General features: G+C 54.6%; 111 protein-coding genes (1 of these 111 only partly in view). 41 read left to right on the top strand and 70 right to left on the bottom strand.

Going from position 1 to position 114,417, the window contains the following annotated elements; all coding sequences use genetic code 11:
- Positions 1-430: 430 nt before the first annotated feature.
- The 17 genes from der to QKW35_RS04765 form a co-directional block, all read right to left on the bottom strand.
- Entirely contained in the window at positions 431-1,864 is a 1,434-nt protein-coding gene (gene der / locus QKW35_RS04685) for a ribosome biogenesis GTPase Der (RefSeq protein ID WP_282351095.1), read from the bottom strand.
- Between the two features lie 90 nt (positions 1,865-1,954).
- On the bottom strand, positions 1,955-3,106 hold the full coding sequence (gene bamB, locus QKW35_RS04690) for an outer membrane protein assembly factor BamB (protein ID WP_282351096.1): 1,152 nt from the start codon (positions 3,104-3,106) through the stop codon (positions 1,955-1,957).
- Positions 3,107-3,766 carry a YfgM family protein gene (locus QKW35_RS04695; RefSeq protein ID WP_282351097.1) on the bottom strand — a complete coding sequence of 220 codons (660 nt, stop codon included), beginning with the start codon at positions 3,764-3,766 and terminating at the stop codon, positions 3,107-3,109.
- Positions 3,767-3,793: 27 nt separating this feature from the next.
- Positions 3,794-5,059 (bottom strand): histidine--tRNA ligase, encoded by a 1,266-nt coding sequence (hisS, locus tag QKW35_RS04700; RefSeq protein ID WP_425607988.1) that lies wholly within the window; start codon positions 5,057-5,059, stop codon positions 3,794-3,796.
- Positions 5,060-5,089: 30 nt separating this feature from the next.
- Positions 5,090-6,163, bottom strand: coding sequence for a RodZ domain-containing protein (locus QKW35_RS04705; protein ID WP_282351098.1), 1,074 nt, complete (start codon positions 6,161-6,163; stop codon positions 5,090-5,092).
- On the bottom strand, positions 6,160-6,927 hold the full coding sequence (gene pilW / locus QKW35_RS04710) for a type IV pilus biogenesis/stability protein PilW (protein WP_282351100.1): 768 nt from the start codon (positions 6,925-6,927) through the stop codon (positions 6,160-6,162). The genes QKW35_RS04705 and pilW overlap by 4 nt, the downstream gene beginning before the upstream one ends.
- Positions 6,928-6,941: 14 nt before the next feature.
- Positions 6,942-8,075 (bottom strand): dual-specificity RNA methyltransferase RlmN, encoded by a 1,134-nt coding sequence (gene rlmN, locus QKW35_RS04715; RefSeq protein ID WP_282351102.1) that lies wholly within the window; start codon positions 8,073-8,075, stop codon positions 6,942-6,944.
- Positions 8,076-8,143: 68 nt separating this feature from the next.
- A complete protein-coding gene (gene ndk, locus QKW35_RS04720) occupies positions 8,144-8,551 on the bottom strand; it encodes a nucleoside-diphosphate kinase (protein WP_282351104.1) in 408 nt (135 codons plus the stop codon).
- A gap of 127 nt (positions 8,552-8,678) precedes the next feature.
- Positions 8,679-8,879: a Fe-S cluster assembly protein IscX gene (gene iscX / locus QKW35_RS04725; RefSeq protein ID WP_282351105.1), complete on the bottom strand. Its 201-nt coding sequence runs from the start codon at positions 8,877-8,879 to the stop codon at positions 8,679-8,681.
- An 11-nt stretch (positions 8,880-8,890) separates the two neighbouring features.
- Positions 8,891-9,229, bottom strand: coding sequence for an ISC system 2Fe-2S type ferredoxin (gene fdx / locus QKW35_RS04730; protein WP_282351106.1), 339 nt, complete (start codon positions 9,227-9,229; stop codon positions 8,891-8,893).
- Positions 9,229-11,112 carry a Fe-S protein assembly chaperone HscA gene (hscA, locus tag QKW35_RS04735; protein WP_282351107.1) on the bottom strand — a complete coding sequence of 628 codons (1,884 nt, stop codon included), beginning with the start codon at positions 11,110-11,112 and terminating at the stop codon, positions 9,229-9,231. The genes fdx and hscA overlap by 1 nt, the downstream gene beginning before the upstream one ends.
- 9 nt (positions 11,113-11,121) lie before the next feature.
- A complete protein-coding gene (gene hscB, locus QKW35_RS04740) occupies positions 11,122-11,649 on the bottom strand; it encodes a Fe-S protein assembly co-chaperone HscB (protein WP_282351109.1) in 528 nt (175 codons plus the stop codon).
- A gap of 18 nt (positions 11,650-11,667) precedes the next feature.
- The gene (gene iscA / locus QKW35_RS04745; RefSeq protein ID WP_282351110.1) at positions 11,668-11,991 is read right to left on the bottom strand and encodes an iron-sulfur cluster assembly protein IscA; all 324 of its coding nucleotides are present in this window, start codon (positions 11,989-11,991) and stop codon (positions 11,668-11,670) included.
- A 49-nt stretch (positions 11,992-12,040) separates the two neighbouring features.
- Complete coding sequence (gene iscU, locus QKW35_RS04750; protein ID WP_282351111.1) at positions 12,041-12,427, bottom strand: Fe-S cluster assembly scaffold IscU; 387 nt, start codon at positions 12,425-12,427, stop codon at positions 12,041-12,043.
- A 32-nt stretch (positions 12,428-12,459) separates the two neighbouring features.
- Positions 12,460-13,674 carry an IscS subfamily cysteine desulfurase gene (locus QKW35_RS04755; RefSeq protein ID WP_282351112.1) on the bottom strand — a complete coding sequence of 405 codons (1,215 nt, stop codon included), beginning with the start codon at positions 13,672-13,674 and terminating at the stop codon, positions 12,460-12,462.
- Between the two features lie 23 nt (positions 13,675-13,697).
- Positions 13,698-14,198 (bottom strand): Fe-S cluster assembly transcriptional regulator IscR, encoded by a 501-nt coding sequence (gene iscR, locus QKW35_RS04760; protein WP_282351113.1) that lies wholly within the window; start codon positions 14,196-14,198, stop codon positions 13,698-13,700.
- A gap of 154 nt (positions 14,199-14,352) precedes the next feature.
- Positions 14,353-15,105, bottom strand: coding sequence for an RNA methyltransferase (locus tag QKW35_RS04765; protein ID WP_282351114.1), 753 nt, complete (start codon positions 15,103-15,105; stop codon positions 14,353-14,355).
- Positions 15,106-15,238: 133 nt separating this feature from the next.
- Between QKW35_RS04765 and QKW35_RS04770 the strand changes: the two genes are divergently transcribed.
- Entirely contained in the window at positions 15,239-16,051 is an 813-nt protein-coding gene (locus QKW35_RS04770) for an inositol monophosphatase family protein (RefSeq protein WP_282351115.1), read from the top strand.
- 153 nt (positions 16,052-16,204) lie between these two features.
- Here QKW35_RS04770 and QKW35_RS04775 read toward each other — a convergent pair whose 3' ends face one another.
- The 12 genes from QKW35_RS04775 to QKW35_RS04830 all read right to left on the bottom strand — a co-directional run bounded on the left by QKW35_RS04775 (position 16,205) and on the right by QKW35_RS04830 (position 29,260).
- Complete coding sequence (locus QKW35_RS04775) at positions 16,205-17,500, bottom strand: adenylosuccinate synthase (RefSeq protein WP_282351116.1); 1,296 nt, start codon at positions 17,498-17,500, stop codon at positions 16,205-16,207.
- A 38-nt stretch (positions 17,501-17,538) separates the two neighbouring features.
- Positions 17,539-18,714 (bottom strand): ATP phosphoribosyltransferase regulatory subunit, encoded by a 1,176-nt coding sequence (locus QKW35_RS04780; protein ID WP_282351118.1) that lies wholly within the window; start codon positions 18,712-18,714, stop codon positions 17,539-17,541.
- Between the two features lie 27 nt (positions 18,715-18,741).
- Positions 18,742-18,939, bottom strand: coding sequence for a DUF2065 domain-containing protein (locus QKW35_RS04785; protein ID WP_282351119.1), 198 nt, complete (start codon positions 18,937-18,939; stop codon positions 18,742-18,744).
- A gap of 171 nt (positions 18,940-19,110) precedes the next feature.
- Positions 19,111-19,995: a protease modulator HflC gene (gene hflC, locus QKW35_RS04790; protein WP_282351120.1), complete on the bottom strand. Its 885-nt coding sequence runs from the start codon at positions 19,993-19,995 to the stop codon at positions 19,111-19,113.
- Positions 19,995-21,218, bottom strand: coding sequence for an FtsH protease activity modulator HflK (gene hflK / locus QKW35_RS04795; protein ID WP_282351121.1), 1,224 nt, complete (start codon positions 21,216-21,218; stop codon positions 19,995-19,997). The genes hflC and hflK overlap by 1 nt, the downstream gene beginning before the upstream one ends.
- A 138-nt stretch (positions 21,219-21,356) precedes the next feature.
- Positions 21,357-22,658 (bottom strand): ribosome rescue GTPase HflX, encoded by a 1,302-nt coding sequence (gene hflX, locus QKW35_RS04800; protein WP_282351122.1) that lies wholly within the window; start codon positions 22,656-22,658, stop codon positions 21,357-21,359.
- A gap of 8 nt (positions 22,659-22,666) precedes the next feature.
- The gene (gene hfq, locus QKW35_RS04805; protein ID WP_193954365.1) at positions 22,667-22,909 is read right to left on the bottom strand and encodes an RNA chaperone Hfq; all 243 of its coding nucleotides are present in this window, start codon (positions 22,907-22,909) and stop codon (positions 22,667-22,669) included.
- Between the two features lie 117 nt (positions 22,910-23,026).
- On the bottom strand, positions 23,027-23,932 hold the full coding sequence (miaA, locus tag QKW35_RS04810) for a tRNA (adenosine(37)-N6)-dimethylallyltransferase MiaA (protein WP_282351468.1): 906 nt from the start codon (positions 23,930-23,932) through the stop codon (positions 23,027-23,029).
- A 33-nt stretch (positions 23,933-23,965) separates the two neighbouring features.
- Complete coding sequence (gene mutL, locus QKW35_RS04815) at positions 23,966-25,879, bottom strand: DNA mismatch repair endonuclease MutL (protein ID WP_282351124.1); 1,914 nt, start codon at positions 25,877-25,879, stop codon at positions 23,966-23,968.
- A 14-nt stretch (positions 25,880-25,893) separates the two neighbouring features.
- Positions 25,894-27,228: an N-acetylmuramoyl-L-alanine amidase gene (locus tag QKW35_RS04820; RefSeq protein WP_282351125.1), complete on the bottom strand. Its 1,335-nt coding sequence runs from the start codon at positions 27,226-27,228 to the stop codon at positions 25,894-25,896.
- A 9-nt stretch (positions 27,229-27,237) separates the two neighbouring features.
- On the bottom strand, positions 27,238-27,705 hold the full coding sequence (gene tsaE, locus QKW35_RS04825) for a tRNA (adenosine(37)-N6)-threonylcarbamoyltransferase complex ATPase subunit type 1 TsaE (RefSeq protein ID WP_282351126.1): 468 nt from the start codon (positions 27,703-27,705) through the stop codon (positions 27,238-27,240).
- Positions 27,706-27,748: 43 nt separating this feature from the next.
- Positions 27,749-29,260 (bottom strand): NAD(P)H-hydrate dehydratase, encoded by a 1,512-nt coding sequence (locus tag QKW35_RS04830; protein WP_282351127.1) that lies wholly within the window; start codon positions 29,258-29,260, stop codon positions 27,749-27,751.
- Positions 29,261-29,371: 111 nt separating this feature from the next.
- On the opposite strand from QKW35_RS04830, the gene queG reads away from it, so the two are divergent.
- Entirely contained in the window at positions 29,372-30,496 is a 1,125-nt protein-coding gene (gene queG / locus QKW35_RS04835) for a tRNA epoxyqueuosine(34) reductase QueG (RefSeq protein ID WP_282351129.1), read from the top strand.
- On the opposite strand, the gene orn is transcribed toward queG, so the two are convergent.
- Positions 30,493-31,038 (bottom strand): oligoribonuclease, encoded by a 546-nt coding sequence (orn, locus tag QKW35_RS04840; protein ID WP_282351131.1) that lies wholly within the window; start codon positions 31,036-31,038, stop codon positions 30,493-30,495. The two genes, queG and orn, sit on opposite strands and share 4 nt — an antisense overlap.
- Before the next feature lie 227 nt (positions 31,039-31,265).
- Here orn and rsgA point away from each other — a divergent pair, with 227 nt between their 5' ends.
- The 5 genes from rsgA to ygfZ all read left to right on the top strand — a co-directional run bounded on the left by rsgA (position 31,266) and on the right by ygfZ (position 36,923).
- A complete protein-coding gene (gene rsgA / locus QKW35_RS04845; RefSeq protein WP_282351142.1) occupies positions 31,266-32,288 on the top strand; it encodes a small ribosomal subunit biogenesis GTPase RsgA in 1,023 nt (340 codons plus the stop codon).
- A 34-nt stretch (positions 32,289-32,322) separates the two neighbouring features.
- Positions 32,323-33,957, top strand: coding sequence for an HDOD domain-containing protein (locus tag QKW35_RS04850; RefSeq protein ID WP_282351144.1), 1,635 nt, complete (start codon positions 32,323-32,325; stop codon positions 33,955-33,957).
- Between the two features lie 66 nt (positions 33,958-34,023).
- Positions 34,024-34,839 carry a sulfurtransferase gene (locus tag QKW35_RS04855; protein WP_282351145.1) on the top strand — a complete coding sequence of 272 codons (816 nt, stop codon included), beginning with the start codon at positions 34,024-34,026 and terminating at the stop codon, positions 34,837-34,839.
- A 48-nt stretch (positions 34,840-34,887) separates the two neighbouring features.
- Positions 34,888-35,784, top strand: a complete 897-nt coding sequence (gene asd / locus QKW35_RS04860; RefSeq protein ID WP_282351147.1) for an archaetidylserine decarboxylase — start codon at positions 34,888-34,890, stop codon at positions 35,782-35,784.
- 86 nt (positions 35,785-35,870) lie between these two features.
- Positions 35,871-36,923, top strand: coding sequence for a CAF17-like 4Fe-4S cluster assembly/insertion protein YgfZ (gene ygfZ, locus QKW35_RS04865; RefSeq protein ID WP_282351149.1), 1,053 nt, complete (start codon positions 35,871-35,873; stop codon positions 36,921-36,923).
- 199 nt (positions 36,924-37,122) lie between these two features.
- On the opposite strand, the gene ung is transcribed toward ygfZ, so the two are convergent.
- The 6 genes from ung to QKW35_RS04895 all read right to left on the bottom strand — a co-directional run bounded on the left by ung (position 37,123) and on the right by QKW35_RS04895 (position 42,151).
- Positions 37,123-37,815, bottom strand: coding sequence for a uracil-DNA glycosylase (gene ung / locus QKW35_RS04870; RefSeq protein ID WP_282351151.1), 693 nt, complete (start codon positions 37,813-37,815; stop codon positions 37,123-37,125).
- Positions 37,816-37,819: 4 nt separating this feature from the next.
- A complete protein-coding gene (locus QKW35_RS04875) occupies positions 37,820-38,251 on the bottom strand; it encodes a hypothetical protein (RefSeq protein ID WP_282351152.1) in 432 nt (143 codons plus the stop codon).
- Between the two features lie 82 nt (positions 38,252-38,333).
- Positions 38,334-39,836: a lysine--tRNA ligase gene (lysS, locus tag QKW35_RS04880; protein WP_282351153.1), complete on the bottom strand. Its 1,503-nt coding sequence runs from the start codon at positions 39,834-39,836 to the stop codon at positions 38,334-38,336.
- Positions 39,837-39,871: 35 nt separating this feature from the next.
- Positions 39,872-40,966, bottom strand: a complete 1,095-nt coding sequence (prfB, locus tag QKW35_RS04885) for a peptide chain release factor 2 (RefSeq protein ID WP_282351154.1) — start codon at positions 40,964-40,966, stop codon at positions 39,872-39,874.
- 93 nt (positions 40,967-41,059) lie between these two features.
- Complete coding sequence (gene fldB, locus QKW35_RS04890; protein ID WP_282351155.1) at positions 41,060-41,581, bottom strand: flavodoxin FldB; 522 nt, start codon at positions 41,579-41,581, stop codon at positions 41,060-41,062.
- A gap of 240 nt (positions 41,582-41,821) precedes the next feature.
- A complete protein-coding gene (locus tag QKW35_RS04895) occupies positions 41,822-42,151 on the bottom strand; it encodes a phasin family protein (RefSeq protein WP_282351156.1) in 330 nt (109 codons plus the stop codon).
- Positions 42,152-42,269: 118 nt separating this feature from the next.
- On the opposite strand from QKW35_RS04895, the gene gloA reads away from it, so the two are divergent.
- Complete coding sequence (gene gloA, locus QKW35_RS04900) at positions 42,270-42,653, top strand: lactoylglutathione lyase (RefSeq protein WP_282351157.1); 384 nt, start codon at positions 42,270-42,272, stop codon at positions 42,651-42,653.
- A 64-nt stretch (positions 42,654-42,717) separates the two neighbouring features.
- Here the strand turns inward: gloA and QKW35_RS04905 are convergent, their stop codons facing one another.
- From QKW35_RS04905 to QKW35_RS04915, 3 genes are read right to left on the bottom strand one after another with little or no spacing between them, the layout of a single operon-like run.
- Positions 42,718-44,073, bottom strand: a complete 1,356-nt coding sequence (locus QKW35_RS04905; RefSeq protein WP_282351158.1) for an HlyD family type I secretion periplasmic adaptor subunit — start codon at positions 44,071-44,073, stop codon at positions 42,718-42,720.
- Positions 44,060-46,255, bottom strand: a complete 2,196-nt coding sequence (locus QKW35_RS04910; protein ID WP_282351160.1) for a peptidase domain-containing ABC transporter — start codon at positions 46,253-46,255, stop codon at positions 44,060-44,062. The genes QKW35_RS04905 and QKW35_RS04910 overlap by 14 nt, the downstream gene beginning before the upstream one ends.
- 2 nt (positions 46,256-46,257) lie before the next feature.
- Positions 46,258-47,964 (bottom strand): peptidase domain-containing ABC transporter, encoded by a 1,707-nt coding sequence (locus QKW35_RS04915; protein ID WP_282351162.1) that lies wholly within the window; start codon positions 47,962-47,964, stop codon positions 46,258-46,260.
- 463 nt (positions 47,965-48,427) lie between these two features.
- Here QKW35_RS04915 and QKW35_RS04920 point away from each other — a divergent pair, with 463 nt between their 5' ends.
- Positions 48,428-49,231, top strand: a complete 804-nt coding sequence (locus QKW35_RS04920) for a tetratricopeptide repeat protein (protein ID WP_282351163.1) — start codon at positions 48,428-48,430, stop codon at positions 49,229-49,231.
- 354 nt (positions 49,232-49,585) lie between these two features.
- On the top strand, positions 49,586-50,053 hold the full coding sequence (locus QKW35_RS04925) for an RDD family protein (protein ID WP_282351164.1): 468 nt from the start codon (positions 49,586-49,588) through the stop codon (positions 50,051-50,053).
- A 77-nt stretch (positions 50,054-50,130) separates the two neighbouring features.
- On the opposite strand, the gene lptG is transcribed toward QKW35_RS04925, so the two are convergent.
- Together lptG and lptF are read right to left on the bottom strand one after the other, a co-directional pair.
- Positions 50,131-51,201, bottom strand: coding sequence for an LPS export ABC transporter permease LptG (lptG, locus tag QKW35_RS04930; protein WP_282351165.1), 1,071 nt, complete (start codon positions 51,199-51,201; stop codon positions 50,131-50,133).
- Positions 51,198-52,313, bottom strand: a complete 1,116-nt coding sequence (lptF, locus tag QKW35_RS04935) for an LPS export ABC transporter permease LptF (RefSeq protein ID WP_282351166.1) — start codon at positions 52,311-52,313, stop codon at positions 51,198-51,200. Before lptF ends, lptG begins: the two co-directional genes overlap by 4 nt.
- A gap of 253 nt (positions 52,314-52,566) precedes the next feature.
- On the opposite strand from lptF, the gene QKW35_RS04940 reads away from it, so the two are divergent.
- Together QKW35_RS04940 and QKW35_RS04945 are read left to right on the top strand one after the other, a co-directional pair.
- On the top strand, positions 52,567-54,060 hold the full coding sequence (locus QKW35_RS04940) for a leucyl aminopeptidase (RefSeq protein WP_282351168.1): 1,494 nt from the start codon (positions 52,567-52,569) through the stop codon (positions 54,058-54,060).
- Between the two features lies 1 nt (position 54,061).
- Positions 54,062-54,496, top strand: a complete 435-nt coding sequence (locus QKW35_RS04945; RefSeq protein ID WP_282351169.1) for a DNA polymerase III subunit chi — start codon at positions 54,062-54,064, stop codon at positions 54,494-54,496.
- A gap of 64 nt (positions 54,497-54,560) precedes the next feature.
- Here QKW35_RS04945 and QKW35_RS04950 read toward each other — a convergent pair whose 3' ends face one another.
- Complete coding sequence (locus tag QKW35_RS04950; RefSeq protein WP_282351170.1) at positions 54,561-55,664, bottom strand: PrnB family protein; 1,104 nt, start codon at positions 55,662-55,664, stop codon at positions 54,561-54,563.
- Between the two features lie 124 nt (positions 55,665-55,788).
- Between QKW35_RS04950 and QKW35_RS04955 the strand changes: the two genes are divergently transcribed.
- The 3 genes from QKW35_RS04955 (at position 55,789) to QKW35_RS04965 (ending at position 61,240) form a co-directional block, all read left to right on the top strand.
- Positions 55,789-58,644: a valine--tRNA ligase gene (locus QKW35_RS04955; RefSeq protein ID WP_282351171.1), complete on the top strand. Its 2,856-nt coding sequence runs from the start codon at positions 55,789-55,791 to the stop codon at positions 58,642-58,644.
- Positions 58,645-59,470: 826 nt separating this feature from the next.
- On the top strand, positions 59,471-60,670 hold the full coding sequence (locus QKW35_RS04960) for a S1 family peptidase (protein ID WP_282351172.1): 1,200 nt from the start codon (positions 59,471-59,473) through the stop codon (positions 60,668-60,670).
- A 12-nt stretch (positions 60,671-60,682) separates the two neighbouring features.
- Positions 60,683-61,240 carry a hypothetical protein gene (locus QKW35_RS04965; RefSeq protein WP_282351174.1) on the top strand — a complete coding sequence of 186 codons (558 nt, stop codon included), beginning with the start codon at positions 60,683-60,685 and terminating at the stop codon, positions 61,238-61,240.
- A 145-nt stretch (positions 61,241-61,385) separates the two neighbouring features.
- On the opposite strand, the gene QKW35_RS04970 is transcribed toward QKW35_RS04965, so the two are convergent.
- A complete protein-coding gene (locus QKW35_RS04970) occupies positions 61,386-62,012 on the bottom strand; it encodes a hypothetical protein (protein WP_282351175.1) in 627 nt (208 codons plus the stop codon).
- A 144-nt stretch (positions 62,013-62,156) separates the two neighbouring features.
- Here QKW35_RS04970 and QKW35_RS04975 point away from each other — a divergent pair, with 144 nt between their 5' ends.
- The 3 genes from QKW35_RS04975 to QKW35_RS04985 all read left to right on the top strand — a co-directional run bounded on the left by QKW35_RS04975 (position 62,157) and on the right by QKW35_RS04985 (position 63,940).
- Positions 62,157-62,576 (top strand): hypothetical protein, encoded by a 420-nt coding sequence (locus QKW35_RS04975; RefSeq protein WP_282351176.1) that lies wholly within the window; start codon positions 62,157-62,159, stop codon positions 62,574-62,576.
- Positions 62,577-62,940: 364 nt separating this feature from the next.
- Positions 62,941-63,420: a hypothetical protein gene (locus QKW35_RS04980; protein WP_282351177.1), complete on the top strand. Its 480-nt coding sequence runs from the start codon at positions 62,941-62,943 to the stop codon at positions 63,418-63,420.
- Between the two features lie 73 nt (positions 63,421-63,493).
- Entirely contained in the window at positions 63,494-63,940 is a 447-nt protein-coding gene (locus QKW35_RS04985) for a hypothetical protein (RefSeq protein ID WP_282351179.1), read from the top strand.
- A 141-nt stretch (positions 63,941-64,081) separates the two neighbouring features.
- Here the strand turns inward: QKW35_RS04985 and QKW35_RS04990 are convergent, their stop codons facing one another.
- The gene (locus tag QKW35_RS04990; RefSeq protein ID WP_282351181.1) at positions 64,082-65,014 is read right to left on the bottom strand and encodes a DMT family transporter; all 933 of its coding nucleotides are present in this window, start codon (positions 65,012-65,014) and stop codon (positions 64,082-64,084) included.
- 112 nt (positions 65,015-65,126) lie between these two features.
- On the opposite strand from QKW35_RS04990, the gene QKW35_RS04995 reads away from it, so the two are divergent.
- The gene (locus QKW35_RS04995) at positions 65,127-65,918 is read left to right on the top strand and encodes an AraC family transcriptional regulator (protein WP_282351183.1); all 792 of its coding nucleotides are present in this window, start codon (positions 65,127-65,129) and stop codon (positions 65,916-65,918) included.
- Between the two features lie 18 nt (positions 65,919-65,936).
- On the opposite strand, the gene QKW35_RS05000 is transcribed toward QKW35_RS04995, so the two are convergent.
- Together QKW35_RS05000 and QKW35_RS05005 are read right to left on the bottom strand one after the other, a co-directional pair.
- Positions 65,937-66,782: an alpha/beta hydrolase gene (locus tag QKW35_RS05000; RefSeq protein WP_282351186.1), complete on the bottom strand. Its 846-nt coding sequence runs from the start codon at positions 66,780-66,782 to the stop codon at positions 65,937-65,939.
- A gap of 11 nt (positions 66,783-66,793) precedes the next feature.
- Positions 66,794-67,660, bottom strand: a complete 867-nt coding sequence (locus tag QKW35_RS05005) for an MBL fold metallo-hydrolase (protein WP_282351188.1) — start codon at positions 67,658-67,660, stop codon at positions 66,794-66,796.
- Positions 67,661-67,843: 183 nt separating this feature from the next.
- Between QKW35_RS05005 and QKW35_RS05010 the strand changes: the two genes are divergently transcribed.
- Positions 67,844-68,359, top strand: coding sequence for a thioesterase family protein (locus tag QKW35_RS05010; protein ID WP_282351189.1), 516 nt, complete (start codon positions 67,844-67,846; stop codon positions 68,357-68,359).
- A gap of 351 nt (positions 68,360-68,710) precedes the next feature.
- Complete coding sequence (locus QKW35_RS05015) at positions 68,711-70,633, top strand: S8 family peptidase (RefSeq protein WP_282351191.1); 1,923 nt, start codon at positions 68,711-68,713, stop codon at positions 70,631-70,633.
- A gap of 75 nt (positions 70,634-70,708) precedes the next feature.
- Here QKW35_RS05015 and QKW35_RS05020 read toward each other — a convergent pair whose 3' ends face one another.
- Together QKW35_RS05020 and QKW35_RS05025 are read right to left on the bottom strand one after the other, a co-directional pair.
- Positions 70,709-71,656 carry a DUF6635 family protein gene (locus QKW35_RS05020; protein WP_282351193.1) on the bottom strand — a complete coding sequence of 316 codons (948 nt, stop codon included), beginning with the start codon at positions 71,654-71,656 and terminating at the stop codon, positions 70,709-70,711.
- 165 nt (positions 71,657-71,821) lie between these two features.
- Positions 71,822-72,376: a cysteine hydrolase family protein gene (locus QKW35_RS05025; protein WP_282351195.1), complete on the bottom strand. Its 555-nt coding sequence runs from the start codon at positions 72,374-72,376 to the stop codon at positions 71,822-71,824.
- Between the two features lie 101 nt (positions 72,377-72,477).
- Here QKW35_RS05025 and QKW35_RS05030 point away from each other — a divergent pair, with 101 nt between their 5' ends.
- The 3 genes from QKW35_RS05030 to QKW35_RS05040 all read left to right on the top strand — a co-directional run bounded on the left by QKW35_RS05030 (position 72,478) and on the right by QKW35_RS05040 (position 78,357).
- Positions 72,478-73,419: a GlxA family transcriptional regulator gene (locus tag QKW35_RS05030; protein WP_282351197.1), complete on the top strand. Its 942-nt coding sequence runs from the start codon at positions 72,478-72,480 to the stop codon at positions 73,417-73,419.
- A 129-nt stretch (positions 73,420-73,548) separates the two neighbouring features.
- On the top strand, positions 73,549-75,171 hold the full coding sequence (locus QKW35_RS05035; protein WP_282351202.1) for a GGDEF domain-containing protein: 1,623 nt from the start codon (positions 73,549-73,551) through the stop codon (positions 75,169-75,171).
- Between the two features lie 138 nt (positions 75,172-75,309).
- Positions 75,310-78,357 (top strand): EAL domain-containing protein, encoded by a 3,048-nt coding sequence (locus QKW35_RS05040; protein WP_282351205.1) that lies wholly within the window; start codon positions 75,310-75,312, stop codon positions 78,355-78,357.
- Positions 78,358-78,735: 378 nt separating this feature from the next.
- Here the strand turns inward: QKW35_RS05040 and QKW35_RS05045 are convergent, their stop codons facing one another.
- From QKW35_RS05045 to QKW35_RS05070, 6 genes are all read right to left on the bottom strand, one after another.
- Positions 78,736-79,437: an ABC transporter ATP-binding protein gene (locus QKW35_RS05045; RefSeq protein WP_282351208.1), complete on the bottom strand. Its 702-nt coding sequence runs from the start codon at positions 79,435-79,437 to the stop codon at positions 78,736-78,738.
- Between the two features lies 1 nt (position 79,438).
- Positions 79,439-80,206, bottom strand: coding sequence for a high-affinity branched-chain amino acid ABC transporter ATP-binding protein LivG (gene livG, locus QKW35_RS05050; protein ID WP_282351210.1), 768 nt, complete (start codon positions 80,204-80,206; stop codon positions 79,439-79,441).
- Positions 80,203-81,462: a high-affinity branched-chain amino acid ABC transporter permease LivM gene (locus tag QKW35_RS05055; protein WP_282351211.1), complete on the bottom strand. Its 1,260-nt coding sequence runs from the start codon at positions 81,460-81,462 to the stop codon at positions 80,203-80,205. The genes livG and QKW35_RS05055 overlap by 4 nt, the downstream gene beginning before the upstream one ends.
- Positions 81,462-82,388 (bottom strand): high-affinity branched-chain amino acid ABC transporter permease LivH, encoded by a 927-nt coding sequence (livH, locus tag QKW35_RS05060; RefSeq protein ID WP_282351212.1) that lies wholly within the window; start codon positions 82,386-82,388, stop codon positions 81,462-81,464. The genes QKW35_RS05055 and livH overlap by 1 nt, the downstream gene beginning before the upstream one ends.
- A gap of 77 nt (positions 82,389-82,465) precedes the next feature.
- Positions 82,466-83,584 carry a branched-chain amino acid ABC transporter substrate-binding protein gene (locus tag QKW35_RS05065; RefSeq protein WP_282351213.1) on the bottom strand — a complete coding sequence of 373 codons (1,119 nt, stop codon included), beginning with the start codon at positions 83,582-83,584 and terminating at the stop codon, positions 82,466-82,468.
- Between the two features lie 276 nt (positions 83,585-83,860).
- Positions 83,861-86,161 carry a putative bifunctional diguanylate cyclase/phosphodiesterase gene (locus QKW35_RS05070; RefSeq protein WP_282351214.1) on the bottom strand — a complete coding sequence of 767 codons (2,301 nt, stop codon included), beginning with the start codon at positions 86,159-86,161 and terminating at the stop codon, positions 83,861-83,863.
- Positions 86,162-86,305: 144 nt separating this feature from the next.
- On the opposite strand from QKW35_RS05070, the gene QKW35_RS05075 reads away from it, so the two are divergent.
- Complete coding sequence (locus tag QKW35_RS05075) at positions 86,306-87,586, top strand: methyltransferase (RefSeq protein WP_282351215.1); 1,281 nt, start codon at positions 86,306-86,308, stop codon at positions 87,584-87,586.
- A 201-nt stretch (positions 87,587-87,787) separates the two neighbouring features.
- Here the strand turns inward: QKW35_RS05075 and QKW35_RS05080 are convergent, their stop codons facing one another.
- On the bottom strand, positions 87,788-87,916 hold the full coding sequence (locus QKW35_RS05080; protein WP_282351217.1) for a hypothetical protein: 129 nt from the start codon (positions 87,914-87,916) through the stop codon (positions 87,788-87,790).
- Between the two features lie 271 nt (positions 87,917-88,187).
- Between QKW35_RS05080 and QKW35_RS05085 the strand changes: the two genes are divergently transcribed.
- Positions 88,188-88,379, top strand: coding sequence for a hypothetical protein (locus QKW35_RS05085; RefSeq protein ID WP_282351219.1), 192 nt, complete (start codon positions 88,188-88,190; stop codon positions 88,377-88,379).
- 421 nt (positions 88,380-88,800) lie between these two features.
- Complete coding sequence (locus QKW35_RS05090; RefSeq protein ID WP_282351220.1) at positions 88,801-89,058, top strand: hypothetical protein; 258 nt, start codon at positions 88,801-88,803, stop codon at positions 89,056-89,058.
- Between the two features lie 293 nt (positions 89,059-89,351).
- Here the strand turns inward: QKW35_RS05090 and QKW35_RS05095 are convergent, their stop codons facing one another.
- From QKW35_RS05095 to QKW35_RS05110, 4 genes are read right to left on the bottom strand one after another with little or no spacing between them, the layout of a single operon-like run.
- Positions 89,352-89,819, bottom strand: coding sequence for an FKBP-type peptidyl-prolyl cis-trans isomerase (locus QKW35_RS05095; protein WP_282351221.1), 468 nt, complete (start codon positions 89,817-89,819; stop codon positions 89,352-89,354).
- Positions 89,816-90,505, bottom strand: a complete 690-nt coding sequence (locus QKW35_RS05100) for an alpha/beta hydrolase (RefSeq protein ID WP_282351222.1) — start codon at positions 90,503-90,505, stop codon at positions 89,816-89,818. The genes QKW35_RS05095 and QKW35_RS05100 overlap by 4 nt, the downstream gene beginning before the upstream one ends.
- A complete protein-coding gene (gene pdxH, locus QKW35_RS05105) occupies positions 90,502-91,143 on the bottom strand; it encodes a pyridoxamine 5'-phosphate oxidase (RefSeq protein ID WP_282351223.1) in 642 nt (213 codons plus the stop codon). Before pdxH ends, QKW35_RS05100 begins: the two co-directional genes overlap by 4 nt.
- 32 nt (positions 91,144-91,175) lie before the next feature.
- Positions 91,176-92,066: a fructosamine kinase family protein gene (locus tag QKW35_RS05110; RefSeq protein ID WP_345774479.1), complete on the bottom strand. Its 891-nt coding sequence runs from the start codon at positions 92,064-92,066 to the stop codon at positions 91,176-91,178.
- On the opposite strand from QKW35_RS05110, the gene QKW35_RS05115 reads away from it, so the two are divergent.
- The gene (locus QKW35_RS05115) at positions 92,067-92,750 is read left to right on the top strand and encodes a hypothetical protein (protein WP_282351226.1); all 684 of its coding nucleotides are present in this window, start codon (positions 92,067-92,069) and stop codon (positions 92,748-92,750) included.
- Between the two features lie 68 nt (positions 92,751-92,818).
- Here the strand turns inward: QKW35_RS05115 and QKW35_RS05120 are convergent, their stop codons facing one another.
- From QKW35_RS05120 to QKW35_RS05130, 3 genes are read right to left on the bottom strand one after another with little or no spacing between them, the layout of a single operon-like run.
- Complete coding sequence (locus QKW35_RS05120) at positions 92,819-93,472, bottom strand: DUF2959 domain-containing protein (RefSeq protein WP_282351227.1); 654 nt, start codon at positions 93,470-93,472, stop codon at positions 92,819-92,821.
- The gene (locus QKW35_RS05125; RefSeq protein WP_282351229.1) at positions 93,472-94,482 is read right to left on the bottom strand and encodes a hypothetical protein; all 1,011 of its coding nucleotides are present in this window, start codon (positions 94,480-94,482) and stop codon (positions 93,472-93,474) included. Before QKW35_RS05125 ends, QKW35_RS05120 begins: the two co-directional genes overlap by 1 nt.
- 30 nt (positions 94,483-94,512) lie before the next feature.
- Complete coding sequence (locus tag QKW35_RS05130; protein WP_282351230.1) at positions 94,513-95,361, bottom strand: alpha/beta fold hydrolase; 849 nt, start codon at positions 95,359-95,361, stop codon at positions 94,513-94,515.
- Between the two features lie 202 nt (positions 95,362-95,563).
- On the opposite strand from QKW35_RS05130, the gene QKW35_RS05135 reads away from it, so the two are divergent.
- Entirely contained in the window at positions 95,564-96,847 is a 1,284-nt protein-coding gene (locus QKW35_RS05135; RefSeq protein ID WP_282351232.1) for an efflux RND transporter periplasmic adaptor subunit, read from the top strand.
- Positions 96,844-99,990: an efflux RND transporter permease subunit gene (locus QKW35_RS05140; RefSeq protein WP_282351235.1), complete on the top strand. Its 3,147-nt coding sequence runs from the start codon at positions 96,844-96,846 to the stop codon at positions 99,988-99,990. Before QKW35_RS05135 ends, QKW35_RS05140 begins: the two co-directional genes overlap by 4 nt.
- 41 nt (positions 99,991-100,031) lie before the next feature.
- On the opposite strand, the gene QKW35_RS05145 is transcribed toward QKW35_RS05140, so the two are convergent.
- Together QKW35_RS05145 and QKW35_RS05150 are read right to left on the bottom strand one after the other, a co-directional pair.
- Positions 100,032-100,391 (bottom strand): PilZ domain-containing protein, encoded by a 360-nt coding sequence (locus tag QKW35_RS05145; protein WP_282351236.1) that lies wholly within the window; start codon positions 100,389-100,391, stop codon positions 100,032-100,034.
- A gap of 196 nt (positions 100,392-100,587) precedes the next feature.
- Positions 100,588-100,947: a PilZ domain-containing protein gene (locus QKW35_RS05150; protein ID WP_282351237.1), complete on the bottom strand. Its 360-nt coding sequence runs from the start codon at positions 100,945-100,947 to the stop codon at positions 100,588-100,590.
- A gap of 233 nt (positions 100,948-101,180) precedes the next feature.
- On the opposite strand from QKW35_RS05150, the gene dapC reads away from it, so the two are divergent.
- The 8 genes from dapC to QKW35_RS05190 all read left to right on the top strand — a co-directional run bounded on the left by dapC (position 101,181) and on the right by QKW35_RS05190 (position 107,498).
- Positions 101,181-102,377, top strand: a complete 1,197-nt coding sequence (gene dapC, locus QKW35_RS05155; protein ID WP_282351239.1) for a succinyldiaminopimelate transaminase — start codon at positions 101,181-101,183, stop codon at positions 102,375-102,377.
- A gap of 26 nt (positions 102,378-102,403) precedes the next feature.
- Positions 102,404-102,751 (top strand): ArsC family reductase, encoded by a 348-nt coding sequence (locus tag QKW35_RS05160; RefSeq protein WP_282351240.1) that lies wholly within the window; start codon positions 102,404-102,406, stop codon positions 102,749-102,751.
- A gap of 48 nt (positions 102,752-102,799) precedes the next feature.
- Positions 102,800-103,831 carry a 2,3,4,5-tetrahydropyridine-2,6-dicarboxylate N-succinyltransferase gene (dapD, locus tag QKW35_RS05165; RefSeq protein ID WP_282351241.1) on the top strand — a complete coding sequence of 344 codons (1,032 nt, stop codon included), beginning with the start codon at positions 102,800-102,802 and terminating at the stop codon, positions 103,829-103,831.
- A gap of 106 nt (positions 103,832-103,937) precedes the next feature.
- Positions 103,938-105,077, top strand: coding sequence for a succinyl-diaminopimelate desuccinylase (gene dapE / locus QKW35_RS05170; RefSeq protein WP_282351242.1), 1,140 nt, complete (start codon positions 103,938-103,940; stop codon positions 105,075-105,077).
- A gap of 8 nt (positions 105,078-105,085) precedes the next feature.
- Positions 105,086-105,919 (top strand): putative RNA methyltransferase, encoded by an 834-nt coding sequence (locus QKW35_RS05175; RefSeq protein WP_282351244.1) that lies wholly within the window; start codon positions 105,086-105,088, stop codon positions 105,917-105,919.
- 10 nt (positions 105,920-105,929) lie between these two features.
- Complete coding sequence (locus tag QKW35_RS05180) at positions 105,930-106,217, top strand: hypothetical protein (RefSeq protein ID WP_282351246.1); 288 nt, start codon at positions 105,930-105,932, stop codon at positions 106,215-106,217.
- A complete protein-coding gene (locus QKW35_RS05185; protein ID WP_282351249.1) occupies positions 106,210-106,596 on the top strand; it encodes a hypothetical protein in 387 nt (128 codons plus the stop codon). Before QKW35_RS05180 ends, QKW35_RS05185 begins: the two co-directional genes overlap by 8 nt.
- A gap of 176 nt (positions 106,597-106,772) precedes the next feature.
- On the top strand, positions 106,773-107,498 hold the full coding sequence (locus QKW35_RS05190) for a glutathione S-transferase N-terminal domain-containing protein (RefSeq protein WP_282351250.1): 726 nt from the start codon (positions 106,773-106,775) through the stop codon (positions 107,496-107,498).
- A 21-nt stretch (positions 107,499-107,519) separates the two neighbouring features.
- On the opposite strand, the gene QKW35_RS05195 is transcribed toward QKW35_RS05190, so the two are convergent.
- Positions 107,520-107,942, bottom strand: a complete 423-nt coding sequence (locus tag QKW35_RS05195; protein WP_282351251.1) for a hypothetical protein — start codon at positions 107,940-107,942, stop codon at positions 107,520-107,522.
- Between the two features lie 137 nt (positions 107,943-108,079).
- Between QKW35_RS05195 and greB the strand changes: the two genes are divergently transcribed.
- Positions 108,080-108,598: a transcription elongation factor GreB gene (gene greB, locus QKW35_RS05200; RefSeq protein WP_282351252.1), complete on the top strand. Its 519-nt coding sequence runs from the start codon at positions 108,080-108,082 to the stop codon at positions 108,596-108,598.
- 13 nt (positions 108,599-108,611) lie between these two features.
- Here the strand turns inward: greB and QKW35_RS05205 are convergent, their stop codons facing one another.
- The 4 genes from QKW35_RS05205 to QKW35_RS05220 form a co-directional block, all read right to left on the bottom strand.
- Positions 108,612-109,043, bottom strand: coding sequence for a c-type cytochrome (locus QKW35_RS05205; RefSeq protein ID WP_282351253.1), 432 nt, complete (start codon positions 109,041-109,043; stop codon positions 108,612-108,614).
- 14 nt (positions 109,044-109,057) lie between these two features.
- Positions 109,058-109,543 (bottom strand): DUF411 domain-containing protein, encoded by a 486-nt coding sequence (locus QKW35_RS05210; protein WP_282351254.1) that lies wholly within the window; start codon positions 109,541-109,543, stop codon positions 109,058-109,060.
- Between the two features lie 50 nt (positions 109,544-109,593).
- A complete protein-coding gene (gene cueR / locus QKW35_RS05215; RefSeq protein WP_282351256.1) occupies positions 109,594-110,004 on the bottom strand; it encodes a Cu(I)-responsive transcriptional regulator in 411 nt (136 codons plus the stop codon).
- 81 nt (positions 110,005-110,085) lie between these two features.
- Positions 110,086-110,430: a hypothetical protein gene (locus tag QKW35_RS05220; RefSeq protein WP_282351258.1), complete on the bottom strand. Its 345-nt coding sequence runs from the start codon at positions 110,428-110,430 to the stop codon at positions 110,086-110,088.
- 749 nt (positions 110,431-111,179) lie between these two features.
- On the opposite strand from QKW35_RS05220, the gene QKW35_RS05225 reads away from it, so the two are divergent.
- Positions 111,180-113,045: a copper resistance system multicopper oxidase gene (locus QKW35_RS05225; RefSeq protein ID WP_282351259.1), complete on the top strand. Its 1,866-nt coding sequence runs from the start codon at positions 111,180-111,182 to the stop codon at positions 113,043-113,045.
- Between the two features lie 13 nt (positions 113,046-113,058).
- Positions 113,059-113,763, top strand: a complete 705-nt coding sequence (locus QKW35_RS05230; RefSeq protein ID WP_282351262.1) for a copper resistance protein B — start codon at positions 113,059-113,061, stop codon at positions 113,761-113,763.
- A gap of 68 nt (positions 113,764-113,831) precedes the next feature.
- On the opposite strand, the gene QKW35_RS05235 is transcribed toward QKW35_RS05230, so the two are convergent.
- Positions 113,832-114,417, bottom strand: the 3' portion of a protein-coding gene (locus QKW35_RS05235; RefSeq protein WP_282351265.1) for a c-type cytochrome. 305 nt of this gene lie beyond the right edge of the window; the window shows 586 of its 891 coding nt (coding positions 306-891); its start codon lies beyond the right edge, outside the window; its stop codon occupies positions 113,832-113,834.

Genomic DNA, 114,417 nt, shown 5'->3' on the forward strand with positions numbered 1-114,417 from the left:
GCGCATATTTTACTTCGCACCGTGTCGTTGTCAACCGTTTATTTGCAAGTTTTTCAAAAGTTTTTGAAGCTTGCCGGTGACGCCGACGGCTTAAAGGCCTTGTGCTAATTCACTATGTAAATCAGCGGCTTATTTAAGCCTCTCTGCCTGAGTGACTGAGCCGTTGAAGGCTGTTCTCTCAAGCGAGGAGGCGCATTCTACAGACCTCAGTTTGAGCGTCAACAGCCTTTTGAAAAAAACTTCAAAAAAGTGAAAAAACACGTGTTTTTGTACAAAAAACACACAACACAGATCATTAATCAACCAACCCAGTATGCTCAATATAAAAAAAGGCCGTTTCCTCTCCCATACCTGTCGGCAATAAGAAAGAAAACAGCCCTTTTATATATCTACCGATTAGTCAGCAGATTAGAAAGCCATGAGAAAGAAATCATCTCTTCTTCTGAGATTTCTTCTTCGCTCTTTTCTTAACTTCCTGAATGTGCCGAGACTGACGTTCTTTCTTCGCCTGCTGACGCGGTGTCAGTATGTTGCGCTTACCTTCAAATGGGTTACCCCCGGTACGGAATTCAAAGCGTACAGGTGTACCCTTGATCTTCAATACCGTGGTGAACTTGTTTTCCAGGTATCGCTTGTAAGATCCCGGCAACGCATCGGTCTGGTTACCGTGCACGATAATGATAGGCGGGTTGGATCCCCCCTGGTGCGCATAACGCAGCTTGATACGACGACCGGATACCATCGGCGGCTGATGATCTGCAACCATATCCTCCAGTAAACGGGTCAGCATGCTGGTTGACCACTTCTCCATGGCACTGTCGTATGCTTCATCAATGGAGCCATACATATCACCCACACCACTGCCGTGCAGGGCGGAGATAAAGTGCATGCGAGCGAAGCTAGTGAACTCCAGCTTGCGACGGATCTGTTCACGTACGCGCTCTTTCTGCTCGTGATCCATACCGTCCCACTTGTTCAGCGCGATCACCAAGGCACGACCGGTATCCATCACAAAGCTGAGCATGCTCAGATCCTGGTCAGTTACACCTTCACGGGCATCGATTACCAGCACAACAACGTTGGCGTCACGAACTGCCTGCAGTGTCTTAACGATAGAGAACTTCTCTACCGCTTCCTTGATATTCTTACGGCGGCGTACACCAGCAGTGTCGATCAGTGTGTAGGCTTCACCATCACGCTCGTACGGGATATAGACACTATCACGGGTGGTACCGGCTTTGTCATACACCACAACACGGTCTTCACCCAACATACGGTTAACCAGCGTGGATTTACCCACATTAGGACGACCTACGACAGCAATACGCTTACTCTTGTCGATCGCTTCTGCCAACGCCTCATCCACTTCAACCTCAGGCACCAGCTGCAGTACGTACTCGACCAGCGCAGCGACACCACGACCGTGAGCTGCTGCGATAGGGGTTGGTGCCCCCAGACCGAGGCCGTGGAATTCACTCATTGCAACATCAGGATCAACGCCGTCAGTCTTGTTTACAACGAGGAAGCATTCCTTCTCCTTGCGACGCAGGTAATCAGCCAGGCGCTCATCATCCGGGTTCAGGCCCGCACGACCATCCACCAGAAACAGGACAATATCGGCTTCATCAACCGCCTGCAGCGACTGCTTGGCCATTTCATAGTCGATACCTTTTTCATCCCCGGTAATACCGCCGGTATCTACGACGATGTAGTCCTTTTCACCCATGCGACCTTCACCGTATTTACGATCGCGGGTTAACCCAGGCAGGTCAGCCACAAGCGCGTCACGGCTCTTGGTCAGACGGTTAAAAAGTGTAGATTTGCCGACATTCGGTCGGCCAACGAGTGCAATAACGGGAAGCATCAACTCACTCCTGCAAGGTGGCAGGTCAAAAATAAAACGGCGACTACCCGCAGTATGCCGGTAGCCGCCCTATCGTATTACGGGTGTAACTTATTTCAGTTTCAGTGCAACAAGGCGGCCACTGTCACCCAGTACGTACAAAACATTATCTGCAACAATCATGTCACCGCGAACGCCCTGGCTATCAACCTGGTGACGCGCCACAAAGTGGCCATCCACCTGGGACATAAAGTGTAGGTAACCTTCGGCATCCGCTACAGCAACAGTTGTACCCAGAGTTACCGGCGATGTAATCGCACGGTTTTCAAGCGCATCCTGACGCCAGATGCTGGCGCTACTGGACTGGTCAAACGCCTGAATAAAGTCATTGGACTCGCTCACGTACACGTTGCCAAAACCGGCCGCCAGACCACGGTAGCTGGATACGTTTTGAGACCAGAGAATCTGCGCCTGACGCGGATCGATCGCCACCAGACGTCCCTGATAACTGGTCACAAACAGACGGCCATCAGCCAGCAGCGGCCGACCGTCAATGTCGACCATACGCTCCAGCTCAGAACGACCTTGTGGCAGGGCTGCTTTACGCTCCCAGATCACACGGCCTTTCTCGTTATCCACCGCCACAATTTTACCGCTGGCAAAACCGGCTACCGTCACGTTCTGTGTCACGATTGGCGAACTGGTGCCACGCAGGGTCAGACGCGGAACCAGGTTATCGTAGGTCCATTGACGCTCACCGGTTACACGATCAAATGCCTCCAGACGACCGTTGATCAGCTGAGCAACCACCAGGTTCTGGTTAATCTGCGGCGCAGCCACCACTTCGGTACTGACTTTAGCACGCCACTGGATGGCACCATCTTTGTCGCTCAGTGCAATCAGCTCACCGCTTTCAGCAGCAACAGCTACTGTACCGAAGCCGGCGCCCACGCCACCACTCGCGGTGATATCCAGTTCAACATCCCAGCTGCGCTTACCATCCGCGCGAGAAAACGCCTGTACACGGCCTTTGCTGTCGTTGGCAAAAACCTGATCACCCCAGATTGCTGGCTGGAACTGGTGATATTTCTCCCCCAGATCTGCACCGACATCCGCACTCCAGAGTACATCGACGGATTTTTCAGCCTCAAAGGACACCAGTGGATTTGGCTCAATCTCTTCTTCGCTATCACCCCAAAAACCACATCCTGAGATCATCAGCGCCAGCGTGGTAGCAGCAACACCGCGTACGAGCATTTTCATTTACTTATCCTCTACCGCCAGGTCGTCCAGTTTGATGTTCAGCAGTGGGCGAGCACCACTCTGCTGAGCGGCAGCCTGAGCTGCTTCATAAGCAGCACGCGCAGCGCCCCTGTCACCTTTGGCCAGCAACAGATCGCCTTTCAACTCTTCAACACTCGCTTTGAAATTGCCGGCATTCAGTGCTGAAATCAGCTTCAGGGCCGCATCACGATCACCTTTTTCAGCCAGCAAGCGCGCTTTACGCATTGTCGCGATAACCTTCATTTCCTGAGTCGGCTGGTTAGCCAATACCCAGTCAATCTCAGCTAAGGCGTTATCATAATCTTTGCTCTCAACAGCAACACGCGCTAACACCAGAGACGCAAATTTCGCGTAGGAGGAGTCGCTGTACTCGTCTTTCAGTTGACCTGCCAGGTGCTTGGCGGTCGCCAGCTGATCCTGATCTTGCTGCGGCCCGATACCAGCGACCACCGCATCCACCATGTTCTGATACAATACGGATGCATTTTCCGCCTCGATCGCCTGACGCTCCTGCCAGCCTCTCCAACCAACAACGATTGCAACAGCAAGACCTACACCCAAAATCAGTGATTTACCGTTTTCCTTCCACCACTGTTTGAATGCCTGAATCTGTTCTTCTTCAGTACGTATCTCTGACACGTTGTACTCCTGTTATCCTTTAATCTATCAGGCGTTCCAGACGGCTTTGATGGCGTCAGCCAGATCAGCCTGTGCAATATCAAAACGAGGCTCTTCGCCCTGCCACAAGGTAGCCACAAGGCCGTTATCAGACGGCTTGACCAATGCAATCAGTGGCGCACCGGTCTGACGGGCTTTGGACCCGATGTTTTTCAAGCCTGCACAGTGTACGCGTACACGCAGCCCCGGCAAAGCGTCGCGCAATTGTTCAGCCAACCCGATCACTTCACCCTGCAGGCCTTTGAATTCAGCCGCTAGGTACAGATCGAACGGGAAACGCACATCAGCAGGCACGGCCTCAAGGGTTTCCAGCAACAGAATCAGACGCTCCACGCCCATGGCAAAACCCACAGCGGGTGTTGGACGACCACCCAGCTGTTTTACCAGACCATCGTATCGACCACCGGCACACACGGTACCCTGAGCACCCAGCTTATCAGTCACCCATTCAAAAACGGTTTTGCAGTAGTAGTCCAGACCACGTACCAGACGCGGATTGATCTCGTACTTCACACCCGCTGCATCCAGCATGTTGCACAGATCTGCAAAATGGGTACGGGACTCTTCGTCCAGATAGTCGCTCAGGGTCGGCGCGTCATCAAGCAAGGCCTGGGTATCGGCATCCTTACTGTCGAGGATACGCAGCGGGTTGGATTCCAGGCGGCGCAGGCTGTCTTCATCCAGCTGCTCTTTACGCGCTTCCAGATACTCCACCAACGCCGCGCGGTATTCCGCACGCGCTTCATTGGACCCCAGCGAGTTCAGCTGAAGGGTAACCGCGTCCAGAATACCCAGCTGCTTCCACAGGCGGGCACTCAGCATGATCACTTCAGCATCGATATCGGCAGACGCCATCCCAAAGGTTTCCACACCAATCTGGTGGAACTGACGGTAGCGGCCTTTCTGCGGTTTCTCGTAACGGAACATCGGACCGGTGTACCACAGTCGCTGGGTCTGGTTGAAGAGCAGACCATGCTCTTCACCTGCACGTACGCAGCTAGCTGTACCTTCAGGGCGCAGTGTAAGACTCTCGCCGTTGCGGTCTTCAAAGGTATACATCTCTTTCTCAACGATATCGGTCACTTCACCGATAGAGCGCTTGAAGAGATCGGTCTGTTCAACGATCGGCATACGAATCTCACTGTAGCCGTATGCACCCAGAACAGACTTAACGGTGTTTTCCAGGTACTGCCAAACCGGTGTCTGGTCAGGCAGAATATCGTTCATTCCACGAATGGCTTTAATCTTGGCCAACTCAAAAATCCTACTGCTGTTTACAGATAATTACTCGACAACCGGCAGCGTCACACGCAGTACATTACCGCGTCCACTCTTCTCCAACGTCACCGCGTCATTGTTATAGGTCATGCTGTCTACGGCAGAAAGCGCCCCCAGCGTTACCTTCATAGGCGCTTTGCCGCGAACATCCACACCATGCGACGGACTGCGGACACTCGCCACTAACAAGCGACCGCTGCCGTCACGCACTTCTACCCAGCAATCGGCATTCAATACAACTTTCAGATGCCCCTCGCCTGCGACCACCGGTGCTGTTTCTTCATTGCCGGCTTCGGCGGCTTCAGCCGCAACAGGCGTTTTGACATTTACATCGTCAGTAACCTGTTCTGTGACGACCTGACCACCGGCAGGCTCCCCTTCCGCAACCGGACTTTCTACTTCAGAAGCGGCAGTGTCGAATGCCGTCCCCTCTAGAACCGTCGCCTCTTCAGCTGTTGCTACTGCCTCAGATGCAGAAACAAGGGACAACTGGACTGCTTCAGCCGGACTATCTTCCACAACCACAGCATTCTCAGCGTTCGAAGCTTCCGACTCAGATGAAACCACTGAAGCTTCAGCCGCCATTGGTTCGGGCGCTGAGTCATCTGCTGGCAGATTCATTTGCGCAATTGGCGCAGCCTCTGCAGGCCCAACCTGTTGCTGGGTCCACCAAAAGCCTGCAGCCGCGATACCTGCAACCAGAGAGGTAATAACCAACCATTTAAGAGCGCCACCTTTCGACTTCGCAGATACTGTACCGGCACTACTTACTGTTTTCAGTGGTTTGCTAGCAGCTTTGCTCGCACCACCTGTTAGGCGCTCATAATCTTCAACCGCCTTATTTTCATCCAACCCAATATGACGTGCGTACGCACGCAGATACCCCAATGCAAATACGCGACCCGGCAATGCATCCAGCCGCCCTTCTTCTATTGCCTCGATATGCGCCGCACTGAAGTTCAGTGCATGGGCCACATCCTGAGCCCTCAGTCCTCTGGCTTCACGTGCAGCAGCAAACTCCGCCCCCGGGAACACTTCTTGTACAACTTCTTCCTGGTCTAGCTGGGTTTGACTACTCACCGTGCGGACTCCTCATACAACTTGTACTCTGGAGAATCTGGAAACAGATTCTTCAACAATAGGGCGTAGGTCGCAGCCTGCGACGTATGCCCCCGCTCTCGGGCTATACGGATCCCTACCCAGAGACTCTTAGCGTAGTGCTCTACGCGCCGGCGTTCGACCAGGTCGGAAAACCGTTCAAAGTAGATTTCGGCGTTACCTACCTGCCCTGCTTGCAACTCAAGTTCAGCCAGCTCAATCATTGAGATCACACGATTCGGGCTGATCTGCAACGCACGTTCGAAAGCATGCTTGGCAGCAGCGGATTGACTCAGGTGGCTGTAACAGCGTCCCAGGTTTTCAAAAGCCTGAGAACGGCGGTTGTAAAAAGGATCCTGGGTTGCCTGCGCCAGTTCTTCGCAGGCCTCTTTATAGCGCTGCGCGGCGAACAGGAATGCTCCCAGGTTGTTGTGGATCATCGCGGATTGCGGCGCCAGACGGGTCGCTTTACGGAAATATTGCTCAGCCAGTTCCGGCTCACCTTCCAGCTGGAACGCCAGCGCCAGACCGTTATGCGCTTCGGCATCGCCCGGTGCGATCGCCAAAGATTTCTGGAAGGAGTTTTTAGCCCCCTGGAGATCACCTGCCTGCAGGTACTCGATCCCCAAACGGGTGTAGGCGGTATTGGCTGCTTCGCCTCCCTCTACACCACGACGCGTATTCTCGGCGGCGCAACCACCGAGCACCAGCAACGCCAGTAACAGTGTAAATCGAAGGACGTTCACCCAAAGGCTCCTATTTAAGGTTTACTCATCTCCTGCGGAGAAACCTCTTGTACCACAGGAATATACTTTTGACTACGACGGGTACGGTCTGCCACCTGCCCGACCAACTGGCCACAAGCTGCATCCACATCATCACCGCGCGTCTTACGGACGGTGGTCAGGACACCGGCGTTCAGCATGATCTGTTTGAACGCCAGGATGGCACTTTCACTAGGACGCTTATAATCCGAGTTAGGGAACGGATTGAACGGAATCAGATTCAGTTTGGACGGCAGGCGACGCAGCAGTTTAACCAACTCACGCGCATGCTCTGGCTGATCGTTCACACCCGCGATCAGAGTGTACTCAACGGTTGCAACGCGCTTATCGTTCAGGCTCTGCAAATATCGATTACAAGAATCGATCAGCTCATTAATTGGGTAGCGACGATTGATCGGAACCAACTGATCACGCAATTCGTCGTTTGGTGCATGCAAAGATACCGCCAGCGACACGTCACTGACTTTTGCCAGTTTATCCAACGCAGGCACAACACCGGCAGTGGACAGGGTTACGCGACGCTTGGAAAGACCGTATGCATTGTCTTCCATCATCAGCTCGGTCGCATCAACCACGTTGTCGAAGTTCATCAACGGCTCACCCATGCCCATCAGTACCACATTGGTCACACGGCGATCACCGGATGGATCAAACGGACCAAAGGAGCGGATAGCGACACGCACCTGACCGATGATCTCAGCAGCAGACAGGTTACGGTTGAACCCCTGCTTGCCGGTAGAACAGAAGCTGCAGTCCAGGGAACAACCGATCTGCGACGATACACACAGGGTCGCACGGCCATTTTCCGGGATCAGTACAGTTTCGACACAGGAACCGCCATCGGTACGGATGACCCACTTACGGGTACCGTCCTTGGAGATGTTTTCCAACACCACCTCAGGATCACGGACCTCTGCCATTTCACTGAGTTTTGCACGCAACGCCTTAGAGATGTTGGTCATCTCGTCGAAGTTAGTTGCACCAAGCTGATGAATCCATTTCAGCACCTGGGTCGCACGAAAACGCTTCTCTCCGATCTCTTCGAAGAAATCTTCAAGCTTAGACGGTGACAGGCCAAGCAAATTTACTTTGGCAGTAGATTCAGTCATAGAACTCAAAACTCAGATTAGGTAATAAAGCGATGACCGCTCCGCAAAACGGAGCGGTCGGACAGCAATTACTTGCCGAAGAAGTAAGCGATTTCGCGCTCTGCAGAAGCAGGAGAGTCGGAACCGTGTACAGCGTTCGCGTCGATAGACTCAGCGAAGTCACGACGGATAGTACCTTCAGCCGCTTCCTGTGGGTTAGTTGCACCCATCAGATCACGGTTTGCAGCGATAGCGTTTTCACCTTCCAGAACCTGCACAACAACAGGACCAGACGTCATGAAAGCAACCAGATCAGCGAAGAAAGGACGCTCTTTGTGCTCAGCGTAGAAACCTTCAGCTTCAGCCTGAGACAGCTGTTTCATCTGCATTTCTACCAGTTTCAGACCAGCTTCTTCGAAGCGAGTTTCGATCTGACCAATTACGTTTTTAGCTACTGCGTCCGGCTTGATGATGGACAGAGTACGTTCGATTGCCATTGTTTCTTAATCCCCGAAAATATTAAGGACATACCAAAATTCAAACGCGCAATTATACGCGAGGTTCATTGCAGTGAACAGCGTCACGCAACGTAAAAAAGCCCGGAATACACCGGGCTTTCAGCAATTAATCCTGCTCTTCGATCCAGGCAGCCTGAATGGCTTCAAGAATCTTTTCGCCACAACGATTAGGGTCATCATCAAACCCTTCCAGCCCCATCACTTTTTCGTACAGATCAGGGAAGCTGACGGTCATTGGGTCCTGGTCCGGATACTGTTCGCACAGCTCGATCGCAATGTCGATCACATCTACCCATTTAAGACTCATATCAAACCCCTTTAGTGTCGCTCGGACACCTGATTGATAGTGTATTTAGGGATCTCTACCACCAGATCCTCATCGGCCACAACCGCCTGGCAACTTAGACGTGATTCCGGCTCCAACCCCCAGGCCTTGTCCAACATATCGTCTTCCAACTCGTCGGACTCCTCCAACGAGTCAAAGCCCTCCCGCACGATCACATGACAGGTCGTACACGCACAGGATTTCTCGCAGGCATGTTCAATGTGGATACCGTTCTGAAGTGCTGCATCACAGATTGTGATACCCGGCTCTACATTGATTACCTCACCGTCCGGGCACAGGTCTTCATTGGGCAGAAAGATAATCTGCGGCATTACTTCTTCTCCTCAATCTCATCAATCGTGTGCCCTTGCAGGGCTTGCTGGATACCATGATCCATACGACGTGATGCAAAGAAATCACTTTCATTAGACAGCACTACGATCCCTTTTTCGATCGCATCTGCGTCGTCACCGTTGCGCAGCGCTACCAGTTGAGCCATTTCACTCAGCAACATATCGCGCTCTTCTGCTGTCAGCAGCTCATTACCATCGGCTTCAATCGCCTGTTCCAGCGCTACCAGAAGACGATCCGCTTCCACCTGCTGCTCACGCAGGCGACGTTTTTCCAAGTCTTCCTGAGCCAAGCTAAACGATTCCTGCAGCATCTGAGCAATTTCACCATCACTCAGACCATAAGAAGGCTTCACCTGAATACTGCTTTCTACGCCTGTGGACAGCTCTTTTGCCGAAACACTCAACAGACCGTCTGCATCCACCTGGAAAGTCACGCGGATCTTCGCCGCTCCAGCCGCCATCGGCGGAATACCGCGCAGAACAAAACGCGCCAGAGAACGACAATCATCAACCAGTTCTCGCTCGCCCTGCAGCACATGAATAACCATCGCCGTCTGACCATCCTGATAGGTAGTGAACTCCTGCGCTCGTCCTACCGGGATCGCCGTATTGCGGTGAACCAGCTTTTCGACCAGACCACCCATGGTTTCCAAGCCCAGCGACAGCGGAATTACATCCAGCAGAAGCATATCGCTGTCTGGCTTGTTGCCCGCCAGAACATCCGCCTGGATAGCCGCTCCGATCGCCACAACGCGATCCGGATCAATATCGATATGCGGTTCGCGACCAAAGAACTCAGAGACTTTTTCACGCACCAGCGGTACTCGGGTGGAACCACCCACCATCACCACGTTCTGGACTTCAGCAACATCTACGCCGGAATCCTTCAGAGTACGTTTGCAGGCACGCAGGGTGCGCGCAACCAGCTTATCGATCAGCGCATTAAACTGATCGCGGCTTACCGTCAGCTCACCCCTGGCATCACCGTGTGCAACTGAGACTGAGACAGTATCACTGGCGGTCAGCGCTTCTTTAACTTCACGCGCTTTCTCTGTGAGGTAACGCGCCAGACCGGATCCCAGCGTATCGGTATCAATGCCCAGCTCGGACGCAACCCAGGTCGCCAGCGCCAAGTCAAAATCATCGCCACCCAACGCACTGTCACCACCGGTCGCCAGTACCTCAAAAACACCTTTATTCAGGCGCAGAATCGAGATATCAAAAGTACCGCCGCCGAGATCGTATACGGCGATTACACCTTCCGCTTTCTGATCCAGCCCATACGCCACCGCCGCTGCAGTTGGCTCATTCAGCAGACGCAACACCTTAATATTTGCCAGCGTCGCGGCATCTTTGGTCGCCTGACGCTGCGCATCATCAAAGTACGCCGGCACCGTAATCACCGCACCAACCAACTCGCCACCCAGGGACTCCTCGGCACGCGCGGTCAGCACACTCAAGATATCAGCCGACACCTGAACCGGGCTTTTCTCACCCGCCACCGTCGATATGTACGGCATGCTGTTTTCACCGGCAACAAAATGGTACGGCGCCTCACTACCCAGCGCACGCACATCTTCAACGCCACGCCCCATCAGGCGCTTAACCGATACAATGGTGTTATATGGATCTTCCGCCGCTTTCTCTCGCGCCAGCAACCCTACATCTTTACGCCCACAATTCAGGTAACGCACCACAGACGGCAGGATATGCTGACCGTTTGTATCAGGCAGGGTTACCGCCTCGCCGCTTTTAACGGTTGCAACCAGTGAGTTGGTGGTTCCCAGGTCAATACCCACCGCAAGCTTGTGCTGATGGGGAGCGGCACTCTGGCCGGGTTCTGCGATCTGTAACAGCGCCATATTTTTTGCTCAGTCGTCCAAGTGGTCTTCGAGATTCTCGATCTCAACCGACAGCTTCTCTAAAAACTGCATTTTACGTACCGTAGCAACCGCCTGATCATAAGACTGCGCGGCGTATTGCGCGTCAAAATCTGAGCGCAACTGCTTCAGTATAGAGTCAACCTCGTCGGAGAGCTCTTCCAGAGCCTCAAACGGATCAGCCTGATCCGGCACCTCTTCCAGTTGCTCGCGCAACTCCATCTGATGCATCAGAAACATAGGATCGATTGCCACCGAACTTTCACCGGTAGTATCAAATCCCTGCAACTTGAGAAGGTACTGCGCACGCGACATGGGCGCCTTGAGCGTGGCCACAGCCTCATTGAGATAAGCCGTATACTGCTCAGACATCCGACGCTCACGGTCAGACAGATGGGCATGACGATCCGGGTGTAGCGCTTTTTGCAGCTCCAGATAGCGGGCTGACAGCTGACTCAGATCGACATGGAAGGAAACCGGCAGGGCAAACAGCTCAAAAAAGTTCTTACTAATGTCCATTACTCTGCCCGGCAAGGGTTAAACGTTGAAACTTTCGCCGCAACCACACTCGCTGCTTACGTTCGGGTTGTTGAACTTGAAACCTTCGTTCAACCCCTCTTTGACGAAATCCAACTCGGTACCATCCAGGTACAGCAGACTCTTAGGATCAATGACGACACGCACGCCCTGGGACTCGAACACCTCATCTTCAGGCTGTTTCTCATCCACGAATTCCAGCACATAAGCCATACCGGAACAGCCAGATGTACGCACACCCAGACGAATTCCGAAGCCGTGTCCACGTTTTTCAAGATAACGCGCTACGTGCTGAACCGCAGCATCGCTCATTGTGATTGCCATAAGTACTATATCCCGCCGCCACTGCCATCGGCAGCAGCGGCTTCATCAATTACTTCTTGTCTTGCTTTTCTTTGTAATCCGCTACTGCCGCTTTAATGGCATCTTCTGCCAGTACGGAGCAGTGAATTTTAACCGGCGGCAATGCCAGCTCTTCTGCAATAGAAGTGTTCTTCAGCTGCTCAGCTTCATCCAGCGTCATACCCTTAACCCACTCGGTTACCAGGGAGCTGGAAGCGATAGCAGAGCCACAACCGTAGGTCTTAAACTTGGCGTCTTCAATAACACCTTCGTCACTAACCTTGATCTGCAGACGCATAACGTCACCACAAGCTGGCGCACCCACCATGCCGGTGCCTACGTTATCGTCCTTGTCATTCATTTTGCCCACATTACGAGGGTTTTCGTAATGATCGATTACCTGATCACTGTAAGCCATTGTCTGACCTCCTGAATTCTCTGCCTCTCAGATTAGTGGTGAACCCACTCTACCTTGCTGAGATCTACACCATCTTTATACATATCCCACAGCGGAGACAGCTCACGCAGTTTACCAACTGCTTCACGGACCTGGGCAACCGCACGGTCGATATCTTCTTCAGTGGTAAAACGACCGAAGGAGAAACGGATGGAACTGTGCGCCAGCTCATCGTTCAACCCTAGTGCACGCAGCACATAGGACGGCTCCAGACTCGCAGAAGTACATGCAGAACCGGAAGATACTGCCAAGTCCTTGATGGACATCAGCAGTGATTCACCTTCAACGAAGGCAAAACTTACATTCAGGTTCTGAACCACACGCTGCTCTTTGGAACCGTTTACAAACACTTCTTCCATATCAGCGATGCCATCCAGGAAGCGGTCGCGCAAAGCCTTAGCGCGCTCGGCTTCAACAGCCATCTCTTCCTTAGCGATACGGAATGCTTCCCCCATACCCACGATCTGGTGAGTAGGCAGTGTACCGGAGCGCATGCCACGCTCGTGACCACCACCGTGCATCTGCGCTTCCAGACGTACACGCGGCTTACGGCGGACATACAGCGCACCAATACCTTTAGGACCATAAATTTTGTGACCCGAGAAAGACATCAGGTCAACTTTCATGCTGGCCATATCGATATCAATTTTACCTGCGCTCTGCGCTGCATCCACATGGAAGATGATGCCCTTGGAGCGGGTCAGCTCGCCAATCGCCTGAATATCGGTGATGGTGCCTATTTCGTTATTCACGTGCATCAGGGAGACAAGAATGGTGTCTTCTCGGATTGCATCGGCAACCATCTGCGGCTCGATCAGGCCATCGCTATTCGGATCAAGGTAAGTCACCTCAAAACCTTCACGCTCCAGCTGACGGCAAGTATCCAGCACCGCTTTATGTTCGATTTTAGAGGTAATGATGTGCTTGCCCTTCTTCTGATAGAAGTGTGCAGCACCTTTGATTGCCAGGTTGTCGGATTCGGTTGCACCGGAGGTCCAGACAATCTCACGCGGATCTGCATTGATCAGATCAGCTACCTGACGGCGAGCATTCTCCACCGCTTCTTCTGCTTTCCAGCCAAACGCGTGGGAACGGGATGCCGGGTTGCCAAAGTTGCCATCCAGCGTCAGACACTCGCACATTTTCTCAGCAACACGCGGGTCAACCGGCGTCGTTGCTGAGTAATCCAGATAAATCAGCTTGTTCATTCTTGCTCTCCGAGCCTTCCCCTCTAAACTACCGCCTCGCCTGCTGCTGCAGGATTGGAGTCGGAGCCTACAATAATATTGGTTAGCTGAAGGCGATCCTGCCGCTCAGCTACATCTTTAACGTCTTTGCGCGCCACCAGACTGGCGAGAGTAATGTCACTCAGAAAATTGTGAATCTGGGTACTGAGATCGCACCACAGATGATGGGTCAGGCAAACCTCTCCACCCTGACAATTTCCGGTATGACTACAGCCGGTCGCGTCTACAGACTCGTTGACAGCGTCAATAACTTCTGCCACGTTGATTCCGGCAGGTTCTCGGTTCAGTTGATAACCGCCACCAGGACCACGCACGCTGCGCACCAATTCGTTGCGACGCAGCTTTGCAAATAACTGTTCAAGGTAGGACAGTGAGATACCCTGCCTCTCAGAAATATCAGCAAGACTGATCGGTCCTTTACCTTCGTGTAAAGCCAGATCCAGCATTGCAGTTACGGCATAACGCCCTTTTGTCGTCAATCGCATAATCGTCTTCCGTCGCAACATTTGGCGAGTGTGAGCAGATTATGCAATACCCGACCAATTCAATCAACTATTATCTTGACTAATTTTGTCGGATATTCCAAGCCTCAAAGGGGCATTATTTTAACACGTTTCTACAATGGCGTGACAGGGCACATCAGCGACCGCTTTTTGCCAGTTTGCGTTGCATTGCCTTAAGCACCCCACGCAACACATTGACCTCGACTTTATCGGGCACGGCACGCATAAACAGACGTCTCATACGAGGCATCAGCTGACGCGGGTTCTCCGGATCGAGGAATTCGATATCAACCAGCGTTTCCTCCAGATGCGCAAACATACGCTCCAGCTCTTCATGATCCGCCAGCTCGATATCCCAATCCGTACCCCAGCTTGGGCGATCACTCCCCACGCTCTCCTGCTTCTCCATCGCCAATTGCTCCATGCGCAACTCATAGGCAATGACCTGCACTGCCGCCGCCACGTTCAGCGAGCTGAAGTTTTCCACCGACGGAATATTCACATGGTGATGACAGAGCTGCAGCTCTTCATTGGTCAACCCACGATCTTCGCGACCAAACACAATAGCCGCTTTCTGAGGAGCTGGTACCACGATAGACGCCATCTCACGGGGATTCACCAAGGGCCATGGAATGTGGCGCTCACGCGCACTGGTACCTACGACTAACTGGCAATCCGCAAGCGCTTCCTGCAGATTTGACACTACCGTCACATTCGCCAGAATATCCAACGCACCGGATGCACGTGCATCAGCCACCTCGCTTGGAAATTCCTTTGGCTCTACAAGACAGAGGTCACTCAACCCCATATTTTTCATCGCCCGGGCAACGCCACCGATGTTTCCCGGATGGGTGGTATTAACCAGAACTATACGTACCTTTTCCAACATATCTCTAACCGACCGGACAATCTAAAGCGCATTATTTTAGCAGAGAGTAAATCAGCTGTTCAGCCGCTCGCCAAGCTCGGTTATAATTCCTCTTTTCCGCTCCCTAACAGTTAGTTTGTAGGTTCTAAAACGCATGCAACCCATGGTTAATATCGCCCTGCGCGCAGCTCGCATCGCAGGTGAACAGATCGCACGCTCCGCTGAACGTCTCGATTTGATCAAATCTGAAGATAATGATGTCGCTAAATTCCTCAGCGATACCTGCAAACAGGCTGAATCAACTATCGTAACAACGATCCAGAAAGCCTACCCAAGCCATAAGGTAGTCTGCGAGCATTCCGGAACACACGAGCCTCTGAAAGAGGGTCCGGCGTTCGTCTGGCACGTTAATCCAATCGATAGCCTGTCGAACTTCGCGAACGGCTTGCCGGTTTTTGCCCTGAGCATTGCTGGTTACCAGAACGACCGTATTGAGCACGCTGTTATTCTGAACCCACTGATTGGCGAAGAATTCACCGCCAGCCGCGGCAACGGCGCACAGCTTAACGGCAAGCGCCTGCGTGTCAGCAACCGCAAATCGCTCGACGGCGCCCTGATCGGCTCCGGCTTTTTCAACCGAAGCAGCGACCGTGCATACTTTGGCGCGCACCAGGAGATGGTGAAAAACGTAACCATGGCGGGCAGTTCCATCTACAACGGTGGCTCTGCTGCACTGAATCTGGCATACACCGCGGCCGGTCGTCTGGATGGTTTTTTCCAGCTAGGCCTGCACGAGGGCGAGATTGAAGCAGGCGCACTGCTGCTGCAGGAAGCCGGCGGTCTGGTAGCAGATTGCTTTGGCACCAACAAATTCCGTGAAAACGGAAATCTGGTTGCAGGCAATCCGAAGATGTTTAAAGCCATGCTGCAGAGCGTACGTCCGGCACTGACGCCTGACATGCAGTAAGCAACACATCCGCACATAAAAAAACCGGCTCCAGAGCCGGTTTTTTTATGCCAAGAGAACGGCGCAGATAAAATGTTATCCACAATCCGCTTCTGCCAGACACAAAAAAGCCCGGCATGACACCAGGCTTTTTACAGACCGCGTTACGACGACTTATGCGTCGTACGGGTTACGCAGTACGATCGTTTCTACACGGTCAGGACCGGTAGAGATGATATCGATCGGTGCTTCAATCAGAACTTCCAGGCGCTTGATGTAATCGCGCGCTTCCTGCGGCAGTTCTTCCAGGGTTTTAGCCCCCACGGTAGAACCTTCCCAACCTTTCATCTCTTCGTACACCGGAGTCACAGCTTCGTAGTCTTCGCTGCCAGTCAGGGTAGATACCATATTGCCCTGTGCATCCTGGTAACCGGTACAGATCTTGATGGTTTCCAGACCGTCCAGTACGTCCAGCTTGGTCAGACAGATACCGGAGATGGAGTTCACCTGAATCGCATGCTTCAGCGCAACTGCATCGAACCAGCCGCAACGACGAGCACGACCCGTGGTAGAACCGAACTCGTGACCACGCTCGGCCAGACGGGTACCTACTTCACAATCCAGCTCAGTCGGGAACGGGCCGCCACCTACACGCGTGGTGTACGCCTTGGTAATACCCAGGATGTAATCCAGGTACAGAGGGCCAAAACCACTACCGGTAGACGTACCGCCTGCAGTTGTATTGGAAGAGGTTACGTATGGGTAGGTACCGTGGTCGATGTCCAGCAGGGAACCCTGCGCACCTTCGAACATGATGCTCTCGCCCGCTTTACGCAGGTCGTGCAGCATCGCGGTAACATCAGCAACCATCGGACGCAGCTGCTCACCCATTTCCAGCGCTTCTTTCAGAACTGCATCGTAATCAACGGTATCCGCCTTGTAGAAGTGCTCCAGCTGGAAGTTGTGGTATTCCATCACTTCCTTCAGCTTCGCAGCAAAACGCTCGGTGTCCATCAGGTCACCCAGACGCAGGCCACGACGTGCTACTTTATCTTCGTACGCAGGACCGATACCACGACCGGTAGTACCGATCTTGGAGTTACCACGCGCTTTTTCACGCGCTTGGTCCAACGCTACGTGGTAAGGCAGAATCAGAGGACAAGCAGGGCTCAGACGCAGACGCTCACGAACAGGAACGTTCGCTTCTTCCAGACCACGAATCTCTTTCAGCAGTGCTTCCGGTGACAGCACGACGCCGTTACCGATCAAACAAGTTACGTTCTCACGCAAAATACCGGACGGGATCAGATGCAGTACAGTCTTCTCCCCATTGATAACCAGTGTGTGACCAGCATTGTGCCCGCCCTGGAAGCGCGCTACAGCAGCAGCCTGATCAGTCAGCAGATCTACGATCTTGCCTTTACCTTCATCACCCCACTGGGTACCCAGAACAACGACGTTTCTACCCATTGTTGCCTTCTTGAGATTAGTCATTAATCGAAACGAGGTTACAGACCTTTAACGGTCCACTCACCATTTTCCAGCACCAGCTCGGCGCTGCTATTAGCTGGCTGATCATCACCAGACAGCGTCTGAATCACCCGCACGCCCTGCGCACGCAATTCATTGATTTTGTACAGCAGCGCCACATCCTCACCCGCCGGTGCAACCACCACAGAGGCCTTGTCACGCTGAGAAGCCGCCAGATCAACCAGCGTCTTCAGATCCGCACTAAAACCGGTCGCCGGACGCGCGCGCCCGAAATCCTGACCGATGTCGTCATAACGCCCACCTTTCGCCAGCGCCTGACCGTATGCAGGCGTATACGCTGCAAATACGATACCTGTGTGGTAGTTGTAACCACGCAGTTCACTCAGATCGAAGTAAAGATCCAGATCCGGGAAGCGTTTCGCCACCCGCGCTGCCAGCTGTTCCAGATAGTCGATACCGTCCAGCACCATTTGCGGTGCATCGGCAAACAGCGCCTTAGCGCGCGCCAACACTTCGATACCGCCATGCAGACGCGGCAGTTCAGCCAGACGGTCCAGCAGTCGCGCATCGACATCCAGCGCGTTCAGGAAACGCTCCAGTTCAGGCAGTGCTTTACGCTGTAGCATGCTCTGATATTCAGCCTGTTCCGCACTGCTAAGACCCGCATCTTCCATCAAACCACGGAAAATACCCACGTGCCCCAAATCCAGGCTCAGTTCGCTATCTGCACCTGCGGTCTGCAGAGTTTCGATCATCAGCGCGATGACTTCCACGTCACTGTCGAGACCCGCATGCCCAAACAGCTCGGCACCAATCTGCAGCGGGTTACGGGAAGCCAGTGGCTGAGTAGAGCGTGCGTGGAGCACGGAGCTGCAGTAACAAAGACGGCTTGCCCCTTCATTACGCATACGGTGCGCATCGATGCGGGCAACCTGTGGAGTGATATCAGCACGGATACCCAGGGTATGACCGCTCAACTGATCAGTCAGCTTAAAGGTATTGAGGTCCAACTCACCACCAACACCGGTCAGTAGCGCGTCCAGATGCTCCATCAAAGGCGGCATCACCAGGTCGTAACCCCAACTATCAAACAGATCCAGCAAACGGCGACGCATCGCCTCGATCTGGCTCGCTTCCGGCGGAAGGATATCTTTTACACCTTCCGGCAAGAGCCAACGATCTGCCAACGCCATGCAGTACTCCACAGATTTAAATCGAATTTAGTTGATCAAATAAAGGATCAGGGCACCCAGCACCATACTCGCCAGACCCATGATCCGCAGGGTTCGGTTATCCACAAGCGACAACTGCTGTACCAAGTTACGCCACCGTTGCGGATAGAGAAACGGGATAATTCCCTCAAGCACCAACATCATGCAAAAACCGATTGCCAGATGGTGTAGAAACTCCGATGACATAGGCAGTCCGCCGAATTCGAAACCCCACTAACACAAAAAAACCGGGCAAAACCCGGTTGACGTATAGTACCACGTAATCGCGACTATTGGAGTCCCGATTGAGTGTTTTTTGTTAAGAAGCCTGCGAGTTGCTCGATTGGCTGACACCCGCAGACCTCTTTACCGCTAGCCTTACTGTGCAGCGGCTGGCGCAGCCGGTTCACTCAGGTACTTAAAGAAGTCACTGTCAGGCTTCAGCACCATCATATCACCGCTACCTTTAAAGGATTCGCGGTAAGCCTGCAGGCTACGGTGGAAGGAGTAGAACTCTGGGTTACGCTGATACGCTTCTGCATACACGCTTGCTGCAGTCGCATCACCTTCACCTCGAATCAGCTCAGACTCACGGTACGCTTCCGCTTTAACAACCGTTTTCTGACGATCCGCATCCGCACGGATACCTTCCGCCAATTCCTTACCACGTGCACGCAGTTCACGCGCTTCACGTTCACGCTCGGTGCGCATACGCTCGTAAACAGAGTCGGATACCGCTGGCGGCAGATCAATACGCTTCACACGCACATCTACTATTTTGATACCAAACTCATTTTCAGCAATTGCACTCAAGTTTTCAGTCAGCTCTTTCATCAACTGCTCACGCTCACCGGATACCACTTCAGTTACGGTACGCTCACCAAACTGGTTACGCAGGCCGGTATCAACACGGTCAGACAACAGTTTCGCCGCGCGGAACTCATCGCCGGAGGTCGCAGTGTAGAATTTTTCTACATTGTCAATCTTCCACTTTACGAAGGAATCCACTTCCAGACTCTTCTTCTCCAGGGTCAGGTAGGACTGTGGCGCCGCATCCAGGGTCAGAACTCGACCGTCAAACAGACGCACATTGTTCATAATCGGTACACGGAAGTGTAGGCCCGGTTCAAGATCGGCGTTTACCACCTCACCAAACTTCAGCATCACACCGCGCTGTGTTTCTTTAACGATAAATACAGAGCTATAGCCAATGAACACCGCAAGTATTACGACGATCAGGGCAAACATAGATGAAGGTTTCATTAACGGCCCTCCCTGCGAGTATTCAGTTGACGTTGACGAAGCTGATTAATTACCTGGTCGGTTACTTCACGCAGACTTTCGCTATCCAGACGTACCGGACGGTTTGCGTCGATGCGCGGCATGGATGCAGCACCGGAGGACTGGCTCAGCTTATCCAGTGGCAGGTACATCATGTTGTTACTGCCTTCCACATCAACCAGCACTTTCGGGCTTTTTGCCAATACTGATTCCATGGTGGACAAGTACAAACGCTCCCGGGTCACTTCAGGCGCTTTTTCATACTCCTCCAGCAGCGCTGCGAAACGCTGAGATTCACCCTCTGCCTTGGCGATCACCTCTTCACGGTACGCATTAGCTTCTTCCAGCATACGCTGGGCCTGACCACGTGCTTCAGGAATAATACCGTTGGCATAAGCTTCCGCCTCGTTCCTAACACGCACCTCATCCTCACGCGCACGAATCACGTCGTTAAACGCATCCTGCACCTGGCTTGGCGCTTTCGCCTCTTTCACGTTGACCTTGGAGATCTGCAGACCGGTCTGATAATCATCCATGTAGCCCTGCAAGCGCTCCTGCACCTGAACAGAGAGCAACTCACGGCCCTGGGTCAGGATGGAGTGCATGTCAGTGGAACCCACTACGTGGCGCAGAGCAGACTCCGCCGCATGAGACAAACTTGCCTCAGGATCACGTACACTCAACTGGAAGCTTTTCGGATCGGCAATAACGTATTGAACCGCCATATCCACATCAACGATGTTCTCGTCCTTGGTCAGCATCAGTGCTCGGTGCGTACGGGTACGAACCTGAGTCACGTTCACTTTCTGAACTTCATCAATCAGCGGTGGGTTCCAACGCAAACCCGGACCAACCGTGTCAGAGTACTTACCCAGACGCAGCACGACACCACGCTCCTGCTGGTCGACGGTATAGAATCCCATACCGGCCCACAGCAGGGCTGCCAATACAGCCAGAATGATAAAGAAACCGGAACCGGATGCAGAACCAGAACCAGAGCCGCCGCCGTTACCGCCGAAACCTCCGCTGTTTGGCTTTTTACCGGAACCACCAAAAATACTGTTCAGGCGATCTTGAAGCTTTCGCAGAGCCTCATCCAGATCAGGCGGACCCTGATCGCCGCCACCATTTCCGCCGCGGTTATTGCCACCACCGCCCCAAGGATCATTATTATTGCCGTTACCACCCGGCTCATTCCAAGCCATTATGTGTCTCCGTTCCAAAAGCTTGATTCGCTGAGGAAATTTTAGGTAGCCCCATATTACTGTGCAAGCATCATTTGCATTTATCGACAACTATCGACCATTTGCCAAATACCCACAGCACAGGTTCTACCCTACCATTTAATGATGGACCTCTACTGAACAATAGCGTTCAGCCGGAATATCCAACCGACTTAAAAGTTGAAGCAGATCTTTTTTCTGCAACCGGATTTCCAGTTGCATATGTCCATGATCATCGTAGGACTCGTTCAGCACCGCTCCCTGTTCATACAGTCTGGCACGCAAACTGCCATCCCGTGGAGAAAGACTGATCGTTTCATGGAATACGTCATCGGCAAGCAATTCGTTCACTGCTTGCAACAAAAGTTCTGTACCCGCGCCCGTCTGAGCCGACACCCACACCCTTACCGGACGCCCCTCATCGTCCCGATCGATACGCGGCGCCTGACCTTCAAGCAGATCAAGCTTGTTATATACCTGCAACTGCGGGATTTCATTCGCACCGATCTCTCGCAGTACGTTATCAACCTCTCGCATGTTGTCGTGCCGCTCATCGTCAAAACAGTCGATCACGTGCAACAGCAAGGTTGCTTCCGTAGTCTCCTGCAGGGTAGCGCGGAATGATTCCACAAGTTTGTGCGGCAGATGGCGGATAAAACCTACGGTATCCGCAAGAATCGTAGGACCGGCATCTTCCAGTTCAACACGGCGCAGGGTCGGATCAAGCGTTGCGAACAACTGGTCAGCCGCGTAGATGTTGGACTTGGTGATCTGATTGAACAGCGTCGACTTACCGGCGTTGGTATAGCCCACCAGCGACACAGTTGGGATCTCAGATCGCTGACGGGAACGACGCCCTTGGTCACGCTGTTTACGCACCTTCTCCAAACGCTTGTGGATACTTTTGATGCGCGCACGCAACATGCGGCGGTCACTCTCCAGCTGGGTTTCACCCGGACCACGCAGACCGATACCACCTTTCTGTCGTTCCAGGTGGGTCCAGCCTCGTACCAAGCGGGTCGACATATGCTCCAGCTGCGCCAGCTCAACCTGCAACTTACCCTCATGGGTACGCGCACGTTGCGCAAAGATATCCAGAATCAGCCCCGTACGATCTAGCACACGACATTTGATCTCGCGCTCGATGTTTCGTTCCTGGGCAGGACTCAGGGCATGGTTGAAGATGACGAGCTCAGCACCGTGCATATTCACCAGGGAGCGCAGCTCCTCCAGTTTACCGGCACCGATAAAGAATTTAGGACTGGGTTGGGCTCGAGACCCCGTCAAGAATTCGACGGGGTCAGCACCTGCAGATAGCGCAAGCTCTTCGAGCTCTCGGGGACTTTCCTGATCAGCCTCGTCGGCCAGATCAACATGTACTAATATGGCGAGTTCGCCAGATTCGGGACGCTCGAAGAACAATTACGACCTCAGCTGGCAGACTTAGGCTCTTCCGCAGGTGGCAGCTTAACTGGACGCGCCGGTACTACGGTTGAAATAGCATGTTTGTATACCATCTGGCTGACAGTGTTCTTCAGCAGAATGACAAACTGGTCAAATGATTCGATCTGACCCTGCAACTTGATACCATTTACCAAGAAAATGGATACAGGCACCCTTTCCTTACGCAGAGCGTTCAAATAAGGGTCTTGTAAAGATTGCCCTTTTGACATTACAAACTCCTTCCTGAAAAAATTTTCGTTATATATTTGTTTATAATTTTTTATGACTGTACTACAAAACACCTGCATTTTAGACCACAGGCACATTTTTTAGCAGCCAGCCTGTCATTATATAATGACCGAGTTAACCAATTTCAAGGCTTTATCCGTAATATCTCGATCATTTGTATCCAACCAGTTCAGATTTTCCCAACTTCGTAGCCAGGTAATCTGTCTTTTAGCCAATTGGCGGGTTGCCACAATCCCTTTGTAACGCATAGTGTCGTAATCCCATTGTCCAGAGAAGTACTCCCACATCTGGCGATAACCAACACAACGAACCGAAGGCATCGATAGCTTCAGGTCGCCACGTTCCCACAGGGCACGCACCTCTGCTTCGAAACCCTGCTCCAGCATGATATCGAAGCGCTGTTCGATACGTTCATGCAACACAGCGCGCTCGGGCGGCATCACTGAAAGCGAAATCACCGGGCTATCCAGCTTTTGTGCCTGCTGCTCGGCCCAGAGTTCAGTCATCGAGCGACCGGTAATCTCGTAGACCTCCAATGCACGCTGTAACCGCTGGGAATCATTCGGATTCAGACGTTGCGCGGCTTCCGGATCCACCTCAGACAGACGGGCATGGATCGCTGCCCAGCCCTTTTCCGCTGCTTCATCCTCAATCCGTTTGCGAACGACAGGATCTGCCTCCGGCAAGTTGGCCAGCCCGTTCAGTAGAGCATGGAAATAAAGCATAGTTCCGCCGGTCAGCAACGGAATTTTTCCCGCTTTGTGAATCCGTTCGATCTCGGCCAGTGCATCACTGCGAAAATCCGCCGCGGAGTATGCGTCCACCGGGTCACGCAAGTCGATCAGCCGGTGCGGGTAACGGGCCAGCATCTCTGCATCCGGCTTGGCGGTACCGATATTCATATCCCGATAGATCATGGCCGAATCCACGCTGACAATCTCACACGGCAAACGGTCGTAGAGCTCCATTGCCAGCGCGGTTTTACCGGACGCGGTCGGCCCCATCAGAAAAACTATCGGGAGTTGGGTACTGCTCACTTACTGACCTCGCATAAAGAGCTTGTCCAGATCAGCCATGTTCAGCTGAGTCCAGGTTGGGCGGCCGTGGTTACACTGGCCACTGCGTTCTGTCATCTCCATATCCCGCAGCAATGCATTCATCTCAGGAACGGTTAGTTGACGGTTTGCGCGTACGGCGCCATGGCAGGCCATCGTCGCCAACAGCTCGTTGATATGGTTTTCGATTCGGTTGCTGACACCGTACACCAGCATGTCGGCCAATACATCCCGCACCAGCTGTTCGACATTGCCCTTCGCCAGAGAGACCGGCACTTGACGGATCACCAGAGTTTCCTCCCCCATCCGTGCCAGCTCAAAGCCCAGGCGCTTGAAAACTTCTTGCTGCTCATCCGCACAATCCGCCTCGCGCTGACTCACGGCCATGCTCAGCGGCACCAACAACGGCTGACTGCGCACCACCTCTGTTTCGTAGGCTTTTTTCATGCGTTCATAAACGATGCGTTCGTGCGCCGCATGCATATCCACGATCACCATACCCTGCGCGTTTTGCGCGAGGATATAGATACCGTGCATCTGCGCCACGGCATACCCCAGCGGCGGGCACTGCTCATCGTTGGTCTCTGGCATCACCTGCGCCGATACCGCTGTGTTACTCAATGGCTGCGCAACGGGGCCAGACGCTTCAACATTCGGGGATACCGCCGACGCAATAACCTCTGCATGCTGCCCGGCATCCGGATGCAGAGAGGCATAACGCCCTATCTGGTCGGCAACACCTCCGGCTGTTGGGCGCGGGGAGCTATTAAAAGAGATCCGCCCCTGCTCAAAGGTCATCGGTGCTGATTGCGAACTGTCCGGCACCTGACCGGCCGGGCTACTCAAATTACCAGCCGGGGTCGACTGCGCGGCAACCTGCTCATCGGGCCGTGCATCGGCAATCACCCGGTGAATGGTGCGGAACAGGAAGTCATGCACCAGACGGCTTTCACGGAAACGCACTTCGTGCTTGGTCGGATGTACGTTCACATCCACCAGCGCCGGATCCAGCTCCAGATACAGCACATACGCCGGATGACGACCATGGTAGAGCACATCCTGATACGCCTGACGCACCGCATGGGACACTACCTTATCGCGAATAATACGCCCATTCACAAAGAAGTACTGCAGGTCGGCCTGGCTGCGGGAAAAGGTTGGCATGCCGATCCAACCCCACAGGCGTAACCCGGACGCAGCGGCTTCCATATCCACCTTCATGGCGTTATCCACAAAGGCTGACCCACACACAGACGCGATACGGCGTTCCCGCTCGATCTCGCTGGCCGCCTGGCGTAGCTGATGGATCACCTTGCCGTTGTGGCGCAACTGGAAACCCACGTCAAAACGGGCCAACGCCTGGCGCTTGACCACCTCTTCCAGGTGTTTAAATTCGGTCTTTTCTGTTTTCAGGAACTTACGGCGTGCCGGTGTATTGAAGAACAGGTCGCGCATCTCCACCGTTGTGCCTTCCGGATGCGCCGCCGGAGCCAACACCGAATCCATCTCACGCCCTTCGGTCTGCACCTGCCACGCAGCATCGCCTCCCGCCTGACGGGAGGTCAGGGTCAAACGTGACACGGAGCTGATACTCGCCAACGCCTCACCGCGGAAGCCCAGTGTTGAAACCGCTTCGAGATCTTCCAGCTCGTAGATTTTGGATGTGGCATGACGGCTCAACGCCAACGGCAGATCGTCCTTGGCGATACCACCGCCATTATCACGGATACGGATCAGCTTAACGCCGCCCTGTTCAATCTCCAGATCGACCTTATCTGCGCCGGAATCGATGCTGTTTTCCAGCAACTCTTTAACAACGGATGCGGGACGTTCAACAACCTCACCCGCCGCGATCTGGTTGGCCAGCCGCGGCGAGAGCAGATGGATTCGTTTCATGTAAGGAACCTGGATTAACTCGAAGGAATTCGCAGCACCTGACCCACACGGATACGGTCATTGGTCAGCTTATTGGCATCGCGCAGTGCTTTCAGCGCCACGCCGTTACGTGATGCGATCACGGACAGGGTATCACCCCGAACGACTTTGTAAGTCCGCGCGGAAGGCGAAGACCCTTGCGCCTCAGCAACATAGGTCATCATCGGCGGTTTACGGGCAAAGTGAGAGGTAATACCCGCATGAATCGCCTTGGCCATCTGTCTCTGATAGCTGCGGGTTTTCAGCTTTTTTGCTTCGCCCGGGTTGGAGATAAAACCGGTTTCCACCAGCAGCGACGGGATATCCGGCGATTTCAGTACCACAAACCCAGCCTGCTCCACCGTTGGCTTGTGCATGCGGGCAAAGCGGGAGATATTCTTGTGAATGTTCTTGGCCACCTGGCGGCTATCGGAACGGCTGGCGGTCATCGACATATCCAGCAACACACCGGCCAGTACATCATCTTTGTCTTCCAGGCTGACACTACCCACACCACCGATCAGGTCGGCACTGTTCTCTTTACGCGCCAGCCAACGACCCACTTCACTGGTCGCGCCGCGGCCAGACAATACCCACACTGATGCCCCGCGGGCACGTGCGTCTTTAAATGCGTCCGCATGGATGGAAACAAAGAGGTCCGCATTTTGCTTACGGGCTTTTTTGGTGCGGCCGCGCAAACTGATGTAGTAGTCGCTGGTACGGGTTAATACTGCTTTGTATCCCGGCGTGCTATCGAACAGCTTTTTGAGGTCCTGAGCGATCGCCAGCACAACGTCCTTCTCCCGCACGCGGCCCGACCCAATCGCCCCCGGATCATCTCCACCGTGGCCGGCATCGATTGACACGATAATGTCACGCGCCATGCCGACGGCTTTGGGTTGATACACTGCTTTTTTCACCGTCTGCGGCTTATCTTCATCGAAGAGATCCACCACCAACCGGTGTCCGTATTGCTGATTAGGTTTCAGGGCGAAGCTCTTCGGCCGCACCGCTCGCTTCAAATCCAGCACAATACGCAGCTGTTTGCCGTTTTTGCCTTTGCGAATCTGTTTGATCGGGCTTTTGCTGAGCGCCAGCTTGGAGATATCCGCACTCATGGTGGAGGAATCCACATCGAGAACGATGCGATCCGGCTTTTTCAGGGTAAATATCTTATGGTCTGCGGGACCGGACAGGTCAAACACCAGACGTGCGTTATCTGGTGCCAGCCAGATACGCACATTTTTAATGTTTGCCGCATGCACCGCCGATACGCCGAAGCAGAGCGTTAGCAGCAAAACTGTTCTAAAACCTGTCAGAAAAGCCGTCATCCTGATCTTTTACGTTGTTTGTTCCAAGAGTTTATCGGCCACCTGCTGACCAAACTGAGTCTTCGGCTGCCATTTAATACGTCGTCCCTGCCCTTCAACAGTGATGGACAACGTCAAGTCGGGTTTTGGCAGGATCCCCGCGCCTTTATCAGGCCACTCAATAAGACAGAGCGCCTGATTGTCAAAATAATCACGAATACCCAGATACTCAAGCTCTTCCGGGTCTGCCAGACGATACAGGTCAAAATGGTAAACCAGATTACCCGCCAGCTCGTAGGGTTCTACCAGCGTATAGGTCGGACTCTTAACGGCACCTGTATGACCAAACGCCTGTAACACCCCACGACACAGGGTGGTTTTCCCCATCCCCAGGTCACCCTGCAGGAAGACTACTCCCCGGCCGCCACTGGCATTTGCCAGATCCTTGCCGAACGCCACCATTGCCGTTTCATCGGCTAACACTCGCTGATACTGCATCTGAACTCTATGTTCCATTAAGGCTACTAACTTTGCACTAAGGCTACTTTCCGTTGATCACGTGGGGCAACGCCGCTATCAGGTCAGTCGCCACCATACCACGCTCGCCCTGAATTTCGGCAACACGATCCGCAGCCACGGCGTGAAGGTAAACTCCCATCCGCGCGGCGTCGACCGGTCTCAGGCCCTGTACCCACAACGCGCCTATGATACCTGAAAGTACATCCCCCATCCCACCGGTCGCCATCCCCGGATTACCTTTATCACACAGATAGAGTGCATCGCCGTCGGTCACCAGCGATCCGGCCCCTTTCAGCACCACAGACCCACCGCAGGCACGCTGTAATCGCTCTATCGCCAGGAAGCGATCTTCCTGCAGATCCGACACCGGACTGTCGAGCAAACGTCCCGCCTCACCCGGGTGTGGGGTCAGTATCCAGGTGTCCCGACTGAAGCGTTCAACGCCCCACCGACAGATCAGATTCAGGGCATCCGCATCCACCACCAGCGGTTTATCTGCCGCCAGAATCCGCTGCAGCATCGCCTGTCCCCAGGACCCCTGCCCCAACCCGGGACCAACCACAATTACATCGGCATTCTCCAGCATCGGTTCCAGTTGGCCCGCACTGCTAATACCACGCGTCATCACCTCGGGAATACGCACCAATGCCGCTGGAACATGTTCAGGCCGAGTGGCAAGCGTGATCAACCCGGCACCGGTGCGGGCAGTCGCCTCCGCGGCCATCAAGGCAGCACCGCCCATACCCAAGTCTCCACCTACAATCAGGACACGACCGTTAGTACCTTTATGGGCTGATCGGGCACGGGCAGGCAGCAGCTCTTCTCTGTCACTGCGTGACGTACGGAAGGCATTCACAGGCACCTGCTCGTACACCTCTTCCGGCAGTTTCAAGTTGTCAAAGTAGAGTTGACCAACATGGTCGACCGCTTCATGGGTTAATAAACCCTGCTTCACACCAATAAAGGTAACGGTACAGTCCGCACGCACCGCGCTACCCAACACCGAACCCGTATCACTGCACAGTCCAGACGGGATATCCACAGCGAGAACCGGTTTACCACTGCGGTTCAGCTGATCGATTGCCTGCCGTGCACTGCCGCGTACCTCACCACCCAGGCCAGTGCCGAGCATGGCATCTACCACCACATCACCGGTAAACGGCATTCCTGAGCGGTAGTACGCCACATCGATATCCTGTTCCAGCATCCAACGCCATGCCTCCAGCGCTTCACCGCGCAGGCGATCCGCAAAACCGTCATCGCCCAGACAGATCACCTGCACATCGATACCACGGGTTTTCGCCAGCACAGCCATCACAAAGCCGTCGCCGCCATTGTTACCACCGCCACACAACAGTGTCAGACGTTCCAGATCGGACCAACGCTCCTGCAGCACGACAAACGCCGCATGACCGGCTCGCTGCATCAATTTGAAGCCCGGAATCCCAAATTGTTCTATCGCCGTACGGTCAAGGGCACGGCTTTGCTCAGCCGTGTATAATGTGGCCGGCAGTTTGGTTCGGTCGAGTGACATGATTCAGACTCCAGTGCAGATTGCAGTGTTGCAGATATTCCCGTATTTCTGCCCCATTATAAATCAATCAACGCGAAAGCGACCCAGCCGCGAGCAACGACAGCACCGCCTATGCGATCCCCAACACCTGAACAACTCGACCAGCTGACCCAAGACATTAAGACCTGGGCGCGGGAGCTGGGATTCCAGCAATGCGGTATCACCACCCCCGACCTGAGTGAGCACGGAGATCATCTCAAAGCGTGGCTGGACGCGGGTTATCAAGGGCAGATGGACTACCTGAATAACCATTTTGAAAAACGGCTGGATCCTACCCTGCTGGTGCCGGGCACCCAACGTATCATCTGTGTACGTATGGACTATATGCCGGAAAATACCCGTAAGCTGGAGACCCTGAGCAACTCTAACAAAGGTTACGTTGCCCGCTACACCCTCGGACGCGACTACCACAAGCTGATGCGAAAACGCCTGACCCAGCTAGGAAAAAAGATCGCAGAGCAAGTTGATGAACTGGGCTACCGTGCGTTTGTGGACAGCGCCCCCGTCCTGGAACGCCCATTGGCGCAGAAGGCGGGTATCGGTTGGATAGGCAAACACGGCCTGGTACTCAACCGCGAAGCCGGTTCCTGGTTCCTGTTGGGCGAGCTGTTTATCGACCTGGCCCTGCCGATCGATCCCCCCGAAACCGAAAACCACTGTGGCCGCTGCTCCGCCTGTATCGATGTCTGCCCTACAGAGGCCTTTCCACAGCCGGGTGTGCTGGATGGCAGCCGCTGCATCTCGTATCTGACCATCGAGCTCAAAGGCAACATCCCGGAAGAGTTACGCAGCAAGATGGGCAACCGGATCTTCGGCTGCGACGACTGCCAGCTGATCTGCCCCTGGAACAGTTTCTCCCACTACACTCAGGAAGCTGACTTTTATCCGCGCAACGACCTAGGCGATGCCGATCTGCTGGAGCTGTTCAGCTGGGATGAAGAAACCTTCCTAAAACGCACTGAAGGCTCCGCTATCCGGCGCACCGGCCACGAGGGTTGGCTGCGTAACATCGCAGTGGCGCTGGGAAATGGTCTGGGCGGTGAGGCGGTGATCTCGGCGCTAAACGCCACGCTGGATCACCCGTCTGCGGTGGTACAGGAACATGTACGATGGGCGCTGGACCGGCTGCAGCAGGGGAATCCCCCCCAGCCGCTGCCAATTTTGTCTCACCCGGGCGTGCGACGGGTAAAAGATTAAGCCTCGAGCTTAAAGAACACTTCCCGGTAGTGGCGCAGCTCCTCAATGGAGTCACGAATGTCATCCAATGCCAGGTGAGAACCTTTTTTCTGCACTCCATCCAGCACTTCCGGACGCCAGCGACGGGCGATCTCTTTGATCGTGCTTACATCCAGATTACGGTAGTGGAAGAAACTCTCCAGCTCCGGCATATGGCGATACAGGAAACGACGGTCCTGACCAATGCTGTTACCACAGATCGGAGATGCACCTTTATCCACATGCTCCAGCAGGAACTCGATGGTACGTTGTTCTGCTTCGCGTTCGTTGATGGTGCTGTCCTTCACCCGCTGGGTCAGACCGGATTTACCGTGCTGATTGGTGCACCACTCATCCATCCCATCCAGAACGGAATCAGGCTGATGGATCGCCATGGTTGGCCCCTCGGCGATAACATTCAGATCAGCATCGGTTACGATCGTGGCGATCTCGATGATGTAGTCGTTATCCGGGTCCAGGCCCGTCATCTCCAGATCGATCCAAATCAGGTTGCTATTACGCACGCCGTCACATCCTCCACTCGATTATTTAGCCTTCCCTGACCGGTAGTACGGATTGTTGGTAATTATTACCGTCATACCAAAAGGCTCGTTAATATTTTTCTATGGGTTAGAATACCTTAGCTTAGTGGTTTAGCCACCCCCGACAATAGACGAAATTGTAGTTTGCATCGTCTCTTCCCGGCCAGGTAAACCGATCCCAAGACAAAAAGGTAGTCCGCAGCTGTTGCATGGCAAAACGTAAACTGACCCGCCGCCAGGCTTGGCGTATACAGAAAATTCAGGACGAGCGCGCCGCTCGCGCCGCCAAAAAAGATGCCTCGATTGACGAGCAGCTGGATGGCGGCGACCTGGGCCCCGAACAACACGGTCTGATCATCTCCCACTTTGGCCGCCAGGTGGATGTGGAAGCCAGCGAAGGCGAACGCCAGGGCGAGATCATCCGTTGCCATATGCGCACCAACCTGGGCCAACTGGTTACCGGCGACCGCGTGATCTGGCGTGCCAACCCGGACGGTGGTGTGGTAGTAGCCAAGCTGGACCGTAAAACCGAGCTGGTGCGCCCAAATCCCTACGGCGAAATGAAACCGGTAGCAGCCAACATAGATTACATCGTGCTGACCATCGCCGTTGAACCGCTGGCACATGCCAACCTTATCGACCGTTATCTGGTCGCAGCAGAACTCAGCGGCATCGAACCGGTGATCCTGCTCAACAAAACCGACCTGCTTACCGATAAAAACCGCGCGCGTATCGATACCATGCTGAAGCGTTACCAAAGCATCGGTTACCGCGTCCTGCACGCATCCTCCTCGACCCAGGACGGACTCAACGAACTCAAAGCCCATCTGAAAGATCGCATCAGTGTTTTTGTGGGTCAATCCGGCGTGGGCAAGTCCTCTTTGATTAATGTTTTGCTACCAGGTGTCGATCTAAAGGTAGGTGAGTTATCGGAACAAACCCGCAAGGGCCGTCACACCACCACCACGGCGCGGCTTTTTCATTTCCCGGAGGGGGGTGACCTGATAGATTCACCGGGAATACGCGAATTTGGACTCTGGCATATCGATCCGGAACAGCTAATCGATGGTTTCAGGGAGCTACGAGAACATACCGGGCACTGTCGGTTCCGCGATTGCAAACACGAGCAGGAACCGGGCTGTGCGCTGAAAGATGCCATTGCAGAAGGCAAAATCAGTGAAGCACGCTGGCAAAGCTTCAGGCACATCCTCGCCTCGCTGGATGAGCAGTAGACACTGAGGGTAGTTGAGCAACGGACGAAGGCCGATGAGTTTGCAGGAATCGCCACAGGATCTGGCTGGCTGGATCCAGTATCTGAAAGATAAGACCTTGCCGGTACGTGGCAGTGTTAAACTACGCCTGTTGCAAGCGGTGGATAGTGATGTTACCACCTTGCAGACGCTCGGGAATCTAATCAAATCAGACCCGGCGGTCTGTCTGCATCTGGTGCGTGTAGCGAACAAACTGCACAGAGAGAAAGGCTCTGCTGTAACCAGTATCGAACACGCGGTGCACTCACTCGGTTTTGACCGTATCCAACAAACCATCGAACAGCTTGAACTGATCCGCCTGAATGCCGGTTCGGTCTCCCATAAGCTTTTCTTCCGCTCCACTGCCAACAGCCATCACGCCTCCATCCAGGTGCGCGAATGGCTGAAGGGAAAAGGCAACGTCTTTGCCGAAGAACTGCAGTTGGCGGCTTTGTTCTACGGCATAGGTCACTGGATGATGTGGCTGCACGCGCCGTTACATATGAGTCTGATCCACCAGAAAATTCGCGAAAAACATGTGGATGTAGTATTGGCGGAAACCGACGTGCTGGGCTGTACCATCCAGCAAATCTCCCACGACCTGGCGATGGAGTGGGGCCTGCCAGAGCTGGTTTTCGAAAGCTTGGATCACGAAACTTCCCCGGGGCGCGACATTATCGACCTGATGCATCGCCGCTCGCTGAAAGATCCAACCATCGACGATGAAGAGCGCCGCGAACTGAACCACCTGGTGCAGCAAAAGTACTTCCCGGTGAAACTCTCCAACTGGCTGGCAATCACTGCCTCCTTTGGTTGGCGGCAGAAAAAAACCAAACAGCTGAGCATGATCATCAGCGACTACCTGTGCGAAAACACCGCCGAGGTCGTAGGCAAGCTGCATCAAAACTGCGCCACTGCGGCCCGTATCTACAATGTGCCCGGCACCCTGTCCCACGCCACCGAGCTGATTATGCTCGAGTCGGATCTGGTACCAAGCTACAAGATCACCCCCAAAGAACTGCAAAGCGTGGTGATCGAGTGCCCGCGCCCGTCGGTCGAACGCATGCGTCTGCGCTCTCGCCCGGTGGAACAGGAGATTATCCGTACCGCCTACGCACCGGTGGAGATCGAGTTTAAGAACGAAGAGTTGTTTAAAAAACTGGCGGTCGCCTTTATCAAGGGCTCACCCAAGATCAAAACCCAGGGCCATATTCTACAGTGCATTCAGAAAGCGCTGGCAGACGGTCTGGGTATGCGCCACGTAACCCTGCTTCGCGTACACAACAAACTGATGGCCACAGCCCTCTCATCTGGCCTACCCACAGACAACGCCCTGGCCAACTACCGTTTTGACCTAGAAATCCCCAGCATCTTCAAGCGATTGTGCGACAAGCCTGGCTATCTCTGGATCACACCGCAGACCCGTGAAAAGACTATCAATGCGCTGCCGGAAAGCTACCACAGCTTCATCCCTGAGAGCGGTGCCATCCTGATGTCCCTCTTCGATGGCGACGAACCGGTGGCGATTGTACATGTGGATAACCGCGACCATGCGATCGATGATTTCCACAACAAACGCACCCGTTATATCTACACAGCAGCCGGACAAGCCTTCAAAAACCTGACCACGAGCAGTTCCGAGACTATCTGAGGAAGCTGAGATTCCTGCCACTTTGCTATATGATGCGGTTCATAGAGTTATTTTCGGAACCGTAGTATGAGCTTACCTCTTGTAATTGAAGCAGCAGAATTGGCGGAAAATCTGTCCAATCCCAACGTGCTGATCATTGATCTGTCCGACGAAGAGACCTACAACCAGGGTCATATTCCCGGCGCAGTGCGTGTCGATAGCTTCCGACTGATGTTGGGTTCCGGTCCTGTACCCAACAAGCTACCCACTGCCGAACAACTTAGCGCCCTGTTCTCCGAACTGGGTCTGAGCGCAGACACCCACGTGGTGGCCTATGACAACCAGATGGGGCCGCTGGCGGGCCGTATGATCTGGACACTGAACCTGGTTGGACACGAGAACTGCTCGTTCCTCAACGGTCAGCTTTCCGCCTGGCTTGAAGCGGGTCAACCTCTGGAAGCAAGCGCCAACACCCGCGAACCCAATCTGTTTTCCGCGCAGATCGATACGGACTATATAGCCGATGTTGCGTATATCAACGACCACCTGCGCGATCCACACACCGTAATCTGGGATGCCCGCTCCGCTGAGGAATTCCGTGGTGAGAAGATCGTGAACGCACAGAAAGGAGGGCATATTCCCGGCGCCCGCCTGTACGAGTGGACCGATGTGATGGTTGCACCGGGCCGTGACACCCGCCTGCGCCCTGCGGCCGAAATTCTGGCGGAGCTGGACCAGCTGGGCATCAGCACCGACAAGGAAGTAATCACTCACTGCCAGACCCATCGCCGCTCAGGCCTCACTTATCTGGTAGCCAAACACCTGGGATTCAGGAAGATCCGCTGCTACGACGGCTCCTGGTTCGAGTGGGGTAACCTGCCCGATACACCGGTCGAACAGTAATCAGTTCTAACCGTACTACCGAATTCAGTCATTAACGGATACACAACCTTGAAAGACACACTCTTTATCTTGATGCAGCATATCCTGCCGCAGCATCTGATTTCCCGTTTTGTAGGCCGTATCGCGGAATGCACCAATCCATGGGTTAAGAACACCTTTACCACATGGTTCGCCAAACGTTACAACATCAACATGTCCGAAGCGCTGGTCGAAGACCCGACCGCATATGCAAACTTCAACGCATTCTTCACCCGTGAACTGAAACCGGGTATCCGTCCGATCGATGAAGCGGACGAAGCGATCGTCAGCCCGGCCGACGGTGCCGTAAGCCAACTGGGCGATATCGAGCACGGCCGCATCTTCCAGGCCAAGGGCCGTGGTTACGGACTAGCCACCTTGCTGGGTGGCGACCAGAAACTGGCCGACCAGTTCATCAACGGCTCCTTTGCCACCATCTACCTGTCCCCTAAGGACTATCACCGCGTACACATGCCGTTCACCGGTACCCTGCGTGAAACCATCTACGTGCCGGGCGATCTTTACTCCGTCAACCAGACCACTGCCGCCAACGTCGACCAGCTGTTTGCCCGCAACGAACGCCTGGTGGCGATCTTTGATACCGAACGTGGCCCTATGGCGATGGTACTGGTTGGTGCGATGATTGTCGCAGGGATTGAAACCGTCTGGTCCGGCCATGAAGCACCACGCATCAAAGCGCCGGTGCGCACCGCGTTCCAGGCGGAACCGCAGGAACCGATCACCCTGCAAAAAGGTGAAGAGATGGGCCGCTTCAAACTGGGATCAACCGTAGTGCTGCTGTTTGGTGAAGATGCCGTCAACTGGCAGGATCACCTGAAGGCGGAAAGCCCGCTACGCCTGGGTGAGCGTATCGCCACCAGCACCGCCGTTGCCGAAAGCCGCAACGACGACAGCGCTGCCGCCTAATCCCTTACATTCTGTCGGCTGTAGGCCGCCACAAAATGACCTAAAATTCCAGGACGGAGCCCAACCACTCCGTCCCGGAATATCAGATGGATAACGCACGAGAAGCTATGAGCAACTGGATTGAAAGCCTGCAAGCACAAGGCGCCGTGATCAACGCGGATAACACAGTCAGCCTGACCGCCAAGGCCAGCGGCGGTACGGTGATTCCACTGCTGCACCAGCGTGTTCTGACGGTTACAGGCCCGGACAGTGAAAAATTCCTGCAGGGCCAGCTCAGCTGTGACCTGGCACAGACCCTCGCCAGCGGCAGCTCTATGGGATCCCACTGCAACATCAAGGGACACATGATCAGCCTGTTCCGCGTGATTACCATCGCGGACGGTTTTATGCTCCGCCTGCACAATGATATCCACGATATCGCCGCGCAGACGCTGGGCAAGTACATCATCTTCTCCAAGGCCGAGATCGCGAAACCCGGTGATGCCGTTGTAGGCATCGGTCTGCAGGGCGAAAACGCAGCAGAACTGGCGAAAATCGCTGTCTCAGAACTGCCTGCGGAGACCAACGGTGTCAGCCAGCAAGGTGACCGCACTCTCATCTCCGTACCGGGTGGTCGCTACGAACTGTGGTTGCCACAGGAAGACGCGGTAGCGCTGCTGCCGGAACTGCTGGCACTGGGCCAGCTGGGTGACAGCAACGACTGGCTGCTGAGCGAAGTCCGCGCGGCCATTCCGGATCTGCGTACCGCGACCATTGAAGCCTTTATCCCACAGATGACCAACCTGCAGGCCCTCAACGGCGTCAGCTTCACCAAAGGCTGCTACACCGGTCAGGAGATCGTGACCCGTCTGCAGCACCGTGGTCAGTTGAAGCGCCCGATGTACCGTCTGAAGTCTGCCTGCGACACCCTGCCACAGGCGGGTGATACCGTCTTCAGCGACAGCAAGGAGAATGCTGGGCAGGTTGTGGTTGCCGCACGCAACGAAGCGGGCGAATGCGAACTGCTGGCAGTGGTGATCAAGGAGCAAGCCGACAACGACATCCTGCATCTGCAGGCACAGGACGGCCCGGTGGCAACTGTCGAGGAGTTGCCATATGAACTCGATCCAAAGATGTTTGAGGCCAAGAACCGCCTCTGAGCGTAACGGCTGAAGATAAAAAACGCCCTGACTGGTAACAGTTCAGGGCGTTTTTTATGGTTCATCGCCAGATAGCGTGGCGCCAAGAAAGCAACTCAGTTGTAGGTTGGCCTTCCCTGCACGAAACCCAACAGGCATAGGGCAATGTTGCGCCGACACGTTGGGCATCGCTGCGCGATGGCCTACCTACACTTTTTTCTCAGCTTTCATTCGCTTCAGCCGGCAACTGCCAGTTGATCGGCGTTTTGCCATGTTGCTGCAGGTAGTCATTGGCCTGGCTGAAGTGACGGCAACCAAAGAAGCCACGGTGCGCCGCCAACGGCGACGGATGCGGCGCTTTCAGCACCAGATGACGCTGAGTATCGATAAACGCCCCTTTCTTCTGTGCATAACTGCCCCAGAGCATGAACACCACGTTTTCACAACGTTCGTTTACCAGATGGATCACCCGGTCGGTGAACTGTTCCCAGCCCCGCCCCTGATGGGACGCCGCCTGGCTCTGCTCTACGGTCAGCACGCTGTTCAGCAGCAGCACGCCCTGCTGCGCCCAGCTTTCCAGATAACCGTGATTTACCGGCGCCACGCCCAGATCGCTGTTCAGCTCCTTGTAGATATTCACCAGTGACGGCGGGATCTTGATGCCCGGGCGTACCGAGAAACAGAGACCGTGCGCCTGATCCGGCTGGTGATACGGGTCCTGCCCCAGGATCACCACCTTCACCTGGTCCAGCGGTGTCGTTTCCAGGGCGTGAAACCATTTGGAAGAATGTGGATAGATCACCTTACGCTGCGTTTTCTGCTCATGCAGAAACTGCTTCAGACTCAGCATATACGGCTGTTCAAACTCGACAGCCAACCCCTCTTGCCAGCTTGGTGCTGCTTCCAGAACCATACGTTCAGGACTCCCCACAATTCTTGTTAATCAGATCCGCTTTGGTCAGCACCTTGCGGTGCCAGAGCGAATAGTACCGTACTTTGCCCGGCGCGTGAGAGACCACACCCGAAATCAGGATCACCAACAAGTAGATCATGGTCTGCGGCTCGTCGAACAACCAGAATACGGTGGAGAGCAGCAACAACTTCAAAAATATCGCCTGCCCCCTCAACTGCAGCAACCAGATACCATCCACATAGACCGCCATCGCCGCCATCAAGAAACCACTCAACACCGCCAGCCACAGATAAGGCATCCACTGGCTCTCGGGCAGATGAAACAGGTAGGCGCCGGCCAGCCCGGCGATTCCCATCAGGTGGAAGGTGCGCAAAGTGATGCTCAACCAGCGACGGCCTGGAAAGTCACGCTTATCGATAGGAAATAACCAGCTCATTGTACTCTCGCCCTCTGCACGCTCTTTGTTCCAGATATAAAAAAGGCTGCCAGAGGGCAGCCTTTTCTTCAACTGATAGAGATCAGGTACGTGGACGCATCGCCGGGAACAGGATGACGTCACGGATAGACGGAGAATCAGTGAACAGCATCACCAGACGGTCGATACCGATACCTTCACCCGCTGTTGGCGGCAGGCCGTATTCCAGAGCGTTGATGTAGTCGGCATCGTAGTGCATCGCTTCATCATCACCTGCATCCTTCTCTGCCACCTGCTGGCGGAAACGCTCAGCCTGGTCTTCAGAGTCGTTAAGCTCCGAGAAACCGTTCGCCAGCTCACGGCCACCAACGAAGAATTCGAAACGGTCAGTGACGAATGGGTTGTCGTCGCTACGACGTGCCAGTGGAGACACCTCGGTTGGATACTCGGTAATGAAGGTCGGCTGCTGCAGACGGTGCTCTACGGTCTTCTCGAAGATCTCGATCTGTACCTTACCCAGACCCCAGCTGTCTTTCACATCGATATCCAGGCGCTCTGCGATCTGGCGAGCGGCGTGCTCATCCGCCAGAGCTTCCGCTTTGATATCCTGGTTGTAGTGCAGGATGGAGTCGAACACGCTCAGGCGCTGGAACGGTTTCGCCAAATCGTATTCGAAGGTTTCCAGAACCTCACCCTCTTCGTTACGCACGGTGTTAACGATGGTGGTGGTACCCAGAACGTCCTGCGCTACGGTACGCAGCATGTCTTCGGTCAGGTCCATCAGGTCACGGTAGTCCGCGTACGCCTGGTAGAATTCGATCATGGTGAATTCCGGGTTGTGACGCGTAGACAGACCTTCGTTACGGAAGTTACGGTTGATCTCGAACACACGCTCGAAGCCACCTACAACCAAACGCTTCAGGTACAGTTCCGGCGCGATACGCAGGTACATGTCGCGGTCCAGCGCGTTGTGGTGGGTGATGAATGGACGTGCTGTCGCACCACCCGGGATCACCTGCAGCATTGGTGTTTCTGCTTCGATGAAACGACGCTCGGTCAGGTAGTTGCGGATACCGGCAACAATCTTGGAACGCGCTTCGAAAACCTTACGGGACTGTTCGTTGGTGATCAGATCCACGTAGCGCTGACGGTAACGAATCTCGGTGTCCTGCAGACCTTTGTGCTTGTCTGGCAGCGGACGCAGGTTCTTGGTCAGCAACTGGTATTCGCCCATATCCACGTACAGGTCGCCTTTACCGGACTTGTGCAGTTCACCGGTCACACCGATGATGTCACCCAGATCCAGGCTCTTGGCAAATTTACGCGCGTCTTTGTTCACGTAGAACTGGATGCGGCCGGACATATCCTGGATTACACCAAACGCACCACGGTTCAGCATTACACGACCGGCAACGCTAACCTTGATACCGGCTTCGGCCAGCTCTTCCTTGCTCATCTCGCCGTACTTTTCCTGCAGATCCTGCGCGTAGCTGTCACGGCGGAAAGTGTTCGGAAACGCGTTGCCCTCTTCGCGCAGCGCAGTCAGCTTTTCGCGGCGCTCGGCAATCAGGCGGTTTTCGTCTTGCTGCTGAGTGTTGTCAGACATTGAGTCAAAACCCTTAAGAATTCTTTACGTAAAACTTACAGACCAGCTTTCAGGCTGGCTTCAATAAACAGATCCAGATCACCGTCCAGAACCTTGTCACAGTTGGAAGACTGCACGTTGGTACGCAGATCCTTGATGCGCTGATCGTCCAGCACGTAGGAACGGATCTGACTGCCCCAACCGATATCCGCTTTGTTGTCTTCCATCTCCTGCGCAGCTTCGGAGCGCTTCAGCATCTCCATCTCGTACAGTTTTGCACGCAGCTGTTTCATACAGGTGTCTTTGTTCTGGTGCTGGGAACGCTGGCTCTGGGACTGCACCACAATGCCGGACGGTTCGTGGGTAATACGTACCGCAGATTCAGTACGGTTTACGTGCTGACCACCAGCACCGGAGGCACGGTATACGTCGACACGCAGGTCAGCCGGGTTGATCTCGATCTCGATGTTGTCATCGATTTCCGGGGATACGAATACAGAGGAGAAAGAGGTGTGACGGCGACCACCGGAGTCGAACGGCGACTTACGCACCAGACGGTGAACACCGGTTTCGGTGCGCAACCAACCGAAGGCGTACTCGCCTTCAAAGCGGATCGTTGCGGACTTGATACCTGCCACATCACCGGCAGACACTTCCAGCAATTCAGTTTTGAAGCCTTTATTTTCACCCCAACGCAGATACATACGCAGCATCATGTTGGCCCAGTCCTGCGCCTCGGTACCACCAGACCCCGCCTGAATATCCAGGAAGGCGTTGTTGGCATCGGCTTCACCGGAGAACATACGACGGAACTCGAGGACTTCCAGCTTCGCCATCAGGGCAGCCACTTCCTCCTCAACTTCAGCCACGGTGTCTTCGTCGTCCTCTTCCACGGCCATATCCAGCAGATCGCGAGTATCAACAACACCGGTTTCCAGTTCATCAACAGTCTTTACGACACCTTCCAGCGTAGAGCGCTCTTTACCCAGTTTCTGGGCATTTTCAGGGTCGTTCCACACAGCTGGATCTTCCAGCTCGCGCTCAACCTCTTCCAGACGTTCTTTCTTACCGTCGTAATCCAGATAACCGCGCAGTACAGAGGTACGCTCGGTGATATCCTTCAGGGCGTTGATGATCGGATTGATTTCCATCGCTTGGCTTCAAACTCTCTGATTCGAAAAAAAGGCGGATATTTTACCTGAACACAGGCACTGTTTGAATGTTAGTCAGCGGAAATTTACCGCTCATTCCAGACCAAATTCGGTAATAACCTGTTTTACCCAGGTCTCTACCCGCTCTTCGGTTTCACCTGACTGGCTATCCTGGTCCACCGCAAGGCCCACAAACTGACTCTCATCCTCGGACAGCGCCTTGGAGGCGGTAAATTTATACCCCTGATTGGGCCAGTAACCCACCAGAGTAGCACCATGCTCCTGCAGCTTATCATGCAGCAATCCCATCGCATCCAGGAACCACTCGCCGTAACCGACCTGATCCCCCAGACCAAACAGCGCGCAAGTGCGACCACTGAAGTCAATCTCTTCCAGCTCCGCCCAGAGGTCATCCCAATCTTCCTGCAACTCGCCAAAATCCCAGGTAGGAATCCCCAGAATCAACAGGTCATAGTTGGGAATTGCGGTCAGCCCTTCTTCAGCAATATCATGCTGATCCAGCGCATAACCTTCCAGATGCCCGGCAATCAGGGCCGCAACGTCTTCCGTGTTGCCAGTGGTACTACCGAAAAAAAGACCGATGGTGTTGCTCATCTGCAGTGTAAATCCCAGTCAGAACTATAGACGCGGTCATTATAAGCGTTCTGGCGCCTGTTTGGGATGATGGCTGGGAAGTGATAGATAAAAGAAAAAGCGTAGGCCAGCCCACAACGGTGCTGTCCGACCGGTTCTACCGCCATCTGGCGATAAAAAAGCCAGTGGCAGGACGCCACTGGCTTTTCTTTTGGCAATCAGAGATCTACGCCGGTATGCGCGTGGATCGATAGTGCTGTATTACTTCTTGCTGGCAAACGCGTCGAAGGTATCCTGCGTCAGACGCTCCATCTCATCCCGCGCGTGACCCAGTGCCTGCAGGTTATGCTCGCTGGCATCTTTCAACGTCTCTTCCAGCTTCTTGGCATACTCTTGCTGCAGCTCCAGCAACTCTGCCGGCGACTGGCACTTCTGCATCTCTTTGGTCTGCTCGATTGTTGCTTCAATGCAGGACTTGGTACACGCCATCTGCTGACGGGTGAGCTCTTCCAGCATTTTTGTCTGGATGTTCACCAGATCTTTTATAGGTTCCATCGACTGACTAAACGTTTTGTTCAGATCTTGAAACATAACACCACCCTTCCCTTATCTCTTGTCAATCATCAGTCTCATACTGGTTATACTAAAACACTATGGCAGGGTCGATACAAACTTTCGACCAATGCACAATAACTAAGGAACAGACAACATGCGGATTCTTCATACAATGCTGCGGGTAACCGACCTGCAAAAGTCCATTTCGTTCTACACCGAGATTCTTGGCATGCACCTGTTACGCCGCAAAGACTTCCCAGACGGCAAGTTCACTCTCGCGTTTCTAGGCTACGGTGATGAATCGGAAAACACCGTGCTGGAACTGACCCACAACTGGGAAACCAGTGCCTACGAGCTGGGCAATGCGTATGGCCATATCGCCATTGAAGTGGAAGATGTGTATGCGGCCTGTGATGCGATCAAAGCCAAGGGAGGGGAAGTCGTGCGCGAAGCAGGTCCGATGAAACATGGCAGTACCATCCTGGCCTTTGTGAAAGACCCGGACGGTTACATGATTGAGTTACTGGGTGCGAAGTAGCGGCTGACCCAGGATCCGCACAAATAATCAGGGAGTGACGCGACTGCCACTCCCTCTGCTCGGATCAACGCTCGCGGAAGGCGTTGTCGAAACCACGAGTAACCGGACGCAGCAGGTATTCCAGGATGGTTTTCTGGCCGGTCTGAATATCCGCAGTCAACGTCATCCCCGGCAGTACATTCAACTCACCCGGTTGCGCCCCCAGATAGGATTTCTCCATCCTGATCTCGGCCCGGTAGTAGGGCTGGTTCTCTTCATCCAGGTAGGTGGATGCAGAGATCTGGCTGACCGTCCCTTCCAATGTACCAAAACGGGAGAAGTCGTAGCTGACAAACTTCAACTTGGCGCGTTGCCCGGTATGCACGTGACCGATATCCTGCGGCAGAATCTTCGCCTCCACGATCAGATCCTCGTCCACCGGCACCAGCTGCATAATCACCTGCCCCGGTGCAATCACACCGTTGGAGCCGGTTACGCTCAGGCCCTGTACGATACCTGCGGCTGGTGAGCGCACTTCCTGGCGCTCATCGCGTGCTTGCAGTCGGATCAGGGTACTTTCCACCTCCGCCAGCCTGCTGGTGACCTGACCCGCTTCCAGTTCGATATCCCGGTTGAAACGCGCGATCACATCACGCTTACGCTGCTGGGTTTCCTTCAGGGCGTTACGCGCCACCGCTATACCGTCTTCGGTCTGCAACAGCTCGTTTTCCACCTCGGCCACCTTGGCACGTGCTGCCAACAACTCCGACTTGGAGACCGATCCACGTACTACCGATGCTTCACGGATCGATACCTGCTCGCGGTGGATCACCAGTTCTTTCTTAAGGGAAGCGGCCTGGTTGCGTTGACGACGCAACTCATCACGACGCTGCTGAATCTGGCTCTCAATCACCGCCATCTCGCTGGTATGGCTATTCACCTGCGCCAGGTAGATGGTTCGCTGGCGCTCCAACAGGTCGCGATATCCTGACGACACCTGCGGGAAGGATGGCGGACGACGATCGATCAACGCTTTGAGGCGCTCTTCCTGCAGCCGCAGGCTGATGCGACGGCTCTGCATCTGCTGCAACTCAGATGCAGACGTTGCCGGATCAAGACTGAGGACAAGCTGTCCTTTTTTCAGGTAGTCGCCATTGCGTACCTGCAATTCATTAACGATACCGCCCTCCAGATGCTGTACTTCGTGGATCGATCCCACCGGCACAACTTCACCCTGTGCCAGCGCCACTTCATTCACCTCGGTAAAGGCACTCCAGATGATCACAGCAATCAAAAACAGCATGCCCACAAAGATCGACACTGGCACGATAAACCGTGGCGTAGGTTCTTCCAGCTGGATCGCCTGCGCCAGAAAACGCGCGCGGGCGCGAGGCAGTGTCGCGGTCTGCTCCGAGGTAAATACCGGCTTATTTTCCTTCACGAAGACCCCCTACCAATACCTGCAAAGCCTGTTCCGGCTCACCGACAAACTTTGTCATTCCTTTTTCCAACACAATCACTTTATCCGCCTGACGAATATGGCTCGGCCGGTGTGTTACAACCAACACGGTTTTCTTACCTTTCAGCGCACGCAGCTGAGAAACCAGTTTCATATCCCCTTCGTGATCCAGCGCCGCGCCCGGCTCATCCAGGATCACCACCTGCGCCGAACAGACAAAGGCGCGCGCCATAGAGATACCATGCACAAATCCCGGCGTCAGGCGTCGGGTACGTTCATCCCCGATCGGGGTATCAAATCCCTGCGGCAACGCCAGGATGTCATCCAGGATACCCAACGATTTGGCCACATTGTGTAGATCCTCATCGGTCGCCAGGACGTCATTCATACGGATATTCTGAGCAATGGTACCGTGGAACAGCTGCGCGTTCTGCGGCACATAAGCGATGGACCGGCGCAGGTCGCGGACGTTCATTTGACGAATATCCTGATCATCCAGGGTCAGGCTACCCGCCTGTGGTTTGTACATCCCCGCAATCAGTTTCATCAGCGTTGATTTACCGGAGCCGGTGTCGCCGGTAATGGCCACCATCTCACCCGGTTCAGCTACCAGCGATACACCGGTCAGGGCCGGGTCACCGCTGGGCGAGTAACGGAAGCTGATTCGGTCGATCTTCACCCGGCCTTTCAGGCCCACCAACAGTACGGAGGAAGCGCGGCTGTTTTTTTCCACCTCCAGCTTCATCAACTGGTTGATCTGCTTCACTGCGGCCATCAGCTGCTTAAAGCGCCCAAAGCTGAGGAAGGCTTGCTGGATGGGTGACAGCACTTTGCTGATCAACACCATGCTGGCGATCAGGGCACCCACCGTCATATCTCCGGCCATCACCGAGAACACCCCGATCACCAGCACCGCCAGACCGCCGATCGCCACACCAGCCTGAGACACGGCATTGATCACCGCACTGGCGCTAGCCGCTTTGTAGTTAGCGGTGGCGGATTCGGCGGAATATTCACGAAAGCGCTCCAGCCAGGATTGCTCGGCTGCAGCCCCCTTAATCTCGCTGCGTCCCGACAGGGACTGGATAAGCATCTTCTGCTTATCGTTGCGCGCCTGACCGGTGCGCAACACCCGTCTGGCACTGACCGGCAACCAGCCCAGGCCAAACACCAGGAACAGGATTAGCATCACCACCGGCACCAGCGCGGCCCATCCGGCAATCACGGCGATCACCGCGATCATCAGTGGGATGAACGGCAGATCCAGCAGGATGGAGGCATTACTGCCGGTAAAAAAGTCCCGCACACTGTCAAACTGCTTAAGACGTGCCAGCTGCGCCGCCATGGTGGAGCGCTCGGTCAGAATTGGCGGCAAACTGAGTATCTGCCGGAACGACTCCACCCCGATCAGATAATCCATCCTCCCGGCCATGGTGCCCAGCAATTTACCCCGGTGGTAACGCAGCACCGCATCGGACAGCAATAATAAAGCGATCCCAGCCGCCATACTCGACAGCGCATCCACCGATTCCGCGCCGATCACCTTGTCATACACCATCATGATAAACAGCGGCACTGCCATGGCGATTACATTGATCAGGAAGGTCATACCCAACAGCCAGCCGAACAAACCGCGGAAACGCCCCAATAGCTGGTCGAACCATTCGCCCGGCGCTTTGGCGGATACGGTTTGACCATGGGTGGTGTTGATATGGGTAAAGAGGTACGCGCAACCCTTGCGGCTATCCAGCGCAACTACCACCTCTTCGTTTTGGGAGGCGTCAAAGTAACGAACCTGGTCGCCTTCAGCCCCCAGCAGCACCAGTGGCCGATCCTTTTCATCTACAAACAGGCAGGGATAAAGCTCCGACGACAACTGATCCAGTCGCCCCTTGCGAGGCATGCTTTCGTAGCCCAGGCGTACCAGGATATTGCGCAAGTCCACCAGCTCCAGGTAATCGGAGAAATGTGGCAACGCCTCAATCAGCTCACGGGCATAGTGGTTCCAGCCCAGGGAGCGCAACAACGGCAACAAACAGGCAGCATAGGGGGACTCGGACTGCAGGGTATCGAGTGTATCGGTGCGTAGCGCGGCGGTTAGGATCTCGCTCAGTGCATCACTTTTCTGCTGGGTAACCGGTTGTTGTTCGTTAATCGTATCCATACTCACTCCGCTACCTGGTGCTGAGCCGATTGCTCGGCGGCTTGTTGAGCCTGGACCTCTTTACGCCGCTGTAGCGGGATCAACTCGCCATCACGCAGTTCATACGCTTTATCACAGATGCGAAGGAACGAAGGACGGTAGGAGACCACAATCAGAGTACGGTTGCCGCGAATACGCTGCAGAAGATTCAGCAGCTTGGCATCGTTCTTCAGATCAAAGTTGGCGTTGGCGTCATCCAGAATCATGATGCGCGGATCCCCCACCAACGAGCGCACCATCAGGATTTTCTGTTTTACCGCCTCGGAGAGCGGATCAACCGCAGCGCCGCCCACCTGAGTATCCAAACCATCTGGCAAGCGCGCAATGATCTCATCCAAACCAAGATGACGTGCCAGCGCCAGCGCTTGCTCAATCACCTCACCGGAGCGGAACAGGGTCATATTCTCGAGAATAGTGCCTTCATAGAGGGTGCCATACTGCGGCACGTAACCGATGTAGTGGCGCAACACCTCCGCGTCGTACTCCGACAGCGCCACATTGTCGATACGGATCTGGCCTTGTTCAGGCTTGAGCAGGCCGGCCATTAGCGCCAGTAAAGTGCTCTTACCCGCGCCATTGGCACCCGTCAGCGCCACCGCACCACCGGCGGGCACATCAAAGGAGATGCCTTTCAGCAGCCAATCTTCTGATTCCGGATAGCGGAACCAGACATCGTCCACTACCAGCTCGCCACGAATCGGTTCAGGCGGGATATACGCACCGCTCTGTTCGGGCGGCAGATCGCTTAGCTCCTTAGCCTGTTTCTGAGCAATTCGCACACTCTGCAGTTGCGTCCACAAGCCCATCGCTTTCAGCCCAGGTGCCAGTGCGCGTCCGGTCAGCATGGTCACCGCCGCCAGCGCACCAATACTCAGTTCACCATCAATCACGATGAGCGAACCAACGGCAACCACAAGCACCATCGCCACCTGGGAAAACGTGCTACCAACGCCCTGCACCACACTGTTGATATGTGCCAGTTCGTACACACCTTCCGCCGAGCGCTCCTGCAAACGCTCATAGCGTCGCATCATCAGCGACTCCATCGCCATCGACTTGATGGTGTGAATATTGTTCAGGGATTCGATCAGGAAGTTCTGGCGGTGCTGTTCGGTTTTGTGGTTAACCTCCAGCGCCCGCTCCAGCTTCTTACCCAGCACCACCGCCAGCAGGGCAAACAACACCATCAGTGTCGCCGGAATAAACACCAGCTCGCCACCAATAAACCAGATCAACGCCAGGAAAAGAAACGCAAACGGCAGGTCGAGCAGCAATAACATCGACTGACCGGAGAAGAAACGCTGCAGATCTTCCACAGACTGCATACGGGACAGGTAATACCCTTGCGAGTGCTGGTTATAGGCCAGTGAATCGGCATACAACACACGGGAAAACACACGCATATTGGCCGAGTGCTCAAAGCGGGCGCCACTCCAGGCAAGGATCATCGAGCGCATAACCTTCAGCAGGATCTCCAGCAGAATCACCCCACCAATACCGGCCACAAGGATCGAAAACGTATCCAGCGCCTGATTCGGGATAATACGGTCATACGCCTGCAACACCACGATTGGCATCGCCATAGCCAGCAGGTTTACTCCAAAGGACGCGAGAAGCACATCTATACGCAGCCAGTTGCGCGGCGTCTCTATCCCCACCTGATTCGACATATAAAACTCACTGCCTCCATTCGCAGCTATTATGGGGTAGAGTCGATATCCATACTAATCTCCCCCTTTCCTTATCCAATTCGCACCAGACAGCAACACTCCTATCGGCCTTCAAACCAAAAACTCCAGACAGCCACCTCGTTAAGCGGCGAGATATCGCGACAGGAGACAGCCAGGAAAACCCAAAATACCACGATTCGTTACCGATTTATTCGCCCCATCTCGCCTGATTCACATCAAAAAACAACACCAATCCCACCCCCTTGGCCCAAGACCTCTGCCTATTTTTCCGCTTTTGCGGTAGAATCGCCGCAATATTAGATTAAGCTAAAATAGCATCACCGCATAAAGGGCACAGATCGCATATTTTTGCGGCTGATCCTGTTCATTTTCTCATCAGGGCTAACGCCGTTATAATAGGCGCCAAATTTTCGATCCCAAACTAGCTATGGGCGACGTTTCGATGACCAAAAAAACGCTTCTTGCAGCAGCTCTGCTGCTTAGTTTAAACACCCCTGCACTGCTGGCAGCCGATCTCGGCAAAGGTGCGCGCGCATTTGATACTCAGGATTACTCCACCGCACTGAAAGAGCTGGAGCCACTGGCGAAAGAAGGCAACGCTGATGCGACCAACATGCTGGGCAAGATGTACGAAAACGGCTGGGGCGTAGCTAAAGACGTCGAACGTGCCAAACGTCTCTACACTCAAGGTGCAAACGTAGGCCATCTGGAAAGCGTAAACAGCCTGCGCGCCCTGAAAAACAAGGAATACCAGGTCGAGCTGAAAACCGTAGTGCCTGCAGCTGAATCCGGCGATGCCCATGCCATGAACCGTCTGGGTGAGATGAACGAATTCGGCTACGGCCTGAAACGCAACCCGGCTGATGCCTTCAACTGGTACAGTAAAGCCGCTGAAGCAGGATTAGTAGCCGCACAGCACAACATCGGCCGTTCCTACAACTTCGGTACTGGTGTAGAGCAGGACTTCGCGGAAGCCGAGCGCTGGTACCTGGAAGCTGCGAAGAAAGGCCACACAGACGCGATGTTCTTCCTGGGCACCCTGTACTCCAATGAGCACGGCATGGACTCAAGCAAGGACAACAACGTGATTGCTTATGCCTGGATGCACAACGCAGCACAGCTGGGCAACGCCACCGCCGAAGCAATCGAGCGTCGTCTGGTTATGAAGCTCGACAGCGACCAGATGCAAGCGGCTAAAGACTTGGCTGAAAGCTACCACAAACTGTACGTAGCCCCTTATAAATAAGCATTTTAAGCCGGTAAGCTCCCGAGCCACAGAGTCCTGCTGTGGCTCTTTCCTACCCATTAAATACCTGTCTTTGCTCACTGCTCCCAGCAAATAAACCGACCACCACTATCTTTTGGTTAAATTACAGCCAGCCAAAAGCCCAATGATAGGATGCCGCCCCGCTCCTATAGCCAACGCTCTATGCCGGTAATCACATGTGCGGTATGGCTATCCTCGTATCCGCTTGCGCCCGTTGAAAGCAACGCCCAGAGCGCTGACTAACACACCTGTTCAGGGCTGCTACTTATTCAACAGCGGCCCTGATAAAATGCCAGCCCACATTGATTAAACAACCACCGCCGGATACAGATTATGCAACGCCGTCGCTTTCCCGAAACCTTTGACCAGGTCAAAACCGCCCCTCCCCTCAAGCGTCTCGGCGCACTGCTGTACGACTTCATGATCTTTGTGGCGTTGGTGATGGTACTCACCGGCATTCTTATGCTGATCAATAACGAAGCCCTGGTGCAAAACGTTCCGGTCTTTCGTTCCATTCTGTTTGTGGTGCTGTTCGTTTTTTACTCGTTCTTCTGGATCCGCTCCGGCCAAACACTGGGCATGCTGGCCTGGCGCGTGCGCGTACAAACGCCTGAGGGCGAACACATCAGCCTGACGCAGGCCCTAATCCGTTTCCTCGTCGCAGGAGTTTCGTTTGGCTGTGCGGGACTGGGTTACCTCTGGATGTTCATCAACCGGGAAAAAATGGCATGGCCTGATCTAGCCTCAGGCACCTGTGTTGTCGAACTGCCAAAACCAGACAAAAAGAAGACGAAGAAGTAAAAACCCAACGTTCAGAAATACAAAAAGGCGACCTGGTTTCAGCGTCGCCTTTTTTAGTGCTTCTATTGACCGCAGATTTACCCAGCCCTGCGGAGTAAGCGCCAGCCAATCAGGAAGCTAAGCAGAATCGGCAACAGTACCCCCGCCAACGGAGGCAGTCCGTAGACCGTACTGGCGGGCCCCAGCAGGTCCTGCAACAGCTTAAACACCAAGCCCACGATAACCCCCGCAATCAAACGCTGACCCACAGTTACGCTACGTAGCGGTCCGAAGATAAAGGATACCGCTACCAGAACCAGGCCGGTAATCGCCAGCGGTTGCAGCACTTTGCTCCAGAACGCCACCTGATAATCCGCTGCCGACAATCCCTGCTCATCCAGATAACCGCTGTAGGCATGCAGGCCAGAAATGGGCAGATTACCTGGCTCCATAATAATGGTGGTCAGCAGCGACGGGGTCATACCGGAATCCCACTGCTCGCTTTTCTGGCGCACGATACGGGTGCTATCAGCCAGAAACTCGGTATCCATAATGTTACTCAACGCCCAACCGTCACCGGTATACACACCGGTTTTGGCGTAGCTTGAGCGCACAAGCTTCCAATTATCATCAAACTGGTACCGGGTCAGACCAAAGAGCTCTCCGTTCGGGGAGATCGCACTTACATACAGGAACGTGTTGCCTTCACGGTGCCACACCCCCTGTTCCAAACTGGATGCACCACGACGCCCGTTAGCCACCTCTATCGTACGGAAGCTCTGCGCCTCCTGTTCGGTTTTAGGGACCACGTACTCGCCCAACGCCAGCGCCAAGAGAATGATCACCATTACCGGCTTCATCACTGCGGTGATAATACGCAACGTGGATACACCCGCTGCACGCATCACGGTGAGTTCAGAGGTGGTTGCCAAGGTGCCCAATCCCAGCAAACAGCCAATCAGGCTACAAAGCGGAATATGCTCGTAGATGCGGCGTGGCGCGGTCATCGCCACGAAGTAAAGCGCATCGTTAAACTGATAACCATCGGTTAGGTCCGGCAGCTGATCCACCAGTGCGAACAACAGGTCCAGCCCCACAATCACCAGCATCACAACAAAGATCGCACCCAGTACGTGACGGCTAATATAGAGGTCAATGCGGTTCATCATGCAGCACCTCCTTTACGACGCAGGCGCGGCATCGGAATACGGTCAAACAACCGGCCCCAGAACCGCCCCGCAAACAGCAGATTCAAAGCGATCCCCAGGAACACCAGATGCACGGCATACAGCACAATCACGTCCGCTTTGCCATCTTCGACCTTACTCCGGGCCGTGCTCAGTAACATCAAATAGAGAAGATACATAATGATCGACGGCAGCATCTTGGCGTAACGCCCCTGACGCGGATTCACCTGACTCAGTGGCACCGCCAACAGCGTCACCACCAGCGCCAGAATGGGAAGGGAGAAGCGCCAGTGTAGCTGCGCCTTGTCAACACGGTGGTCCGAAACCATCAATTCTGCGGTGGATTTGGCCGACGCTTTGGTCACACCTGAAATGATTTCGGGCGGGTTCAGGCGCACACCGTATTTACTGAAGGTTGTTTCCGTGAAGTCTGCCCGCCCGGGATGGCCCTCATAGCGCACACCGTTCTGCAGCACCAGAAATTCCTGACCGGTTTCACCTTCACTGCTTTTCTGACCGGACTCCGCTACCACAATCGCAGGCACACTTTTGGCGGTACGTTCCATCAGAAAGATACGCCCCAGAGTACCATCATCACCGACATGGTCTGTGTAGGAAACGCGACGGTTCTTGCCGGTATGTTTCTGAAAACGCCCAACGGTCAGGCTTTCCAACTGGCTACGGGATTTCTGTTCATCAAAGATACGCACGGTCTCAGCCGCGCCCATCGGGGATACCCACAAGCTCAACAGGGCGACGAGTCCTGCGGAAAGGAGAGCCGGCCCCATGGCATACCCCACCAGCCGCTTTTGGCTGATGCCACAGGCGTTTAGCACCACCATCTCACTTTCGAGATAGAGCCGGCCATAACCGAGCAAAATCCCGAGGAACAGTCCGAGCGGCAGGATCAGCTCGAGGAAACCCGGGATACGATAAGCCATGATCTCGAAAAGGACGTCCGCAGCAAGATCACCGGAAGCAGCTTCAGAGAGGTACTTAATAAAACGTCCGCTGACCAGAATCAGCAATAAAACACCGGTCACGGCCACTGTGCTGTTGAGCACTTCCCGTGCCAAATATCGAAAAACGATCACTTCCGCTACTCTGTTACGAACTGAAAAATGGTTTATAGTGGGCCGATAATTATCCTTTAATCTGTACCCAATGTCTTGCTCAGAGATCTGTAATCACCTGATAGATGACAGATAAGCGTGCAAAACCGTTCCGGAGCGGGATCACACCAAGCTGTGAATCCATTCCGAAGATCATCCGTAATACAGGATCCGGAACGGATTGGGCGATACAGAATCGTAGGGCCTGTTAGCCGTCTGTTTTAATGGAGTCAGCATGGATTTTGAAATTGTTAATGGCGATGTTGCCAGCTGTGAAACCGAGTGTCTGGTAGTTGGCATTGAAGCCGACGGTCAGTTGTCCCCATCAGCGCAAGCACTGGACACGGCCGCTCAGGGCTACATCAGCGATATTGTGGGCGGTGGTGATATTCAGGGCAAAACGGCAGAAACCCTGCTGCTGCAAAAGGTACCGGGTGTCAGCGCACGCCGTGTCCTGCTGGTTGGCCTGGGCGCAAGTGACGAGCGTAACGACCGCAACTACCGTAAGATCGTAAAATCAGCGATGGGCGCGATCAAGGGCGTACGCACTGAAAGCGCAGTGTTCTCCCTGGACGGCCTGGGCAGCAACGATGACGACCAGTACCGCCAGCTGCGCCACCTGATTGAGTGGGCCGGTGCCGAGTTGTACATCTACGACGAAACCAAGAGCAAAAAAGCCGATCCGCTGGCACTGAACAAGCTGGCGATCCTGCTGAGCGAAGATGACACCGAGCTGGGCGAATACGCGCTGCTGGACGGTGTTGCGCTGATCAACGGTATCAGCACCGCGCGTGACCTGGGCAACCTGCCGGGTAACATCTGTACCCCGACCTACCTGGCGGAACAGGCGATCGCCCTGGCTGCGGAACACGAAGCGCTGGAAACCACCATCCTCGACGAAGACGAGATGCGTCAGTTGGGCATGCACTCCCTGCTGTCTGTAGGTAACGGCAGCGACCAGCCATCCAAGCTGATCGTGATGCACTACAAAGGTGGCTCCGAAGAGGACAAAAACCACGTGTTGGTCGGCAAAGGCATCACCTTTGATACCGGCGGCATCAGCCTGAAACCGGGCGCATCCATGGACGAGATGAAGTTCGACATGTGTGGTGCCGCGTCCGTATTTGGTGCCATGACCGCCCTGTGCGAAATGAACCTGGAGCTGAACGTTGTGGGTATCGTTGCGGCAGCGGAGAACATGCCAAGCGGTCGTGCGACTAAACCGGGCGACATCGTCACCACTATGTCCGGCCAGACCGTTGAGATCCTGAACACCGACGCGGAAGGTCGACTGGTCCTCTGTGACGCCCTGACCTACGCCGAGCGTTTCGAACCGGAAACCGTGGTTGACGTCGCTACCCTGACCGGTGCCTGCATCGTAGCCCTGGGCCACCAGGCAACCGGCCTGCTGAGTAACGACGATACCCTGGCCAACGACCTGCTGGAAGCGGGCAATCAGGCGGCGGACAAAGCCTGGCGTCTGCCGCTGTGGGACGAATATCAGGAACAGCTGGATTCCAACTTCGCCGATATCGCCAACATCGGTGGACCACCAGCGGGTACCATCACTGCAGCGTGCTTCCTGTCGCGCTTTACCAAGAGCTACCGTTGGGCGCACCTGGATATCGCCGGTGTTGCCTGGAACAGCAAAGGTAAAGAGAAAGGCGCAACCGGTCGCTGTGTACCTTTGCTGACCCAGCACCTGATGAACCTGGCGGCTGAAGACTGATATGACTGAAGCGGACTTCTACGTCCTGCCGGCCTCCGACCCGGAAGCCCGCGCCCTCTTCCTGTGCCGTTTGTGCGATCGCGTACTCGGCACGGGCAAGCAGATGCATATCCACTGCACCGGTGAAGAGGAGGCGGCCCATCTGGACCAGCTGTTATGGGAACACAAACCTGAAGCGTTTCTGCCCCACGCCATGATCGGCGCCGACACCCCGGCCCCGATCACCTTGGGTTGGGCGGATCAGCGTCCGGATCACCAACAGGTGTTTGTAAACATGGCGCTGGATCTGCCGGAAGATGCCCTGAACTACGAACGAATCCTTGAGATCGTGGTACAGGAGCCTTCCATACTGCAGGCCACCCGCAACAACTACCGGCTTTACCAGGACAAAGGCATTACCTCCCGCATGAACGACATGCGAAAGAAGGCCCGCTAAGCTGTATCAGGCCCCGTTCGGCCGATTGTCTGAACGGGGTCACATCCTACACTGCCTGATCTTTCTATCCCCTCACCTGGTGCTGGCGTGTCTCGTCGATCAGGTATTTCAGCCACTTCAGATACGGTGTCCCACCGGTGCCCTGCGGGTCATTGCAGCGCCGTGCAATGTATTTGATCGCCCAGTGGTAATGCACCTCCCTGAACTCCGCCATCTGCTCCAGCACCTGGTTAAAACGCTCCCGCGAGGCCACCGGCCGCACATCGGGCAGTTCTCTCACCGCATCCAGCCAAATCACGTGCTCCCTCGGCATATAGTGGCGCATGTCATTCAGGTGGCTGATCAGCCGGTTGGGCTGATGGGGAATCTTCATAAACTCCACCAGCGTGGGCATCACCGAACTCTGCGCGCCGGTTTCTCCCCGGAAGTTCACTGTTTGCCCCATCGACTCGTAGGTCACATCCCGGAACTGACCGATATAGGGTCGGAAACGGCTGAAGTAGAGCTCGTCCGACATCTTGTCCGGAATACGACGCAGCACCTGCAGGATGTTGTCCATCGCAGACGAGATCTGCTCCAGACAGTTATCCACAGCCTCCTGATCGGCAAAGCTGTTGTCCTCTTCCAGTGTCAGGATCGCATCGATAATGCGTGCCGCGTGCGCCTCGATCTCCACATGCACCAGGATAAACCAGTGCTCATCGTACAGATGCACAAAGTTCTGGAGGGTATCGATGTTGCCCAGTTCAATCCCCCGTGTCGGATCAAAGCGCTTCCAGTTGAACAGGGCATAACCGTCGTAGCTCAGGATCGGCGGGCGCCCCAACAACTCGGTAATTTTGCACAGTGGCCGGGCGATATTGGCGGGCAATGAGTGCGTGACCGGCTGGCCGATCTGGTTGATGTAGCCCGAAGCGATAAAGCCCAGACGCAGGTAATACAATCGCGCCTGCGGCAGCAACACGGGCGGTATATTGGGGTGGGGCCACTCGGGCAGGGTCTGGCCACGCAGGTAGGACCTGAACTCGGGTTCCAGCAGCAAACTGGGCAGATCATGACCGATATTATCGAGAATTTCGTACTTATCCCCGAGGGTTAACCGGGTGTCCGGGTCCTCCGCAGGCAAGAAACCACGCTCGCGAAGGCCGTTGCGAAGGTAATCATGCATAAGGATTTTCCCCCTTCTGCTCGATTTCGATGTTAGACCGCAAACTCAGCCCTACATTCCATCGCCGTCAATCTGTATAATTTGGCGATTAATTTTGAACGAAGATTAGAGAAGCCAGAATCTAATGGAAACAACCTACCAGCCACACGAGATTGAGAAATCCTGGTACCAGACCTGGGAAGAGAATAATTACTTCGCTCCTTCCGGCGAAGGTGACTCCTACTGCATCATGATTCCGCCGCCGAACGTCACCGGCAGCCTGCACATGGGTCACGCTTTCCAGCACACCATCATGGATGCTCTCACCCGCTACAAGCGTATGCAGGGTAAGAACACGCTGTGGCAGGTCGGTACCGACCACGCCGGTATCGCCACCCAGATGGTGGTTGAGCGTAAGCTGGCCGCCGAACAGCAGAAATCCCGTCACGATCTGGGCCGCGACGCCTTCATCGAAAAGATCTGGGAATGGAAAGAAGAGTCCGGCGGTACCATTACCCGTCAGATGCGCCGTCTGGGTAACTCCGTAGACTGGCCGACCGAACGTTTCACCATGGACTCCGGTTTCTACAACGCCGTGCAGGAAGTGTTCATCCGCCTGTACGACGAAGGCCTGGTGTACCGTGGCAAGCGCCTGGTTAACTGGGACCCGAAACTGCACACCGCCATCTCTGACCTGGAAGTTGAGAACAAAGAAACCAAAGGGAAGATGTGGTACCTGCGCTATCCTCTGGCAGATGGCGTCAAGACTGCAGCGGGCGACGATCACATCGTCGTCGGCACCACCCGTCCGGAAACCATGCTGGGTGATACCGGTGTAGCGGTTAACCCGGACGATGAGCGTTACAAAGATCTGATCGGCAAAGAGATCATCCTGCCGCTGGTTGGCCGCCGTATCCCTATCGTCGGCGACGAGCACGCCGACATGGAGAAAGGTACCGGCTGTGTGAAGATCACCCCGGCACACGACTTCAACGATAACGAAGTGGGCAAGCGCTGCGGCCTGCCGATGATCAACGTGCTGACCTTCAACGCCGACATCCGCGACGAAGCGGAAGCGTTCAACACCGACGGCACCCCGAACAACGAAATCGACACCACCCTGCCGGAGAAATACCGCGGCATGGAACGTTTCGCGGCACGCCGTGAAATCGTAGCGGACTTCGAAGAAGCCGGCCTGCTGGTGAAGATCGAAGAGAACGACATGACCGTGCCTTACGGCGACCGTGGCGGTGTGGTTATCGAACCGATGCTGACCGACCAGTGGTTCTGCGATGCCAAGACTCTGGCCAAGCCTGCGGTTGAAGCGGTAGAGAACGGCGACATCCAGTTCGTGCCTAAGCAGTACGAAAACATGTACAACGCCTGGATGCGTGACATTCAGGACTGGTGTATCTCACGTCAGCTGTGGTGGGGTCACCGTATCCCGGCGTTCTACGACAACGAAGGCAACGTCTACGTAGCCAACGACAAGGACGCTGCACGCGAGAAATACGGTCTGGATCTGGAAACCGAACTGCGCCAGGACGACGACGTACTGGATACCTGGTTCAGCTCCGCGCTGTGGACCTTCGGCACACTGGGCTGGCCGGAAGCGACCGAGCGCCTGAAGACCTTCCACCCGACCGATGTACTGGTCACCGGTTTCGACATCATCTTCTTCTGGGTGGCGCGCATGATCATGATGACCATGCACTTCATGAAAGACGAAGACGGCAAACCACAGGTACCGTTCAAAACCGTATACGTCACCGGTCTGATCCGTGACGAGAGCGGCGACAAGATGTCCAAGTCCAAGGGTAACGTTCTGGACCCACTGGACATGATCGACGGTATCGACCTGCCTGCCCTGCTGGACAAGCGTTGCGGCAACATGATGCAGCCGCAGCTGGCTGAGAAGATCGGCAAGCGTACCGAGAAGCAGTTCCCTGAAGGTATTGCGGCACACGGCACCGACGCCTTGCGCTTCACCCTGGCTGCACTGGCTTCTACCGGCCGTGACATCAACTGGGACATGAAGCGTCTGGAAGGTTACCGTAACTTCTGTAACAAGATCTGGAACGCGGCCCGTTACGTGCAGATGAACACCGAAGGTGAAGACTGCGGTCAGAACGGCGGTGAGATCGAACTGTCTCTGGCGGATCGCTGGATCGAGAGCAAACTGCAGAGTGTACAGACCACGGTAAACAAGCACTTCGAAGAATACCGCTTCGATATGGCATCCCAGGCCCTGTACGACTTCGTATGGAACGACTACTGCGCATGGTACCTGGAGCTGTCCAAGCCGGTATTGTGGGACGACAACGCCTCCGCTGAAGCCAAGCGCGGTACCCGTCACACCCTGGTACGTGTATTGGAAGCGATCATGCGCCTGCTGCACCCGATCATGCCGTACATCACCGAAGAGATCTGGCAGTCCATCAAGGAGCTGGCCGGTGTTGAAGGTGACACCATCATGCTGCAGGCCTACCCGGAAGCAGATGCATCCAAGCACGATGCAGACGCAGAAGCGGAAGTTGCGTGGCTGCAGGCGATCATCACCGGCATCCGTAACATCCGTGGTGAGATGGGTATCTCCCCGGCGAAGGATCTGGACGTACTGTTCAAGAACGGCAGCGAAGACGACAAAGCGCGTCTGGAGCGCAACAAGGTGTTCCTGTCCAAGCTGGCGTCCCTGGCATCCATTACCTGGCTGAACGAAGGCGACGAAGCACCGATGGCTGCCACCCAGCTGGCGGGTGATATGGAAGTCCTGGTACCGATGGCTGGCCTGATCGACAAAGATGCCGAACTGGCGCGTCTGCAGAAGTCCCTGGACAAGTTGAAGAAAGAGATCGGTCGCTTCGAAGGCAAGCTGAGCAATGAACGTTTTGTGGCGAACGCGCCGGAAGACGTTATTGCCAAAGAGCGTGAGAAGCTGGCAGATGCCCAGTCCTCTTACGACAAGCTGGCTGAGCAGTATGCGAAGATTGAGGCGCTGTAAGGTTTTGTGACCTTACGCCCTGAATTGAAAAAGCCCGCGAATGCGGGCTTTTTTGTGCGCGTTTGTTGCTGCGGGCTTTTATACCCTTTGGGGGCCGACCGCGGCAAACCTCGGACTATCTGAATTCCACCGAACTATAACGTAACCATTGACACTGTAGGGCATCGATTTATCGTGCCTCCCGCGGTGCTTTTGGGGTGCCGCTGATTCCAGATGCTTTCTGGTGTCTCGTTCCAATGTTCTGCGTGAAAATGGGGATTGATGTTCATCCACCTGTTCGTTGGTCAAGGGGAACACGCATTCCCCTTTACGATCCCCCGCGCCCCTACTACTTGCCCGCTTCGCGGGTTCCCTGCGCGCTTCACAATCAATCGACGCTGCGGAACTCGGCCTTCGGCCTCAAACAGTCCTCGCGTTTATTCGATTGATCGCAGAAGTGCTCGGCGGAGTAGAAGGGGATCAAAGTTCATACCGAGCTCCTTAAATCTCTGCGTAGATATTATCTTAACTATCACAGGTTTATCCAAGGACTGCGCATTCGTTGCTTTGTGCTTAACTTTCGAAGTGCAGTTTGCCCTGCGGCATCACGGCTTAGAGTAATTTTGCTTTCGGCTTTTTTCCGGCTAAGATGGCCGGACTACGAATATTCTCTTATGGCAAAATTTCTGAGTTAAGGACAACCATGTACCAACAAATCGGACTGTATATCCTTCCCTCCCTAGCTTCTCAAAGCCTTTTGCCTGCCATATCAACGCGCAGGGATACCGATGCGCTAAGTATATCCGTAAAGGCCTGACGTACTTTCCAACCTCTTATAGGAACGAAAATGAAAAGGATACTGACTCTGCTTCTGGCTGTTGTACTAACAGGCTGTGAAGCAACAGCAGTAAAAGATACTGCATCGATTCAGACTAAAGCTGTTCTTTCGCAAGACATTCAAACTCCGGTCCAAGTGCCAGTAGCATTTTATGTCGATCGAGGAAAGCCAGAACTCGGTGTGAACTTCTACGGTCAGCTGGAAAAGGCCACGAAATTTGTCGGCGATAGTATGTTTATGAGCGCCGAGAAGGTATCAACGGATAGTAAGTATCAGTTTCTGATCTACTTTAAGACTTCCAGCCGGTGGGATCGTACATGGGGCGGTTGGGATTCTGTTATCGACATGACAGTTTATTCCAAGACTGGCGAAAACCTGTACAGCACTTCAACACCTACCAGTACTGCTGCAATGACCGGCCTGTACGATATGACGGCCATCTACAACTCATTCGCTCAAGGAACTAAAGAAGCCATTACCGGTTTCCTGAATTCACAGGGTTCTGCAAATCTGGCCAAGGCCCAAGCCGACTTTATTGTGAACCCGGTTGTACTGTCCCTTAAAGACATTCTGGGGGATAAGTATTCACCTGAGTCCACCGGTACTGGCTTCTTTGTGAATAAAGACGGTCAGCTGGTAACCTCTGCCCATGTGGTAGATCAGTGTTTGTACCTGGAAGTGCGACACAAAGGCCAAAAACTGCCTGCCAAGGTAGAACACTTCAGCTCCATTCTTGATCTGGCGGTTGTGAGCACCGACTTTACGCAGACAAACCACGCAACCATCAGCAACACGAAAGCACCGTCGCTGGGTAAGCAGGTTTTTGTTACCGGTTTCCCTCTCTCCGGTATTTTGTCTGAGTACCCATCTCTGACGATGGGTAACGTAAGCTCTCTTGGTGGTCTGAAAGGCTCGCAGGGACACTTCCAGTTCAGCGCTCCAATCCAGCCCGGCAACAGCGGCGGCGCAGTGGTTGATTTCAGAGGCAATGTCTTGGGCGTTGTATCCAGCACCCTGAATCAGGAGATGATGCTGACCGAGATGAAGACCACCTCTCAGAACGTCAACTTCGGTGTGGAGGTTGGGCTGCTGAAACGTTTCCTCGATAAGAAGAACATTTCTTACCCTCTGGCAGACAGTAAAACTGATTTCGAAACTTCGTCTGCTGCGGCGGTTGAATACACAAACCAAGTGCTTTGTTACAAGTAAACGGAGGTACTCATGATGAAAGCTCTACTCAAAGGATGTATTGCATCACTACTTGTGGTACTGGCTTCCCCTTCTCTGGCCGAAGACTATCAGCACACCGGTGAAAAATATCCGCCAGTACTGTTCGTAACTAATATCGAGAATCAGAGCTTCAAAGATAAGCTGGTCAGTTACGGCGCTTTTCAGAAAATTGATGCCGAATCTGTAGGTCTTCCGATTGGCGTCCGTGTTCTGAAAGGTCGCCGTACCAAATCCGACGGTACTCAGTTCTCAACGCTCATGCTTTCTGCCACTACACTTGGTCTGATTCCGGTCGTTTCTAACACCGAATTTAAAGTGCGCTACGAAGTATTCGTCCTGGGTCGATCTATTGCTGAGTTCAACTACCAGACCGACTCTACTGAGGCGAACAGTCTCTGGGCAGGGCAGCCAGGATCACGTCCAAACAAGCCATCTGAGGATCTGTTTATGGAATACACCCTGTCTCAGTTCCTGAATGAACTCAAAGATCATAAAGAGGTGCAAGAACTCTTTGCCGAGTACCACGAGTACTTCCCAGTTAAGAAATAAACGTCCGCTTTACGGGCCTTACTCTGCAATGACAGTAAGGCTCGTTTCTCCCATCATGAGCAGGCACTCCCCTATACAAGCACAGCGTACTCATCCTCAGCTGATGAAAGTAGTTCGGGTAAAGGGAACAGATTTATTTCCCTTGTCACCTCCCACAAACCTCATCCCGCAACTGAATAGTCCTTGGATCTCTACTACTCATCGCCTGAATTCTGAGCACCGAGCACTGCTGTCGCCTTTTCAGCTCCTGATCATCCGCTACTGTAGAACGTCTTACCTCTGCAACCACGGATTTAAATTCCACCGATGCTGCGCAGTAGAGATTCTTTAGTTTCTGATGCTTCCAGTGGTCACTTGGATTATTGGTCAGGTGACGGCAGGTTTCGATGAACAGTGCGCGGGCGGCGCGAGTGCATTTGGAGTATTCCAGCAGGTTGTGTTTGAGCTGGGCGCAGACGGAATTTTTACGTAAGCGCCATAGCTGGTACTGGAACGTGACTGGCTGGTCTCTGTAGATCACATGCTTAGATTCAAGCTCAACACCCAACATATCGCGCTGGGTGGAGGTGACGTGTAGGCAAGGTCGTGGATAAAGGAACTGTACGCGCGGGCAATCACGTTGCCCGCGTGCAGTGGTGCGGAGACCAGTAGAAGTAAAACGAAGAGACGCGTCCAATGCATCGTACAAACCCTGTATCCAATCCTTACCCAGCCCATCCCGGCCGGTTATTGAACAGTAGTGTGCTACGTGTTCGTTTTGGGTGCAAGCCATTGCAGGTGGGGCCTGGCACTTACTGTGTTTTCAGCTGGCCTCGCAGATGGGTCGGGCCGTAGCCCTTATTTCTCTATACCGGCCGATTATTCATAAACTTTCCGGTACGCTGAACAGGGTGTACGTTCTTGTTAGGGTATAGCAATGAAAAGCAAAACCGTGGGTATTATCGATAAGACCACTGCAATGTCTTTGCAGGCGCTGGAGCAGCTTGCGGCTGAGTCCGATTGTATTCTGCAACTGACGGTCACAGCTGTGCTGGAGGCGGAGTCAGCACACTTTGAGGGCGGCGATACCTGGGTATTTGACCGGTATAGGGTGAACATCGACAGATGTATTTTTCCAGTTCAGCCCGACTCTGACTGGATGAACAACACGCTGATCATGCCAGGGGTCAAAAAGGGATGCCCCGAGGTTAACACGCTTCAGATCGGAAGCTGTTATATCGCGTTTTACAACTACAGTGCGATGGCCAGGGGCTATTCGCTGGAGGGCTTGTTACCTGTGACGGAGGAGATAGCCCTTCAGATCACCCACGCCACTCAGAACGCAGGCGAATGTTAGCCAGCGCCTCTGTTTCGGCCATGACGGACTGCACTGAAACCAGGGTATGCTGTTGCGCTGCAAACCCGATAGTAACGATTGACCGTCAAAGGGTGCCTTTTCGGCCACAACGTGACACAGTAGAGACCGTATTGAATGCTCACTCAAGGAAGGCACAGCAGCTGTGCCCCCAATACCTATGCTAGCCGCGCGCTTGGCCCGCAAAGCGCAGATGCGTATTCAGGGTCTCTGAGCCGAAGCGGTTCTCGAACGCCTGTGAGCTTTTTCGGTCGTTACCACGGCACGGATAGCGAATGCCTCCGGTCGGGGTGTCATTGGTACGCTGCGCGATGATTTCAGAGCAGTATTTGGAGGGTAATGGGGTATGCGCCGGTTCCTGTTTTCGCTTTTTTTCGTTGTATTGATGCCGTCCAGCGTAGCCGTTGCGGCAGAGCCAGTCACCGGACAAGACCAGACGCTCGCTGAAACCGGCTGGCAATGGATGCTGACCGACACGGATACCTTGCGTGTACAGATGTCGAACGCCCTTAGAGACAACGCGACCTACGATATCAGTGAATGCATGTTCTGCTCCGGGGAAGAAGATAACTGTCAGGAAGATGGCGTCTACCCCGTTAACCTGCCAGAGAACGAACCCGCCATCGCGGTTGTCTGCCACACGGGCGCACACAGCCAGCGGGTGCAGGTGCTGGCGCCAATGCGTGATCGGAAACAGCCTGTCTTTACGGCCACTGGCACCTACTGGGTTGACTACCAGCCATTGGACCGGGGCTTCAATGTGACCTTTGATAAGCGCGGGAGCGACGGCACACCCTCTATAAACACTGCAACCTGGCCAGAATAGAAACCCGATGAACGACTCAAGCCATCACCGGAACAGCCCCGTCCCCGTCTCCTATTCGGATGCAGATCATAGCGTGCGTATCGAGTCGGACTTTCTTGCCGCCAGCGATCCCCTGCCCGCCATTGAGGCGCTCTGCATCGCCATTGCTGAACGCGATCCTGTGAATAACCCGTGCGGGTTGTTCTGTCATCCACTGACGGAAGCAGAAACAACCCTGGTGGTCGGTGCGGATGCGATGCTTCATCAGGCGGAGCTGGCACAGTTGGTCGAAGCGTTGTATATCTCTTGCAACTATCCGCTGCATATCCGTGTTGAAACCAGAGCGACGCAGCCGGTAACGCCTTCGCTTGCTGAGCAGGTCGGGAGGTATCTGAAACCTCAGGCCGAGGGAGGCTATATGGATGACTCCCGGCCAACCCCATCATGGGAGTGGCGATGCGATACGGGCGAAACGCTAGATTCCGCTGCATTGGAAACATACCGTGCGGCAGGCGGATCGGTGACGCTGATCAGATCATGAAGCTCAGCACGATAAGATGTGGCAAGCAGATCATCCCCCTGCTGCAGGAACAGGTCGATGAACCCGGCATCTGAGGCTTAAAGTAAGCGAGCGTGTTGCACCAAGCACGCCAGATGCAAGAGACCTTTTCTAAGGTCTGCACTATGCAGGCTTGCCCGCCCTCCTTTCCCGCCGTTTACTCAGCCAACCGTGACTGCTCACCAGCAGGATGCCACCGATAATCAGGCCGGAGCCGATGATAAAGTTGGCCTCAATCCGTTCGCTCAACAGCCAGTTACCCAGCAGTACGCCAAACACCGGGGTCATAAAGGAGAGGATACCCAGCTGGGAAGCTTTGTATTTGGTGAGCAACCAGAACCAGACCAGGAAGGCGATAAAGGATACAACGATGCCGTGGAACGCCAGGCTGCCCATCGCCTCAGGGGTTGGATTCACATCCGCCTGACCGGTCATATACGCCCATAGCGAGAGCAGTACAAAGGCCACCACCAACTGGTACAGCAGCGTCTGCCGGGCAGGCAAGGCACTCAATCCGGTGGCACGTACGACAACGGTGGTAAGCCCCCAAGCGGCACCGGCCAGCAGGGCGAGGAAGTCTCCCCAAAGCACGTCACGGCTGAGCGTGGCTGTCGAATCCCCGCCCAGAAAGGCGAGTACGATACCGACAAACGCCAGCAGAATACCCAACCACTGCAAGCGGCTCATGCGCTCGTTAGGGATCTTCAGGTGCAAACCGATGGCGGCGAAGATCGGCGAGGTATAGAGAAACACGGTGGCATGCCCGGCGGAGGTCTTGTTCAGCGCTTCACCCACCAGCAGAAACTCCAGGGTGAACAACACACCAATCAGCAGCGCTGGAATCCGGTTTTCCGGGGCCAGCGGCATCCGGTGCCGTTGAACCAGAATCAACCCGATCAACAGTGCGGCAGCGATGCCGGAGCGCAAGGCGATCTGAAAAACAGGCGCAAGGTCCTCAGCCACGGCTTTCAACATGACCTGCTGCGAGGCCATTACCATGCAGAAGATGGTCATCGTACCAATGGCAAAGAGATCTAACGGTTGTCGGGTACCCATGGCGCCTCCCGGTTGTTGAATGAATAAAGTGAACTGGCGCCATTATCTTTTGTCAGCATTTATCGATATAGCTAGAATCAGACAACCGATAACGCAGATCAGCCAGTAGCTTATGACCAAGGGCCCTCATATCCATCAACCGCTGGACTTCGAAACACTGCCGGAGCCCGTGTTTTTCTTCGAGCGGGTGATGCCCAGCGATACCATCTATCCACCGCAAACCCACCGCTGGGGGGAGTTCGTGTTCTCGTTCTGCGGGGTGCTGGAACTGCACGCGGAGGGCTCGCTCTTCCGGGTGCCACCCAATCACGGCCTGTGGCATCCACCGGAAACGGAGCACCGGGGCGGAAACCGTGCCGCCTCCCTGCACTGTTCGTTGTATATCGAACCGGAACTCGCCGCGGCCAAGGGCTTGCCCTACACAACCTGCGCCCTGACCATCAACGCGATGGTGCGCTCGATGCTGAACCACCTGCGGATCAATCCCCCTGTGACGCCCTACACACAGCAAGAGAGTCGCTTACTGGACGTGGTTGTGGATCAGCTGGGCATCGCCCCCTGTGCAGGCAGTTACCTGCCCACATCGGATGATGCGGCCTTATCAAAGGTACTGGCCTACCTGGAAGATAACCCCCGCGATAACTGCCCGGTACGGCAACTGGCAGAACGCTTCGGTACCACCGAGCGCACTCTGGCCCGCAAAGCGCAGCGGGATCTGGGGATGCCGTTAAGTGAGTGGCGCCAGCGTCTGAAGGTGGTGCGGGCGATGCCGATGCTGCAGGCGGGTGTGACGGTGGAGAACGTGGCGCTGGATCTGGGTTACAGCACCGCTTCGGCCTTTATCGCCATGTTCCGCCGGTTGCTGGATATCACACCGGATGAGTACAGGAAGAACGCAGAATAGGCAGGCCGCCGATCTCTATCACCAGCGTTCTTCCTGCCCCGCCCTCTCTTCTGGCGCCTTGATAAACGCAGCGACCCGCAACCAGATCGCCTCACCATGCTTAGCAAACAGATCGTTATGACCGGCACCCGACACGCTCAGCATGCTTTTGAAGTCTGACGGATAGCGTTGATAAAGTTTGGCTCCCAGCCGGTACGGCACCTCCCGATCCCGCTCCCCGTGGATAAACAGTGCAGGCAGATTAATACGCTCCACTTTGGCGGCCTGATCAAAGGGACGCCTGTCCACCAACCAACGCAGCCACCCCATTCCCGCAGAGGCCATCACCTCATGGGCACTGGTAAAGGTGCTGATCAGGATCAGCCCACCCAATTCCCGATCTTGCGCCAGATCGATAGCCACAGTGGAGCCGAGGGAGCGACCGAAGACAAAGATGTTCTGCGGGGCGAATTTCAGTTTTTCAGTGGCGTATGTTAAGGCCGCTTTGCCGTCTGCATAGATACCAGGTTCACTGGGTTTGCCTTCGCTGCGGCCGTATCCCCGATACCCCACCAGCAGGACGCCAACCCCGGTTTCAGCCAACCGTTTGGCCGCGGGAAGACGATGCAGCGCATGGCCGGCGTTCCCGTGGAAAAACAGCACCAGCTTTTTACTTTTGGGATTAGGCACGTAAAACCCGTGCAGTCGCACACCGTCTTCCGTGGTGAAAGCCACATCCCGAACATCGCTGCCCGCCAGGCTGTAGTCTTCGGCACTGAAGCGCATGGGAAAGAAGGCGAAGTGGTTAACGATGGTGTCGGTACAACCGCTCAGCAGCAGCGGGACAAGCGTGGAGATAATCAGAGTATGCAGGCGCCTAACCATCCCCCCTCCCCTCAAAAGCGGTTAAGCGGAATCTTCAGGTAACTCACCCCGTTCTCTTCTGATTCGGGCAAGCGTCCACCGCGGATATTCAGCTGCACGGCAGGCAACATCAACCTGGGTAGATCCAAGGTTTTATCCCGTGTTTCCCGCACGGTCACAAACTCGCTCTGGGGGGTTTCGGCACGGAGGTGCTGATTGAGCGTTTTCTGCTCTAACACGCTGGTTTCAAAATGGTAGTGCTCCCGCCCATCGCCGGGATAATCGTGGCACACGTAGATACGGGTATCGTCCGGCAGTTGGTAGATTCGCTGGATCGAGTCGTAAAGCGTTGCGGCATCACCACCGGGAAAGTCACAGCGGGCAGTGCCCAAATCGGGCATAAACAGGGTATCACCGACAAACAACGCATCGCCGATCAGGTAGCACACACAGGCGGGCGTGTGACCGGGAGTATGGATTACGCGTGCATCTAGACTACCTATCAGGAAGTGTTCGCCATCCTCAAATAACCGCTGGAACTGACTGCCGTCACTACGGAATCCACCGTCCAGATGAAAGAGCCCGGCAAAGGTTTTCTGCACCTCGGTTACCCGACTGCCGATTCCCATCTGTCCGCCCAGTTTCTCATACAGGTACGCCGCGGCGCTGACGTGATCGGCGTGCACATGGGTATCCAGGATCCACTGCACGTTCAGGTGCTGGCGTTGAATAAAATCGATAATACGGTCGGCAAAATGGTGAACGGTGCGTGCGGCCACCGGATCAAACCCCAACACCGGATCGATGATCGCGCAGGCGCTGCTCGTCGGATCGCCCACAATGTAGCTAAGTGAACCGGTTTCTTCGTCAAAGAAATGCGTTACCCGAGGCTTCAGCATACGATCGCTCCCAATAGGTTCCCTGCTGCCTTTTCACCCTGTTTGTTCAGTCTGAAGCTTAGGTTAAATACGACAGAAAGTGTCGCGCCAAAGGAAAGACGCCCGAGCGAAAAGTAACGTAGAATGCGGGTTAACCCTAGGCTAGATTCCCGTTTACGGTACAAGAACACTAAGGACACCCGCATGAACTACTCTGTTACCGCCTCTAAAGACGACAGCGGTTACCTGCTTACTCACTACGGCGAGATCAAGGCCGAATCCTGCGACTACAACGGCCACCTGAACGAGGGTCACGCGCTGGTAATGCTGTCACTGGCCACCGACACGATCCTGGATGCAATCAAGCTGGATGCTGCCGGGCGTGAACGCCTGAACTTCAGTGCATTCACAGTCCAGAACAACCTCTACTACCGTGCCGAAGGTCATGAAGGACAAGCCGTCTTCGCCCAATCCCAAGTGCTGGCGTTTGATGAGAAGCGGCTGCGTATGTTCCATCGGCTGCTGGATGCCAACGACGGGACCGTGCTGGTAGAGCTGGAGTGTCTGATGTTGGGGGTGGATATGGCTGCGCGCCGTGCAGCGGCTTGGCCGGAAGCAGTTGCTGAGGCGATTTCGACCTTGGCGCAGTCACAGAATACACTGCCGGTGCCGGATAACGCGGGCCAGGCAATCACCAAGCCCGCCTTAAGCAACTATTGAGCTAAATACACCCAATAAGATCATCAAGCCGGTCCAACTGTTAGTAAGAGACCGGCTTCGTTTTCCCTGCCTCTATTTGATTGCCAGTCACTAAGTTCACGTTTTGCTGTAGAAACTTTCATGTACTTGGCAAAACGCCCCTTCACCACCTTAATGCGTTGATTACGAAACGATTTAGAACACCTGTAAAGGTTTAGTAACAGTTAGATGCGGTGGTGTCCGGATGAACTTACAGCCTGTATAACCTATATCTAAAGTTATTGAATGTTCACTACGCTTAAACGACGTAGCCCGTGTAATGCACAGGTATTCGATCAATGCCCAAATCTCCATGATCCGAGGAGGGCCATTATGTTGTTTTTCAGGCTGGTTACCACGCTACTGATTTTTGCCATCAGCAGCTTCACACACCTCGCCCATGCCAAACCACTCGATATTCGCGCTTTAGCAGAAACACCCTATGCCCCCGACCGGGTATTAGTGAAGTTTAAGCCGGGTACCAGTGCCTCAGAGCAAGGCCAAGCGCATCGTGCAGCCAGTGGGGCACTCCTTTCTTCGCTCGAAAGTATCGATGTAAAAGTAATTCAGGTCCCCAGCGGCAAGGTGCCAGCAGCCATCAAGGTTTATGAATCAAATCCCAATGTGCTTTACGCTGAGCCAGATTACTACCGGCTACTCGTTGTCCCCAACGAAGAGGCTGGCCCTACCCCGGCAGGCGGTGGCAACTACTTCGACGAGCAGTGGTACCTGCATAATGAAGGTCAGGATCACACCTATGTTCGCACGACGATACTGGGGCAAAGCCTTGCGACTACTAGCGGCGCCGCAGATGCAGACATCAATGCACCAGCTGCGTGGGATAACAATACGGGCGTTGCCACCACTGATGTGACGGCGGTGGATACACCCAAGGTTGCGGTGCTTGATAGCGGTGCAGACTGCAACGCGCTGGAACTGCAGGGCAAATGTATCGAACAGGTGAATCTGGTCGGCCTGTCCGTAGGTTATCTAGATATCTGCTCAGCGAGCGATCCAGCCTGTGACAATCTGGGTCACGGCACCTTTGTCAGCTCAGAAGTTGGCGCCAACACCGATAACGGCGAGGGGATCGCCGGGGTTGCATGGGACACCAGCTTAGGGATCTTTAAGGTGTGTTACCTGGAGCTGGTCACCGATGGAATAAACCTGTTTTATGTGGGTTTGTGCCCGGTGTCCGGCTCTGCAGCTGCGATTGAAAATGCTTCGCAAGACCAGTACATCGACAGCACGCTGGTACGCAGCCGATACCATGTGATCACAATGAGCTACGGCAGCGACTGGATCGATGCGGAGGGAAACATCACCCCAACCACCCCCTCCAACGCCGAGTGTGATGCGATCGCGTATGCCTGGGATCGCGGCGTCGTTGTGGTTGCCGCGGCCGGTAACAACAGCGACACCAACCGGGTTTACCCGGCTGCCTGTACGCACCCAGGCAGCGGAGCGTCTACGGTGATCTCGGTGGCCGCCTCAGATCACAATGACGACCGTGCCGCTTTCTCGACCTACAGCTGGCCGTCAGATGACTGGGTCAGTCTGGCAGCACCGGGAGAAGCGATTATCGGTATACTGCCGGATGCCAATTGCGGCCTGACGCCGGGTACTGACAGCTGCGTAGATTGGTGGAACGGCACATCGATGGCAGCACCATTGGTTGCCGGTGGTGCGGCGCTGGTGTGGAACGACCTTTACAACGATAACGTCGGACTGGCCGGCCCTGGCAGCTGTGATATTGGTGGTGTTGCCTGTAATCAGATCGTTCGCGACCGCCTGCAAAGCAGTGCCGCCACAGTCGGAGCAAGGGGGCAGGACCTACTGGACTGGACACTCCATGGACGTCTGGACTTGGCGGCAGCGTTGGCTGATCCGCAGCCACCTTCAAATCCGGATCCTATCGCCGCTTTCAGTTACAGCTGCACAGGCTACAGTTGCGCATTTAACGCCAATGCCAGCACAGCCAATAGTGCCCTTAGCTACGAATGGGACTTTGGCGACAGCAGTACAACGGATACAACGGTTGCACCCGATCATGTTTACGGTGGCAGTGGCGTTTATACAGTGACCCTAACCGTCACCGACGCCGATTCTGCCACTTCAGCCGTAACTGCGAACCTCAACCTTAAAAACAGTAAACGGTCCATTAGCGGCAGCGCTTCCGCCGACGGCGGCAATGGCGGCGACGGAGGCGGTGACACTAACTGCCCTCCCGGCAAAGCCGCTAAAGGCAAGTGTTAGCCCCAAAACATAAAAGCACCCCGCAGCACCGCAGCGGGGAAAGCTTGAGGGAGAAAATAAGGCTAATCGCTTTTTCTACAACAGGCCTGTTTTGATCAGGTCGAAGGTTTCCAGAATCCGCGCCACATACTGGTCCTTCGGACGGAAACTGTTCCCCGAGCGCTCGAGAAAATCCTGCTCCATATGGTTCAGCATCTTCTGCAGGCGGTAGCGGTGCAAACCCAACGTGGCCTGTATCGGATCAGAGAGAATGCCAGAGAGCGCGGCAAAGGCTGCCAGCGTAGCCAGTACACCGGCTGATACGCTCAGTGTCAGGGCCAGGGTCGGTTCTGGAGGAAACATTTCGTAGTACAGCTCTCCCAGTGTTTCGCCAAAAACAAAGTCCTGCGCAGCCAGTTTTGTGCTGACAATTGAGGTAAGAATCAGCGCAATGCCGATCCCCCCCGGGGTGAACTTCTGGAAGGCAAAAGCCCCCAATACGGTGCAGGATAGCGTGTTGGTAATATCTGCCGACGCGGTACGTGTGACCCGGTATTGGGTCAGCGCTTCCTCGATTATCGGTTCGGCCAGCGCATGGAAACGTGCAGTGTCCAGTTCGGTATGTTCGTGCTGTTCATAGAGTTGCTGAAGCTCAGCCACAATACAGTATTGCAGCGAGCGCTCGGGGTTATTCTTATGCAGCAGATCAGTAAGTACTAACTGCGATATATGCGACTGCACCTGCGTTGTAAATCCGGTCGGGAAACGCTGCAGCAGAGCCACCAGCGGCTGCGTCCCGACAATCCGTCCAAGAACAAACCTCAGAATACTCACCAACGCATAGAGCGGTGCCCAAAACAGATTGACCGGGGCACGTAGCATATCCCATCCCAAAGCCACGCGATTGGTCTGGATCGCCCCCGGATAGCGGAAATGACGGTCGATAAAGTCCGGTAGGGTTTCCCTGCAATGATCAAAGTAGCGGCGGGTACCACGTTCAATAGCGTGCTGAATTTCGGCTTCGGAAAAGCGTGTCTGTGTCATGGGGTAAACGTTACAACGATCTAGCTGGGACCTGTATGACTCTGAAAGAGGGGTTTGTATCCCTTTTCATTCCCCAAATTACAACACGTGGGAAACCACTTTACGATGATTAATGCCGCCACCACATTCCAACAGGTGTAAATGTGGTGACGGCATTCTTTGTCTTTATGCCAGCTCTGACAGCAATACGTCCGTATCGGCGATACGTGCGTAAGCAAATCCCAACGCTGCCATAAAGGCGGCATGGACCTGTTGCGCCGGTACCCTAATGCCATTGGCTTCCTGGTCGCGGGACGCACAGGCGTCTTGCGCCACCGTCACTTCATACCCCAAATCAGCTGCTGCACGCACCCCGGCATCAATACACATATGACTCATTGCCCCCACGACCACCAATGTATCCACATTGAGTTCGTCCAATACGGCTTTCAGGTTGGTGTCGCGAAAACTGTTCGCAAAATGCTTCAGAACAACCGCTTCACCCGTGACGGGAGCTACCCGCTCTTCAATCTGCGCCCCCGCAGAGCCCGGTACAAAAAACGGTGCCTCCTCCGTCTCAAACTCGTGCCGTACGTGTACAACCGGCACGCCCTTTGCCCGGAATGCCGCCAGTAAGCGGGCTGCGTTCTCCACAGCCTCGTTACTGCCGACCAAAGACCATTTACCGCCTTCAAAGTAATCATTCTGAAAATCGATCAAAAGTAGCGCTGTACTCGCCATCTGTTTTCTCCCATGTGATTGATTAGCTGCGTTCTAGTATGCGCGGCACCGGCAACCTATACTGGAGTCAAATCAGGCATATTTAAGGCAAATTCAGACAAGTGACATCAACAGCACAAACAACCAACATCACCATCGTTACGTACCCCGGCGCGATGCAGTCTGCGATTGAAGGGCTGAAGGAGCTGTTTCAGCTTGCCAACCGGTTAGCTGAGCATGAGTACGGCACTCCGTTTTCTGTCACTGTTGTTGATCTCAATGATGTTTCAGGCACAGGTCACAACCAGCAGAGCCAGATCATCATTCTGCCACCGTGTATCGGTGGCGGTTTTTATACTTCCGCCAACACAACACTCAGTGCGTGGCTGCGGGCACAACACAAGCAGGGGGCGGTATTAAGCTCGGTCTGCGCCGGGGCCTTTCTGCTCGCCCAAACCGGTCTCTTAAACCAACGCCCCGCCACCACCCACTGGATGCTGGCCGAGACATTCAGACAACACTTCCCAAACGTGCAACTGGATGACAGCAAGATCCTGATCAACGATGGTGACCTGATCACAGCGGGTGGATTGATGGCCTGGTTGGATCTGGGTTTGGAACTGGTGGCCCAGTTCAGCCATCCAGCCCTCATGCGCCAGCTGGGGAAACAGCTGGTGGTTGATACCGGGCCGCGCGAGCAACGCTACTACCGGCAGTTTGTGCCACGCCTGGACCACGGCGATCAGACGATCCGGGGCTGTCAGCACCATATGCAACGACACTACGCCGATTCTGTGCAGATCAGTGCGCTGGCAGAACAGTGTCACCTGACAGAGCGTACGTTCCTGCGCCGCTTTGTACGGGCAACCGGCCTTAAACCCAGTGAGTATCTGCAACAGCTGCGTATCGCCAAAGCCTGTGATGCCTTGGAATCCGGCCCGCAACCGGTAGAGGTGATCGCCGCCAGTGTGGGATATGAAGATACCAGCGCCTTTCGCAAAACCTTTATCAAAATCACCGGACTGACACCGCGCGATTTTCGTAATCGCTTCGGGCGGCAATAACACAATGTCTTTGCAGTTAATTTTCCTACGCTAAGCGCCTCGACTAAAGGTTTAGTTCAAACGGCCGTTATAATTTGGTCACTACACACTCCTGTCTGATTATCCTGAAAGCCAAGTGAAGGAAACACCGTGACTTCGGATCAAGAGAACTGGAAGCAAAAATACCGCGCCTTGAAGTCGGACTTTCAGGCCCAGGAAAAACTGCGCGATAAACAGGACAAAGCACGCGAAGAACAGCTGCAGGTTAGCCTGCAGATCACCCGCCAACTCGCACTTTGCCTGCAAGGCCTCGATATCCAGCTGGATAAAAACCTGGATAACCTGTTCTCTGCACTGAATGAAGAGCAGACCAGCACACTGAAAAAAGTCAGCAAGCAGCTGGATAAAACCCTGCGCAACAACCTCAACCGTAAAAACAAAACCGCAGAAGAGATTCTGCTGGCGGTGCGCCGCTGGATCAGCGAGCTCAAGGCACTGACCAACCACGAGCAGACCCTGAACTCACTAGAGGTTGCCCGAAACCTGAGTCAGGACGCAGTACACAACTATTACGATGTACCGTCGATCTTTGCCAATATCCTGCGCCTGCAGTCCGATATTCTGGACGACCTGCAAGAGATCAGCCTGCAGGCCAGTCCGTCGCAGATTCACGAAGACACCCAGCTGATTTTGCACCACATTGCCGGTGACCTGCTGGAACTGATCGACGGTTTGCACCTCTCAGGCGCAAACCGTCAGCACGCGGAAAAGCTGCTTCAGCAGCTGGAACAGGGCTTTACCCTCGACAACCTGCCCACGGTGATGCACAAAACCGTGCAACTGGTCAGCGAGTGCAGCCGCACGCTGAACGACGAATTTGAACATTACCTGCTGGATGTCAGCCGTCAGTTAGCGGATATGCAGGATGCGCTGATCCGCAGTCACCAAAGCCAGCAGCACTCCAGCACTACCCAGATGCAGCTTAACGACGAGATGCAGGCCGAAGTAAACAACATCAAGGCGGTGACCAAGCGTGCCGCCAGCCTGGGGCAGCTGAAGGAGATGGTGAGTTCTCAGGTCCATCGCATCCAGAGCGCCGTCGATGGTATTCGGGAAGCAGAACAAAGCCGCTTGAGAGAGGCGGAACAGCGCCATAAGCGCCTCGCCGACCAGCTCAAAACCGTCGAAGCCGAAGCGCAACAAACCATGGCCCGGGTGGAAGAGGAACGTTTACGCTCCCGGATTGATCCGCTCACCAAGCTGCCCAACCGCTTTGGCTACAGCGAACGCCTGGAGCAGGAACTGGAGAAACTGCACAAGTACGAGCGCCCGCTAGCCTTAGCCGTGTGCGATATCGACCATTTCAAACAGGTTAACGACACCTATGGCCACCTGGCCGGCGACAAGGCCCTGCGCTTGATGGCATCGGTCTTTATGGATAGCCTGCGTAATAGCGATTTCGTGGCCAGGTACGGCGGCGAGGAATTTGTTATCCTGATGCCGTCCACTCCCGGCGAAGAAGCCGCCCGTGTGCTGGATAAGCTGCGTTCGGCGATCGCGGCGAGCCCGTTTAATTTCAAAAGTGTTCCGGTACCGATCACAGTCTCGATGGGGGTGATCGAAGTGCGCCGGAATGAGTCGGCCGAGGAGCTGTTCTCCCGCGCAGACAACCTGCTGTATCAAGCAAAGAAACAAGGTCGTAACCGTTTGTGTGCAGACTTCAGACAGGATGAAGCACAAAGCACCAACCTGGAAAATAGTCTCTCTGACTAGACGTTAACCCTTACCCAGGGTGACTGACGTCAAGGAAGCCGGGCAATACCCTTGCACTGGCTCAAATGTGACATTAATAGTAACCACTTATTGAATGATCATTTCAACAAGGAACAAAAGCGAGGAGTTGTGCAATTGTTGTCCGTCGTAAAGCGCATTGCTTCCTCATTGTTAAATGTACTGCTTTGCCTTCTGCCTGCCTTTGCGCTCGCAAACACACCTGCAGCCATCCCGTTCACACCGGAAGAGCAACGCTTTATTCAGAACCATCCCGAAATTATCGTGGGTGGCGAGATGGACTGGCCACCGTTCGATTATGTCGAAAACGGCAAACACAACGGGATGGTCACTGACTACCTGAAGCTGATTGAGCAACGCACCGGCATCAAGTTTAACGTGGTTACCGGCCACACCTGGGCCGAACTAAAAGCGATGCTGGAGAACAAGCAGCTGGATATTTTGCCGATCCTGTCCTGGTCCAGGGACCGTGCCCGCAAATTTCACTTCACCCGATCTTATCTGCAGCTGCGCAGTTTTGCCTTTACCCGCAGCGACGTCCGCACCATCAAGAAGATCGAGGATCTATACGGTAAAACCGTGGCCATCCCCGCCGGTTACTCGATGATCAAGAAGCTGGGCAGAAAGCACCCGCAAATCCGCATCAAAGAGGTCTCAGACTTTGGTGAAGCCGTGGATGCGGTCATCACCAACCGTGCCGATGCGGTCATCAGTACAGCCCCCCTGATCAACTACTACCTGCTGAAGAACTCGCTATCAGGGTTATCAGCTGCTTTTCCAATGAAGATAGCCATTAACGACATGCATATGGCTACCCGCAAGGATATGCCGATCTTGCGTGATATCCTGCAGAAAGCCCTCGACAGCATTGAAGAACCTGCTCGCAATGCCATCGTCGCCAATTGGGCCGGGATGGATAGCCTGGCGGCCTTACAGGACACCTCGCTTGAATTCAGCGAACAGGAAAAAGCATACCTAAAAGAGAAACAACGGATACAGGTTTGCATCGACCCCAACTGGATGCCGTACGAGGGGCTGGTAGACGGCAAGCACAGCGGGATGTCGGCTGATTATCTGGCCTACTTCTCCGACAAGCTTGGTATGCGCTTCAGTCTGGTGCCAACCCGCTCCTGGAAGGAGTCCCTGCAATTTGCCGAGGCCCGCCGTTGTGACATCCTACCGATGATCAGCGACCGCCAGGAACGCCGCAGCTACCTCAGTTTTACCGCTGCCTATGTGGAACCGGTATTAGCCCTGGCCACCAAGGAAAGCGCCTGGTTTTACTCCGACTTCACCGAAATCAGCGGACAGCGCGTGGGGATCGTTAAGGGATACTCACCCGGAGAGCTGATTCGCCAAAACTATCCTGAGATCGAACTGGTTGAAGTCGACAACATTCAGCAGGGCCTGGAGATGGTGCATCAGGGCAAACTGCTGGGCCTGCTGGATAGCCTTCACAACCTCAGCTACCACATCCAACGTTACTATTACGGCGAACTGAAGATCAGCGGGAAGTTCGAATACAACTGGAACGTTTCGCTGGGTGTACGCAACGACGAACCGCTACTGGCATCGATATTTAAAAAGTTGATCGCCCACACCCCGGCGTCCGTGCACCAGCAGATCAGCAACAACTGGATCGCTGTACGCTACGAAGAGGCGGTAAGCTACGACCTGCTATGGAAAGCCTTATTCGCCTTTGCGCTCATACTTATGCTACTGGCCCTGCGTTTTCGCCAGATGGTACGCCATCGCAACGAGATCAGCCAAAAGAACAATGAGCTGGCACAGATCAACCTGCAACTGGAGAAGCAGACCGAAGCCGCCCGCCATATGGCGTTTCACGATCTGTTAACCGGGCTGCCCAACCGCTCTCAGTTGCTGGAAAACTTGGAACACGCCATCCAGCTGGCACAGAGCCAGGAAACCAAGCTGGCCCTGTTGTTCCTGGATCTGGATCGCTTTAAATACATCAACGACTCCCTCGGACACCATATCGGTGATGAGCTGCTGAAGGAAGTTGCCCTGCGGGTGAAATCCCGACTGCGCAGTTCCGATACGTTGGTACGCCTGGGTGGCGACGAGTTTGTCATCCTCCTGGAATCCCTGGAAGACAACAATACTCCCGCCAAGGTCGCCCAGAACATCATCGATACTCTGCAGGAACCGATGGATGTCGCAGGTTTCCACCTGAATATCAGCGCCAGTATCGGTGTTGCCTTCTATCCGGACGATGCAGAGAACATCCACAGTCTGATCAAAAACGCCGACAACGCGATGTATCAGGCCAAAGAGCTGGGCCGTAACCGCTTCCGCTACTACACCCGCGCGCTCTCTGAAGAGACAGAGAAACGCCTGAAAACCGAATCCGCCCTGCGTGAAGCATTACAGCGGGAGCAGTTCCACCTGGTATTCCAGCCCATTATCAACCTGCGTACCAAGGAAGTAAGCCACGCCGAAGCCCTGATCCGCTGGCAACATCCGGAACTTGGCTTTGTATCACCGGAATACTTTATCCCGATCGCCGAGGAGAATGGCCTGATCAACGAGATTGGTATCTGGGTGGTTCGTCAGGCGTGCAAGGCGTACAAACACTGGCAGGCCCAGGGCCTTATCCTGAAATCGGTGGCGATCAACATTTCCAGCGTCCAGTTTAAGAAAGGCAACCTGACCCGCAGGATCCAATCCATTCTGGCCGAAGAGGGCCTGGATGCCCGTTCGATCGAGATTGAGATCACCGAACGCTACTTGATGGATCAGACCGAACACAGCATCAAACACCTGGACGCTCTCAAGCATGCCGGGCACCTGATCTCGGTGGACGATTTTGGGGTGGGGTACTCTTCCATGAGTTACATGAAGCGACTGCCGCTGGACATCATCAAGATCGACCGCTCCTTTGTGAATGATATTGCTGAGGATGAGAACGACCGCCAGATCTGCCAGGCGATCATCAGTCTCTCCCACAACCTGGGTTACCGAGTCATTGCTGAAGGTGTAGAGAATGAAGCACAGCTGGCGTTCCTGTTGAACAGCGACTGTGACTTTGCCCAGGGCTACTTCTTCAGCAAACCGGTCAGTGAAGACGCGTTTATTGACGTGACCACTGAACTGAACGAACGCCTGCGCTTTCAGTCGCAGCAAGCACAGCCCCTGGAGCTGAACTAACTCACTGCTTCAGCTTGCTAAACAGGCATAAAAAAGTTCATCGTTGATTACCGGGGAAAGCTACCTTTCTCCTCGTTCACGAGCTCTGCGTGAGAATGCGTACAGTTTTTGTTATTGGCTATACCTGATAGGAATTTGTAGGGCAGCGTCGTCGTCATCGTAGGTGATCACGCTGCCGGCAGCTTAAAGAGGGTGTTGTAAAATGTAACGAGCGTAGCTGAGACAAGGCAAAAAGCTGCGAAAACGCACTTTAGGACGGGATAGACTGTAGGGCAGCTTTCAAGCTGCCCTACAGGATCCAGTGTGAACCACCTCACCAAACTCCAAGCATAAAAAAACCGCCCGAAGGCGGTTTTTTTATGCAGCAAACCGAGGGAATTACCCCCCCAGGTACGCTTTCTGCACGTCTTCGTTGGTCAGCAGGTCCTGGCCGGAACCTTCCAGCACTACGTGACCATGCTCCAGTACGTAACCACGGTCTGCGATACGCAGCGCCTGGTTAGCGTTCTGCTCTACCAGGAAGATCGTCACACCTTCATCGCGCAGCTTCTGGATGATCTCGAAGATCTGCTGAATGATGATTGGCGCCAGACCCAAGGATGGTTCGTCCAGTAGAATCATGCGCGGACGGGACATCATCGCACGCCCGATCGCCAGCATCTGCTGCTCACCACCGGACATGGTGCCGGCACGCTGGGAGAAACGTTCACGCAGGCGCGGGAACAGTTCCAACACATGCTCCATGGTTTCGGCGGCTTCCGCTTTGGTACGGAAGTACCCACCCATGGCGAGGTTTTCCTCTACGGTCATACCACTGAAGACACGACGGCCTTCCGGTACGATCGCCAGACCTTTCTGCATGATGCTGGCTGTCTGCAGATTACTGATCTCTTCGCCGTCGAACTGCACGGAACCGGTAGTCGCCTGCGGATCACCACAGATGGTCATCATCAGGGTGGTTTTACCCGCACCGTTAGCGCCGATCAGGGTGACGATTTCACCCTGCTTCACTTCGATGGAAACGTCGTGCAGCGCCTGAATCGGCCCATAGTGGGTATTCACATTTTCAATGCGCAGCATCTTATTCCTCCCCGAGATACGCTTTGATTACGTCCGGATTGTTCTTCACTTCATCCGGCGTACCGTTAGCCAGTGGTGCGCCCTGCGCGATCACGTAGATGTGGTCGGAGATACCCATAACCAGCTTCATATCGTGTTCGATCAGCAGCACGGAGATCTCGTGCTCGTCACGCAGACGTACGATCAGCTCATCCAGCTCTTTGGTCTCGTTTGGATTCAGACCTGCCGCCGGTTCGTCCAGCAATAGAAGCTGCGGTTGCGTCACCATGCAGCGCGCTATTTCCAGGCGACGCTGCTGACCGTAAGCCAGGTTCCCGGCTTCGCGGTTCGCGTATTGCAACAGATCCATCTCTTTCAGCCAGTAGGCCGCACGGTCCATCGCTTCCTGCTCCAAACGGCGGTAGGAGGACGTTTTCAGCAGACCGGAGATAAGATCGGTTTTCAGGTGACGGTGTTGTGCCACCAGCATGTTTTCAATCACGGTCATTTTGGAGAACAGACGCACGTGCTGGAAGGTACGCACCAGCCCTTTGCGGGAGATCTGGTAGTCCTTCATGCCGGCAACCTGTTCACCGCTGAACACTACACTGCCGTCGGATGGAATATAGAATCCGGACAGGCAGTTGAAGACCGTGGTTTTACCGGCACCGTTTGGTCCGATAATGGATACAACCTGGCGGTGTTTCACCGCCAGATCAACGTGATCGACTGCGACCAGACCACCGAAGCGCATGGTCAGGCCGTTCACATCCAGCAATAACTGACTCATGATTTCAACTCCAGGTGAGGTCGTTTCATCGGTACAAGACCTTCAGGGCGCCAACGCATCATTACAACCATCAGCAGACCGAACAGCAGCATGCGGTATTCCGCAAACTCACGCGCCAGTTCCGGCAGGATCGTCATAACGATTGCCGCCAGAATGACACCGATCTGCGAGCCCATACCACCCAGTACCACGATGGCCAGAATGATTGCCGATTCGATAAAGATGAACGACTCAGGACTGATAAAGCCCTGACGTGCGGCGAAGAAAGAGCCTGCAAATCCTGCAGTGGACGCACCAAGGGTGAATGCGGACAGCTTGATCGTTGTACGGTTCAGACCCAGAGAGCGGCATGCGATCTCGTCTTCACGCAGCGCTTCCCACGCACGACCAATCGGCATGCGCATCAGGCGGTTGATCAGGTAGATCACGAAGATCACCAGCAGAACCGCGATCAGGTACAGGAAGATCACCTTGTAGGAGCTGGAGTAGGAGATGCCCATGAAGTCGTGGAACGTCTGTGCACCTTCCTCTTTAGCACGGCGGGTGAATTCCAGACCAAACAGGGTTGGTTTAGGAATACCGGAGATACCACTCGGGCCGTTGGTCAACTCAGTCCAGTTGTTCAACAGGATTCGAATGATCTCACCAAAGCCCAGAGTCACAATCGCCAGGTAGTCGCCACGCAGTCGCAGTACCGGGAAGCCCAACAGGAAACCAAACAGCGCAGCGAGGCCCGCAGAGATCGGCAGACACATCCAGAACGACAGCCCGAAGTACATGGACAACAACGCGTAGGTGTAGGCGCCCACGGCGTAGAACGCCACGAAGCCCAGATCCAGCAGACCCGCCAAACCCACTACGATGTTCAGACCCAGGCCCAGCATGATGTAGATCAGCGTGAGGGTCGCCAGGTCAACCGCACCACGGGACACCATGAACGGCCAGACCAGCATGCCAACGATCAACGCCGCCAAAAGCCACGGTTTCAGAGCCGCACGCTTCTTCTCTTCCGGCAGCAAACCGCCCAGCTTAGGCTTTGGCAGCTTACCGAAGAACGCATCGATCTGGTTGGAGAACAGCTGGGACAGGAACACCAGACCAATACCCAAACCGATCCAGGTCCATTGTTCGGCAGTTGCACCGGTTACCGCCAGCTCAGTGCCTTCGGTATCCAGCTTCACACCGATCATCAGGCACGCCAGTACAAAGGTGATACCGGCAGCAAACAGCGCGCTTAGAAATTTACTATTCTGCATCAGACTTTCTCCACCTCCGGTTTACCCAGCAGACCGGATGGGCGGAACAACAGGATCAGCACCAGCAGGCCGAAGGATACAACGTCTTTGTATTCGGACGGGAAGTAGGCAGAAGTCAGTGCTTCAGTGACACCCAGAACAAGGCCACCCAGCACGGCGCCAGGAATGGAACCGATGCCACCCAAAACTGCGGCGGTGAACGCTTTCAAGCCGGCAATAAAGCCAACAAATGGGTTAACCACACCGTAGTAGAGCCCCAGCAACAGACCTGCAACGGCGGCCAGAGCAGCACCGATGATAAAGGTCAGCGCGATGGTACGGTTGGTATCGATACCAAGCAGGTTTGTCATCCCCAGGTCTTCCGAGCAGGCACGACAAGCACGGCCCATACGGGAACGGGAGATAAACAGCGTCAGGGCGGTCATAGTGACAAAGGTCGCGCCCCAGATCAGCGCCTGCATGTAAGAGAAGGACACTTCAAATACGGCAGGATCGCCAAATGTCCAGCCACCGGTAATCTGTGGCGGCAGTGCCACATCACGGGAACCCTGTGCCAGAACAACGTAGTTCTGCAGGAAGATGGACATACCGATCGCAGAGATCAGCGGGATCAGACGGTTGCTGCCACGCAGTGGACGGTACGCAACACGCTCTACGGTCCAGCCATAAGTACTGGCAATAAAAACAGCCACAACCAACGCGATGATCAGTATGATCGGCAGGCTTACCATGCCCATGCCTAGCAGACCTGCAATTACGATAAAGGTAACGTAAGAGCCGATCATGTAAATTTCGCCGTGCGCGAAATTGATCATACCGATGATGCCATAAACCATCGTGTAGCCGATGGCGATCAGCGCGTATGTGGACCCGATAGTCAGCCCGTTAATGAGCTGCTGAATGAGGTACAGGAGAGTTTCGGTCATAAGTGTAGGACCCGAATAGCAGAACACCTCGATACCGGATCACGGTATCAAGGTGTTCTTTGGTTCAGGGATGCTGCTTACTTAACGGGAGATTTAGAGCCGTCTTTGTGCAGAGAGTAAACCTGGAAGGTAGATTCGGTCAGGTCGCCTTTCTTGTCGTAGGAAACTTTACCGATTGCAGTGTCCAGTGGATTCGCGCGGATGTGGTCAGCCATCGCTTCCGGATCAGTACCGCCGGTTTTTTCGATAGCGCTTTTCATCAGCTCAACTGCAGCGTAAGCGGTGAATACGAAAGGACCGGTTGGGTCTTCGCCGTTCGCTTTGATCGCTTCTACACGCGCCTGGTTCACAGGGTTCTGATCGAAGCTCTTCGGTGCTGTCGCCAGTACACCTTCTGCTGCTTCACCGGCGATTTTCGCCAGGTCGCTGTTTACGATACCTTCTGGGCCCATGAACTGAGCATCGAAGCCTTTCTCACGGGACTGACGCAGAATCAAACCCAGCTCTGGGTGGTAACCACCGTAGTAAACGAAGTCTACGTTCTCTTTCTTCAGCTTAGCGATCAGCGCAGAGAAGTCTTTGTCGCCTGCAGTTACACCTTCGAACATCACAGGCTGCATGCCTTCACCTTCCAGCACATTACGGACAGTCGTCGCCAGACCTTCACCGTACTGCTGCTTGTCATGGATGATTGCGATGCGCTCTGGCTGAGCCTTGTCGATGATGTAGCTTGCTGCCAGAGTACCCTGCAGGCTGTCCAGACCGATGGTACGGAAAACCAGCTGGTAACCTTTTTCGGTGATGCTTGGAGAAGTGGATGCTGCAGTGATCATCAGCACGCCTTCTTCTTCGTAGATGTCGGAAGCAGGTTCAGTGGAGCTGGAGCACAGGTGACCAACTACATGCTGAATACCGTCGTTTACGATTTTGTTTGCTACTGCAACAGCCTGTTTAGGGTCGCAGGCGTCATCGTAGATAACACCTTCAAGCTTCATGCCGTTGATACCACCAGCAGCGTTGATATCTTTGATCGCTGCCATTACGCCGATCTTCTGCATATCACCGTACTGTGCTACCGGACCAGTCGCCGGGCCAGCCAGGCCAATTTTAAGTGTGTCAGCCTGAGCTGCGCTTACAGCGCCAGCCAGTGCGATTGCAGAACTCAGAGTGAGAAGCTTTTTAGTAAAGCGTTTCATGGTGAGTAACCCCATTTATCTTTTTTGTCAGAGCACTCCAGATCTTGTGAATCTGGTCGCTTTTTAATTTTTATACCCCGCTACAATAGCGTTCTCTTGGCTCCAAAACAATCCACAAGTTTCATTTAAGAAAACTCGAATAAACACAGGTCAATTTTCGCGCAATTACGAAAAAGCACAGCCTGTTTAGTTTTTGATCAGAAACGATTTTTTCAAATGTGCACGAAGAAATAAAAACAAGGGGTTACGCTATGTAGCCCCTATTTTTAGGGGGTATTAATAAACAGAGGAAACATCTTCCACTGATGCGGCCAAACGCTCGGGATCAGTCGCCAGTGTTTCGATCGGACGGGGCTTGGAGATGCCATAACCTTGCGCATAGTCCACGCCAACCTGTTTTAATAGGTCGGCAATGGCCTGGTTTTCGACAAACTCGGCGATGGTTCTTTTACCCATCAGATGACCAATATCGTTGATACTGCGCACCATTGCCAAGTCCACCTGGTCATCCAATATATCTTTTACAAAAATCCCATCGATTTTCACATAATCAACCGGCAGGGTTTTCAGATAACCAAACGACGACAGCCCGCTGCCAAAATCATCCAACGAAAAACTGCAGCCGATATCATTCATCGCCTCGATAAACTGCACCGCATTGGCAAGGTTGGAGATCGCCGCGGTTTCCGTAATTTCGAATCCCAACTTTTTCGGATCAACCCCATAACTAGCCAGGGTCTTGCGTACATACTGCAGTAGTTCATCGTCGGCGATCGACAAACCGGAAAGGTTAATCGACAGTTTGAGATTTCTGTCGCTATTGCCCGCCAAAAATTCACATACCTGACGAATCACCCAGCGATCCAGTTTCGGCGATAAACCAAAGCGTTCGGCAGGCGGCAGGAAGGCCCCCGGCGGCACAATTGCCCCCTTTTCATCACGGTAACGGATCAACACCTCGTAATGGCAGGTCTGCTGATCCTGCAAGCCGGCGATCTCCTGCACGTATAAACAGAAGCGGTTTCCGTTGATTCCTTCATGGATACGTCCAACCCACATCGCCTCGTCCTGGCGGCGCTGGGATGTAGCGTTGTTCTGATGCAGGTAGATTCGGTTACGCCCCAACTCCTTCGCCAGGTAACAGGAGGTATCCGCGAATGTCATCAGTTCCGCCGTTTCCGGTGATTGTCCGTCTATATTAACCACGCCGATACTTACGGTAACCCGGAAGATGTTCTCACCCCAGCCGAAAACACTCTCCTCCACCGCACTGCGCAAGTCTTCCGCGATACGTGCGGCGTCCAGAGCAGTACAATGTTCCAGCAAGACGGCAAACTCGTCTCCCCCCAGTCGGGACACCACATCACCCTGCCGTACCCGGGACTGGATCAGCGCACCGATCTGACGCAACAGCTGATCCCCGGCCATATGGCCGCAACTGTCGTTTACCACTTTGAACTGATCGATATCGAGGAAAAAGACCGCATGCTGGATATTGTCCTGACGCGCCTTACGTAACAGCTGTGCCAACCGCTGCTCAAATTCATAGCGGTTGATCAGGCCGGTCAGCATGCAATGGCGTGCCTGGTGGTCAAGCTGTTCAGTGAGCAGGTGCGAACTGGTCACGTCCTCCTGAGTACAGAGGTATTGGGTAATTTTGCCGGTTTCATCCTTTAGCGGGGAGATCACCATCATCGCCCAATAGAGTTCGCCACTCTTACGCCGGTTCTGCATTTTCCCGCGCCATTCACCACCGGTGGTAACACGCTCCCAGAGCTGGCCGTAAAACTCTTCCGGATGTTTACCTGAACGCAACATACGCGGGGTGTTGCCCAACGCTTCATCCGCCGAGAAACCGGTAACGTGGGTAAAACGTGGATTGACGTAAGTGATCCGCGCCTGGTCATCCGTGATCATGACAACACTGGCACACTGCTCCACCGCAACCGAAAACTGAGTTAATTCCTTCTGCGAGCGGAGGAGTTCGGTGATATCACGGGTGACCGCCAGATGCGCCGTGACCCGACCGTCTTCATCCAGCATCGGCACAGCGTGAGTCTCGACACGTTTACGACCGCCCTTCAGACCAATAACATCATATTCCATGATGCCTGACTTCCCGCAAAACACCTGCTCATTGAACGCAATGTAAGCAGCTCGATCTTCTTCGGCGATCAGGTCGTAGACGCACGCATGACGTACCTGTTCGATAGAGTCCGCTTCAATGATGTCCAACCCGGCGAGGTTCATATCCAGCAAGGCACCATCGGCAGCCACGGTTTTTACACACTCAGGCTCGGAATCGATGACGCGCTGAATCATCTCCCGCTGTTCACGCAACTCAGCATGTTGCTGGCCGTAACGCATAAATACCAGGCGCAACAGTACCGTCCCAAGAAAAATCAGGAGGGAAAGGAAGGATCTGAAATAGAGCTCTTTCGTGGATGGCTCTACCAGCTGCCCGTATACGGTCCCCTCCCCCAGCAGAAACACATCTACCAGCGGATCGAGCAACCAGATCAGCAATATGGAGATACCCGCGATCAGAAACAGACGCGAGCGAACAAATTCACTCATCAATATATCGGATGAGCGTTGGAAAAATCGTTGCAACAGAAACTACCTAAAAGACCCCTTCACATCTCGTCCGTGAGCCCAATCAGTTTACTGCCTTTGAACTGGAGCGTAATTATGCCATATAGCATAAAAAAGTCATTTTTAATGACGATGAGATATTTCCCCCGTTTCCAGTTTCGCAGTGACACCCACTCAAGCCAGCGTGGCGATGTGGTAAACTCGCGCCTCTCACCAAAACCCAGCACTATCCACCATAATCAACGGTACCAAACGACGATGGAGATCCTGTCCGTCCCTCAGGGCGAATTCAAGTTGAGCCGCTTTCCCCGCCGCAAGCAAGAAACACTGCGCGCCTGGGATGCCGCCGACGAATACCTGCTGCAGCAGATCGATGACGAAAAGCTGCTTGCTCCCGATACTCGCATCTTGATCATTAATGATCAGTTTGGTGCCCTGTCCACCGCATTGAGCGGATACCAAACCACCATGGTCTCCGACTCCTGGCTGGCGCACGCCGGTACCCAAGCCAACCTGAAGGACAACGCCTGCACTGATACAGACATAAACATTCTCGATAGCTTGTCGATCCCGGACGGTGTATACGATCTGGTACTGATCAAAGTACCCAAAAGCCTGGCGATGCTGGAGGATCAGCTCTACCGGTTACGTCCCCATCTGCAGGCAAGCAGCCGTGTCATTGCCGGCGGTATGGTGAAAGCGATCCACACCTCCACCCTGAAGCTATTCGAGACACTGCTCGGCGAGACTAAAACGTCTCTCGCCCGCAAAAAAGCGCGCCTGATTTTCCCGCAGTTGGATGCCAATCTGGAGATCGGTGAATCCCCCTACCCCAGCAGCTATATTCTCGAAAACAGCGAGCACCGCATCTATAACCATGCGGGTGTGTTTTCCCGTGACAGCCTGGATATCGGAACCCGTTTCCTGCTGGCCAATCTACCCAGCGATGAGCGTTTCCAAAACATCGTCGACCTGGGTTGCGGCAACGGTGTTGTCGGACTTATAGCAGCCGAAAAAAATCCGGCGGCCAAACTGACCTTTGTTGACGAATCCTTTATGGCCGTCGCCAGCGCCAAATTGAATTTCGAAACTGCCTTTGGCAAAACCCGTTCAGCCACTTTCAAGGCGACGGACTGTCTGCAGGGCATTCAGCGCAACAGCGCCGATCTGATTATCAACAATCCACCATTCCACCAGCAAAACGTCGTGGGCACCCATATCGCCAACCAGATGTTCCGCGAATCTAAAGCGGTTTTACGGCAGGGTGGCGAGTTATGGGTGATTGGCAACCGTCACCTGGGTTACCACATCGCCCTGAACAAACTGTTCGGCAACTGTGAAACCGTGGCCAGCAACAACAAGTTCGTCATCCTGCGTGCGGTGAAATCAAGCACGCCTGCTGTATAGAAAACGTCGAATCACAGCCTAATATCTGCTAACCACAAATCCCATATGCAAAAAACCGGAATCTGTAGGATCAGATACCGGCTTTTGCTTCCGTCCAGTGCCTTTCCCCAAAAGAAAAAGGCCGCTTCATGCGACCTTTTCCTGAACTTTCCGGCAGGGGGAAAACAGACCGGAAAGCGTCTATCCAAGACGAGAAGTTAATTACTTCTGGTCTTCGTTCATCAGGTTGCGAACTTTGAAGAACGCCCAAACCATAACTGCGGACATACCCGCAATCATCAGCAGGCTTGGAACCAGAACTTCAACGCTATAAGAATCGATACCAAACATGTCGTCACCCTCTCAAACAATGTTTTTCTTAATCTAAAAATCTGGCTTCAGGGTACATCGCTACACATTAGCGAAAATTGATATAGCTCAAAAAATACACGCCACACTAATCCCGTCCCGGACAAACATAGACTCAGATCAATAATTTGATCCCCCGATATCACCCAGCATGAATTTCCCCCATCCGCGCACCACAAATTAGTGATTGTCCAGCAACCTGCTAAGCTTGAGGAAGACCGTCTCTTTCCCACTTGAACAGAGGAGAGTGGTGATGCCGAGCTTGCTGAAAATCTGGACGCCCGAAGAAATCGCCAAAATGAACGAAGAGAGTTTTCTGATGGAGTTGCTGGACACAGTCAAATTCACACCGGAACTCAGTGACAGTGACGAAACCGTCAGCCTGTTGAAGCGTAAGCTTGAAGCGATAGAAGAACACATCCAGCACCGGCTCGATTCCAAGTAGCGGGCCTCCTTCCTACCCGCTCACCAACGGGGGCGCGCTGCGTCCCCGTTCTCTTTCCACGCCTTTCTCTACGATTTTCAATCAGTTAGATACCGCTTCAGCCTCAATGTGTGCGCAACTCGCGCAAGATCCCCATAAGAAACATCAAAATAAGCTTTTGACTCTACTTTTTTTAACAATACGCATAAAAAAAACCTCATATATTCCAAAAAGAACTAAAAACACAGAAACAAAAGCCTTTTAAAATCAATTACTTACAATCCACAAAAACGCCCCTGGAAATTCTTTCACCTCTCCTAAAAACACAATAAAAATCAATAACTTAAAAGAGACCAAAAGCACCTTTTATTTTGTGATTTATCTATATTGGATATATAATAATCATATATAAATAACAACATCTCAATAAAGGTTTAAGAAGATGCAAGAACGTGAAATAAAACTACTGTTCAAGGCAGGTGTTTTTGATTCTTGCCAGGCGATTCCAATTTCAATGGCCCGTGGCTGGACGTTGAAATTCATCACCAAACAGAACGAGGTCATTACCCTCGAACTGCAACGTTCGAAGGATGAACGGGAGTTCAAAAGCCTGGATGGGGCCGCGGCGGTTGCCCGTCGAATAGGCTTTGAATGGCTCAATGTTCAGATCGGAGATCTGAAATGGCGCGAGAAAGTGTGAGGGAGTCGTCTCGTATCTGCCTGACCCGTGACGTCTGCCACGCAGCAGGCATGCGCTCGCCCAACCGCAAGACAAGACGCCGGGCGTGTCTACCGGGCTCTGCGTAACCGGACACGTAGTAGGTTTTGCAGTGTGATCGCCAATGGCCCAAAAACCGGTCAGGCTTCGGCAGCGGAAGGGTCAGCAGAAGGAACGAGGGAGTATCGGAAAGGCCGATCGTCACCATACGTGACAATCGGCGGCAGGTAGCGTAAAGATCTACCGGTGCATGCGGATAGATAACGAGGGGAACATCAGTCCAGGTTTACGCGGCCTGCGCTCAGCTCTTCCTCGGTGGCATCACGCACGTCGATCACCTCCACATCAAAGGTCAGTGCTTTGCCTGCGTACGGATGATTGCCATCCACGGCAACGTCTTCGTCGTTGAACTCAACAACGGTCACCAGTTGCAGTTCGCCGTCTTCATCTTCGACCTGGCAGTGCATGCCCACTTTCAGCTCCATGCCCTGGAACGCGGAACGGTCCACAATGCTGACCAGTTCTTCATCACGCTCGCCGTAGCCCTCAGATGGCATGACGGTCACCGTAAACTTATCCCCAGCCTCGTGCCCTTCCAGCGCCTTCTCCAGACCCGGCACGATGTTTTGGTGGCCGTGCAGGTAAGGTAAGGGATCACCACCACGGGAGCCATCCAGCACTTTTTTCTTGCGATCGATCAGCGCGTAGTGAAACGACGCAACTTTGTCCTGGGTGATTTTCATGCAATAGACTCCTTATGTTCCAAAATCTGTGTAATCCAGTGACCTAACTCATTCAGCTCTTCAGGCGAGACCTCATGGGCGATCGGGTAGTTATGCCATTCCGGCTCATACCCCATTTTTTCCAACTCCAGCACCGCCTGCTCACCCAGCGAATGCGGCACTACGTCGTCCATCACACCGTGCGCCAGCCAGATCGGCAGGCGATCGTTCACCGCCATCTTCTCGCGCTTGATACGCTCAGCTGTCGCGATATAGGTGGACAACACAATCAAACCACCCAATCGCTGTGGATAACAGAGCGCAGCATGGTAGGCCACCGCGCCGCCCTGGGAGAATCCAGCCAGAATGATCCGCTCAGGTTTGATGCCCTGATCGATCTGCTGTTGGATCAACGCATTAACCTGCGCTACCGACTCAAGCAGGCTGACCTCATCGATCTTCCGCTCGATATCGATCGAAAGGATGTCGTACCAGGCAGGCATCGGCCAGCCATTATTGATGGTGACAGGCCGCACCGGCGCATGGGGGAAAACGAAACGTACCCGGTCAGAAGCCGGCAGGTTCAGAAACGGTACCGCCTGTTCAAAGTCGTGTCCGCTGGCGCCCAATCCGTGCAACCAGATTACGGCTGCATCGGCGTCAGCATTGGGCTCAACGACGACGGCGGGAAGCTGTGTATCTGTCATGGCTGCAACCGTTCGATGATCCACTGATCGTTTTCCAGGCGGTAGATAAAGCGGTCGTGCAGACGGTTCTCACGCCCCTGCCAGAATTCAAAACGCGTTGGCTTGAGGATATACCCCCCCCATTCTTCCGGGTACGGAATATCACCGTCAGGGTGGCAGTCCTGCAGCGACTGCACGCGTGCTTCCAGTGTTTCTCGGCTGTCCACAACGGCACTCTGACAGGATGCAGCGGCGCTCAGACGGCTGCCCACAGGACGCTCGTTGAAGTACTTTTTACCCTGCTCAATCGGTAACTTTTCCACAGTCCCCTGAACACGCACCTGACGCTCCAGGCCGTACCAATAGAACATCAGCTCAGCCTGTGGATTCTCCGCCAGCTCCTGGCCTTTGCGGCTGCGGTAATCGGTGTACCAGGCAAAACCCTCTTCACCAAAGTGCTTTAGCAATACGATACGTGCAGATGGCATGCCGTCTTTACTGGCCGTTGCCAGCGTCATGGAGGTGGAATCATCTGGCGATACCTCTGTGGCCTTTTCCATCCACAGGGCAAACTGTTCTACCGGGTTATCCTGAAGGTCTTCGCGGCCCAGCGGCTGGGCGATGTATTCACGACGCAGCGCGGTGTAATCGTTACTCATGGTCTGTCTCTTTATCACTGCAGTTGATCCGGCTATGCATAACGCCGGAGGATCGAGTCTACCTCTTGTAGGTAACTACGACCGAATAGGGAGAGATGGTTCAGTAAATGCCAGAGATTGTAAAGCGCTATCCGTTCCCGCCAGTCGGGCAGCAGCGGATAGTTACTCTCATAGGCGCTATAAAAGGCCTGATCAAAACCGCCAAACAGGCAGGTCATCGCCAGCTCCGCTTCCGGCCAGCCCTGATAGACGGCCGGGTCGATCAGCACCGGCAACCCATCGGGGCCGGTATGCACGTTACCCGACCATAGGTCACCGTGCAGCAAGGCTGGCGCCTGCCCTGGGATCAACTCGGGTAACCGCTCGCATATGCGCTCAACCCGATCCATTTGTCGTCTGGACAACAGCCCTTTATCCCCACAGATACGTGCCAGATAACGCAGACGGCGTTCAGCAAAGAATTGATAACCGTCAGCACTCATCCCATTGGGTTGCCGCGTTGCGCCACACCAGCTGTCTCGTTCAAAGCCAAATCCCTCCACCGGGCAGCAGTGCTGCCGGGCTAAGCCTTCTCCCAGCACCGTCGAGAATGACTTCTGGCGTGCAGCGGGCGGCAGATATTCCAGCAACAGACTCTGTTCCGACACCCATATCACCTGCGGTGTAGGCACTCCCTCTGTAGCAGCTAACGCCTCCAGACCTGCGGCCTCAGCGACGAACTGTCCGGGCTCGGCCCTTTCCTGCTGTTTGAGGAAATAACGTTGCCCATCACTGAGCCGAAGACAAAAACATTGAGCTATACAGCCCCCACTGAGCGCATCAGCAGCTAAAATGTGAAGAGACTGGGACGCTAACCACTCTTGTAAGGCGTTGTCGGATAACATAAAAAGGAACCTAAGCAACAGATGGATCTCAACCCGCATATGCGATTTGTATTACTGATCATTGTGGCGCTTTTTGTATCGGGATGCAGTCCCGAGAATGTGCGCAGCTTTGATATTCGCAATCTGGCTAAATCCGATATCGATATGGTGGCAGATACTCACCGTAAAGAGCTGGAGAAACAGATTCGCAAGCTGACCATCAAGCTCTACAAACGCAACCCGCGCGAACTGGCTAAAACCCCACGCATGACCATCGACCTGCGCGTACAACAAATTCTGGCGCCGCCCCCCGCCGAAGGCTATCCCGAGTTGGAGGGGCGTAGCGGCGCAAATGCGATGAGTTTGGCCCTTTCCGAGAGCTACCAAGGGGATCGGGTGTTTGCCCTGATGGCGGGTGTACATTCGATGATTGATGCGTCGTTCAACTACAAACGCGAATTTTTCCTGCTGGACGAACTGGATCAACAGAAGCTGTATAACAGCGCCCGCAACCTGGAAACTGTGGCCTGGAACCTGAACAACCGCAAAGACCAGCACGGGCAACCGTTGCTGCTGGCCAACGGCTACACCAGGGAAGGAGTTCCCAACCTAAGCTTCGAGCGCACGCTGGGTAAAATGATTGCGTTGCAGGATATGCTGGCGATGATTATTGCGGATACGACAAACCGTACCATTAAGAATGTGGTACATAAGGCCGCATCACTGACGTTCCTGCCGATTTAGATGCCGGACACAAAAAAGGGCGTAGCTGACAGCTACGCCCTTTGACTATCTACCGTTCGTACCGGCTATCAGGCCTGGTTATCCATCGACTTGATAAAGCTGTCGGATTCCTTGATCGCACGCTGCATATCACGCATCAGTAGCTCGATGTCCTGCTGCATGCCGCGGAATTCACCTTTCAACGCACCAATCGCACGGGCGTTCAGATTGTGCTTCAGGTATAGGACGTTGTCCTGCAGGGTCGCCAGTACCGGTTCCATGCGCTTCTCAGCACGCTTCAGGCTACGCAGCAGTTCGCTGTAACGCTGACGGGTTTCACGCAGTTTACGCGCACTCTGGTTACGCAGGTCACGGCTTTTGTATTTGCCCAGTTCTTCATTCCACTCTTCGAACAGGTCTTCAGCTACGGTTTCCACCTTTTCGATGCGGTTACGTACATCATCGGCCGCGTCTACACTGTCGTCATACTCGGCCTGCAGACTGTTGTACATCTTGTCCAGGTCACCACCATCAAACTGCACCACGGAGCGGAACTGCTCCAGTGCATCTTTAAACTGCTCCTGTGCATCGGTTTGCGAGTCCCGCACATCCGCTACGCGGTCTACCAGAATATCGCGTTTGTGAACGCCAACCTGCTCCATGGCGGAGTAGTATGCAGTCTGGCAACCGGTCAGCAGGACCAGCAGGCCTGCTCCCAGCAGGGCTCGAAATGTCAGTTTCATCAGTGTTCTTCCGTTTTTTCCAGCGGTTTGTTGATCTGGATATCGTAGATCTTGTGGTTGTCGTTCAGCAGCATGGTCACGTCCGCACGCGCCGGCATCTCCTCCAGCATGTGTCGGGTCAGGCGCTCGTAGTGCTGTATAAAGCGCTTGATCTGGCCTTCATCCATAATACGCAGATGGTCGGTCGGCTGCTGAGTATCGTAGATATATTTGACCCGCTCGGCCAGTTTCTTCTCCTGCAATGAGCGCCATTCAAACACAGCGTCCATGCTTGGTACCTTGAGCATCAACAGCACATCCAACATGCTAAACAGACGCTCGTACTCGGCGTTCAGCTGCTGATTCACGTACCGGCGCCAGGCGCCATCCGGGTCTTCCAACTGCTCCAGCTCGTTGATCGGATCGATCAGCATTGCCTCATCCTGGGGCGTTGCACCCACACACCAACCTTCTAATACGATGACGTCGGCCGGGCCATACCACTCCTGCCAGACGTCTGCTGAACAGCGGTCATCGATCGATTTGTCGAACACCGGGATCTTGGTCACCGAACTTTCGTGCCCTTTGCGGAGGGATTCCAGTATCTCGATCCCAAGCTGAACATCGTGGGTACCCGGCACCCCCCGGGTGGCCAAAAGCGGATGCACCTCTTCGCCCAGTTGCTCCCGTTCAACACGGGTACGGTAAAGATCATCGATGGAGAAGCCCACCACACGCAGGTTGAACCCTTCGCTCAAGATCACTTCCAGCAGGTTGAACAGGGTCGATTTACCGGCACCTTGTGCGCCGTTAATGCCCACCACCAGCGGCCCCGGTTGCAGCTGCTTACGTCGTGCCAACCAGGCACCCAGCGGTACGTAGATGGATTCAAACATCTCTACCAGGCCGATATCCACTTTCAGCGATTCCAGCGTTGAGGCAAATGCCTTCTCAACAGCCTCCACGGCAAAACGACGCTCTTTGTGACTGAGACACAATTGCTCGTGTGGCCATTGGGTCAATAAACTCATCGATACCTCTACTACTCGTTATTATTATCTTTAACGCTGGTGACGGCGCAGCCAGTCCTGCACCCAGTGGATCTGTTCCGGTTCCATCAGTGACGGCGCGTGTCCGATACCGGGCAGCGTCAATAGCTCCATCTCAGGTCGGTGGGCCTGCATCTGCTGAACCGTGTCGGCAGAGAGGATATCGGAATCTTCTCCCCAGATCAGTGCCTGATGACAGGTGACGGCCTGCCAGATTGGCCACAGATGTATGTCTTCGCCTGCATTGGCCGCGGTCGCGGCGGCAATCGCCGGATCATAATGCAGCGCCAGTTGACCGTCTTCCAGCTCCCGCACCCCGTGCTTAGCCAGATGCGCCCACTGGCGGTCGTCAATATTCTTTAACGCGGTGTAGTTGATACGCATAAAGCGCTCGACATCGTCCAGGGAGGCAAACCGCTTGTCGCCCAGGTATCCACTGATCCGTTGCAGCGCTTCGCTGGGGATAAAGGTACCGACATCATTAATCAGCAGGCTGCGGATCGGTGACTGCGGCATCGCCGCCAGGCACATCCCAATAATGCCGCCCATGGACGTACCGAGCCAGTCCACCTGTTCCACACCCAGACGGGCCAGCAGTGCCGTCATATCGTTCAGATACTGGGAAATGCCGTACTCAACACCGGCGGGTAACCAGTCGGAGCTGCCACGTCCAACCACATCGGGGCAGATCACCCGGTAATCGCGGGCCAACACTTTGGCCAGGTCGTCAAAGTCACGCCCGTTGCGTGCCAGACCATGTACACAGACCAGCACCCGATCGTTGTCAGAGCTTCCCCACTGACGATACACCATGCGATGAAAACCCTGCCCATTCAGGCAGAGCACAGAATCCGTATGCATTTGATGCCTCCCTTCGCTTCGCGGTGAACCCCGCAAACGCAGAATGTGGATGAACCGGCGTCGACCACCGTTCGTAAGGCTAAAGTATCACGCAGTTAAGAATTGTAAAGTTAGCTGGTTAGCACATAGATATTCGCTAATATAAGGTGCGCGCAATACCATAACACCCACGATCACGGGCAAGCAGGGATATACTTAGTTTATGACGCAGGCACTCCAGACAGGACGACAGCGTACGCGTTCGTCCATTTTATTGAAGATTGTTATTCCGTTGCTGTTCATCGCAGCTGCAGCAGCGTTCGGTAAGTACATGCTTTCCACCAAACCCCAGGCACCGTCCCGTCCGGTAGAAGAGAAAGTCTGGGCAGTGAGTGTGGTGGAAGCCAAACTGGAGGCCCACCAGCCTGAACTGGAATTGTACGGCAAGGTGGAAACACCGCGTATGAGCACACTCTCGGCAGCCGTAACAGCCTACGTAAGCGACGTACCCACCGACGCGGGGCGTACCTTCGCAGCCGGCGAAGTATTGCTGCAACTGGACGACCGCGACATTCGCCTGCTGGTCGCGCAGCGTGAAGCCGACCTGCGTAACGCCGAAGCCCAACTGGCCGCAGAGAACGTACGCCATAATGCAGACCTGAAAGCCCTGAAGATCGAGAAGAACCTGCTCGCCCTGAGTCAGCAGAGCGTCGCCCGTATCGAAAACCTCAACAAACGCAACCTGGCCAGCCAGGAACAGCTCGATACGGCCCGTCGCAGCGCGCAGCAACAAGCCCTGTCTCTCAACACGCGCCAGCAGGCGATCAACGACCACCCCAACCGCCAGAAGCAAATCAACGCCAGTATCACCCGCACTAAAGCCCTCTACGATGCCGCCCTGCTGGACCTGGAGCGTACCCGCATCAGCGCCGGATTTGACGGCCGTATCGCCCAGCTGAGCGTGGCACCGGGTGACCGTGTTCGCAGCGGTGATGTGCTGTTGACCGTATACGGCCTCGACCGCCTGGAAGTAAGGGCCCAGGTACCATCGCGTATCTTGCCGGTGATTCGCGAGGCGCTGGCCAGCAAAGGCAACATCAGCGCCACCAGCCACCTGGACGGTCAGCTGTTGCCATTGCAACTGGATCGCCTGGCGGGTGAGGTCAACAGCGGTCGCGCCGGTGTGGATGCTTTCTTCCGTATTGAAGCCGCCCGCGAGCAGCTGCCAGAGCCGGGACGCTCCATTTCCATCGACCTGAAACTGCCAGTGCAGGAAAACGTGGTCACCCTGCCACCACAGGCTCTGTATGGCACCGACCGCGTATACCGCGTTAAGGAAAGCCGCCTGGAAGCCGTCAGTGTTGAGCGGGTGGGTGATATCACCCTCGATAACGGCAAGACCCAGATTCTGGTGCGCAGTGACGATCTGCACGCGGGTGACCGTATCATCACCACCCAACTGCCAAATGCGATCTCCGGTCTGAAAGTGCGTGAGGCGGGCCAATGAGAAACTATCAGGGACCACTCCAGAACCTGACGGCAGTATTCGCCTCCCACCGCGTGGCGGCCAACCTGCTGATGGTACTGATGATTCTGGCCGGTGCCTGGGGGATCAAAAAGCTCAACACCCAGTTCTTCCCCAACTTCGAGCTGGACGTGATCACCATCCAGGTAACCTGGAGTGGTGCCGCGGCCGAGGATATTGAGCGCTCGATTATTCTGCCAATTGAGGAGGAGCTGAAATCCCTGCCCGATATCGATACCTACTTCTCCACCGCCAACCAGGGGATCGCCTCGATCCGACTGGAAGTAAAGGAGGATTCGGACAGCGACTTCGTGCTGGACGAGGTGAAACAGAAGATTGACAGCATCGAGCAGGATCTTCCCGGTGATGCAGACCGACCTCTGGTGCAAAAGATCATCCGTTACGAAAACGTAGCCAGCCTGCTGGTCACCGGCAGCGACGTGCGATTGGATGAACTGCGCCCGTTGGTGCGCGATTTTGAGCGCCAGTTGCTCCGCATAGGCCTTAGCAAGATCGAATTTACCGGCCTGCCCGATCAGGAGATCGCGATCCAGATCCCACCAGGCCAGCTGCACGAACTGGATATGACCCTGAACGATGTGGCCAGCAGCATCCAGCAACGCAGTATCGATCTGCCTGCCGGTACCGCCGCCAAGGGAGACGGCTCCCGTCAGATCCGCAGCCTCAGCCAGCAGCGTGATGTGGAAGGCTTCCGTCAGCTACCGCTGTTTACCGATACCAGCGGCCGTACCGTCCGTCTGGGTGACGTCGCCGAGATCGACCTGCGCCCGAAAGACAAACAGATCGAGCTGTTCTATCAGGGCTCACCGGCGGTGATGGTACGCGTACGCCGTACGGAAAACGAAGACACCCTGAAAACCGCAGCAACCCTGAATGACTGGCTGGAACGCACCCGTCCAACACTGCCGCCCAATGTGACAATCATCACCTTTGACGAGCGCTGGCAGCCGGTGAAGGAACGTATCCATCTGCTGCTGAAAAACGGCCTGGGTGGGTTGGTGCTGGTGATCGGTATTCTGTTCCTGTTCCTCAACGCCCGTGTGGCCGGTTGGGTAACGGTGGGGATTCCCGTCTCCTTCCTTGCCACCCTGGCAGTACTGAACCTGATCGGTGGATCAATCAACATGATCAGCCTGTTTGGCCTGATCATGGCGCTGGGAATTATCGTCGATGATGCCATCGTGGTGGGCGAGGACACCCTGACCCACCTCAAGATGGGCGAACCCGGTCTGCAGGCGGCCATTGGCGGCGCCCACCGCATGCTGGCACCGGTGATGGCCTCTTCCATGACCACCGTGGCCGCATTCCTACCTCTGCTGCTGCTGGAAGGCCGTATCGGCAATATCCTGATCGACATCCCCACGGTGGTGATCTGTGTAATCATCGCCTCGTTGGTGGAATGTTTCCTGATCCTGCCAGGCCACCTGCACCACAGCCTGCACAAAGCCTCCGACCTGCACCCCTCCAAGTTGCGTCTGAGGCTGGATGCAGGCTTCGAGCACTTCCGCGACCGGTTATTCCGTCCGATTGTGACCTGGGCACTGGAGTTCCGCTGGGCCACCATCGTTGGCGCCTTTGCGGTGTTTGCCATTGCCATCACCCTGATCATGGGCGGCCGCATCAAGTTCAACTTCTTCCCGGCGGTTGAGCGCGAAAGCATCACCGCCAATGTCCAGTTTGCCGCGGGGACCGACCGCAACCGGGTATCGGCTTTCCTCAACCATCTGGACGACACCTTGTGGGACACCAACGCCGCACTGGGCGAAGATATCGTCAAAGTGGCCTTTACCCAGGAACGCCAGGCTGACTTCAGCCGCACCAGCGTGAATTCGTTCAAAGGCGATGAGTTTGGTGCCCTGAAGATCGAGGTGTTCTCAGCCGACAGCCGCGAAACCACCAACCGCGAACTGATCGCCGCATGGCGTCAGCGTATCCAGCTGCCACCGGGCATCGAGAAGTTCTCCATCGACCAGTCCCGCTCCGGGCCTTCGGGCAAGCCGATCGAGGTCAAACTCACCGGCCCCCACATGGATAACCTGAAGGCCGCATCGCTGGAACTGCAGGACGTACTGAAGAGCTACACCGGCCTCTCCAACGTGGATGATGACCTGCCGTTTGGTAAATCCCAGCTGATCTACACGCTGACACCTGCCGGTAAAGCCGCGGGCCTTACCCTGCAGTCAGTAGGCCGTCAGTTGCGTGCCTCCTTCGACGGCATCGAAGTGCAGAGCTTCTACACCGGCCAGGAAGAGGTGGAGGTTCGCGTGGTACTGCCTGACGCCCAGCGGGATCGCCTGCGTGCCGTCGAGCAGCTGCCGATCATCCTGCCGAACGGTGGTACTACGCTGCTGGCCAACGTTGTACAGTTCAGCCCGAAACAGGGACTGGATACACTGCAGCGTGTCGATGGCCAACTGGCGATCAATGTGACCGCAGACCTGGATGAAGCCGCAGCCAACGCCAACGAGATTATCGCCTCGCTGAAGACCAATGAGCTGGACGGCATCACCAGCCAGTACGGGGTACAAGCCACCTTTGAAGGCGCCAATAAACGCCAGCGCCGGACCATGGCAGATATGCAGATGGGCGTGTTTCTGGCCCTCACGCTGATCTTTATCATCCTCGCCTGGGTGTTCGCCTCCTACACCTGGCCGATAGCGATCATGCTGGCGATCCCACTGGGTCTAACCGGCGCGATTCTGGGCCACGGCCTGCTGGGAATCGACCTCACCATACTGTCGCTGTTCGGGTTCTTTGGTCTGTCCGGGATCGTGATCAACGACTCGATCGTGTTGATCACCTTCTACAAGAAGCTGCGTAGCGACGGTATGGAAGTGCGCGAAGCGGTCGTTGAAGCCGCCTGCCAACGCCTGCGTGCAGTCCTGCTGACCTCGCTCACTACCATCGCGGGCCTGACACCCATCCTGTTCGAGACCTCACTGCAGGCGCAGTTCCTGATTCCGATGGCGGTTTCCATCGTCTTTGGACTGGCCTACGGCACCGTGCTGATTCTGCTGTTTGTACCGTCCATGCTGACCGTGATTGAAGATGTACGCGGTTTCTTTGGCCGTCGCCACAAATCACCGGTGGAAGTTCAGCTGTAACCCTATCTCCGGTCGGCCAGGCGATACTCGCCGGTCGACCTTCACACCACGCGGGTCAGTTCATAGTTGTTGAGCAGTTGGCGGATCAGCTCGATTGAGGTCAGGTCCATGGGCAGCGCCTTAAATCCCATCTGGTAGAGGTCCTGGCGTTTGCGGGTGGTATGAATCAAGCGATAGCGCCCATAAACGGGCTGCCCATCCAACTCAAATTGGACGTCCACATCCACAGGCAAGGACACCTGCTGCTGGATCACCTGAAACATCTGATCATCTCCCTCCAACATCACGCCTCCCAAGCTGATGTTACGGATAGTCACGTCGACATAGATCCCATTTGGCAGGTTGAGTGTTGCGGTGAGTTCGGTCGGCATGCGTGGATGCATGCGGAGCTCTGAATGCATTGGATACTCCTGAAAATTCCATGCCTTCAGGATAGCAAACTGTTGTTTAATTCACTGAATTGATTGAAGAATAGAGTATCTGGGTCAAAACGATGACTGCAATTGGGGTACCCAGACCGCCGAAGGGAACAGGATCTTCGGCTCAGTGTTGCGGTGAACGTGCAGGGCGGCTACACAACCACTGGGGCGGGTTTTCTCAAAGGCGGGTCAGTTCATACTCCTCCACTTTTTCACGAATATACTGCTGATCATTCAGATCCAGGCTCAGCAGCTTAAAGCCGAAACCGTAGCGGTTCTGCTTCAGACGCTGGGTGTGGATCAATCTGCAGTGGCAGCGGATAGGGTGATCTTCCAGTCCAAAATGCATATCAACTTCGATCGGGAAACGGGGCTTTGTGTCCTCAAAAAGGTCAAATGCGCGACCGTCTCCTTCCGTTGTCAAACCTCCCAGGCTCAGACTCAGCAGGGTAATGTCCGCCGAATCTCCAGACGGGAATACAATTTCAGCGGGGATCTCAACCGGTACACGGGGGTGTAACCGTAGCTCTGGATGCATATCGATTGTCCTCACTTTGTAACTAAAGAAAGCATAGCAAATGCGTTCACAAAGGACCGGCAGGACAAAATTTGGTTCCCTAAACGACCTCCATTGCCAATATCTGTCCTATATCCAACCAGATCACTCAGTTTTATGCGTTCAACACTTAATGGTTGGCAATGAATTCTGTATACTTTTGCGCCTTGTCGCGTGCAAAACCCGGCCCGATCCGGGAGATATCAGGACTATCCATGAACAAAGATCTCAGCCTCCTGCAGCCTTACCCGTTTGAAAAACTGACCGCGCTAAAAGCGCAGGTTACACCGCCATCCGATCTGGACCACATCGCCTTTTCTATCGGTGAACCAAAACACCCTGCCCCTGATTTTGTGGCTGAGGTGCTGACCGAGAACATGGGCCGTCTGTGCAACTACCCAACCACTGCGGGCCTGCCAGAACTGCGCCAGGCGATTGCTGGCTGGTGTGAGCGTCGTTTTAAGCTCAAGGAAGGCTCTGTAGATCCGGAAGCGAACGTACTGCCGGTGAACGGTACCCGTGAAGCGATCTTTGCCTTTACCCAGGCAGCGGTAAACCGCAGCGAAGATGCACTGGTTGTATCGCCTAACCCGTTCTACCAGATCTACGAAGGTGCGGCGTATCTGGCCGGTGCCAAGCCGTACTACCTGAACTGTCTTGCCGAAAACGGCTTTATCCCTGATTTCGATGCGGTACCAGAGTCCGTATGGCAGAACTGCCAGTTGCTGTTCCTGTGCTCTCCTAGCAACCCGACCGGCGCCGTGACCGATCTGGACACGCTGAAGAAGCTGATCGAACTGTCTGACAAATACGATTTCATCGTGGCATCCGACGAATGCTACTCCGAGATCTATCTGGACGAACGCCATCCTCCGGTTGGCCTGCTGCAGGCCTGCGCCGAGATGGGCCGCGACGACTACAAGAACTGCGTGGTGATGCACAGCCTCTCCAAGCGCTCCAACCTGCCAGGTCTACGTTCCGGATTCATCGCCGGTGATGCCGCACTGTTGGGTCCGTTCCTGCAGTACCGTACCTACCACGGCTGCTCCATGCCGGTTCAGCACCAGTTGGCCTCTATCGCCGCGTGGAACGATGAAGACCACGTACTGGAAAATCGTGATCAGTACCGCCGTAAGTTTGATGCGGTCATCGAAATCCTGTCTCCGGTGATGGATGTGCAGAAACCGGATGCCAGCTTCTACCTGTGGGCGAAAACACCCATCGATGACGACACGTTTGCCCAAGGCCTGTTTGAGCAGCAGAACCTGACCGTGCTGCCGGGTCGTTACCTGTCCCGTGAAACCGACGGCATCCTGCCGGGTGCTGGCTACGTGCGTATGGCACTGGTTGCAACCCTGGAAGAGTGCATCGAAGGTGCCCACCGTATTCGCAAATACGTTGAGTCGCTGTAAGAGCCGTCACCAAGAGGTAAAAGCGCATGATTACCATGTACGGTATTAAGAACTGCGACACCATCAAGAAAGCCCGCAAGTGGCTGGAAGCGGAAGGTGTCGAATACCAGTTTCACGACTACCGCAAGGACGGTCTGGACGCCGATCAGCTGAAAGGCTGGGTGGGCGAACTGGGCTGGGAAGTGCTGCTGAACAAACGCGGCACCACCTGGCGCCAGCTGCCGGATGAAGTCAAAGACAATATTGATGAGGCCTCCGCGATTGAGGTTATGCTGGAGAATCCGGCGATCATCAAGCGCCCGCTGCTGGATACCGGCAACGTGCGCAAAGTAGGTTTTAAGGATGCGGAGTACGCATCCCTGCTGGGTAAGTAAAACCCGGCAACGATAAGAATTTTATACTGAGTTTACTGGAGTCATAACATGGCAAATTTTGCATTCGGTCTGGGTGTTGGTACCAAATCTTCCGCTGGTGACCTGCTGGAGGTTTACTACAACGCACCGCTGCTGAACGCGGACGACGCGCTGGTTGCAGCGGTTGCTGCAAAAGTGGGTTACGAAGGTGGCAACGCAGCGATCGAGATCAAAGAGTCCCAGCTGAAGGATCTGGAAGCGGCATTCCTGTCCGTAGGTGCGGAAGATCAGGCTGAGATCGTTGAAATCCTGGAAGGTACTTCCCAGGCGCTGTTCGTAACCATTCTGGAAACTGACGCAGAGCCAGCCTCTACCGCTGAGGTTTACCTGAAACTGTCCCTGCTGTCCCACCGTCTGGTCCAGCCACACGGCCTGAACCTGGCAGGTATGTTCGGTCAGTTGCCAAACGTAGCCTGGACCTCTGAAGGCGCGGTATCCCTGGACGACCTGTCCAAGCGTCAGTTGGCTGCCCGCGCTCAGGGTCGCGTGCTGCACGTTTACTCTGTAGACAAGTTCCCACAGATGACCAACTACGTGGTACCGGCAGGTATCCGTGTCGGTGACGCGTCCCGTATCCGTCTGGGTGCACACGTAGGTGAAGGCACCACCGTAATGCACGAAGGTTTCATCAACTTCAACGCAGGCACCATGGGTGTAAGCATGGTTGAAGGCCGCATCTCTGCAGGCGTAGTCGTAGGCAACGGCTCCGACATCGGTGGTGGCGCTTCCACCATGGGTACCCTGTCCGGCGGTAACAACGTTGTGATCTCTGTTGGCGAGAACTGCCTGCTGGGCGCAAACGCCGGTCTGGGTCTTCCACTGGGCGATCGCTGCACCCTGGAAGCGGGTCTGTACGTAACTGCAGGTTCCAAAGTAACGCTGCTGGACGACCAGAACAACGAAGTGGGCGTAGTTAAAGCCGCTGAACTGGCGGGCAAACCGGACCTGCTGTTCCGTCGCAACTCTCAGAACGGCCGTATCGAAGTAAAGACCAACAAATCTGCGATCGAACTGAACGAAGAGCTGCACAAGCACAACTAAGCACGGCTTAACGCGCTGACCGATAACCCGCACTGTAGCGATACAGCGCGGGTTATTCTTTATACTCCACCTTGCCCCGATTTACCCCATAACAGGACGCTCAACCATGGCTCACCTCTCTCCAACCGTTGAACTTGCAATGGACCTGATCTCCCGCCGCTCCGTGACCCCGGAAGATGCCGGCTGTCAGGATCTGATGATCTCCCGTCTGGAGAAGCTGGGTTTTAAGATCGAGCGCCTGCAGTTTGAAGATGTGAGCAACTTCTGGGCGCGTCGTGGCACCGAAGGCCCTCTGTTCTGCTTTGCCGGTCACACCGACGTGGTGCCGTCCGGCCCTGAAGAGCGCTGGACGTATCCTCCGTTTGAACCAACCATCCACGAAGGCATGCTGCACGGCCGTGGCGCAGCGGATATGAAAGGAGGTATTGCGGCGTTTATGGTGGCACTGGAACGCTTTATCGATCACCACCCGGATCACAAGGGCTCCATTGCCCTGCTGATCACTTCCGATGAGGAAGGCCCGTTTATCAACGGTACCACCCGAGTGGTAGATCACCTGGAAGCGCGTAACGAAAAGATCGACTACTGCATCGTAGGTGAACCATCCAGCACCAAACACGTGGGTGACGTGATCAAGAACGGTCGCCGAGGCTCCCTGTCCGGCTCTCTGGTCGTGCGTGGTAAGCAGGGTCACGTGGCATACCCACACCTGGTGAAAAACCCGATTCATCTGGCAGCCCCGGCCCTGGCCGAGTTATCCACAGAGGTGTGGGACGAAGGTAATGACTTCTTCCCGCCAACCAGCTTCCAGATCTCCAACATCCACGCCGGTACCGGTGCCACCAACGTGGTCCCAGGCCATGTAGATATCGAATTCAACTTCCGTTTCTCCACCGAAGTGACCGCCGACGAGCTGAAAGCCCGCGTGCGCGATATTCTGGACAAACACGGTCTGGAGTGGGACATCGACTGGACGCTGTCCGGCAACCCGTTCCTGACGGCAGCAGGCAGTCTGGTGGAAGCCAGCCAGCAGGCGATCAAAGCCGTTACCGGTATCGACACCGAGCTGTCCACTTCCGGCGGTACCTCCGATGGCCGCTTTATCGCACCAACCGGCGCGCAAGTGGTTGAACTGGGGCCGATCAACGCCACCATCCATCAGGTGAACGAGCGTGTAAGCGTGAAAGATCTGGATACCCTGACCGACATCTACGAAAACGTACTGGCGCGTCTGCTGACTGAATGAGCACCTCGATGAACACCCCGCTGGCCTGCCCCGTCTGCCAACAGCCGCTGCAGCAACAGGATAACAATCTGCGCTGCAGCGCTGGCCATAGCTTCGACCGCGCTAAGCAGGGTTACTGGAACCTGCTGCTCTCGCACAAGAAAAAGTCCAAAGATCCCGGCGACAATGCCGAGATGGTGCAGGCACGCCGAGATTTTCTCGACCAGGGTCACTACCGTCAGCTGTCCGACCAGATCAACCGGTTGGCCTTGAACAGTCTGCCGGAAACGCCATCACGCATCCTGGACATGGGCTGTGGCGAAGGCTTCTACACCGCCGCTCTTGAGCAGGCCCTGACCGATGCCGGGCGTGAGGACACGCTGATTGGCCTGGATATCTCCAAGCATGCCGTGAAAGCGGCCTGCGCCCGCAGCAAGTCGATCGACTGGTTGGTTGCCTCCGGTGCCAATATCCCGGTGCCTGCAGAAAGCCTGGATGGCCTGACCGTACTGTTCAGCCGACTGATGCCGGAGGCGTTCGCCAAGCCGCTGAAACCGAATGGCTTCCTGTTGCTGGCCTGGACCGGCGAGCAGCACCTGATCGAGCTGCGCGAGCTGATCTATGACGAGGTACGGCCGTCCCGCTACGATCCGGTGCAGCAGTTGGCGCCGCTGTTCGCACTGGAAAGCATTACCGAGGTGAACTACGACTTTGCCCTGGACGACAACCACAGCATCCAAACGCTACTGGGGATGACCCCACACAGCCAGCGCATGCCCCAGGCCAAACGCGAGCAGTTTGCCGAACTGGCCTCCCTGCAACTGACATTGGATGTTAAACTCGGCCTGTTCCGTCGACGCTGAGAATGCACTGATGAGCCGCCAACGTATCCATCCATTAAAACGCTGGTTATACCGCCGCGCTGATAACTACCAGCAGAACCTGAAAATCCTGATCTCAGGTTTCGGCACCTTTGTGCTGGGTGGACTGCTGATTGTGGGCTCCGAGTTCTTCCTGCGCAGTTCGGTGCTGCAGGAAACCCTGGCATTTATTGGCTTAATCCTGGCTGGCGTGGGTATCATTCTGGCGGCATTTGGCTATATTTGCCTAAGCGTGCTGCGACTTTTCCGAATTTTGAGTACAAACCAAACCGATGACTGATCAACGCCATCCCGATATCGAGATCTATGTAAAAAACCGCTCGCTGGACGAGATCGAAGCCTGGCTGCGCCAGCGTTTTGACGGACTCAGCAACGACTTTTCACAGGGCACCGTACACGAGTACAAAGCCTCACTGGATGACACCGCTGTTCCGGTGATGATCCACGAGAAGGTGGTGGGTAAAGCCTGGACCAGCGTCTGGTTCAAATCAGACCGCACTCGTTGGGAGAAAGACCTGGACTGCGCCATTCAGGCCGCTGCCGATATGGAGACCCAGATCCGCTGTATCGCGGGTGGCTGGGCTGACGGCGACGAACCGGATGAGTGGTGGAAAGTAGAAAACGACACCCAGGAAAAGATTCAGTGGCGCACTGACTGATCCATGAGCGTTCAGGCGCGCCCCCTCCCTTTCTCAGCGCGCCTGCCATTCTTCCCTCTACGCCAAAATTCATTGGCCTTAAATCGCGAACATTCCATTCCTGAATCTAAAATTGTTTCGAAGCTTATCGAAGCATACCCTGTAGACTCCTATTTCGCAGGACAATGGGCGATTCGATGAGTAATCCACAGGACTATCCAACCGTAGCCGACTACCCAATCTCCCAGCGCTGGCCGGCTCGACAGCCGGAACTTATCCAGCTGTATTCACTGGGCACGCCTAATGGGGTGAAGGTCTCCATCGCACTGGAAGAACTGGGTCTGCCCTACGAAGCCCATCGCGTTACCCTGGCGGACGAGGATGTGAAGAGCACAGAGTTTCTGTCCCTCAACCCCAACAACAAGATCCCGGCGATCATCGATCCCAACGGCCCTGAGGGCACGCCGATTGGCCTGTTCGAAAGCGGTGCTATTCTGGTCTATCTGGCGGAGAAAACCGGCAAACTGATGGGCCGCACAGCAACCGACAGGATCAAGGTCTTGCAGTGGCTGATGTTCCAGATGGGCGGTGTGGGACCGATGTTCGGCCAGTTGGGCTTCTTTTTTGCCTACGCGGGCAAGGAGATCGAAGACCCACGTCCACGCGAGCGCTACATCAACGAGGCAAAACGCCTTCTGAACGTCATCAATCAACAGCTGGAGGGCCAGGAGTGGATCGCCGGTGAGTATTCCATCGCCGATATCGCCATTGCGCCCTGGCTGGAAACAATCGCTAAATTCTACAAAGCGGGTGAAGTCACCGGCCTGGCTGAATACAAAAACGTCATGGCCTATATCGAGCGTTTCACTGATCGCCCTGCCGTTCAGAGGGGATGGGCGGTACCACCGTCACTGAAGAGCTAAGGAAACGCAGAGGGATACAGGTCAGGCGGTCCGCCTGATCTGCTGATGGGAAGTAGCAATCTCCTGCAGCATCGCACCACCCGAGATCAGCCCCAGTCTTTCCAGCGAGTCGTTCAGTCGGCGACTCTTTACCGGCACCAGAGATTCAGTTTCCACGTAGCTGCAAGCGTAGGCAAACTCGCCACGCATATCCTTGTTGATGCCCACATTCATCCGCTCGGCCACATCGGCGCTATACAGATCATTGGGGTTGGGATATTGGTTGTCGGTGGTAGGCAGTTCAAACCCCTCACCGGATACCTGGGGACGCCTACCCGTCAGCTCCTGATTGGTCGCAATCATGCTCAGCAGCAGTGAAAATTGGGCACCGCTACCACTCTGAACCGCCTGGGTCAGATTGGAGGTATAGGTTTCTATACGTGCCTGAATTTTTTCTGTCTGCATCTTCCGGATCTGCATCGAGTAACAAAACGTTGTCCCAATCCTATCGGCGACGCGCTAAAATTCTTTATCTAAATCGTTCAATTTTACGCACTTTTCGCACACCTCGTGCCCAATGCGTAAACCAGATCAGGATAGTTATGGGCCGTTGGCGACCACCTCAACCGAAGAAATCCAAGTATATCACCGCAGAAGGCTACAAACGCCTTAACGACGAGCTGAAGTACTTGTGGAAAGTTAAACGTCCGGAGATTACCCAATCGGTGAAAGAGGCGGCCGCCCAAGGCGACCGCTCCGAAAATGCCGAATACATCTACGGCAAGAAACAGCTGCGCGAGATCGACCGTCGTGTGCGCTATCTGTCCAAGCGCCTGGAAGATATGACCGTGGTGGACCGCATTCCGGAAAACCAGGACAAGGTATTCTTTGGTGCCTGGGTGACGATCGAAGATGAAGAGGAAACCCGCAAACGCTACCGCATTGTGGGTCCGGACGAGATCGAAGCGGGTAGCGACTACATCAGCATGGATTCGCCACTGGCCAAACTGTTGCTGAAGAAAGAAATTGGTGACGAGATCTGGCTGCAAAAACCCAACGGCGAAGAGATCTGGTACGAAATCGTCGCCGTTGAGTATCAGGCCTACAACACCGATCCTTAGTCTTGTAAATGAGCTATTTTAGCCCCCCGCGCTGCAGCCAAGCTGTATAAATCTGCTCGCTCCAGTGGCTTTGGAAGTACGCAATCACCGCCTCCTGCTGGTCTTCGTCCAGTTGTCCCTTAAAGCCGGGCATAGTGCCACCAAACTTGGCGCCGCCGTTCTGAACGGTGAACATCAGAGCTCGCAGCGGGTGATGCCAGGCATGGGCACTGCCGTTCAGCGGTGGCGGTGGATAGTTGCCATTGGCCAGCGGCTTACGCCAGTCCGGTGTTCCACGTGCTTCAGCACCGTGACAAACAACACAGTTCGCAGCAAACAGTGCCTTACCCGTCTCCACCTGAGATTGGGTGTACCAACGCCCCTCCACCTTCGGCTCTGAGGGGCCACAACCTAACAGCAATAGCGCTGGCAGCAACAACACCAACGCTTTGATCCAAGCTCCCATAACGGTATCTCCGATCAGTATTCGCTGTAGTTGTGATACACATCCACCTTGTTGTCTTCGGTGACCGAGAACACCTGAAATGCTTGCTTAGGCGCCCCTGGCATATCCATTCCCGGCCCTCCGGATGGCATACCCGGTACGGTCAACAGACGAATATTGTTCTCGCTACTGAGCAAACGTTTGATATCCTGCGCCGGTACATGCCCTTCAATCACTTTTCCGTTCACCTCGGCAGTATGGCAGGAGGCCCCTTTCGGCGGCACGCCCAAACGCTGTTTATGCGCATTCACATCCTCAACCACCACATCTTTCACCTGAAAATTATGATCCTTGAGGTGGGCAATCCAGCCTTTGCAGCAGCCACAGCTAGCACTGCGGTATACAGTTATCTGGTGGCTTTCATCGGTTTTTCCTTCCAGCCAAACCGGATCAGCAGCCTTGGCATTTGCCACAGGTAGTACCAACGTCGCCAACAAGGCGGTAAGAATCAGTTTTTTCATCACAAACTCCAGTATCGGGGCATATAAGATCGAGCCCCCTATCAATAAAATCAGTTAATGGACTTATCGGTATTTTCACCGCTGAGGGCGTCTAGGATCGGGCAGTCAGCACCATTGTCACCACGACACTGGTTGGAAAGAGAGAGCAACTGCTCGCGCATCTTCGCTAACTGAACCAGCTGCTGATCAATCTGCTCCACATGGGCCAATACCCGTGCTTTTACCTCTGCGCTTCGGCGTGCCGGATTATGCAGTAGCTCCAAAAGCTCCTTGCTCTCATCCAGCGAAAAACCTAGATCACGTGCTCGCTTAATAAAGCGCAACTGCTCAAGCTGCTTATCGTTGTAGACGCGATAGCCATTATCCGCACGACTGACCGCTTGAATAATACCCTGCTGCTCATAGAAACGGATTGTTTTACTGCTCAAGCCGGAAAGCTTCGCTGCCTGTGAAATATTCACGCGCTGCGCTCCTCAACTAAAAGGTCTTAAAAAATGGGATAGAGATGCGGGACTGGCAGTAACTTCTTGCTGCCAATTAAATCAGACTGTAATCCGTGGAGGGTGTTCAATCGCGGTGACAGAACAATACCGGTAATGATCCGGTTGCGGCGAACTGATATCAGCAGCTCCCTGCACCAGGGAAACCATCAATACCGGAACCATGAATGCGCTGCCACCAGAGCAGAGATGCTCAGCGCTACAAGCCGCATCCTGACAAGGTTCAATATCTTGATCACAACTGCCACCACAATCCATGGGCACCATCAAGGCCATGTCTGTGGCCCCAGCGGCAACCATCACGTCCCCCGCGTTGGAGGCAAAGCTTGCCTGTCCCCAAAACAGGAGCAGAGTAAGCAATATGGCAACGGAGCGGGAAAGCTTCATGGTTGTGGCGTTTACCTAGATCGGGAGAACAAACTATTTTCAGGATTACCGAATCCGAATCAAAAATCAATTCAACCACCACGTAAAACTCAATTATTCGACCTGATGTTGACCTTCCCCCTACTGGAACGCCTAAGCTACGATTTTATCGGAAATAGAAACCACCCCCGTCCGAACGTCTATTGGTACAGGCGCTAGACTGAAGAACAACATACACCAAACAGGCTACGTGGATGCCCGTGTACAAAGCGATGACCATGAAACACTGCGTGCGAACATTGATACTGCTGTTCAGCCTTCTCCTGGCGATAGGAGCGGCAACTACGCCGGCACTGGGTTCAGTTGATCAATCAATAGCCCAACAAAATGGTTTGCATACGCAACATATCGATACCACACAGGTCATCAACGCTCTCTGTTACGGTAATTGCCAGCAGCACTGCCCCCAGCAAGCGAGCGGATGTGGCTACTGTGATGGCTGCGCACAGGGCTGTGATCCAGGCCTCGTCTCAATTCCTGCGGCCCTCGTCATCCGAACAATGAGCCTGTCAGACGTGTATTCAGGAATAAAGCGACAGCAGTCCGACCGGCTTGAGCGTCCTCCGAAAAAAAACCGCTATCTCATCTGAGTATCCAGACTGCCCGCACCCATCTCCTGAAAAACATTGGGGCAGCTCTAATATGAACATACCAACAGTGAGAAGGACGCCCCAGTTGGAGGTCCCCACTGTTAAATTGCGAGCATAGCGATGAAAAAGAGACAACAACATACTGCAGTCCCACAGCTAAACCGGCGACGCTTTGTCACCGGTCTTGCCATGGGGGGTATCATGGCGGGCTTTGGCTTCCGTGCCGGTAGTCTGATCGCCGCCCCTGCAGCACCGGGGCAGGTTGCAGAACTGCGCGGAAACCAGTTTGACCTGAGTATCGGTCGCCAGGCTGTCAACTTCACTGGCGCCCCCCGATTTGCCACAACCGTAAACGGTTCCCTGCCGGCCCCCGTGCTGCGTTTCAAGGAAGGAGAACGGGTAACCCTCCGAGTGCACAATACCCTTGCCGAAGACAGCTCCATCCATTGGCACGGCCTGATCCTGCCATCAAACATGGACGGAGTACCCGGTCTTTCCTTTGCGGGTATCAAGCCTGGTAACAGCTATACCTACAGCTTTGATGTACAACAATCCGGCACTTATTGGTATCACAGCCACTCCGGTTTCCAAGAGCAAACAGGGCTGTACGGGGCAATCGTTATCGATCCAAAGGAACCTGAGCCTTTTACCTACGACCGTGATTACGTGATGCTTCTCTCCGACTGGACTGACGAAGATCCGGTGGATGTCTACGCCAAACTCAAGAAGATGAGCCACTACTACAACTTCAACGAGCGCACGGTAGCAGACACCTGGCGTGAGGTTAAAGAACGAGGTGTCCACGCTACCTTCAAGGCACGTGAGATGTGGAATCAGATGCGCATGAGTGAAACCGATATCTCGGATGTGACCGGTTACACCTACAGCTTCCTGATGAACGGGCAAACGCCGGCAGAAGGTTGGAAAGGTCTCTTCCGCCGCGGGGAAAAGATCCGTCTGCGCTTTATCAACGCTGCCGCAATGACCTTCTTTGACGTACGCATTCCCGGCTTGAAGATGACTGTCGTCGCAGCGGATGGTCAGAATGTGGAACCGGTGACTGTAGAGGAGTTCCGCATCGGCGTGGCCGAAACCTACGATGTGATAGTGGAACCGTCTGATAACCAGGCCTACACCGTGTTCGCTCAGGCGATTGACCGCTCCGGATACGCCCGCGGTACCCTGACGCCAGACCACAACCTGACTGCCGAAGTGCCGGCACTGGATCCGGTACCGGTTCTCAGCCACGGCGACATGGGCATGGCGCATGGCAATCACGCAATGATAGGGGCTGCCGCGATGAAGAATGGCAACGGAATGGATCATTCCATGCATCAGATGGGTGGTTCCGGAGGCATGGATCATTCGATGCACAATATGGACGGCACTGCAGGTATGGATCACTCCATGCACAACATGGGTGACAGCAATGGTATGACCCATTCGATGCACAGGGCCAACACGCCGAAGCCATTAACACATGCAGCCACTGAATACGGCCCCCATGTGGACATGCGCGCCGAGAATCCCCTATACCGCTTGGATGACCCCGGCGTGGGTTTGCGCAACAACGGTCGCCACGTCCTCACCTATGCTGATCTACGCAACCTGCACCCAACCCCGGATCCACGAGAGCCTGAACGGGAGATTGAACTGCACCTGACCGGTAATATGAGCCGCTACATGTGGTCGATCAACGGTGTTAAATACGCCAATGCCGATCCGATCCAGCTGAAATACGGTGAGCGAGTGCGGATCACCTTCGTCAATGACACCATGATGAACCACCCGATGCATCTGCATGGTATGTGGAGCGATTTGGAAACCGGCGATGACCGCCATATTCCGCGCAAGCACACCGTGATCGTGCAACCGGGTTCACGTATCAGCTACCGCGTTACCGCCGATGCTCTCGGCAGGTGGGCCTATCACTGCCACCTGATCTACCACATGCCGGGCATGTTCCGCGAAGTCCACGTGAGCTAAGGGAGACTTAATGATGAAAAGAATCACAACCTCTGTGCTGACGCTCTCCCTGTTGCTTTCACCCGCTGCCCAGGCAGCGATGGAGGACGATCCACTGCTGAGCATGGTCACCATCGACCAGCTGGAAAAACGTGATGCCAGCGGCGGTAACCCAGTGGTCTGGGAGATTCAGGGCTGGCTGGGTTACGATCTGGACAAGCTCGTCTTCAAGACTGAGGGCGAACGGGTAACAGGCGAAACCGAAGACGCCGAGTTACAGTTACTCTACAGCCGGGCAGTTGATCCCTATTGGGATTTCCAGATCGGCGTACGTCATGATTTTCGCCCCGATCCTTCACAGAACTGGGCAGTGCTTGGATTCCAGGGGCTCACCCCCTACTTTCTGGAAACCGACGCCAGCTTGTTTATCGGTGAATCCGGCCAAAGCGCACTGCGCCTGGAGACGGAGTACGAACTAATGCTCACACAAAAGTGGGTGCTTGCTCCGGAACTTGAGGTCAATCTGTATGCTGAGGACGACGAGGCGCGGGGCATCGGTTCTGGCCTATCCGGTCTGGAGCTGGGCCTGCGTCTTCGATATGAGATCCGGCGTGAGTTTGCGCCATACATTGGCCTGAACTGGGAGCGTAAATTCGGCCAGACCGCCGACTTCGCCCGCGACGAGGGAGAAGATACGAACGATCTGCAGGCGGTGATAGGTATCCGTGCCTGGTTCTGATCCACGTACGAAAAAAGCCCCTTGCCGAACTCAAGGCAGGGGGCTTTTGTTTGCGGAGCTAACGGACCTTACTTGCGATTCATCAGGTAGTGCGCCATCGCTTCCAGATCCTCCGGCTGCAGGTAGGCGGTCCCGTCACGTACCACCTCTCCCATGCTACCTCCAAAGACATCACCATCCGGCTTTATGCCGGACTGTAAGGCCCAGGCCAGGTCCTTCACCGTCCAGCCAGCCTCGGTCAGCGCCTGGGGAGTAATGGCCGGGATCTGACCTTCGGCTTGCAACATAGAGACACTGCCAGTGTAATCCCTATCCCGCTTCAGCCCCCCCAATAGATTGCGGGGTGTATGGCAGGCAGCACAATGCGCAGCGCTCTCGACCAGGTATTCACCACGGCGATATTTCTCCTCCCTATTGGCTGCGACATCCAGTCGCCCTTCGGTAAAGAACACTTTTTGCCAAAGATACAGGCCATTGCGCTGAGAAAACGGGAAGCTCAGGTCGTGTTCAGACACGGTATCCGCCACCGCAGGCACGGTCTGAAAGGCCGCCCAAAGGTCCGCAATATCCTGGTCACTGAATTTTGTGTAGAAGCTATACGGAAAAGCTGGGTAGTAGGGTTTCCCGGCAGGTGATATTCCCTTTCGCAAAGCC

This window comes from Pontibacterium granulatum, from assembly GCF_029961155.1.
In the GTDB taxonomy this organism is placed as follows: Bacteria; Pseudomonadota; Gammaproteobacteria; order Pseudomonadales; family Balneatricaceae; genus Pontibacterium; species Pontibacterium granulatum.

What these genes read in the sequence shown, in the direction of transcription:
- der (WP_282351095.1), bottom strand. Translation starts at nt 1,864, where the DNA reads ATGCTTCCCGTTATTGCACTCGTTGGCCGACCGAATGTCGGCAAATCT.
- bamB (WP_282351096.1), bottom strand. Translation starts at nt 3,106, where the DNA reads ATGAAAATGCTCGTACGCGGTGTTGCTGCTACCACGCTGGCGCTGATG.
- rlmN (WP_282351102.1), bottom strand. Translation starts at nt 8,075, where the DNA reads ATGACTGAATCTACTGCCAAAGTAAATTTGCTTGGCCTGTCACCGTCT.
- ndk (WP_282351104.1), bottom strand. Translation starts at nt 8,551, where the DNA reads ATGGCAATCGAACGTACTCTGTCCATCATCAAGCCGGACGCAGTAGCT.
- iscX (WP_282351105.1), bottom strand. Translation starts at nt 8,879, where the DNA reads ATGAGTCTTAAATGGGTAGATGTGATCGACATTGCGATCGAGCTGTGC.
- fdx (WP_282351106.1), bottom strand. Translation starts at nt 9,229, where the DNA reads ATGCCGCAGATTATCTTTCTGCCCAATGAAGACCTGTGCCCGGACGGT.
- hscA (WP_282351107.1), bottom strand. Translation starts at nt 11,112, where the DNA reads ATGGCGCTGTTACAGATCGCAGAACCCGGCCAGAGTGCCGCTCCCCAT.
- hscB (WP_282351109.1), bottom strand. Translation starts at nt 11,649, where the DNA reads ATGGACATTAGTAAGAACTTTTTTGAGCTGTTTGCCCTGCCGGTTTCC.
- iscA (WP_282351110.1), bottom strand. Translation starts at nt 11,991, where the DNA reads ATGGCAATCACAATGAGCGATGCTGCGGTTCAGCACGTAGCGCGTTAT.
- iscU (WP_282351111.1), bottom strand. Translation starts at nt 12,427, where the DNA reads ATGGCTTACAGTGATCAGGTAATCGATCATTACGAAAACCCTCGTAAT.
- QKW35_RS04755 (WP_282351112.1), bottom strand. Translation starts at nt 13,674, where the DNA reads ATGAACAAGCTGATTTATCTGGATTACTCAGCAACGACGCCGGTTGAC.
- iscR (WP_282351113.1), bottom strand. Translation starts at nt 14,198, where the DNA reads ATGCGATTGACGACAAAAGGGCGTTATGCCGTAACTGCAATGCTGGAT.
- QKW35_RS04765 (WP_282351114.1), bottom strand. Translation starts at nt 15,105, where the DNA reads ATGTTGGAAAAGGTACGTATAGTTCTGGTTAATACCACCCATCCGGGA.
- QKW35_RS04770 (WP_282351115.1), top strand. Translation starts at nt 15,239, where the DNA reads ATGCAACCCATGGTTAATATCGCCCTGCGCGCAGCTCGCATCGCAGGT.
- QKW35_RS04775 (WP_282351116.1), bottom strand. Translation starts at nt 17,500, where the DNA reads ATGGGTAGAAACGTCGTTGTTCTGGGTACCCAGTGGGGTGATGAAGGT.
- QKW35_RS04780 (WP_282351118.1), bottom strand. Translation starts at nt 18,714, where the DNA reads ATGGCGTTGGCAGATCGTTGGCTCTTGCCGGAAGGTGTAAAAGATATC.
- QKW35_RS04785 (WP_282351119.1), bottom strand. Translation starts at nt 18,939, where the DNA reads ATGTCATCGGAGTTTCTACACCATCTGGCAATCGGTTTTTGCATGATG.
- hflC (WP_282351120.1), bottom strand. Translation starts at nt 19,995, where the DNA reads ATGAAACCTTCATCTATGTTTGCCCTGATCGTCGTAATACTTGCGGTG.
- hflK (WP_282351121.1), bottom strand. Translation starts at nt 21,218, where the DNA reads ATGGCTTGGAATGAGCCGGGTGGTAACGGCAATAATAATGATCCTTGG.
- hfq (WP_193954365.1), bottom strand. Translation starts at nt 22,909, where the DNA reads ATGTCAAAAGGGCAATCTTTACAAGACCCTTATTTGAACGCTCTGCGT.
- miaA (WP_282351468.1), bottom strand. Translation starts at nt 23,932, where the DNA reads ATGGGGCCGACCGCGTCCGGTAAAACCGCGCTGGCAATGGAGCTCTAC.
- mutL (WP_282351124.1), bottom strand. Translation starts at nt 25,879, where the DNA reads ATGAAACGAATCCATCTGCTCTCGCCGCGGCTGGCCAACCAGATCGCG.
- QKW35_RS04820 (WP_282351125.1), bottom strand. Translation starts at nt 27,228, where the DNA reads ATGACGGCTTTTCTGACAGGTTTTAGAACAGTTTTGCTGCTAACGCTC.
- tsaE (WP_282351126.1), bottom strand. Translation starts at nt 27,705, where the DNA reads ATGCAGTATCAGCGAGTGTTAGCCGATGAAACGGCAATGGTGGCGTTC.
- QKW35_RS04830 (WP_282351127.1), bottom strand. Translation starts at nt 29,260, where the DNA reads ATGTCACTCGACCGAACCAAACTGCCGGCCACATTATACACGGCTGAG.
- queG (WP_282351129.1), top strand. Translation starts at nt 29,372, where the DNA reads ATGCGATCCCCAACACCTGAACAACTCGACCAGCTGACCCAAGACATT.
- rsgA (WP_282351142.1), top strand. Translation starts at nt 31,266, where the DNA reads ATGGCAAAACGTAAACTGACCCGCCGCCAGGCTTGGCGTATACAGAAA.
- QKW35_RS04850 (WP_282351144.1), top strand. Translation starts at nt 32,323, where the DNA reads ATGAGTTTGCAGGAATCGCCACAGGATCTGGCTGGCTGGATCCAGTAT.
- QKW35_RS04855 (WP_282351145.1), top strand. Translation starts at nt 34,024, where the DNA reads ATGAGCTTACCTCTTGTAATTGAAGCAGCAGAATTGGCGGAAAATCTG.
- ygfZ (WP_282351149.1), top strand. Translation starts at nt 35,871, where the DNA reads ATGGATAACGCACGAGAAGCTATGAGCAACTGGATTGAAAGCCTGCAA.
- ung (WP_282351151.1), bottom strand. Translation starts at nt 37,815, where the DNA reads ATGGTTCTGGAAGCAGCACCAAGCTGGCAAGAGGGGTTGGCTGTCGAG.
- QKW35_RS04875 (WP_282351152.1), bottom strand. Translation starts at nt 38,251, where the DNA reads ATGAGCTGGTTATTTCCTATCGATAAGCGTGACTTTCCAGGCCGTCGC.
- lysS (WP_282351153.1), bottom strand. Translation starts at nt 39,836, where the DNA reads ATGTCTGACAACACTCAGCAGCAAGACGAAAACCGCCTGATTGCCGAG.
- prfB (WP_282351154.1), bottom strand. Translation starts at nt 40,966, where the DNA reads ATGGAAATCAATCCGATCATCAACGCCCTGAAGGATATCACCGAGCGT.
- fldB (WP_282351155.1), bottom strand. Translation starts at nt 41,581, where the DNA reads ATGAGCAACACCATCGGTCTTTTTTTCGGTAGTACCACTGGCAACACG.
- QKW35_RS04895 (WP_282351156.1), bottom strand. Translation starts at nt 42,151, where the DNA reads ATGTTTCAAGATCTGAACAAAACGTTTAGTCAGTCGATGGAACCTATA.
- gloA (WP_282351157.1), top strand. Translation starts at nt 42,270, where the DNA reads ATGCGGATTCTTCATACAATGCTGCGGGTAACCGACCTGCAAAAGTCC.
- QKW35_RS04910 (WP_282351160.1), bottom strand. Translation starts at nt 46,255, where the DNA reads ATGGATACGATTAACGAACAACAACCGGTTACCCAGCAGAAAAGTGAT.
- QKW35_RS04915 (WP_282351162.1), bottom strand. Translation starts at nt 47,964, where the DNA reads ATGTCGAATCAGGTGGGGATAGAGACGCCGCGCAACTGGCTGCGTATA.
- QKW35_RS04920 (WP_282351163.1), top strand. Translation starts at nt 48,428, where the DNA reads ATGACCAAAAAAACGCTTCTTGCAGCAGCTCTGCTGCTTAGTTTAAAC.
- QKW35_RS04925 (WP_282351164.1), top strand. Translation starts at nt 49,586, where the DNA reads ATGCAACGCCGTCGCTTTCCCGAAACCTTTGACCAGGTCAAAACCGCC.
- lptG (WP_282351165.1), bottom strand. Translation starts at nt 51,201, where the DNA reads ATGATGAACCGCATTGACCTCTATATTAGCCGTCACGTACTGGGTGCG.
- QKW35_RS04940 (WP_282351168.1), top strand. Translation starts at nt 52,567, where the DNA reads ATGGATTTTGAAATTGTTAATGGCGATGTTGCCAGCTGTGAAACCGAG.
- QKW35_RS04945 (WP_282351169.1), top strand. Translation starts at nt 54,062, where the DNA reads ATGACTGAAGCGGACTTCTACGTCCTGCCGGCCTCCGACCCGGAAGCC.
- QKW35_RS04950 (WP_282351170.1), bottom strand. Translation starts at nt 55,664, where the DNA reads ATGCATGATTACCTTCGCAACGGCCTTCGCGAGCGTGGTTTCTTGCCT.
- QKW35_RS04955 (WP_282351171.1), top strand. Translation starts at nt 55,789, where the DNA reads ATGGAAACAACCTACCAGCCACACGAGATTGAGAAATCCTGGTACCAG.
- QKW35_RS04960 (WP_282351172.1), top strand. Translation starts at nt 59,471, where the DNA reads ATGAAAAGGATACTGACTCTGCTTCTGGCTGTTGTACTAACAGGCTGT.
- QKW35_RS04965 (WP_282351174.1), top strand. Translation starts at nt 60,683, where the DNA reads ATGATGAAAGCTCTACTCAAAGGATGTATTGCATCACTACTTGTGGTA.
- QKW35_RS04970 (WP_282351175.1), bottom strand. Translation starts at nt 62,012, where the DNA reads ATGGCTTGCACCCAAAACGAACACGTAGCACACTACTGTTCAATAACC.
- QKW35_RS04975 (WP_282351176.1), top strand. Translation starts at nt 62,157, where the DNA reads ATGAAAAGCAAAACCGTGGGTATTATCGATAAGACCACTGCAATGTCT.
- QKW35_RS04980 (WP_282351177.1), top strand. Translation starts at nt 62,941, where the DNA reads ATGCGCCGGTTCCTGTTTTCGCTTTTTTTCGTTGTATTGATGCCGTCC.
- QKW35_RS04990 (WP_282351181.1), bottom strand. Translation starts at nt 65,014, where the DNA reads ATGGGTACCCGACAACCGTTAGATCTCTTTGCCATTGGTACGATGACC.
- QKW35_RS04995 (WP_282351183.1), top strand. Translation starts at nt 65,127, where the DNA reads ATGACCAAGGGCCCTCATATCCATCAACCGCTGGACTTCGAAACACTG.
- QKW35_RS05000 (WP_282351186.1), bottom strand. Translation starts at nt 66,782, where the DNA reads ATGGTTAGGCGCCTGCATACTCTGATTATCTCCACGCTTGTCCCGCTG.
- QKW35_RS05005 (WP_282351188.1), bottom strand. Translation starts at nt 67,660, where the DNA reads ATGCTGAAGCCTCGGGTAACGCATTTCTTTGACGAAGAAACCGGTTCA.
- QKW35_RS05010 (WP_282351189.1), top strand. Translation starts at nt 67,844, where the DNA reads ATGAACTACTCTGTTACCGCCTCTAAAGACGACAGCGGTTACCTGCTT.
- QKW35_RS05015 (WP_282351191.1), top strand. Translation starts at nt 68,711, where the DNA reads ATGTTGTTTTTCAGGCTGGTTACCACGCTACTGATTTTTGCCATCAGC.
- QKW35_RS05020 (WP_282351193.1), bottom strand. Translation starts at nt 71,656, where the DNA reads ATGACACAGACACGCTTTTCCGAAGCCGAAATTCAGCACGCTATTGAA.
- QKW35_RS05025 (WP_282351195.1), bottom strand. Translation starts at nt 72,376, where the DNA reads ATGGCGAGTACAGCGCTACTTTTGATCGATTTTCAGAATGATTACTTT.
- QKW35_RS05045 (WP_282351208.1), bottom strand. Translation starts at nt 79,437, where the DNA reads ATGCTGCGCATTGAAAATGTGAATACCCACTATGGGCCGATTCAGGCG.
- livG (WP_282351210.1), bottom strand. Translation starts at nt 80,206, where the DNA reads ATGAGTCAGTTATTGCTGGATGTGAACGGCCTGACCATGCGCTTCGGT.
- QKW35_RS05055 (WP_282351211.1), bottom strand. Translation starts at nt 81,462, where the DNA reads ATGCAGAATAGTAAATTTCTAAGCGCGCTGTTTGCTGCCGGTATCACC.
- livH (WP_282351212.1), bottom strand. Translation starts at nt 82,388, where the DNA reads ATGACCGAAACTCTCCTGTACCTCATTCAGCAGCTCATTAACGGGCTG.
- QKW35_RS05065 (WP_282351213.1), bottom strand. Translation starts at nt 83,584, where the DNA reads ATGAAACGCTTTACTAAAAAGCTTCTCACTCTGAGTTCTGCAATCGCA.
- QKW35_RS05070 (WP_282351214.1), bottom strand. Translation starts at nt 86,161, where the DNA reads ATGAGTGAATTTGTTCGCTCGCGTCTGTTTCTGATCGCGGGTATCTCC.
- QKW35_RS05075 (WP_282351215.1), top strand. Translation starts at nt 86,306, where the DNA reads ATGACGATGAGATATTTCCCCCGTTTCCAGTTTCGCAGTGACACCCAC.
- QKW35_RS05080 (WP_282351217.1), bottom strand. Translation starts at nt 87,916, where the DNA reads ATGTTTGGTATCGATTCTTATAGCGTTGAAGTTCTGGTTCCAAGCCTG.
- QKW35_RS05085 (WP_282351219.1), top strand. Translation starts at nt 88,188, where the DNA reads ATGCCGAGCTTGCTGAAAATCTGGACGCCCGAAGAAATCGCCAAAATG.
- QKW35_RS05090 (WP_282351220.1), top strand. Translation starts at nt 88,801, where the DNA reads ATGCAAGAACGTGAAATAAAACTACTGTTCAAGGCAGGTGTTTTTGAT.
- QKW35_RS05095 (WP_282351221.1), bottom strand. Translation starts at nt 89,819, where the DNA reads ATGAAAATCACCCAGGACAAAGTTGCGTCGTTTCACTACGCGCTGATC.
- QKW35_RS05100 (WP_282351222.1), bottom strand. Translation starts at nt 90,505, where the DNA reads ATGACAGATACACAGCTTCCCGCCGTCGTCGTTGAGCCCAATGCTGAC.
- pdxH (WP_282351223.1), bottom strand. Translation starts at nt 91,143, where the DNA reads ATGAGTAACGATTACACCGCGCTGCGTCGTGAATACATCGCCCAGCCG.
- QKW35_RS05110 (WP_345774479.1), bottom strand. Translation starts at nt 92,066, where the DNA reads ATGCGGGTTGAGATCCATCTGTTGCTTAGGTTCCTTTTTATGTTATCC.
- QKW35_RS05115 (WP_282351226.1), top strand. Translation starts at nt 92,067, where the DNA reads ATGCGATTTGTATTACTGATCATTGTGGCGCTTTTTGTATCGGGATGC.
- QKW35_RS05120 (WP_282351227.1), bottom strand. Translation starts at nt 93,472, where the DNA reads ATGAAACTGACATTTCGAGCCCTGCTGGGAGCAGGCCTGCTGGTCCTG.
- QKW35_RS05125 (WP_282351229.1), bottom strand. Translation starts at nt 94,482, where the DNA reads ATGAGTTTATTGACCCAATGGCCACACGAGCAATTGTGTCTCAGTCAC.
- QKW35_RS05130 (WP_282351230.1), bottom strand. Translation starts at nt 95,361, where the DNA reads ATGCATACGGATTCTGTGCTCTGCCTGAATGGGCAGGGTTTTCATCGC.
- QKW35_RS05135 (WP_282351232.1), top strand. Translation starts at nt 95,564, where the DNA reads ATGACGCAGGCACTCCAGACAGGACGACAGCGTACGCGTTCGTCCATT.
- QKW35_RS05140 (WP_282351235.1), top strand. Translation starts at nt 96,844, where the DNA reads ATGAGAAACTATCAGGGACCACTCCAGAACCTGACGGCAGTATTCGCC.
- QKW35_RS05145 (WP_282351236.1), bottom strand. Translation starts at nt 100,391, where the DNA reads ATGCATTCAGAGCTCCGCATGCATCCACGCATGCCGACCGAACTCACC.
- QKW35_RS05150 (WP_282351237.1), bottom strand. Translation starts at nt 100,947, where the DNA reads ATGCATCCAGAGCTACGGTTACACCCCCGTGTACCGGTTGAGATCCCC.
- dapC (WP_282351239.1), top strand. Translation starts at nt 101,181, where the DNA reads ATGAACAAAGATCTCAGCCTCCTGCAGCCTTACCCGTTTGAAAAACTG.
- QKW35_RS05160 (WP_282351240.1), top strand. Translation starts at nt 102,404, where the DNA reads ATGATTACCATGTACGGTATTAAGAACTGCGACACCATCAAGAAAGCC.
- dapD (WP_282351241.1), top strand. Translation starts at nt 102,800, where the DNA reads ATGGCAAATTTTGCATTCGGTCTGGGTGTTGGTACCAAATCTTCCGCT.
- dapE (WP_282351242.1), top strand. Translation starts at nt 103,938, where the DNA reads ATGGCTCACCTCTCTCCAACCGTTGAACTTGCAATGGACCTGATCTCC.
- QKW35_RS05175 (WP_282351244.1), top strand. Translation starts at nt 105,086, where the DNA reads ATGAACACCCCGCTGGCCTGCCCCGTCTGCCAACAGCCGCTGCAGCAA.
- QKW35_RS05180 (WP_282351246.1), top strand. Translation starts at nt 105,930, where the DNA reads ATGAGCCGCCAACGTATCCATCCATTAAAACGCTGGTTATACCGCCGC.
- QKW35_RS05185 (WP_282351249.1), top strand. Translation starts at nt 106,210, where the DNA reads ATGACTGATCAACGCCATCCCGATATCGAGATCTATGTAAAAAACCGC.
- QKW35_RS05190 (WP_282351250.1), top strand. Translation starts at nt 106,773, where the DNA reads ATGAGTAATCCACAGGACTATCCAACCGTAGCCGACTACCCAATCTCC.
- QKW35_RS05195 (WP_282351251.1), bottom strand. Translation starts at nt 107,942, where the DNA reads ATGCAGACAGAAAAAATTCAGGCACGTATAGAAACCTATACCTCCAAT.
- greB (WP_282351252.1), top strand. Translation starts at nt 108,080, where the DNA reads ATGGGCCGTTGGCGACCACCTCAACCGAAGAAATCCAAGTATATCACC.
- QKW35_RS05205 (WP_282351253.1), bottom strand. Translation starts at nt 109,043, where the DNA reads ATGGGAGCTTGGATCAAAGCGTTGGTGTTGTTGCTGCCAGCGCTATTG.
- QKW35_RS05210 (WP_282351254.1), bottom strand. Translation starts at nt 109,543, where the DNA reads ATGAAAAAACTGATTCTTACCGCCTTGTTGGCGACGTTGGTACTACCT.
- QKW35_RS05220 (WP_282351258.1), bottom strand. Translation starts at nt 110,430, where the DNA reads ATGAAGCTTTCCCGCTCCGTTGCCATATTGCTTACTCTGCTCCTGTTT.
- QKW35_RS05225 (WP_282351259.1), top strand. Translation starts at nt 111,180, where the DNA reads ATGAAAAAGAGACAACAACATACTGCAGTCCCACAGCTAAACCGGCGA.
- QKW35_RS05230 (WP_282351262.1), top strand. Translation starts at nt 113,059, where the DNA reads ATGAAAAGAATCACAACCTCTGTGCTGACGCTCTCCCTGTTGCTTTCA.